Here is a 115,343-nt window from a genome sequence, read left to right as displayed (position 1 = left end):
CGCAAATGTGGTATTCCAGGAAAAGGCCACATACAATATCCGCTACCGCACGGTAGGGCTGAATTTGAAAGAAACCTATGATGGAGCAGACAAGCTAAAGACCTTCCCCACACCCCAACGGATTACCTTAGTGCAGGCCAACACTATTGCTGAATATGAGCAGGAACGTATTGCTGGGCTGGTCGGCAGGAGTGACGGCAGGACCTATACACTAAAAGGCAGTCTGGTGGTGGAGGTTTACGATTATTCCACCGGAAAGGTCATCGGGACCTATGATGCAAATCTGGATTTTAATGCCCTGACCACAGGCTTTAACTGGACACCCAAAAGCCTCATTGCCTTTGAAACCATGCGGAACGCGGCAATCACCTATCAAGCCCCTGTAAAAATTAACGTTCAGACCACATGGTGCAGTGAAGACAAGCAAGAGGTGTACGGAAAGGCCATGGCGCAGGACAGGGGTGTGCCGGAATACCTCTATCCCTACCAAACCACCAGCGTCACCTTCTCAAAGGATGATATCCCCCTATCGCGCAACTATATCTATAAAGGTCTGGAATGGGATTACACACCGGAAATTGCCAGATACACAGATGGGGGAAGTCAGACCCAAACGGCAATTACTCAGAAAATCAACACCAAAATTCCTGCGGCAGACTTTTACTTCAAGTTCAAAAAGCAGGATGGCAACGACCTTTCCGTGAGCATCCGCGCCCCTGAAACCGTCTACCGGGGGGACAGCTATTCCTTCGAGGTGGTTTTTACCAATCATGGCGCAGCGCCTGCCTATGATGTGCCCTTGATCGGCACCGTAGACCGGGAGCAGATGAAAGAAATCCCTGCCAAGCAAGATTTTTCGCCCAACGAAAGCAAAACCTTCACCCTCACACGGAATACTGACAAAGCAGGGGCGGTCATAACGCTGTGGGCCCAGATCAAAGTGCCCGAGGGATTTATGGATAAGAATCTGGAGAACAATTCCGCCACAGTGGTCATCCGGGTGGTGGAAAAACCGGAGCCGACCCCAAGCCAGGGGAAGAATCCCGATCCGGACAAAGAAAATCCGCCACTGGCGGAAAACCCCGACCCGGAAAAGCCATGCGATGTATCGGCAAGCATTGCAGCGCCGCCCACCGTTTACGAAGGGGAGCCTTACCGCTTTACGGTGAGCTTTACCAACCATTCCGACAGGATGCTGAAGGATGCAGCGGTACGGGGCAAGAACAATGATGCCGTTTTAGACTCAATTCCAAAAGCGCTTGCCTTCAATCCCCTGGAAACCAAAACCTATACCCTCACCGGACAGGCAGGGCATGTGGGAGAGGTATATAACCTGTGGGCGAATATCGGAGTGCCCGAGGGTTTCCGGGATGAGAATCCGGTTGATAACACCGCGGCTTCCAAAATTACTGTTGTGGCAAAACCCTCCGGTGATCCGACTGTCCCTGGCAATCCGCCGGGAAAATCGGATAATCCACCCGACAATCCTGACAATCCGCCAACAGACCCTGACAACCCTCCTGATCCCGGACATCCGCCCGTCGACCCGGTGGTTCCGCCGGAGAAGCAGTGCGATGTATGGGTAAACCTGTCCTACCCGCCCACGGTCTATGAGCAGGAGGAATACAGCTTTACCGTATACTTTACCAATGATACCGATCAGGCATTATCAGGGGTGAGTTTAAGTGCTTCCATTGACGGTAAGGCAGTTTCAGCCGTACCGACTGCGGCAGATTTCAAAGCCCATGAAACAAAAGCCTTCCTTGTCAAAGGCAAGGCAGGAGAAAAAGGCACAACCATCCGACTGTCGGCCCAGGTATCGCCGCCTGCGGAGTACAGGGATACCAACACGAGCAACAACCGGGCTGCGGCAGAGCTTGCCGTAGTGGAGCGTCCCTATGACTTGGATGTGCAGCGGATCACGCCCGACCGGTACAAGGAGAATCAGACGGTCATCAGCACCATCAAGGTGTCAAACCGGGGAAGCCTGGACTTTACGCCCGGACAGAAGGTCAGCGTTCTGTTTGAAATCTCGGAGCTATCACTGTCCAAGCGCATCGATGCTGTAGTCATGGAAAAAGACACCTACAACATCGTGTCGGTCAAATGGGATACCCCCAATGTGCAGGCCGATAAAAACATCACTCTGATTGCGGTCATCAATCCCGACCAAGTCCTGGACAATGAAGAATCCAACGCCAACAACACCTATACCCAAAAGGCCATCATCAAGGATGTGGCGTATGATCAGCCGGAAGAGAGTACAACCATTCCCGCACCACCGCAAAGAAGTGAGCAGCCCAGGGTGACCTGGAAGGAGCAGCGGTTTGAAAACGACCGGCTTGTTTGGAAAGACTTCTACGCCGAGCTAAAAGTAGATGCCGTCCTTGACTATGACACAAAGGCAATAGGCTATATCAAATCGGGATACGGCTTCTCCATCAATGTTATAACCTCGATAAATACCAACTACGACAGACCGGAGCTGATTACCGCGCCGCAGACTGCCGAGGTTTATCTGCCCCAGTACCGCTATGAAACAGCCATACCACTCATGAAGGAGGGCGACCATTTTACATTCAAAGAAAATCTCACCTCACCCTTTCGATACAAGAAGCAGTATGTCCCGGTATGGTTCCCCGATGACAGGGACTATATCGTGCAGCTCCTTGTCACCGATGTGCACACTCCCGGAGGTACCCTGTCTAAATGGATTACCGGAGGGAACCTGAAAATGAAGGTGGTTGACAACATGTACTCCGATGATGTCACCACAGGGAGTCCATGATGCTGCTGTTTTGTGCCATCCCCATGCTTTGTGCTGCCGTCACGGACTGGAAAAAACGGATTATTCCCGATTGGACATGGATTGCCATTCTTATGGTGGGATTTGCTTCTGCGGTCATCAATGGTAAAGGAATCTTATATATTCCCCTGCTTGAAAGATTTACGGGACTTTTGTTCCCCACAGTCAGCCTTCTTATTATTGCTTTCAAATGGGGCGGTGTTGGTGGGGGAGATATTAAGCTGACGGCAGCCTTGGGCTTTTGCTTCGGGCTTTACGGGCTTGCAGCCATCCTCTTTTTTGCTGTCATCCCTGCCTGCATTTATGCCAGAGCGACAAAGCAAAGGAGCGTGCCTTTAGCCGTATTTTTGTGCATAAGCTTCTTTGTATATGCCGGTCTGTTACTTTCATAGAGGGGATATTTTTTGAAAGTATTATTGGCGCTGTAGATTTGCAGCCATTTATACGAGGAGGAATATTGTGTGATACATTTTCACGATGAAGTCCACCGGCAGAAGGTCGTACACTGCTTGCAAAAGGAAAACAGGATTTATCCCGATGGCAGGGCTGACAGCTATTACCTGCCTGCCCTGTATCTGCTTCTCTCTACAAAAAACGATCTGTATAAAAAAACCAGCAGGTATATCGACAGAGATGGCATCGACTTTGAAAAAATGCTGTCCAATCAGGACTTTCCTAGCGGTGAAAGAAAGCTCATCAAGCTGGCGGCTAACCTTTTCAACGGCTCCATGGAGGTTTCCCCATCGGAGTTGATCGACACGCTGGATGAGGAAAACTTTACTCTGGCTTTGCAGGCCATTTTTCTCAAACGTACCAGCTGCCATGTCCAGGAACTGCTCCCTGCTGCAAAAGAAGTTCCTGAACCGGAGTCGCAGGCAAGGATGATGCAGATAAACTAAATTCTGATGGATGGGAGGATTAAATTGAGTGAAATAAAAATAACGATTTTAAGAGATGATCTCTACGATAACTCCGCCTATATCGGTGCACACCTCTGTCTGCCTGCAACGAATGCCGAAATACAGGATGCCCTTGAAAAAGCAAGGATCGTTGATGAGCATCCAGATTTTACGGTAGTGGATTATGCGTGTGGGCAGGATTACTTAAACGAGCTTCTGCCGAAAAAAGCTTCGCTTTATGAGCTTGACTACCTCGCAAGACGATTGGCCGGCATGGATGATTTTGAAAAAGTAGCTTTTGAGGGAGTAGTAAAAATGGAGGGAGCGCCTGACCTTGTTAAGCTCATCAACCTCACCTACAACCTCGCCGATTGTAATGTAGCCTTTGCAGTGTACAATGACGAGCAGCTCGGTAAATTTTATGTGGACAATGAGTTCATAACGGAGCTGGAGAAAGTGCCTGAAAAAGTCCTGCAATACATCGACTATGAAAAGGTGGGACGTATCCACAGAGAGGCAGAAAAGGGTGTATTCACGAAAACCGGTTATGTAGTGCAATCAGAGCCGGATATAAAGGTTGTCTATGACGGCACTAACAGTCCCAAGCCCGATGACGACAGCGGATATGTTTTCAAGCTGTATCTTATAGAAGGATGTTTTGAACCGGAAAAAGCAAAAGGGGTTTGGCTGAAGCTCGCCGCATCGGAGGCTGAAATTGCATCTGCTCTGTCGGAGATCGGGGTGGTTTCTTTATTTGATTGCGTTTTTACTCACTGCGAAAGCAGAATGCCCTGCTTCGAGGATGTGTTCTCTGAAAGTGAGGACATAGAAATGCTGAATATCTTAAGCAATGCTATTTCAAAAATCATAGATAGCAATATGGGCACTAAGTACAAAGCTGCCCTTCAATATGAATACTGCACCGATCTGGACTTGGCCATTGACATTGCACAAAACCTGGACTGCTACAGCTTTTATTCCTCACTTTGCTCACCGGAGGACTATGGACGGCAGGCACTGCTTGAAGCCTCCGGACTTCCTTCCAATGATATGGCCTTTAAGCTCCTTGATTTTCAGAGATATGGGGAAGCCAAAATGAAAGAAGATGGTGTGAAATCCACGGATTACGGATTGATTTGCCGCAACGGAAAAGAGTTTGTGTTTGAGTTTTGCACCAAATCACAGGGACAACAGATGATTTAAAACGGAATGCCCTTGACTATGTAATATCAGATATTATTCAATCTCCAGACGTTACCCTGATGGCAGCGTCATTTTTTGTGCCCCAAAAGGAGTTGAAGAAGATGAACATAAACGCAAATCTGTCGGAGAAAAGAACAAACGGCATCCCTGTAACTCAAAGACAAATCTACAGCGTAGCCGAGCCGCAGGACACAGAAAAGTGCAGAGGCTGTCCCTATTCCGGAGTGGGTTTTATCTGCTGGGATCAGGACGGAAGCTGCATGAAAACTGATGTGGAGAAAATCTACGGCAAGTTAAGGTCAAGGAGGTGATGACTTATTGAACAGTATCATCAGTTGGATAGGCGGAAAGAAGGCGCTTCGGGAACAGATTTATGAACGTCTGCCCAAAGAATACGGACGATACATTGAGGTGTTTGGCGGGGGTGGTTGGGTTCTTTTCGGGAAAAGTCCGGACAGCAGGTGCATGGAAGTGTACAATGATTTCAATTCCAACCTTGCCAACCTGTTCTTTTGTGTCAAGGAGCGTACTGCAGCTTTTCTGGTGGAACTTGGATTTCTACCGTTGAATTCCAGAGATGAATTCTTAGTCCTTCGAAAATTTCTAAGCAAAGAGGAATTCACACAAGATTACTTAAAAGAAGACCTTGATCTTGCACAGCACTATCTGAAAGAGCTGGAGTTTGAAGAAGTAAAGGCCATGCTGATGGAGAATGCGGAAGTGACCGATGTAAAACGGGCGGCGGCTTTTTTCAAGCTCATCCGGTACAGCTACGGCAGCGGCTGCACCTCCTACAGCTGCCAACCCTTTGATGTGCGGAGGGCCTTTCACCTGATATGGGAGGCATCCTGCAGGCTTGCCAATACGGTAGTTGAAAATAAAGACTTTGAGGCGTTGATCCGTCAGTACGACAGGGATAACGCCTTTTTTTATTGCGATCCGCCCTACTACCAAACCGAGGGGCACTATGAGGTGGAGTTCCGCAAGGAGGACCATGTGAGACTACGGGATACCTTGGCCCAGATCGAAGGGGATTTTCTTGTATCCTACAACGATTGCGAATACATCCGGGAGCTATATGAGGGTTATCAAATAGAATCCGTCACCCGTCTGAACAATCTGGCCCAGCGGTATGACGGAGGCTGCGAATATCCGGAGGTACTCATCTCTAACTATGACACCTCGGAACGCAGGCGGGACATACCGGTGCAGATGGGTCTCTTTGATAGGCCAAACGGCTTTTACAACACAGAGTGACGATGAAAAAACATTAGAAAATTAAAGGCTCCAATGTGGGGCTAAGGAGGAAATTGACAATGAAAATGATTGAAATCGAAAGCACGGTGGACCTACAAGGGAAGCTCACAATCCCCGCTTGTCTCATGGAAGACCTGGGGCTTGTGCCCGGTGATACAGTGAGACTTGTCTGTGTCAGCAAGTCTCTCGACGATCCCATCAATACCTTTGGTGAAATTTTAATTGCGTCGAACGGCATGGCTGGCCTTGAAGAAATGGAAGCGGAAGAATGGGAAATCTCGCTACCCAATGAACTGCTGGAAGCAGCAAATATCCCCCTGAGCAGTGACATTGAAATTATCTGCACAGAGGGTGCCATCATCATTACGGCGGCAGACCTGCTGGATATGATTCCCGATGAACTGTGCCAGCTGTTTGCCGAGCTTGGAATCAGCCCGGAAGCTGTTCGCAGCGTCATAAAGAGCGGAGGTTTCTTGGATGGACAGTAACGCCATTTACAAGGTGATGGATGACAAAGGGCGGGTGCTGATCCCCAAGGAGCTTCGCCGTGCCGCTGAGATAAACCACGGTGACATTGTGAAATTGGGCATGGACAAAGGCCGGGTGACTGCCCAAAAGGTTAACCTCATTGAGGTTGGCGATCAGTCCCCATTGGCGGTAGAGGCGTATGTTTTCTCCGCGGTCAAGACCATGGAAAAGCAAACCCTGCTTTCCCTTGCAGCAAAGCTGATTGCACTGATAGATGAAAATACTGAAGTGAAAAAGTAAGGAGGAACAAGGATGGAAAACATAAAGCCTTTCACCCATGAGGACTGCATTGAAACAGGTTATGCCATGTCTATCGAGGGTAAAGTAATTGTTATATCCTTATCGGCGCTGCCGGAACAGTATCACAACAGAGAAAATCAACTCTATTACTGCGATGGCGGCAATGGCAGCAGACCAAACCCGATGGGTCGTTCTATTTTTGCAACCTCTCTCTACGATGGAGTAAAGATGCGTTGGAACCGGAGTGATGTGGTGGGGGTACTAAAACCGGAGCTGCTGCCCGATTGGGCAAAGGATACGTTGGAGCAGATACAGTCCGGCAGTTCCCCGCAGATGAATCGGTAAAGGGGATGGAACGATGGATAAAAAGCTGTTTACCATGGAGGACTGCATCAAGGACAGCGATTACAAAGAGGATTATGAGGGGAAAATCATCGTCATGCGTCCCGAAACCTTAAAGGATCAGTACCGCGATGAACGTTTCCAACTGTGGCTTGGCGGATCCGGTTTCGGCTGCGATCCGTCTCTCAGAGGCCGGGCGGTATTTGCCACCTGTCTTTATGACAACGAACACGCAGAGTGGCGGCGTGAAAACTTTCTTGGCACCATCAAGCCGGAGGTTTTGCCTGATTGGGCAAGGCTGAAGCTATCGCAAATGAAGCCCCACTCCTCTGCTCATGAACGTGAGCAAACACCAAAATACAGCGGGTACAGCTTCCTTGAAAACGGCAGATACAAGGCAGGTGTAGGGCTCTACAGTGAAAAAGAGGCTATGGAATATGTGGAGCTTCAAAAACCTTATCAGCACAGAATCATGATCTGTGACCGGGATGACTTTAATGTCTTAGAGTTCATCAAAGGCGAGATGATTCATCCTTCCAAGGAAGACCTGGAAGCATTTCTGTCAGAGCAGGAGCAATCCGGTAATTCTATGCGGATGAATCTGTAAAGGAGATGCCGATATGCCTGGAATCTTTATCAAAAAAGACCGCATCATCTTCTATGGCAATACCGCGGGTTACATAGACAGTGGCAAGGCTGTAGTTGATCCCATGTTTCACTGCGGGGAGCTGAATGATTTTCTCACGGCAAAGCAAGGGCTGGCCGTGGAATGGGTAAATGGTGTGTACGACTGGCTGGCAAACGGGCAGCAAGACTTCGGTGAACAGCCAATCCTCAAATCCTGCCGCATCTACCAGCTCAAGCCGGAGGTTGATCCAATGATCAAATTCATTGGGTATGATGAACTCCTCCAGGGAGGCTTCGGAAAACCGGACCCCGAAAATTATCAGGTGGTGTATGGCGGCCAGCTTGAAACCAACGATCTGGATGCCATCTTCGAAAAATTCAATCTGCGCCATCCCCCCGATTTTCAAGGGCACTCCCTGTCTATGTCCGATGTAATTGAGCTATACGACAAGGACGGCAGCGAATTCCATTATGTCGACCGCTTTGGCTTCCAGCAGATAGACTTTAATGAGTCTCAACAGGAGCAGCAAGGAGGTCAATCCATGAACCTATAACCCACCCGACAGCAGAGGCTGTCTTTTTTGTATTCAAAATCAAGAGCAGGAGGAAAAGACCATGAAGAAAAATGAAAACGCACAGGCCGCAGCCAAGGAAAACACAGCAACTCAGACCTTCTCCATGAAAGTGGATGTGAAGATCGGCTCTATCCGCCCGACCGGAAGTATCCGAGCCACCGTATCGGTCAACTTGAACGACTGCTTTGCCATCCGCAATGTGAAAATTATCGACAGCAGCAAGGGACTGTTTGTAGCCATGCCCAGCTACAAGGCTGGCAATGGAGAGTACAAGGACATTTGCTTCCCGGTAACCGCAGCTTTCAGGCAGCAGCTCAATGATGCTGTGCTCAACGCCTATCATCAGGCTCTGAACATAAACCAGAGCCAGGCACCTACCCAGGACGATCTCCCCTCTGATTCACCGGAGCGGACCAACGGCATGCAGATGGGATAAGTAAAGCAAGTCCGCAACTCAAAATATAGATTAATGGAGGGAGTGATATTAATGGTCGAAGAAAAAATCTCTCAGGAAGTATTAATGATGGTGGATATGTTTGACTGTCTGGACGGACAGCGGCAGCTTGAGCTGCTGGGGATTCTTATTGAAAAACTTGAGAATGGCGAAATCGAGCTAAACGGGAAGCAAATTACGCCCGAGGAACTCGGAATTGATGACGCTTGTGTCTGCTATACCACCATTCTGGATATGATCAGTGTGGAAGGCAAGCTGACTGATCATCAGACACAAGGATGAGCAAGTTTAAGAAGAAAAGGCAGCAGAGCATTGTCGGTCAAGCTGCTTACCCACAGTCTTCCACTACAGAACTGCCGGAAAACTATACGATGCATGACGGGTTTTTATTCAAAGGAGATACGCCTGTATCCCTTGCAACTTCAGGTATTGTTGAGAGCGCAGCCCAGGGCTTTCTTCATGTAGAAAAAACAGAGAAATACAAAACTGAATAAACTTCACAGGAGTATCCAAACACCAGAATAAGAAGCTGGTGTTTTTTGCTGCCTGTGCCGGAGGTGGTAGTAACGGAAAAACTGGAGCTTGATCTGATAAGGGTTGCCTCCTATCCGGATTCCATTTTTAAATATCAGTTGATTTACAAGGCAGGGAATGCCACAGGCATGGCGTGGGTATACAGCTTTGATGAAGAATGGTACTACCTATATAAGCAGGACACGGAAAAGTATAGGGTAAAGAGGCGCAAAGACCTTGAAGGCATTAAGCCCTCTTTTACCTATAAGCAGCAGCGGAAAAGGCCCATAAATCATCAGCGCAAAGCAAAGCCCCGTAAAAAAAACTCGGTAGTGCAGCCATTGCCCATGAAAGTGGATGTGAAGATCGATTCCATCCGTCCCACAGGAGGCACTCGAGCCATGGCCTCGGTCAACCTGAACGAATGCTTGGCCATCCGCAATGTAAAGATCATAGACGGCAGCCAGGGCTTGCTAGTAGCCATGCCCAGCTGCAAGACAGACGACGGAGAGTATGAGGATGTCTGTTTTCCGGTGACCGCAGTTTTCAGGCAGCAGTTTAATGATGCTGTCATCAACGCCTATCAGCAGGCATTGGACATGAACCAGAACCAAGCAACCACACAGGGAGATTCACCTTTTGAAGAACCGGAGCAGGCTGACCGCATGCAGATGGGCAGTATTTAGCGTCCAATTTTGTGAAGAACACCAACACATACAAATTGGCACGATTGAGAATCCCTGCATTTCACTGAAAAACAGAGATTCTCAATAAAGAAAAGATTTATGGAGGCAAAAACATGATGAGAAAGATTGTGACTAAGGTAAAGAATCAGATTACTCGAAAGGGACTGATGGCCAAAGCCATCCTAAGATCACAAGGCGGTGAAAATTTTGTGGACAGTGCCATCAAAATTCTAATTACGGTCGTCTTGGGAGCTTTGCTCCTTGCGGGACTCTATGCGCTGTTTGGAGATACTGTTCTGCCAACACTAAAACAGAGGATACAGGATATGTTCAACTATGCAGGCTAACCTGCCGCTCCTGTTGCAGGGCGGTCTTTTTATTGCCCTGCTGCTGGCAGCGACCATCTTTGACATCCGAAAAAGAATCATCCCGGATACCATTTGTCTCCTCATTGCTATGACAGGCTTTATACTCATTGAGCCTATAAAACTGCTGGGCATTCTGGCAGCCTTGCCCTTTCTCCTCGCCGCATTGTTTTTCGGCGGTATGGGTGGGGGAGATATCAAGCTGATGGCTGCATCAGGAATCGTCCTCGGCATCACAGGAGGCATTGCGGCATCCGTCCTTGGACTTACTGCAATGCTTCTTTTTTATGCCGTTTATTCTACAGTACAAAGGCTGCGAAATCGGGAATACCAAAAATCATTCCCTCTTGCACCCTTTCTATCCATCGGCTGTATAGCCATATATTTCATGAATATAGGAGGAATCGCTTTATGAGCTTTTTAAAAAACAGGACCGTTCTCGGTATAATCTGCATTGTATTGTCCCTGATCATCTGTTTTGCAGTAACACCGCTGTTTAATTCCGGCCTATCCCAAAAGGTCGGCATCATCCGTGTAACCAAGGACATCAAAGCAGGGGATCAGATTACCAAGGACAAGGTGCAGACCATTGAAGTGGGCAGCTTTAATCTGCCCAAGGATGTTGTGAAAAGCATGGACACCGCCGTAGGCAAATATGCAACCACCGATCTGCTCGCAGGTGACTACATTTTACAAGCCAAGCTCGCTGACGTGCCTGCCGAAGGAAATGCCTATTTGTATAACCTGAACGGGGAGAAACAAGCCATCTCCGTCACCATTAAAAACTTTTCCGATGGTCTTTCCGGCAAACTAATTTCCGGCGACATCGTATCGGTCATCGCCCCCGATTACAAAAAGCAGGGGACAACGGTCATCCCTCCGGAACTTCAGTATGTGGAGGTGATTGCAGTCACTGCCAATACCGGCTATGACACGGATGCTAAGAAACAAGCTGAGGACACGGAGGATAAGGAAAAGGCGCTGCCTTCTACCGTAACCCTGCTCGCATCCCCGGAGCAGTCTAAAATCCTTGCCGAGCTTGATGCGGATAGCAAACTTCACCTATCCCTGGTTTACAGAGGAACCCAGGAAAATGCGGCAAAATTTATTGAGGTCCAGGATAAGGTGATGGCTAAGCTTTATCCAAAGGCAGGAGAGAAAGATAAAACAGCAGAGAAGGAGGGCGTTGCCGGGACAGATCATACCGTACCCGGAAAGGCAGCTGAAAGCCATGATTAATTTCAAAATGGGAAGTATTTTCTCTCGCAAAATTGGTCCTGGTCAGCAGGCTACAGAACAGGAACCTGACAACCAGGTGCTGGCCGTATGGGGCAGTCCTTCCTCCGGCAAGACCCTTGTCAGCGTCAAGTTGGCCAAGCATCTCGCAAGCAAGCGAAAGAATGTGGCACTCCTGCTGTGTGATATGACCGCACCGCCGCTGCCTTGCATCTGCCCGCCCTCCGATATCGAATGTGAAAAATCCCTGGGCAGCATCCTTGCAGCAACCCATGTAACGGATAATCTCATCAAGCAAAACTGTGTGCTGCACAAAAAGCAAAGCTATGTCACTATGATCGGCATGCTAAAAGGTGAGAACGTCTTTACTTATCCGCCCTATACAGCAGAGCAGGCAGTGGAGCTGATCGAACACCTAAGAAACATTGCACCTTATGTCATCATCGACTGTGGCAGCACCATTGCAACCGATATCCTGTCGGCGGTTTCCCTAATGGAATCCGATGCGGTGCTGCGCCTTGTCAACTGTGATTTGAAGTCCATTTCCTATCTGTCCTCGCAGCTTCCTCTGTTGATGGACCAGAAATGGGATGCCGACAAGCAGTATAAAATCGCTTCCAATGTGAAGCAGTATGAGGCCAAGGAGAACATGGAGCAGATATTAAACGGTGTCACCTTTACCATCCCCCACTCGGAGGAAGTGGAGCAGCAGTACCTGTCGGGGGATCTGTTCAAGGACTTGGGCCTGAAAGACAGCAAGGGCTTTCGCAAGGAACTTGAAAAAATCAGCAAGGAGGTGTTCGGGATATGAGCATCACTGCAGCGGCAAACCACAGCCTTTTTTTTAGCCCGGACAACACCTCCAAGGATTTCGGAGCCGTACTTCGCGATGTGCAGGAATATATATCAAGCAAATACTCCACCCTCATTCTGGATGGCGGCAAGGACGAGGTCAAGGAGCAGGTCAAACGGTACATCAGCAAATACCTGATGGATTACCGCATCGCTGTAAAGGACATGACCATGGAGAAACTGGTAGATACGCTCTACACCGAGATGGCTGAATTCAGTTTTTTAACCAAATATATCTTCGGCATCGGCATTGAAGAAATCGATGTGAATGCCTGGAACGACATTGAGGTTCAATATTCCAATGGGCAGACCGTCAAGCTGGACGAACACTTTGACTCCCCTGAACACGCCATCAATGTGGTCCGAAGGATGCTCCATGTATCCGGCATGGTGCTGGACAATGCCAGCCCTGCCATCCTCGGACACCTGTCGAAAAACATCCGTATTGCCGTGTTGAAAACGCCCCTTGTGGATGAGGACGTGGGTGTGGCAGCCTCCATTCGAATTGTCAATCCGCAGCACTTGGCAAAGGCCGACTTTGTCAGAGGCGGCACCGCCACAGAAGAGATGCTGGACTTCCTCTCGGAATGCCTGCGCTATGGCATATCGGTGTGTGTGGCAGGAGCCACCTCATCGGGCAAGACGACCCTGGCTGGGTGGCTGCTGACCACCATCCCCGACTCGAAAAGGATTTTTACCATAGAGAACGGCAGCCGTGAGCTTGCCCTAGTGCGTAAAAAGGACGACAAGATTGTTAACAGTGTCATCCATACCCTCACACGCTTCAGCGAAAATGAGAAGCAGAACATTGATCAGGATAGCCTGCTGGATATGGCGCTGCGGTTTAATCCTGAAATCGTGTGTGTTGGGGAGATGCGTTCCTCGGAAGCCTATACCGCACAGGAGGCAGCGAGAACCGGGCACACCGTGCTGACCACCATCCACAGCAACTCCTGTGAAGCGACATGGCGCAGGATGGTCACCCTCTGCAAGAGGAAATACGATATCGCGGATGATACCCTGATGTGCCTTGTCACTGAGGCGTTTCCGATTGTAGTCTTCACCAAGCAGCTTGAAGACAAGCAGCGCAAGATGATGGAAGTGATGGAGTGTGAGATCTTCTCGGATGGACAGAAAAACTTCCGCAGCCTGTACCGCTTCAACATCACCGAGAACCGGATGGACGGCGACAGGTTCATTATCAACGGCAGCCATCAACAAGAGAATACAGTTTCCAAGAGCCTGCAAAAGCGTTTTTTAGAAAACGGCATGCCCCAGGAGGTTCTCAATAAAATACTGAAAGGAGGCTCTAACCGATGACCTTGCTTCAACTCATCGCTTGTATCGGCATCATTGTCGGCAGCTTTATACTCTTAAAGCTGTCGCCTATCGAATTTACCGATAAACTGTTCAGTTTCCTGATCGCAAGACCCAAAAGCATCAAGGCCGAGATCAACGAGGCGACGCAGCGGAAAAAGCCTTCCTTTTTTCGAAGAGAAATCATGGAGGTACAGGACATCCTCAAGCTGACTGACCGAAGCAGCCGCTTTTCTCTGATTTGCGTCTGCTCCCTTGGACTGTTCGCCTTGGGTGCCTCCATTGCCATCGTGATGGGAAATATGTTCCTTGTGCCGGTGCTAGCAGAGGGCTTTATGTTCCTGCCCATCTGGTATGTAAAGCTGACGGCAAACCATTACAAGAAAGATATCGCTGCAGAGCTTGAAACCGCTCTGTCCATTATTACAACGGCATACCTCCGTAATGAGGACATCCTGACCGCCGTGGAGGAAAACCTTGACTACTTAAATCCGCCCGTCCGTGATATATTCGCGGAGTTTCTCACGCAGATAAAGATGATCAACCCTGACGTGCATGCAGCACTGAGAGCAATGAAACCTAAGATTGACAATGAAGTGTTTCAGGAATGGTGTGATGCCATCAGCGCCTGCCAGTATGATCGGGGAATGAAAACCACCCTCACGCCGATTATAAGTAAGCTCTCGGATATGCGAATCGTCAACGCGGAGCTTGAATACCTTATGTTCGAGCCGAGAAAGGAATTCATCCTCATGGTGATCCTCGTCATCGGCAACATTCCCCCCCTGTGTGCCTTGAATCATTTCTGGTACAATACGCTGATGCATACGGTGATAGGACAAATCGTTCTTGCAGTGACGGCGGTTTTGATTTTTGTCTCAACAGCTTTTGTGATCAAACTGACCAAGCCAATTGAGTTTAGGAGGTGAAGATAAATTGATATCTCTATTATTTTTATTTGCGGTCCTCCTTGCCTTTGGCTTCTTTTTTGTCTTTGCAGATATCTTAAAGCTGCCAACTGTGAAAGCATCCAAAGCGATGATCAATACAGGGCGGCAAGACAAAAAGTTGTCCAGGACGATGGAAGCGCTGCTCTTGGATGCGGCGGTTAAACTCTCCAGGCTGATCCGCATGGATGAATACAAGAAAAGCCGTCTGAAAAGCATCCTTAAAGCAGCAGGCATCCAAATGACTCCCGAAACCTACACAGCCTACGTATATGTCAAGGCAGGGACAATATTCCTCGGAATAATCCCCTGTCTTTTGCTTTTACCCCTGCTGTCCCCGGTACTTGTATTACTTGCGGTGGCAGTCTATTTCAAAGAGAGCCAAAGAGCCGATGAATGCCTGAGTGCCAAGAGGGATCAAATTGAAATCGAGCTGCCGAGATTTGTAGCCACTATAGAGCAAGGATTGAAAAACAGCCGTGATGTGCTGTCCATTCTGGAGAATTTCAAGAAGAATGCAGGTAGCACTTTCGCCGGTGAATTGGACATTGTCTGTGCGGATATGCGTTCCTCCAGCTACGAAGCAGCACTGACAAGGTTTGAGGCAAGGCTCAATTCCCCGCAACTCTCCGATGTGGTTCGAGGGCTTATCGGTGTGCTTCGTGGCGACGATGGAGCGGTCTATTTTCAGATGATCGCCCATGACTTCAAATTGCTTGAGCTGCAGCGCCTCAAAACTCAGGCACAGAAGATACCGCCCAAAATCCGCATCTTTTCTTTTCTTATGCTGATGTGTTTTCTGCTGACCTATCTTATTATCATCGCCTTGGAGATCATCAAATCCCTCGGCGGGATGTTTTAAAGGAGGACTGCAAAATGTCTGGAAAGATGCAGACGCTGTGTTTTGACACTTCCTCCTTGTTGTGCCGAAGTCAATATAGGGCAGGCACAATCCATGTAAATCTATCTAAGTGAAGGAGGATATCATGGACAAAAGTGACAATACGAAGAAACTGTTTCAGGAAAAGATCGATGCCAACTACGTGGCATATATAAACGACCTTCAAGGTATGACCAGTTCCGAGCTGATAGATAAAGCCGAGAAAATCGCCGCCACCAAGCAGGTCTATCAGGAATTGAAAGACGGTGGCTGCAATACCGACCATCTGGAATACCTGCTGCGCTTTAAAAACCCGCTGGAGGTTGTGCGGGATCAGTGGCTGAATGAACAAGGAAAAGTCTTTGATGAGGATATGGAGTATGTCCTCTCGAGTCTTGCCGACAAAAGAAGTGCCGAGCAGGACTACGAGCTGGACGAAGCCTTCTGCGAACCCGAACAGTACAAGGGGATGCGATTATGCTGAAAAATCTGCACAATAAGCGCGGTGAGGGATATATCGATGTGGCTGTGCTAGTGCTTTGTGCCATGCTGGTACTCGCCCTGGCCGTTAAAGTTTTTCCGGTCTTCATTGCCAAAAATCAACTGGATACCTTCGCCAATGAGCTGTGCAGAGAGGTTGAAATAGCAGGGCGTGTGGGCAGCGAAACCAGCACTCGAGCACAGGTGCTCCAGGAAAAAACAGGACTTAATCCCACCATCTCATGGTCAAAGACAGGCTGGATACAGCTCAATGAAGAATTCACAGTGACAGTGTCTATGCAGACCAACATCGGACTTTTTGGCGGCTTCGACTCGTTTCCCATCACTTTGACGGCACAGGCTGCTGGAAAAAGCGAGGTGTATCACAAATGATAAAACTATATGGTATAATAAGGGAAAGTAAAGGGTCGGCATTTCCTCTTATGGTGGCCATCGCTCTTGCCCTTGTCATCATCATGTGCGGCATTTCGGAGTACATGCGGCTGATGATTATTGCTTCCGGTGTCCGGGATGCCGTCCAGTCCGCCGTGATTGCAGCCGCCAACGACAACTATGATGATGTATACAATGGAGTCAGGGAGGGATATTCAGGAGGCTATGCACTGTCTGGTTCTACATGGGAGGACAGCATTGACTATGGCGACATTTATGACCGCCTGGACCGAACTCTTGGACTGCAAAAAAACGGCGGGGTTCATATTAAGTATACGGGAGAAACGGTAGAGTTTAAGCTTTCCAACCTCTCAGTAAACATCATTAATGCACCCTTTGCACCGATAAACCCCGATGGAGTGCAGAAATTCCTTGCAGATGCAGCTATTACCCTGGAGGTTCCGGTATTTTTTGGCGGCAAGTCATTGCCTCCTATGCGGATAAACCTCAAGGTGGAGGCCGGGTACACCCCTAAATTTTAAGTATTCACATCCTTTCACTGGACTTTGCTAAACTCTTCTGGTAGGGTGTGAATTAATAGAGCTAACCTGATTAAAAGGAGGTTAAAAAACCTATGAAAAGTATGAACAGTAAAACCAAACGACTGCTTGTAACCGGATGCCTTGCCCTCGTTTGTGTAGTTCTTATAGCAGCAATATCTTCCAGATTTCAAATAGAGTCTGTCAAGGAGAATGTAATACCTTCATCTAATACGGTGTCAAACGAGATTACCCCGAACCCTGATTCAACCAAGCCCAATGAAACGGCTGGGAAAAAAGACGAGATCGTGGTAAACCCAACAGAGTCAGGCACACCGCAGGGTGGTATATCATCTCAGAATTCTAATGAAATCGTACAGTCCAATACACCGGAGCCTGTAAAACCGGAACCACCCAAAAAACCAACACCGCAGGGGGTAGTCACCAATCCGGTAAAGCCTCCCGAATACAAGCCGGAGGATACCACCGTAAGCAAGCCATCAGAACCCAAGGCTGGTGAAAAGAAAGACGGTCAGATATATGTGCCGGGATTTGGTTGGCAGAAAGAAACGGGAGGTCAGGGTACACAGGTAGGTTCAGATGGTGACATTAATAAACCGGTGGGGTCAATGGATTAGCCATCAAGCAATAAAATAAAAACATCTCAAGAAGCACAGCCGAAATGCTGTGTTTTTGCTATTCAAGGAGGTATTATGAAACGAAAAATTGGCATTCTGCTTGTGCTGGCCTTGATGTTGACCACTCTCTTTTCAACAACTGCGTATGCCGATGGGGATGGTAACATTGATCACGGTGGCGGCGATATAGGAAACGGTACGGGTGAAAGTTTTTGGAATCCCGGTGATGAAGGCGTTCGCGTTACCGTCATCAAAGCAAGTGATAAAACCTCTGTAACAGTTCCTATTGATTTTACAAATAAAGAACCAAACGACATACAAGCTCATTTTGGAAAGGTGTCAAAGGTAACATACAACAATGGCAGGTCATTAACACCAAGTCAACAGATATACGCATACAACAACCCAGACGTTGCAATCCCTAAAATAATAAGCACTGCTAATAGTAGCGCAAGCATTGAAGAAATTAAAAGATACTTTTGCTCCGAATACATGATCATGACCATTTCTGAAATTACAGGCTTTAACTATGAAATCCTGATCAATGGGGATTACAAAATTCTCTTGGAACCCATTGCATACCTTACCTTTAATGGTATAAAAATGGCAATGACCGCTACTGAAGCTGCTTTATACGATCAGCAGCTGAATGGCGGTCTTCAAAGCAAGATGGGATCGCTGACTCATAAGAACCTTCCTTTTGGGATGTTCCTCGAAACACCGGATCTTGGATATTCAGCATGGTCTGGTACTACAACAAACTCAGTGTCCAATACGGATATCATATCCTCCCTCGGTCTTGGCATCGTGCGGTTCAGTGAAGCCGATCCGCCGCCGGAGATAAGTGCCAATGACTACGAGTATAGAGTCAACACCGAGGTCATCACTGCAGTCACCGTTCGGGGAGGGCAGGCTGATCCCGATCATCCCGTATCGGTAACCTTCAACATCGACGGCAGAAACTATAGGGTAAACAATGTCTACTATCCAAATGGTGACAACCAGCTCGTGTGGGTGCGCTGGACAACACCATCCACCCCACAGACCATGACCATCACCGTCAGTGTGTCGGGGGGCGGTTCTCCAAATAAAAGTACCATAACCGCCAAGATTGTAGACCTGTCTCAAAACGATCCTCCCAACCCCACTGCCAACGACAGGAACGACTCCTACACTACGCTGAGTGTTCCAAACAACTCGCAGAAAACCTCGGTCTCATGGGGCGTATGGTCTGCATGGTGGCAGGAGCATTGGGTCTGGGTATCGGATTGGGAGTGGTATAGTGATGGAAATGGGGGAGGCTATTGGGTCGACAACGGCAGCTGGGAGGATCACGGTTGGTGGGAGTTCGACTGGAACCCTTATTCTGCAAGCCTGACCGCCTCTGTAAACACCAAGCCCGACGATAAGGTGCCCACCGCATCAAGCAATAATATGAAGTCCGGTTATGGCATCAACATCGACGTTACGGCCAATGTAAGCTCCAATCAGTCCTCCGCTGTGACAGGCGCTCAGACATCGGTGACCTACTTTCCGGAGTTTCAATACAAGGACTATTGGCGGCTTTTAGATAGAATCGGCAGCGGATACAGTGCAAGATTTGAGTTTAAGCAAAACAAATACTCGACCTATGACCGGCGTGTTCACTTTACCCCTGTGTGGTTCCCGGACGGCAGCTACACACCTTATACGTATTTAATCGACTGTTGGACACCTGCCGGGATGCTTTCTATAAACCTTACCGACGCAGTGACGATACAAGGAAGCTTATGGGATGACTGGCACATTGCGCCCGTCAAACCATAAAAATCAGAGAAAAGAAGAAGATCGCCTTGACGTCGGCGGTCTTTTTTGTTTTCTATATGAAAGGTGGAACTTACAGTGAAAAAAAGTAAGAAAATCCTGGTGGTATTCTGTCTCGCCCTTGTACTTGTAACGATGTTCTGCGTGGCAGCTTATGCTGCACCAACAGGGGATGTTGCCGGAGCAATTGAAAATACGTGGAATGACGCATCCTCGCAAATCAAAACCGTGGTTAACAAGGTCGTATTCCCCGCAATAGACCTCATTCTCGCCGTGTTCTTCTTCGCTAAATTGGGTACCGCTTATTTTGACTATAGGAAGCATGGACAGTTTGAGTGGGCGGCTCCGGCCATCCTTTTCGCCTGCCTTGTGTTTACCTTGACGGCTCCGGTCTACATCTGGACAATTCTTGGCATGTAAAGCGTGGATGGGCGATGGATTGCTTATCGTTTGGCTTTTGGATATACTATAATTGGAAAATCTATTCTATGTTGATTGTAAAAGTGCCGGAAAAGGAGGGGGCTCTATGGATTTACAAATAAGACGCGAACTGGATATGATTTCTAAAACGATAGCAGACACGGTGTCGGTCAATACAATCTATCTGTTTGGTTCTTACGCATACGGCCAACCGCATCGGGATAGCGATTTTGACCTGTATGTAATCATCCCGGATGACTCTATGCGTCCGCTGGAGGCAATGCAAACCATTGGGCACGCCCTGTACCATGTAAAGAAACGGCCTGCGGATATCCTTGTGGGCACCCAAAGCAATTTTGAACAGCGCAAAACATTACCCACGATTGAGCGCACGATATTTAGAAACGGGGTGATTTTATATGGAGATCAGCAGCCTGTGCAGGCGATGGCTTGAATTTGCCGCCGATGATCTCACTGCGGCAAAGCATCTGTTATCCTTATATCCGTTTCGGTTGGAGATTATCTGTTATCATTGCGAGCAGTCTGCTGAAAAGATGTTGAAAGCATTTTTGCTGATGCACGATGAAGAAGCACCGCGCATTCATGATTTAGGCGAGCTATGCCGCCTATGTGCTTTAAAGGATAAGGGATTCGATGGAATTGCCGAGGATTGTAGCAGGCTGACTCCCTTCGGCGTTCGTGTGCGTTATCCTGAAGAAATCGAAGTAACAGAAGCGGATATGCATAAGGCAATAAAATCAGCGGAACACATCATGGATTTTATTACTCACGCTATGACTGAGGAGCAGCACGAAGCTCAGGAACAGGGGATGACAATGGAATAGCTACAATTCAAACTCAAACCTTTGCGTCAAATGAGAAGTCATTTGGCGCTTCTTTATTGAGGATGATATTTCAGAGACGATCCAGCAGTTTGAAGAGGATTATCCGGTATTTGAAGGGATTTCGTTAATAAAAATGCCACTGCTCTTTGTGTGTTGCAACGAAGAGAGCAAGAAAATCCAGGTATATCAAATAGAAGAACACGCTAATCTAAAGTAATTAAGCGTGGTTTTTTTTGAATAATAAAAGGAACTTCCGAAAAGCACATCGTTAAACGATGCGGCGTTTATTTTTAATGAAAGGAGGCGCTCAATGTTTATATGGGATTTTGCTGCAAATCTTGTCCTTGGACAGATTATGGACTGGATATATCAGCAACTGATCGGCTTCCTCGGTGATTTCTTTTCCATGATGGGCAATATGGGAGCCGATCTGTTCGGCATGACTTGGGTGCAGGCCATCGTAACATTATTTAGTTATCTGGCCTGGGCTTTGTATGGAACCGGACTGGTGGTAGCACTGTTTGAATGTGCCATCGAAGCACAGTCGGGTCGGGCAAGCATAAAAGATACTGCCTTGAACGCCATCAAGGGTTTTATGGCTGTGAACCTGTTCACCATTGTGCCGGTGGAGCTATACAAGTTATCTGTTACGCTGCAGGGCAGCTTTACTTCGGGAATCTCAAACCTGATGGGAGCTAGCGGAGGCATCAGCACCATGGCTATTGGAGCCCTTACCAACTTAGGGGGGCTTGGACTGAATCCAATCCTCGGCATTTTTTGCGTTATCCTCATGGGCTACGCTGTGATTAAAGTGTTTTTTGCCAACCTGAAGCGTGGCGGCATCCTGCTGATCCAGATTGCAGTAGGGAGCCTGTATATGTTCTCGGTACCCCGTGGATACATCGACGGCTTTGTATCCTGGAGCAAACAGGTGGTAGGCTTGTGCCTCACCGCATTTTTGCAGGCAACCATCCTCATCGCCGGACTCTTGGTGTGGAATCAGAATATGCTCCTCGGTCTCGGCCTAATGCTGGCAGCATCTGAGATACCAAGGATCGCCGGACAGTTTGGGTTGGACACTTCCACCAAGGCCAACCTCATGAGCACCATCTATGCGGCCCAGTCTGCGGTGAACATTACCAGAACGGTAGTGCAGGCAGTGGCGAAATGATGAAACTCGTATATATTGCCTCGCCCTACGCTGGGAATATCGAGCACAATACCAGGATGGCGATAGAGTACTGCCGCTTTGCTGCAAGCGCCGGTGTGGCTCCAATTGCTCCCCACCTCTTGTTTCCTTTATTTTTACATGACAGTAATCCGGAATAAAGAAAAAAAGGAATTGAAATGGGCTTGCGCTTCCTTCTCTCCTGCGATGAGCTGTGGGTCTTCGGTGACCGGATATCTGAGGGAATGGGACGAGAGATTGCGGATGCCCAAAGGCTCAGCATCAAAATAAGGTACATCAAATTTATTGAAAACCAAGGAGTAATGAATATGAAGCAATGGGGTATTTGGGCAAAACGCAACGCTGCTTCCATCTGTGGAGCTGCGGAGGCTTGGCTGAAATCAGACGGGAAACCCATGACCTTTGACACTTGTGAGGAAGCTGCTGAGAAAGCAAATGTGCTTATGAATAACATTAGAACGGTAAATGTCTCCTACTTCCCTAAGAAAATGGAGCTAGAGCTGGATGAAGAGCCATCTTCCGGCATGGGCATGAAGCTGTAAGGAGGGCTGAACCATGTATATCTACCCCGATAATTTAAAATCCAAAGCGGTGCTGTGGCTGTGGCAGCTTCAAGATATCGGCATCATCGGTATCGGGTGTCTTATCTCTGTTTTTGCGCTGGCACAGCTCGGCCTCCTGTTGCCGATAGTGGCGACTGCTCTTTACGGCTTCCTGACTATCCGGTTTGAGGACACCTCTATCCTCGATTTTATCAAGTATGCCTGTGGCTTTTTTATCACCAAGCAGCAAATGTATGAATGGAGGTACACGGAAAAATGAGCAGAAAAGAAAAAAAGATAGCCAAGCAAAAGCTTTCTACACGGCAGCTCATTGGCACAAAAGACATTACCGATTACAGTCTGCAGACCTATGGGCACGGAGAACTTGTATATTTTATCATCAAGCCGAGCAATATCTCGGTCCAGTCGGAAGCCAGCATCTCCGCAAGAATCTATGCCCTCATGACCGTGCTGAAAGGCATGGCGGAGATCGAAATGTGCTGCCTGAATTCCCGTGAAAATTTCGAGGACAACAAGCAGTTTCTCCGGGAACGCATCGAACAGGAGGGCAGCCCCACCGTCCGCAAGCTGCTGGAGGCTGACCTGGGTTTCCTCGATAGGATACAGGTGCAGATGGCAACCGCCCGTGAGTTTCTTATTATCATACGGCTTAAGGATGAAAAGCAAAAAGAAATATTCCCGTACTTAAACCGCATCGAAAAAACCTTGCGTGAGCAGGGCTTCTCTGTGAAGCGATCCGGAAGCGAGGATATCAAACGAATCCTGGCAGTGTACTTCGAGCAGAACGTGACCACCGAAAGGTTCGAGGACTTTGACGGGCAAAGGTGGGTGATTTTAGGTGACTAACCGTCCAGTGCGCAATGGTTTTGTAATATAATCAGCCAAAAGAAGGGAGATGAAGCAAACTATAGGACCCATTGAAAAAACAACTGACTGAGAAAGGAGCATGTTATATGGAGAGAATCAATAGAGTCAAAGGATGGCTTGATTTTGCAAACAAAGATATCAGTTGCGCAAAGCATCTCTTGGGTATGCGTCCGGTTCCCTTGGAAATTGTCTGTTATCACAGCGAACAGGCCGCCGAAGAAGCGCTAAAGGGATATCTCCTATATCAAAATGTAGAACCGTCTCAGACTCAAGACTTAGAAAGGTTATGCAGCATGTGCCTGAAATTCGACAAGGCTTTTGAGGGGTTGATGGGGCCTTGGGAGAGACTTGCGCGATATGGCGAGCCGATATATCCTTTCGAGATGCAAATTTCAAACAACGATATGAAAACAGCCATTGCTGATGCTGACCGTGTAATGGCATTCGTACTTCAAAGGCTTCAGCTTGCCGAGGAAATTACACATAAGGACGATGAACAAAAAGAGCAGCAGGAAAATGCAGCAGGGCAGCAACTAACCTGACACATTCATTATGAACTCCAAGCCTAAAATCGTACCGACAAAGCTACGGCTGTCAGGTCGCCAGATGGCGTCCACATCCCAAACAAAGAAGCTGATAGACAGTTTTAATTTTTAGTGAAAATATAGTATAATATATAGGTAGGTGGTGTTCATATGAGAGATTTGGAAAAGCTCATTGATGAGGTTAACGGCTCAATGTCAATGGAAGGCATGCCGCTTACGCAGACTGATAAAGATAGAATCAGACATTGCGTAGGTAATGATAAACTGGTTGAAGAAACGATAGCTGAACTCATAAAAAAGCACACGGCTGTCAGGGGCTATAGCCATGAACAACAATTATGATTACAGCTATGAGTGGGATCACAGATATTGTTACCCCCATTCAAATGTGCTTATAAACAAGCTGGGTATTGAGGATGCAGAAAAGCTGCACATAGCTGAAAGAGAAATAACCTCTTTGAGAATTGCCAATGCAAAAGTAAGTGTTATAAAAGGCGATTTTGATCTACTCCATTTAAGAAAGATTCACAAGTATATATTTGGTGATATCTACGAATGGGCAGGCGAAATCAGATGGGTAAACATAGCAAAAGGCAATATGTTTTGCAACTGTGAGTTTATAGAACCAAATGCTGATTCGCTCTTCAAGAAGCTAAAAAAAGAGTATTATTTGAAAGATGCCTCCAAAGATGAAGTCCCGCTCCGTCTTGCATATTATCTTAGTGAAATCAATGTCCTTCACCCCTTCAGAGAAGGAAATGGCAGAACGCAAAGACTCTTTATTGACTATCTGGCCGAAAACGCAGGCTATAGTGTGGACTTTTCTCAGGTGACCGACAAGCAAATGATTGAAGCTAGTGCCGCTTCTTTCCTGTGTGATTATAATAAAATGAATGAGATTTTCACTGCAATAACCGAACCTCTGTTGGAGAATAACATGACTCAAACTTTCATGGAATAAATTCAAATCATCATCAAAACTTAGAATGAGGATGACTGCCAAAAAGAGGCAAGGGAGTATTAGTTTAGGCTAATGCTCCCTTTTCATATATCATCCGATAAAAGAAGCTGCTTGCTTTATTGTATCAATAGAGCAAGCAGCTTTTTTATATTCAAATTCAAGCAGAAAGAAGTGAAAGTCTATGGTAAAAAGAAAACTTGGTACACCAACGCCTGTGCAGGATGATGTCCGCATCCAGGAATTCCTTGATATGATCGCACCATCCGTGATCAAGTTTAACACCGACTACTTCATTTGCAGCAACACCTATAGATGCTTCTGGGCGTTACGAGAATATCCGATCTGTTTGTTATAGACGACGAAAATAGTAAGTAGATGGATAGTATGCATAATGGGCGGTTTGGTAGGTTCAGGGCTCATAATTAAAACTATATCAATCTATTTAATATCATTCTCATTGAGATTATAAAACGATTCAGTTTCAAGGAAATTATCCAATTCTAAGAAGATTTCACCAATCCTATTTAATGTCAGTTTTAAGCGGTAATGATCAACTTCACCCGAAGAATTGCTATATGCACGAATATCCGGCAATTCATTCCTCCACTCTTCAAATTCTTCGTGATCAAAATACAGATACTCACCAGTTTCATTATCATAAGGACAATTGCTCTTCTTATATTCATCTACTTCATAATCATAATAAAAGTCATCATCAATATGAATATCTGCCCAAGGAAACAATCGTCTAAATACATCTTCATAACTCTGCATACCAAAATATGCATACGGCCATTCAATTACTATCTTTTCTTTTTGATTACTGTCTATAATCTTCAATATGAACGAGCCACGCCCTGATGATTTATTAACCCACTCATCTGCCTCAAGAATGACATCGTCACCATTATTAATGGCGTCCATCCAAGGCATAGCTAATATTAAAGTAAGAAGTTTTTTCTCATAATCTGACAGGTTTTCAGAAATATTTTCGATTAATTCCTTGCATTCACATAATTTCTGATTCCTGGGAACGCTGATTAACCATCCCGATTGTGTTCTTCTAGTAGTTTGAGAATTAACATGCTCCCAAATACACTCATCAGTATCAGGGTTATATAAGATTAGTATAACTGGTAATGAGTGTTTGAGCCAATAGTCATAATGTTTGTTTTCTCCCCTAAATATTACGTGTCCCTTTTGAATTTCGGAAAAATAGCTATGGCCTGTTTTGATTTGTGCGGCTACAAGTTTTCCTGATGCGTATGCAGTTTTGGATTTATAGTTTCAATTTGCGCATCTATTCCATAGTCTCGAATTGGTTGTTCTCTAAAAATCAAACCTATTTTGGTAATTGCGTTTTCGCAATGTGATATTCCTATACGATCGATCTGATCATTATGAAAAATTCCCATATAAACTCCTTCCAACTACCGATTATAGACAAAGCATATCTTTAATAAAATATTTATCATGAAACGCTGTAAAAGTAAATTATTTTCCTCCAAGCCGTCACATATCGTGGCGGCTTTTTGATATCCAAATTTAAAACAGAAAGGAGAGAATTATGCTCAAAACTCAATCACCCCCGCAAGACGATGTTCGTATCCAAGAGTTTTTGGACATGATCGCCCCCTCGGTGATCAAGTTTAACACCGATCACTTCATCTGCGGCAACACCTACCGCTGCGTCTGGGCGTTACGAGAATACCCTACCGCCACCGATGAGCAGGCCATCCTGCGCCACCTTGGAGAAAAGGATGGCATCACCTTAAAGATTTATACCCGCCATGTAACCCCGATTGAGGAAAAGAAAATTATCAGTAATGCGGCCAACAAGAACAGGCTGAAGCAGAGCAACACCAATGACCTGCAGCAGACCGTCACTGCCGAAAGCAACCTGCAGGACGTTGCAAATATCGTTGCCGCCATGCATCGGAACCGGGAGCCGCTCCTGCACTCGGCGGTATATATTGAGTTGTCAGCCTCCGATCTTGACCACTTAAAGGAGCTTCAAACCGAAGTATTGACCGAGTTGATCCGTTCCAAGCTCAATGTGGATCGGCTCATGCTCCGTCAGCAGCAAGGGTTTATTGCGGTGATGCCAAGCGGCTACAACATATTTGGCGACCAGTTCGAGAGGGTACTCCCCGCTTCCAGCGTGGCCAATCTGTATCCTTTCAATTACTCAGGGAAAACCGATGCCAATGGATTCTACCTTGGAAGGGATAAGTTTGGAAGCAATATCATTGTAGATTTTAACAAGAGGACCGACGACAAAACCAATGCCAACATTCTCATCCTGGGGAACTCCGGTCAAGGCAAAAGTTACCTTATGAAGCTCATCCTTTGCAATATGAGGCAAAGCGGTATGAAGGTCATTGTCCTTGACCCTGAACATGAATATGAGGATTTAACCCTCAACCTGGGCGGCTGCTTTATCGACTTGATGTCCGGCGAGTACATTATCAATGTACTAGAGCCTAAGACATGGGATGAAAACGGATCGCCGGAGGACAAGGAAGCACCCCAGGCCTTCCGCTGTGCCTCCAAGCTGTCGCAGCACATCTCCTTCCTGAAGGATTTCTTTCGTAGCTACAAGGACTTTAATGACAGGCAGATTGACACCATTGAAATCATGCTTACCAAGCTCTATGACAAGTGGAACATTACCGACCATACCAACTTTGACCGGCTGACACCCAAGGATTATCCTATCCTGTCCGACTTGTATAAGCTGATAGAAGGGGAGTATCAAAGCTATGACAGCAGCCACAAACAGCTCTACACTGCAGAAACCCTGCAGGAAATCTGCCTTGGACTCCACTCGCTTTGCGTGGGTGCGGAGAGCAAATTCTTTGACGGACACACGAATATCACCGACAGCCACTTCATCACCTTTGGCGTAAAAGGATTGCTGCAGGCCAGCAAGAACATCAAAAACGCTCTGCTTTTCAACGTACTCTCTTTCATGTCCAACCAGCTGCTGACGGCAGGCAGCACGGTAGCCAGCATTGATGAGCTGTACCTCTTCCTCTCCAACCTTACAGCCATTGAGTACATCCGCAATTTTATGAAGCGAGTTCGTAAGAAAGACAGCGCCGTCATCCTTGCCTCGCAGAACCTGGAAGACTTCAACCTGGATGGAATCAGAGAATACACGAAGCCCCTGTTCAGCATCCCGACTCACGCCTTCTTGTTCAACGCCGGAAACATTGATGCAAAGTTTTATATGGATACCCTGCAGCTTGAACAGAGTGAATACAACCTCATCCGTTATCCGCAGCGGGGTGTCTGCCTCTATAAATGCGGCAACGAGAGGTACAACCTCATGGTTTCTGCACCGGAATATAAGGAAAAATTGTTCGGCACGGCGGGAGGACGGTAACCGTTGCAGCTAAAAATTAACGGAAAGGAGGCAAAAATTCATGTTTGCCAATACCCCTGTGTACTACCCCTCCATCGAGTATGCAAAGGAAAACAACGAGCTGGAACTGTGGCGTGAGTCCTACGATATCAAGCAAAGCCATGTACAGGCAGAAGCCCCGGAACAATTGGGAGGGATGAACCTTGGCTGATCCCGCAACCCTTGCCCTGATTGCCAGGGCTGCTATCCCAGCCGGGACCGACAAACGGACGTGGAAGGTGATCGGTGCCATCATCGCCGCTCTGCTGACTCCCGTTATTCTAATGGTGGTTGTGATTATGAGCCTGCTCTCTGCCACAGCAAGTCATAACAATGCTGCCATTAATCTGACCTTTCACGGAGGTGCAATCTCCTCGCAGATGCCTGCGGATTACGCCGACTACATCCGAAACATGCGGGACAGCTTCTCGGAGCTTGACACTGCCATAGGGAATATAAGTACGGAGCTTGAAAGCGGAAGTCTTGACAGCACAAGAGTCAAGGCAATTTTTTATGCTCTGTTTTTTGGCTCGGGCAGTCCCTCTAGGGACAGCGATGACTACCGTGCGTTTGTAGATTGCTTCGTGCGGTACGAAACCCGGTCCGATGAAGCAACAGGTGGCAGCTCTAAGGTGGCCATCCCGCTAACCTCCTTGCCGGAGATTTACTCAAACCTGGAAAGTACACTCGGCAGGACAATCACCAGTGAGGACAAGGCCAATGCCTCGGAGATTTACAACCGCATCCTCTATGGCGACATTCCCACAGAAGGGGATGGACTCCAGAATTGGGTCAACACCATCACTGCAAACCCTGCTGAGGTTCCCTTTATTGGCGGCGACTTTATCAGTCCCCTCGGCAGCAGTTGGCGCAGCATGGTGACCTCCGAATTTGGATACCTGCGTGATCCTTTTCATCCCACTGTTGAAAATTTTCACTCAGGAATTGACCTGGGCGCGCCGAAAGGCACCGATATCCATGCTGCCAATGGAGGCACTGTCCTGTTTATCCGCTATAGAACCACCGGCTACGGATACCACCTGGCAATCGATCATGGCGGAGGCATCGTTACTTTATATGGTCATTGCTCTAAAATCCTTGTGACCGAGGGGCAGGCGGTAAGGCAGGGTGAGGTTATTGCACAAGTAGGTTCGACAGGCAAATCGACCGGAAATCACTTGCATTTAGAAGTTATTGTTGACGGCACACCACAGAATCCAAGAAGTTATCTGCCGTAAGGCATCATTGAGAAAATACATCGGGAGTCTGGGTGGCTGTTTATTAAAACTGCGGTATAATGAAACCGGTAATCTGAGAAAGGAGAAATGCGCTTGGAGCAATATAGCCGGGTTGTCGGGCTGTGGCGGTCGCACAAAATTGCGTCCGCAGCCGCTCTGGATAAATACCTTGACAGTTTCCGAGTCTTGTTTGCGTTTCACTCCGGAAAGATTGAGAACGAGGAAATCACCTATTACGATACAAAGGAAATCTTTGAAAATGGCAGAGTTGTGAACTATACCGGAAGTCCCCGTGCTCTGTTTGAACAACAAAATCAGAAGCTATGTTACGAGGTTTTGAAAGAAAAAATCGTAAAAAAAGAGCCTCTCAGCATAGAGCTGGTCAAGGAAATTCACAAGGTTCTCACTGGCGGGACATACGATGAGCGCAGGTATATTGTAAATGAGGAACGACCTGGAGAGTTTAAAAAGCACGACTATGTAACTGGCATCGAGGTCGGCTCCGCTGTAGAAAATGTGGAAAAGGATCTGACGGAACTGATTACCGAAGCAAATGCGTGTGAGGGTAAGGATGTTTTGAAAGCCGCCGCTTATCTTCACGCGAGGTTTGAGTTTATCCATCCCTTCGCAGACGGAAACGGACGTGTCGGCAGGACGCTCATGAATTACTATCTCATGACACATAGCCACCCACCCCTTATCGTCTATGACGAGGATAAGCGGATATATTATGAGTGCCTGCAAAAGCATGATGAAGCCGAGGAATTAAATCCTCTGTGTGAGTTTCTCAAGAATGAAACGGGAAAAACTTGGGAAAAGGCGCTGGCTCTTGCCGACGGCATGAAACTGAAACGCAAAGGCTTGTCAGATTTTATCCAGAGCATGTAACCAACAGAATAATAGGGAAGCAAAGGTCATCTCGAAAGGGATGGCTTTTTTATTTTGCTTTGAAAGCTTTCTGAATCAAAGAATCAGGCTGCTGCTCCAAATTGCGAGCCAAGGCGATATAATCGTCAAGGTTGACTCCACAGACCATAACCCCGGGTCGCACCATCACTTTGGGGTGCGGATCAATAAGAAAAAAACCCACGAAACTATCTACCATAAAAGAAAGGGTGAAACTATGTTAACAACCAAAGCGGTCTTTAATAGAAAATTGGATGACTTTGAGCCTAAGAACTGCGTTATTGAAAAAGTTGTTGTACTTACGTCTCACGAATACGATAAATTTTCCAAAAATATGCTGGCTGACTATGACTTTATAAGGGATAACAAAGACCTGCAACATTTTGGCGAGAATGGCACATGCCACTGCATTTTAGTGGTGGGAGAAGAAAGAGATGACGGTATCCTTGTCCAAGGAGAGGGATATGACTATGCCCGTTATGCTGCATTCCTGCCGAATGCCTCTTTGTTATTAGCGGCAGTTATGGAGCAGGAACAATCAGCAGAGAAAAAAACAGTAGCTCGCGGCCTTAAGCTGAAAGATTTAATGTCGATGCCCTGGGAGGACATCCATCTCATTCACAGCGATGAAGATATAGATCTGGCTACCCTATGCGAGTTGAAAAATGATACCCTGACCGATGCCGGAAAGAAGGACTGGGCTGACATTTTGGAGGCTGATGTGCACCGGATATTTACTGGTGAATATGGCCTGCAAATAGAGGTCAGCGATGTAAAACCTCAAAGGCTATCGGACTTTTCATACATGCTTGCCGGATATTGCTCCGTGCAGGACTATGAAAAATGGGTAACGGAGAAGCCGGAAGCAACATTGGCTGAAACTAGTAGTGAACCACAACCAGAACATCAAAAAATAAAAGTCTTAATGGTTGAGCCGCATGAGACTCCTTATGTTGCGGAGATCGGCAATGATCTTGCCTCCATGCAGAAAGCGGTTGGAGGGAACATTCAGGCGGTAAATTTAGCGTCCTATGTTTCCCTTGTCTGCAATGAAGAAGGCAAGCTGTTAGAAATGGAGGGCAACCGCTCCCTGGGCAATGACATCCTCGTCGGCAACTTTTTTATTGCGGGTTATAACGATGAAGGTGAGTTTATCTCATTAACTGAGGAACAAATTGAAGAATATACGCAAGAATTTCTTACTCCAGAGAGCTTCACCAAAGAGCAAATCGATGAAGCTACTGGATTTACCTCTATATCATTTTAAGGAGGAATGAACCCATGGAAAAAACAAATTTACAGGTATCCTTTGATGCCGACAAGCTCAATGCACTGCGGTTTTATATGGCCAAGAAAGAACTGAACGTAGAGAATGAACTGCAGGTCCACCTCGACAGGCTCTATGAAAAGATGGTTCCCGTACAAGTACGAGAGTATGTGGAAAGCCAGTCCGGGAGCGAGGCTCCCAAACAGGAGGTCGAAGTAGAAGAGGATGTTGTCAAGCAGGAGATCAAAGCAGAGGGGAATGCTCCCGAGCAGGAAGTCAAAGTGGACGAGGAAAAATACTCGGAAAAGCAGCTAAGACAAAGCAAGCGCCAGCGTGAAAAGGAGCTGGCTGCTGCCGCACAGGCCGAATCGCAACAGGAACAGACTGCCGGGTCGGAAGAAGTCGAGGAAGAAAATCAGGGCATGAGTATGAGCTTGTAGGCAGTCCAATGAAGAAGGAAAAGCATCCGCAGAATCTTGAAGCAGAACTACAGCAGGCGTTCGATCGATGGGAGGCGCTCTATAAATTTGGAGGTCATGATCCCTTCTGGTCGGACGGCTGCAATTTAAACCTTGTGCGCAATCACATCAGCCACTACAAACAAAAGATTGAGGAATCCTATGAGCCGCAAAACTACCCGGCTATCTTCTATCGAGAGGCACCGCCTGAAGTCTCCCAGGATTACATGGCAAGGAGCGAGGAAATCTGGTCGAATGCAAAAAAAGTGATACAGCTCTATAAAAAAGATGAGAACTATCAATTCTTATTATCTCATGTAGAACGGCTTGATCCAAAGGATATCAAAACGACTAGCATTCGAAATGTGATCAATTATGTGAAAGGGCTGGAGCAAGCAATCGCTGCGGATGATTTAATATCCATGCGGCGGCATGAAAATCCGGAGGGCTATATTGAATCCTTCCTCGAATGTGCAGAGCGTGTCAAATCCTTAAAACCGAGGGACAATGAGCAACTATCACTTTTTGATGTATGGCCGGAGAATTTTACCGAGGAATCTGATGAATGCGAGGAAGAAGATCAAGGCATGAATATGCGTTTATAGGAGGGTGGCGACATGTTGCAGCATGGAATATATACCATTACGGAGAATGGGCAAAGCCGCAATTACATTGCCCAAAATGCCGGTAGCTTGCTCTCGGCAGCAAAACTTCTCCATACCTCGGAGCAAGTAAAGAGAAACCTTCCGAAAGGAAGCAGGACATCTGTGCTTCAAGCGTTGGATAAAGACTATAACTTTGTAGCACTCAAAGGCAAAAGCTATAATCTGTTTCATGCTCTGGAGGACAGAGAATTTGCAGAAGCCGTTAAAAAGATTGAGGACGGAGAAAGCCAAGATGCCCATATCGAAGCAAATTTCGACACAGGCAGTCTTGGCTTTCTCTATGACAATCATGGAGAAGCTGCTCGATTAACATTGCCGATCACGGCTATTGTTGATGCCTACTCCGGATCGCTCCGCAAAAAGAACAACAGTCAGAGCTATGTGAATATAAACCATTTTGCAAAGCAAATTGAAAAAATGTATGATGCGCAGCTAGAGCTTTCTCCCCAGGAGGAAGCAAATGATGAAGCACCACAGGTGCAAAAAATAAGTTTATAGGAGGAAAGTACATTGAAGAAAGCGACCTTGCAAATCAGCTTCGATAGCGAAAAGCTCGGAGCCTTAAAGCAATACATGGCCAAAAAGGAAGCGTCCATCGAAACGGAACTGGACGAAGTGATGCAGAAGTTCTATGAAAAATATGTTCCGGCTCCCGTCCGTGAGTACATCGAAAGCCGCGAGGCAGACGATCAACCGAAGCCAGCAAGACCATCCAGCTTGGCTGCAGCACAAAAAAATGCTGCAGAGGACGAGCAATAAGCGCAGAAAAAAGTGACTGTCCTATCCTTTTAGGGCAGTCACATAATATGCATTATAGTTTTTTTCAAAGTCCTGTGATTCCGGATGAACCTCTGTTGTCTCCTTCGGATGGCTGACGGTTACTTGATGTTTCTGCTCCAAAGCAAGTTGTTCGAGTTGCCGCACACGCCCTTTCAAACCATTGCACAACTTATCTGTACGCGGCTCATCAATATACGGCGAAGCGGAAAGAAGGATTCGAAACTCCTCGTCGATATCCCGGAGCGCGGAAAAATCAATCCAGTCAAGGCTGCCGGCCAAAACGATCTGCTCGGCATGCATCGGTTTAAACGGATGGCTTGGCACATCACCATTCGGATGAATTACCCTTGAGACCTGATCATGCCAGAGGCTTGTGCCGCTGTCAAAGACAGGCGCTGCTCCCAGCCATGTAAGGGTATCCACATTCCGGACAGCACCAAAGTTTCCAAAATGGCGGTCTGTGTTGGCCATGAGAAAGTCAAAAGCCAGCAGATAATTCAGAAATTCCTTCATGCCGGGGATGCCAAGGTGTTCACAGCAAAGCAGAAAATGCTCGTACAAGGAGTGATGATTGTGCTTCTTTTCACTCTTAAAAATGCTGTAAGCACTGACCAGTTCTGTCTCAGGCGTAATGAAATTTTCACATACGCTGTAGGGGATTTCATTTTCCCAAATGAGGCTGTATGGTACATAAGCGGCATGGCTTAAGCGCTGATGCAAAGAAGTTGCCAGCAACTCATTGAGCGGTTCCTGTTGGAATGGATTGCTTCCGGACTTGATCAGGCAACGTTTTCCGTCAATGATTTTCCACTTTTTTCGGAGCCACCCATCGCAAGTATTGCAGGGAGACATCAAGTCAAGCTCCTCATGAGGGGAAGCCTTTCCAAAGAGTGCATTGCCCACATCATCTGAAAATTGGTTCTGAAAAAAGTTAAGGCGATCCCAATCAAGGGGATGAGCTTTTGAACTGATCCAATACTGATCGGTAAGACTCAGGCCATAACATTTTGTAAGTAGCTGCTCCGTGTAAGATATATTCATGATGTCAAGAGCCTCACGGATACCGGAACGGTTGGAAGGAATGGAACGTCCCAGCCACCAATCGTTCAGACTTATTCTATCCGGAAGCCCCTTGGTAATGGTGATGCCAACCGGAAGGTGCTCCGGATGAATTACCTCAAAGACCTTCAGGATAGAGGCAGTATCATCGTCTATATCCAGTTCCACCAAAGGAGTGCGTTTGTTCATTAAGGTGCATATCATCGTTCACCCCACCTTTAAAACAACTTTGTTAATACGTTAATTTACCATTTATTGCGTTATGTTACAAGAGATGCCCTGAAAATTTGAACCTAAAGCATCACAGAGAAAGGGACTATGCAAAAGAAATATTGACCTTTCCATATCGGCTTGACGTATACTTATGGACGAGGAAGGACGGCCCTTTGTCGGAGGGTATGTCGCCCTGTGTGCGATTTTCCGGGCAAGGGTGGCACCCCAATACCAATGGGCAGTTTCAAGCCGCGTTTTGGGGCTTTGTGAGGGGGAGAGCAAAAAGACAGGCTTGAGCATGGAAATCACCTTCCATTTGCAGAGGGGAACCATGGGGTCGAAAACGGTGCGGGTTAAAGGAGCGGGGTCGCAGAGCTTCCCCGCTCCGGCTCACATCGCCCCGCAACGCGGGTCGAAGGACGTTTTTCTCCGGGGTCAGATTTTACCCCTTGGAGTCGCTTGCGGGGTTGTAAAACGAAGGTGAGTTCGAAAAACGCCGTAAATAAAGGATTTACATAGGGGCTGCGACAGGGGTTGCGGCTCCTTTTATTACGATTGGAGGCAGCAGCATGACAGAAGAAAACAAGCTAAAGAATAAATTTGCCCTGTGGATCTATCCGGAAACCCGAAAGCTGGTGAAGGACTGGTACAAAAAAGACAACTGCCAGAGCCAGAGCGAATTCATTGAAAAGGCCATCAAGTTTTACACCGGATATATCTCGGCGGAGGAGGGCATGCGCTTCCTGCCGGCGGCTATCACCTCGGCCATGACTGGCATGATGGACAGCCTCGAAAACCGTATGGCGCGCCTCATCTTCAAGCTGGCGGTGGAGATGTCCATGATAATGAATGTCATAGCGTTCAACGCGGACTACAACCCCGCCTCCCTTCACACGCTGCGCGGCAAATGCGTCGAGGACGTGAAGAAGTCCATTGGCGCGGTGACCTTTGAAGATGTCGCAAAATCTATAGACAGGAAATAGCCATGCCGAGAATTGTCTTTAAATGCAGATACATTAAAAACGCCGCGGTACATCTTGAAAACCTTGTGGAATACGTCGCGACGCGGGATGGCGCGGAGATAATCTCTCCCGCCCTCCGCGAACGCCCTGCCACAGAAAAACAGGAGCAGCTCATCGCAGACATCCTCTCACAGTTTCCGGATACAGCAGATTTGTTTGAATATGAGGACTATATCAAGCAGCCAACCGTAGAAAACGCCTCGGAGTTTATCACCGCGGCGTTGGATCAGAATATGGATCAGTTGTCACATCAGGAAACCTATGTCAGCTACATCGCTACCCGTCCCCGTGCTGAAAAGCTGGGAACACATGGGCTGTTCTCCGATACGGATGATCTGCTGGTGCTGTCAAGGGTGATGAGGGAGGTCGGTGAACACACTGGCAATGTATGGACGCCCATCATATCTCTGCGGCGGGAGGACGCTGCACGGCTGGGGTATGACAATGCCGCCGCGTGGATGGCGCTCATCCGCAAGCAGCGGAATATCTTCGCCGAGCAGATGAAGATCGCTCCGGAAAACCTGCGCTGGTACGCCGCCTTTCACAACGAAGGGCATCATCCCCACTGTCACATGCTGGTTTATTCGGTGAATCCCCGCGAGGGGTATGTCACCAAACCAGCCATCGAAAAGATGCGGAGTAGCCTGGCAAGGGAAATCCTTCAGCAGGATCTCATTCAAATATATTCAGGACAGACCGAACAGAGAAATACGCTTGCCGAGCACAGCCGCGAAGTCCTAAGAGAAATCATCAGCAGAATGAGCGGTAGTGTTTATGATAACGAAACTATTGAGTCCCTGCTCTTTCATCTGGCGGAGCGTCTGAAGCATACCTCCGGCAAAAAGCAGTGCGGCTATCTCAAGGCGCCTCTAAAAGCCGTCGTGGATCAGATTGTGGATGAACTGGCGAAGGACACTCGGGTGGCGGAAGCCTACGCGAAATGGCAAGAGCTTCGCAATGAAGTTTTGCGGACATATATGAATAAGCTCCCCGATCCCGTTCCGCTCTCACGGCAAAAGGAATTCAAACACATAAAAAATATGGTGATTGCGGAAGCCGTGAATATCGGCGGTCAGCATTTCACCTTGGAGGGCGATGAGTCGGCGGAGGATATACATGAAGCGGCGGTAGAATCCGAAGCCCTGTCGCCGGAGGATGAATACCAAACGGGCATAGATGAAGCGCCAGAGGACAATGGAAATATACCGTGCTCTGCTCCCGAGGGTTCCTCCCGTCCGGATTTCAATGAAGGTGAATCCGGCAGACCGCATATCAAATGGAGTGCCCGCTACAAGGAAGCCCGTGTTTTTCTCTATGGCAGCGATGAACTGGAGCCTGACTTTGAGAAGGCTCTCTGTTTGTTTCTGGAGGAAGCTGAAGCCGGGAACGCTCTCGCCATGCACGACCTCGGCAGGATGTACGCCGACGGGCTTGGCGTCGATATGGACGTCGATATCGCATTTGGCTGGTACGAAAAAGCGCTCTCCGCGTTCATGGACATCGAAGCGAACAGGAATAGCCGCTATGTGGAATACCGCATCGGCAAAATGCACGCGGCGGGACTTGGCACGGAGCGGGACTATGAGGAAGTGGCCGGATGGTTTGAAATGGCGGCTTCCCGCAATCACAAGTATGCCCAATATTCTCTCGCCGGTCTGTACTACCGGGGGCAAGGCGTGGAACAGGACTACGAAAAAGCGTTCCGGCTCTACGGTAAATCCGCCGCCCAGCATGTTCCCTACGCCAATTACGAGCTGGCGAAAATGTACCGGGACGGTATCGGCACAGAGAAGGACGCCAAGGAAGCGGAGCTGAATTTTGAGGAAGCCTTTTACGGCTTTAAGCGTTTGGAGGAACAAAGCCATGACGATAAGCTCCAATACCGCCTTGGGCAGATGCTCTTTACCGGAACCGGAACGGATAAGGATGTGGAAGCGGCAATCGCGTACTTTGAAAAGGCTGCCCGCCTCGGCAACGTCCATGCGCAGTATATGCTGGGCAAGGTTTATCTCGACGAGGACGGCGGACACAGAAATCCGGAAAAGGCTGTCCTGTGGTTAACCAAGGCTGCGGATAACGGCAACGGCCTGGCTCAGTTTGCCCTGGGCAAGCTCTACAGTGACGGTCTCTATGTGGAGAAAGACATCGCTAAAGCGGTGGAGCTGTTCACGAAAGCAGCGGAACAGAACAATTCATTCGCTCAGTATCAGCTCGGCAAGCTCTATCTGCTGGGAGAGGATATGCCCAAGGATGTGGAAGCCGCCGTCAGATGGCTGACCATGTCTGCAGAGCTGGGCAATCAGTATAGCCAGTACGCGCTCGGCAAGCTGTATCTCATGGGCAGGGATGTTCCCCGCGACCATGAAGCCGCCATGCGCTGGCTCACGCTGTCTGCAGCACAGGGCAACATTTATGCGCAGTTTTTCCTCGACCGTCCGGACGTCTTCCGTGATCCTCCTCTCTTCCTGGCGGCGACAAGGCTCCTGCATCACTTAAGCAGGATATTCCGCGATGAGCAGAAAAGGTTCTCCGGCGGTCCCGGCATGCAGACCGACAGCAAGCTCCGGCGCAGGATACGCGAGAAGAAGATTGCCCAGGGTCACGCTCCGGACGATCATGAGCTAAGGCATACAACCTATTAACAAGGGAGGGTTTTCATGCAAAAGCCTCAATCAAGATATTCAGAAAAAAGAACCGTTTCCCGAAAAAATCAGCCTGGCGTCACGCAGGCCATCCGCTTATCGGCGGGTGGCTTTTTTTCGCCGATGCGGTAAGCGCAAGCGCTGACAAAGGAGGAATGCACTTTGGCATACATTCATTTTACAGACGAACAGAAGCAGCAGGCCAACTCAGTCGACCTGGTAGATTTCCTTCAGCGTCAGGGAGAGCAGCTTGTGCGTTCCGGCCGGGAGTGGCGCTGGAAGCGTCATGACAGCGTGACCGTGCGCGGTAATCAATGGTTCCGTCACTCCCGCAAAGAAGGCGGTCACGCCATTGACTTCGTCCAGCAGTTCTATGATATGAGCTTTCCCGAAGCGGTAAATTATCTGCTTGGAGAGGACTGCGGCGTGGAGTGGAACCAGACGGTCAAGAGCGCGCCTGCTCCCCGTAAGAAATTCACTCTTCCGGAAGCCAATCACGATATGCGCCGGGTATTTGCCTATCTGATAAAGCGGCGGTTCATTGACCGTGAGGTGCTGTCCCGCTTCGCCCATGAAAAGCTGATCTATGAGGACAAGGAATATCACAACGCGGTGTTTATCGGGCTGGGTGAAAACAGCGTCCCCCGCCACGCTCACAAGCGCGGCACTTACACCCAGGGCGAACCTTATAAAGGAAACGTGGAGGGCAGCGATCCGAAATACAGCTTCCACTGGATCGGAGAGAGCGGTGTCCTCCATGTGTTCGAGGCGCCGGTGGATATGCTGTCCTTCATCACACTGAACCGGAAGGACTGGCGGCGGCACAGCTATGTCACGCTGGACGGCGTGTCGGAACACGCCATGCTCCGTCAGCTGGAGCTGAATCCTCATCTGAAAAGCGTCGTGCTGTGCCTGGACCATGACGAAGCAGGCATCGAAGCCAGCGGACGCCTGAAGGATATCCTGTTGGAGAAGGGATATACGGATGTTTTCGTAATGCAATCGCAGCACAAGGACTGGAATGAGGATCTGAAAGCCAATAACGGTGTCAGTCCCATCCCGGCACAGGTGCATCCGAAGCTGGAGCTTCTGCCGAAGGTTGTCGGTGAACTGCATGATTTGTGCAAAGCCCTCTCAACGCATAAGGACATTGACTCCTTCCTCGCAGAGTGCGCCGAGGCGGTGGAGCCGTTTCTTGCTTCCGGCAAAACAGTAGATCTAAACACGGACGCTGTTCGGGAATGCCTGCAGTGTATGGCTGCCGGCTCGCTGGCTGCCATGCAAAGGCAGCTTAACCAGATGGAACAGCCTGCGACAATGGAGCAGCTCATCCAAAAGCTGCAGGAAAGCTACCGTCCCCATGAGGATAGAGGCTGGCTTCGCGCTAAGGCGGAACAGCTGCGCCAGGATGTAACGGAAATATGCCGCCAGCTTCAGGCCCCGGGCATCCGGACACTGGCGGATAAGGAAAAGCTCCTGTCCTCCTATCAGCGCCTTGCGCTGGACAGCGTCAAAACTATTATGTTTGCTGAGCAAGAGCTTCCGTCGATGCTCCCGTCGCAGGAGCAGGCAGTAAATTTTTCTATGACCATGTAAAGGAGGGGTCGCATTGCAGACATCCCAAATCGTAATCCTGACCGCAGCCGGACTGACCATGTTCGGCGTGATCGGGCTGTTATCGCTCATAGCGCATTACTATACCCTGAACGGCATCAAGTCCAAAACGGTCGGCGACGGTCAGCACGGCACAGCGCGCTGGGCAACCAAGCGGGAGATCAAAAAGACATATACCGAGGTTCCCTATGAGCCTGAAAAATGGCGGAAGGGCGAAAGCCTCCCGAAAGAGCAGGGCCTTATCGTCGGCTGGAGGAAAGCGCCTTTGTTTGACGATACCGCTCCACACGGGTATGCGCTGGTAGACGATGACGATATCCACTGCCTGATGATCGGCGCGGCCGGCGTCGGCAAGACCGCAAACTTCCTCTATCCGAATCTGGAATACGCCTGTGCCTGCGGCATGAGCTGGCTCTGCACCGACACCAAGGGCGACCTCTACCGCAACTACGCCGGGATCGCCAAGGACTGCTACGGCTATGAGGTGGCGGTCATCGACCTGAGAAACCCCACCCGCTCGGACGGCAACAATCTGCTCCATCTGGTCAACAGGTATATGGACGCCTATCTGAAAAACCCTCAGAACCTGGCATACAAGGCCAGAGCGGAGAAATATGCCAAGATCACCGCCAAGACCATCATCTCCTCCGGAGGCTTCGATACGGCGATGGCCGGACAAAATGCCTTCTTCTACGACGCGGCGGAAGGTCTGCTGACCTCCGTAATACTGCTTATCGCCGAATACTGTGAGCCGAAGCAGAGGCACATCGTATCGGTGTTCAAACTCATACAGGATCTGCTGGTGCCCAGCGGCGTCAAGGGCAGGACTTTGTTCCAACTGCTCCTTGCCCACCTGCCGGACGAGCATAAGACCAAGTGGTTTGCGGGTGCGGCGCTCAACTCGGCGGAGCAGGCCATGCAGAGCGTCCTCTCAACCGCGCTCTCCCGGCTCAATGCCTTTCTGGATTCCGAGCTGGAGCAGATCCTGTGCTTTGACACGGCAATCGACGCGGAGAGGTTCTGCACCAAAAAAAGCGCCATCTTCCTTGTCATGCCGGAGGAAGATAACACAAAATATTTCATCATCAGCCTGATCGTCCAGCAGCTCTACCGCGAGATCCTGTCGGTGGCCGACGAGCATGGCGGCAAGCTCCCCAACCGGGTGATGATGTTCCTCGACGAGATCGGGACCATACCCAAAATTGAGTCTGCTGAGATGATGTTCAGCGCCAGTCGTTCGAGGCGGGTGTCAATAGTAGCGATCATACAATCCTTCGCTCAGTTGGAGAAAAACTATGGCAGAGAGGGTTCGGCCATCATCATCGACAACTGCCAGGACACGGTGTTCGGCGGCTTTGCTCCTAACAGCGAGTCGGCGCAGATTTTGTCGAAAGCCATGGGAAGCAAGACGGTCATGAGCGGCTCGGTCAGCCGGGGTAAAAACGATCCGTCCCAGAGTCTGCAGATGATCGAACGTCCGCTGATGACACCCGATGAGCTTAAGTCCATGCCCAAAGGCCGGTTTATCGTCACCAAGACCGGCGCCTATCCGATTCGCACCCGGCTGAAGCTGTTCAAGGAATGGGGTATTACCTTCGGCAAGCCGTATGAGATCGCCGAACAATCGGCCAGACAGGTAGAGTATGCCGACAGGCACAAGGTGGAGGAAGAAATCATCCTGCGCCATTCCGCCTGTGTGGAGGTGCCGGAGGAAGCTGAAACAGAAGCAGCTGCGTCGGGCGGCCCGGTGCATACGCCTGTTCAGGGTATAACCTTTGAACAGTTTGTGCAAAAGCAGGAACCTGAAAGGAGATGAAGCTGTGGGTTACTTTACATCTGTTTATACCTCGGAACTGCCGCATCGGGCGAGGGCTGTCTATATGTACCTGCATGACCGTGCCGACAAGGACGGCAAATGCTACCCTGCGATTGGTACCATCGCCAGAGAGCTGAAGCTGTCTCGCAGTACTGTCAAGCGCGCCATAGCCGACCTTGAGCAAAGTGGCCGTCTGCGCAAGGAGCAGCGGTGGCGGGAAAACGGTGGCAAGAGCAGTAATTTGTACTATATTCAGCAGCTGGATTCAAGCTGAACGACTAAAAAATGACCTTCCCCGCCAAGGGGAAGGTCTGTACTTTCTATGAACCATGGAAGGGTTCATGGTGAGCCGTCAAAGTGAACTTCTCATTTTAAGGAAATATCTAACACCAGAGAAATAATAATAATTTAGGAGCATTTCTGTAAGGGAAATATCTGAACTTTGAAAAATGAGACGCCAGGCAATAAAATAGTGATGTGTCGATCGGCCAAGAAAGGCACAAAACAAAGAGGTGCATCCTCTGTGGTTAAGATCGGAATTTTCGGAGTATCAGGTTTGTATAGGCGGAGAAGCATTATATGAATTCCAGAGATTTATTATTCTGATATTTTATTCAGTAGTATGTGCCTGTGGCGATTCCGACGTATGAACCTGAACTCCCCAATGTGCAAGTTGCTTTAGAATCGGCATTAAGTCACGGCAAATGTCGGTTAATGTATATTCTACTCGCACCGGCATCTCCATATGTTGTTCACGATGTATAAGGCCATTTTCCTCCAACTCTTTTAATGAACTCGCTAACATAGTATTTGTTATACCTCTAATCTTACGTTTCAGTTCATTGTACCTTGTCGTACCATCCTGATGAAGGGCACATAAAATTGGTATCTTCCATTTTCCACCTACCACCCTTAGAGCACTTCCCAATGGACAATAGTCCATACATGGGCAATTATCTTTACAAGGCCGATTACTTTGATCGATTACTTTGATCATATTTTCCGCACCTACTCATTATATTCTGCGTTCTTGAAAATGAAATAGCGCAGTAGTATTATTATACTAGATAGCAATAACAGAGTGAATAGCTATCATATAATTTTTATGGAGGCGAAAATATGGTTATCAATGAAGATGTAAAGAAAGTTATTGAAGGATCGGCATTTCTCTCGCTTGTTACGGTAGATGCAAACGGAACCCCTCATCCTATTATTGCAGGTAAAGGCCAAGTAGTAAGTGACACAGTGGTCTTCGGTATTTATAAGATGGAGATCACACAAAAGAATCTAGCATCAAATAAAAATGCATGGGTGGTAGGGGCAACCATGGATGGGGGGCCTAAAGGTTATCGACTCACAGGCACGGCGGAGGCAAAAGATAAGCAACTTATTTTCATCCCTACCGGAGTAGATGCGCTAATATAAAAAAATTATCAATATATGACAACATAAATATCCCTTCTTTTTGTTGGGCTCATAACAAAAAGAAGGGATATCTAAGGAGTTGTGTAGAACATGGTTGTGCATATATTATCCTGTGGTATTTTTCAGCCAGAAATTGAAAAAATTCTGCCGGAAGTCAAGCTGGATTTACTTAATCAAAATATAGTCATTAATTTTGTGCCGCCTGCATTGCATGTTGACAATAAAAAATTGAAGACAGGAATTGTTAACGGTCTGGAATCTCTCAAAAATCAAAAAACATTGCTGCTTTATGGAAGCATGTGTCATCAGGAATTATCTCAAATAGCCAGGGATTTCAGAGCCACTTATCCAGAAGCGCATAACTGTATCGAGTTGTTATTCGATCCAGAAAGAAAAAAAGAGATAGATAGCGCGTATAATGTTTTTTATATGACCAGCGGCTGGTTAAAATACTGGCATGAAATATTTCAGCAAGGACAGGGATGGGACCCGGTTGATGCCAGGATAAATTTCGGATCGTATGAGATTCTTGTGCTTGACAGCGGGGTATCCAATATTTCTGACGAAGAAATATTGGAGTTTTTTGATTATACTCAAGTGTCCATTGATATTGAACCGATTTCTTTAGATTATTTTAAGAATGTCATAATTGAAATGTGTCAAAATATCAGCAAAGATTGAATTTTCTCATTCTCGCCGGCAAAGGCGTGCTCTAATATAAGCTTTGTTTTTTGACACATCAAACAGAAATGTATAATAAGCCGATTAGCTGGAATCTGTAAATTCCGAAAGGTGCTGCAATAAGCGATGAAAACCGGCTTTCTCTGCACTATCAGTCGATATGGCTGAAATATTCAAACGGAGGTATTTATATGAATGACGGAGAAAAAAAGCTGCAAGAAAAAGGAATGAGCAGTAGATATACAGCGGCTCCGGGTAATTCTTCCAGGATAACACGTGACTATATCGACTCGTTGCTGATCGAAATGCGAGTAATAGATTCTATAGAATCTTCATCAAAGATGGGGCTTTTTGGAGAATCTTTCGCGACTCCCGTGATGGTAGCCGCTTTGTCGGGACTGGATAATATTCGTCCAAACGGGATGGTTGAGGTTGCAAAAGGAGCGGCGGCTGGCGCAGTGATGTGGTCTGGCATCGGCAATGAACAGGAACTAAAGGCAATAATTGAGACAGGGGCAAAGACCGTCAAAATCATTAAGCCATATTCAGACAAAGACTTGATATTTGAAAAAATATTTCAGGCGGAAAAATACGGTGCTTTGGCTGTTGGGATGGATATAGACTTCGTGTTTGGAAGCAAAAAAAATAAAGGTTATGCCCAATCTTATCCTGTGAGTCCAAAAACACAGGATGATATCAAAAGCTATGTAAAGGCGACTAAATTGCCCTTTGTATTAAAAGGGGTTCTCAGTGAGCAAGACGCTAAAAAAGCATTGGAAGTGGGTGCGGCAGCGATTGTTGTTTCCCATCATAGCGGCTCCGTTTTGGATTATGCGGTGCCTCCCCTTATGATTTTGCCGCGCATTGCAAAGATCATCGACCGGAGAATACCTATTTTTGTTGATTGCAGCATCAGTACCGGAACTGATGCATTTAAAGCCTTGGCGCTTGGTGCAAAGGCTGTTTCAGTCGGAAGGGCGGTTATGACCGGTCTGGCTTCCGATGGTGCCGATGGTGTAAGGAAGGTTATTGAAGGAATAACCGAGGAACTTCAGATGATTATGAATGTTACTGGTACTGCTGATTGTGATAACATCGATCCTGATATAATATGGCGCTAAAAAAACAAAAGCATTGTCAAATAAGTCGGTTTCTGATAGCTTATTTATTTTTCTATTCTCACTTGACATACTTAAAGCGCATTGTTATAATACGATATGTGTATATACACTAAAAATAAGATCATATTTTTGTAGGTGAAATTATGGTAGATGTAGATATGTATTTTGGACCTAACGAATGCCAATGCAACAAAATGAGACGTGCATCACGAGCAGTAACCCACTTCTATGACAAGATTTTAGAGCCGAGTGGGCTTAAAGCAACTCAATACGCACTATTGGTAAAAATGAAAAGCGTGGGATCAATCACTATGGTAGATTTGTCAGAAGCTTGCCGCTTAGACCACACAACTCTCGTTAGAAATATAAAGTTGCTTGAAGATAAAGAGTTCGTTGAAAGTATTAGCGGAAAGCACTCAAAAGCATATACGATTACATTGACAACAAAAGGTTTGAAATCGTTGGACGAGGCCCGCCCTCACTGGGAACAGGCGCAGCAGGCGATAAAAAACTGCTCTCAGATGAGGAAATACGTATGTTTGATACTATTCTTCAAAAGCTGGAATCTTTGGATTCGTGAAATCTACATGGATTTAGTCAAGTTTCGTTGAATTTACAAACAAGCCTAAACTATTGTTGCTGATAAATAAAAGTCAGCGTTTTATTATGTATTAAGTGTGTATATACACATTAATTAGAACGGAGATGAATTTCATATGGCACAAATCAAAATTCATGCTGGTATCTGTGGCTTTTGCACAACAGTAGATGCACTATCTGATGATGGCCGACATGCTCAACTTTTGATCGATTCAGAATGTCCCAACTTCAGTACTCTAAAAAGTGAACTTAAACAAGTTGATGCATATAAAGAATGCTTTGGGAAAATCGGCGAAGGTCTGGTTTATAGTTCATTTCGGGAGTATTGTCCCCATGGTGCTTGCCCTGTTCCCTGTGGAGTTATAAAAGCCATTGAAGTTGCCTGCGGACTTGCTCTGCCCCGGAATGTGGTTATAGAGATTACTTAATAGCAAGAGATACCATACCTTTAACAATATCAATTGTAATAAAACAAGATGGACAAGAGAGGGAGCGTTTTAATAATAGAAAGTGAAATATTATTGCAGAAAGAAAAGCTCAATTTGGCTGAGCACGTATTTGCAAAGCCGGAAAATATCGTTTTTTCCAATGTAGTAAGGAATATCTGTGAAAAAAATACATGCAGAATGTATGGCACCACATGGGCCTGTCCACCGGCCGTCGGAACTGTCGAGCAGTGTAAAGCGCGATGCAATGAGTATGAGAATGTGTTCATATTCACAACAATGTACCATCTGAAAGATATGTTTGATGTTAAAGAATGGAAGGACGACAGAATAATGCACGAGAGGGTTACCGATAAAGTCGCGAAAATCTTCCAATCAAAATATCCTGTGGCTTTGGTACTTTCAACGGAAGGGTGTACGGTATGCAATACATGCACCTATCCGGATAAGCCTTGCAGGTTTCCTGAACGTATGCATCCTGCGACAGAGAGCTACGGAATTCTGGTTACGGAGTCGGCCAAAGTTTGCGGTATTAAATATAATAATGGGCCCGAGACGTTAACTTATTTCAGCATGATATTTTATTGATAAGACAAATAAGTCCACAGGCCAATCACTTGAGAGAACAGACTTATTTGCTATGGCAACTACCTTATAACGCAAGCTATACACATTATCATTGAGTGTTCTCACTATAGATCGGAGGGATCAAGTACTATGGATTTTTGCTTGTTTTCGAAAGTGCTGTTAAAAATTAGTAAAGGTGGTATACATAATGAAAGTCATTGCAATTAACGGAAGTCCGAATAGCGCAGGGAATACTGCGATAATCCTAAACCTAATGAGTGAAGAGCTTGATAAACAAGGAATATAAACAGAAGTCATCCAAGTTGGAGACAAGTTGCTTCACGGCTGCAGTGGCTGCGGATACTTTAACAAATCTCAGGGCAATCAATGTGTTTTCAAGGACGATGCCGTCAACGAAACTGCGGCGAGAATGCGCGAAGCCGACGGGATTATTCTCGCGTCGCCAACGTATTTTGGCGGCATCGCTGGCACTACAAAAGCATTTCTGGACAGAGTATTTTTTTCAAGCAGGGCCTATTTCAGGTACAAGGTTGCGACGGCGGTTTCTGTGGTCAGGCGGGCCGGAGGAGTGGATGTTTATAGGCAGCTGCAGAATTATCTGGAGCTCTCCGAGACGATAATGCCGCCGTCTCAATATTGGATGACCGTCTTTGGGCTCTCTGAAGGAGAGGTACTGCAGGATAAGGAAGGCATACAGACGGTTCGGAAAAATGCGAGGGCAATGGCGTGGCAACTGAAAGTGATTGATGCAGGCAAACAGGCCGTTCCCGCACCCCAGGCGGAAGAAAAAATACAAACCAATTTTATCAGGTAATAAAGGAGAAATGAGAGATGGATTTTTTAAATCTTGTGACAAATCGTCGTTCCGTAAGGAAATATACAAGCGAAAAGGTTGAGGCAGAAAAACTGCAGAAAATTCTTGAGGCAGGAAGGGTGGCACCTTCGGCACACAATAGCCGCCCGATTAAGCTGATCGTTGTCCAAAGCTCGTCCGGGCTCGAAAAAGTGAAAAAGGCGGCGAATATCTACAGCGCGCCACTTGTGGTTATCGCGTGCGGCGATCACAAAGAGGCCGCTGTGAAGGAGGATGGCAAGTCGATGATTGATATCGACACGAGCATCGTGACAGATCATATGATGCTGCAGGCGACCGACTTAGGATTAGGCACCTGTTGGATATGCGCTTTTGACGCTGCTGTTTTGAGAACTGAGTTTCAGATGCCCGAGAATTTGGAGCCGATCAATATTCTGGCGGTTGGATATGCGGCCGACGAGCCAATCACTCCGGAAAATCACGATAAACGGCGAAAGACCCTTGAAAAAATCGTAGCCTATGAAAATTTGTAGGTGACATTGTGATGGCAAATCTTGAGCAGATGATCCGAGAGAAAGCGTTTGAATTGGGTTACGAGGATTGCGGCATAGTCCCACTCGAAAAGCTGAGCGAATATGGGCTGAGAATGCACGAGCGCGTGCAGAAAGTCCCCCAGTCCGAAAAATTCTACCAAAGACAGTACCGGCTGATTGATCCGCGAGAATCATTCTCTTGGGCACAATCTGTGGTCATAGTCATCGAGCAGTACGGCAAATACGTTGTTCCGGAGGAAATACAGGGCAACATCGGAAAACACTATTTGTTTGACACCCGTATTGATAAAAGCACGCGGGAGTTTCAGGCCGGCCTTGAAATGGAAAGCTTTATTCAGACACTGGGCCTCCGGTTTGCCAATGAACGCAAATTCGGGCTGATTGGCCTGCGATGGGCGGCGATGAAAGCAGGCCTCGGAATGATCCGCAGGAACAATTTTTTCTATGCGAAATCATCCGGATCATGGGTGACTTTACAGGGATGGATCATTGACCAAAGGCTGGAACTGATAGGGCAAGTTGACCTCCCGAAATGTTCGGATAACTGTAACCGCTGCATTAAAGCCTGCCCGTCAGGTTCACTTTCTGCGCCGTATGCCATGTCACCGACTGAATGCGTCTCGTATCTGACAAATATTGGGTTACTTGATCTGCCTAACGAACCTTTAAGCAAAACCTTCGGCCATAGCCTTTATGGATGTGACATATGCCAGGAAGTATGCCCTATGAATAAAGGTAAATTGGAGGGGATTGAGGATTTCCCAGGTGTATCTGAAATATCTCCACATCTTATCCCTGAGAAGATCATGAGTATGAATGAGGACTTTTACAAGCAGAACGTGCAGCCAAAATTTTTCTATTTGAAGCCTGATGATTTATGGAAATGGAAAGTAAATGCATTAAACTATATGCGCAACAATTATGATGATCGCTATAAGACTTATATTTTGGCGGCTTGTAAAAATGAAAATGAGAAAATTCGCGAAATGGCGCAACTTGTTTGTAGTGAATTATTTGCAGAGACATTGCTCCCTGCACCGGAAAGGAGCATGAAATGAACAATCAGTATATTGGTAGCGATGTTACCTTGGAAATTCTTGATGATGGAGATATTGAGCAATGTAGGGATTTGTGCGGTGAACTAATGGCCTATCAAAAGTCTAAGGCGAAGCTGATTCCTGAAGCATTTAATCATATGAACTTTGATACTAGGATGAAAAAATCCTATAATGAAGCTCTTCGAAGACAGGTGATTGTAGCAAAACACAATAGTATTCCTATTGGATATATTTTTTCTACCGTTGATGAAATGAACGCTAAGAACAACAGTATTCCCGTATGGGCTCCTGTTTCGGAAGGAGAAACAGTGCAAGGGTTCTATCCTGACTGGCTCAAGCCTCAAAAGATTGGTAGTGTGAGCAATCTATTTTTTCGGCCAGAGTACCGTGGGATTGGTCTTGGCAAAAGATTATTCACCATGGCAATGGAGTGGCTTGAAAGCTTTGATGATATATATCTGATTTTTATTTATGTTTCCAATGGGAATGACACCGCGCTTCGTTTCTATCTAAACCAAGGGTTTACTTTCAGCCACGATGTATTCGGAGGTTTTATCCAGGCAGTATATAAAGCAAGAAGTATCAGGTTTCCCCAAGAAGATTAATACTTACAGTTAAGGAGAAACAGTATATACACCAATTTGTATAGGATGAGAAGTTTATGGATAAGAAAAGCCAAATTACTGAAAGAAGGCCCTCAACGTGTGCCTGCCAAAATTTGCGTCGGGCTTCTCTGGTAATAACAAAAATTTATAATCAAAAACTATCCCCAAAAGGGTTAACTGCTGGTCAATTCTCACTACTACAAAATATTAAACTTTTGAGTCCTGTTTGCGTAAGTGATTTAGCTTTGAAAGTCGGACTTGATCGAACGACTCTTGTAAGAAATCTCGAGCCGCCTGAAAGAGAAGACTTGATTATTGATATCTCACCAAGAGGGACACGTAACCGTCACCTCCAATTGACTGATGAAGGTATAAAACGCTATCACTCAACAGAGCTACTTTGGCAGGAAGCCCAGGCATTTATTGAACAAAGGCTTGGAAAAGATAATGTAAAGAATCTCGCAGCATTATTATCTGAGATAGAGACTATTTGAATTATCTGTCTTATTGTGGAGGTGCTTTATGATAAAAAATGAACGTGAAATTGTTAAATTGAAAATGGCGAGAATTATGAATACTCAGGATCTATTTATAATAATAAAAAATGAAGCCGAATCTCTACATATCGAAAACTTTCTAAACCTCAATAAATCTACTAATCAGGTCTTTGAACCAGGTAGTATAGAATATATAAGTAATTTAATGTCCAACTATAACTTAAGTAATTACTTCGAGATCATAAGAAAAGAAAATGTAAATAATCCGGAGGACATCAATCCACATTTGATAGAAGATTTTTCGAATCGTATAGAGATTTATATGGACGAAAATGCTCCCGGACAAATAGACTTAAAACAATATATTAGAATTATCTCAACCTATTTGGCTTTCATAAGCAAAAAACCGCTTCACCCGTTGGGAATGATTATGCAAGGAACAGAGAAAATCATTAAGCAAAACGATAAATATTACTGTCCTATGCGAAGAGCTCAAATTAAGGGAAAATTATCTTTATGCATTTATTGTGTTTGCAGAGATATAACTGAACTAAAAAATGACTGATATAAACTTACATTGGCATGGTTCAAAGACCACCAGATGGCTACACTTATACCTTAGCACTGATAGAGTATTCAGTGCTAAGTAATATCATATCTTGTAAGTCCTTCGGTAATATGTCAAGACCCTAAGCGAGTCAATTTTTCAGTAAGTTAATAATCAGTGGGTAAAAAAGACAATAAGAAACCATCTCATTCCCAAAAAGATATGGGAAAAAGTTACAAAAATGGGATTTCAATTATCGTAGTTCATGCTTAGTTTGCATTCCCCCTATTGCCATGTGGCATATAGATTTGGTTGCTGCGTAGCAGAGCATCAACCATACGGACGAGTTTACGTGCAGTAAGCACTAGAGCACGGCGATGATGGTGAGTCTTACTTTCCGAGAATTTACGTTGGTAGAAGGCTTTGTACTCCGGTTCCTTTTGGCGTACTAATTAGCAGCCTGGATGATATAACTGCGCAAGTAGGTGTTGCCGGTTCGGGTTAAGGGTGTGTCATCGGCTGTAAAATCACCTGACTGGTGAGAACGCCAGGTTAACCCAATAAACTTTGCTAAGGCTCCTTCATTTGGAAAACGACGGATGTCTCCAATCTCAGCAATAATACCAGCTGAAAGCACTGGGCCAATACCGGGAACGGTAATGAGCGTATTAGAGAAATGCCTGATTTCTGCTTCGATCGCCTTATCGATTTTCTTTACCTGCTTCTCTAAAGTGTGGATGGTTTCGATGCTCGTGGCCAGGATAAGGTTAATGGGTTGCAATAGGCTTCCACGTAGTCGATGGGCCTTGCGGGCGGCTTCCTTCAACTCTCTGGCTTTGGCTTCTGGATCCTCGAAATGACTTTTTCCTTTCTCCATGAGGAAATCAATCAGTTCATCAAGCGGTCGAGCCGCAACCTCTTCTGGAGAAAAAAACTCAAGTGTCAAGGATTCAGAAGTAGCGCCGAAAGTGTTGCTAAAAACCGTACCTTGGGCAAGCGTGCTAAACTTCAAGAACAAGTTCGTGAGAAAATAGTTCTTCTCTCTGGAGATCATCTCAATCATATGACAACGAAAGCGAGTGAGGCGCTGTAATGGTAAGTAGCGGAAATCAACCTGAGAGCCTTCTGGGAGCCGGCCGAAGCGTAAACGTTCGGCAATGACCCAGGCATCAATCCAGTCGTTCTTCGGAAGGTCCACATAAGCTTTCTTGAAATTAGCAACGACCTTGGGGTTAAAGGAATAGATTTGGGGCTGTAAAGGTGCTAAACAAGGGTCTTCCGCCAAGAACATTTGTAACGGCCAACTGTACACGGAAGTGGCCTCTAAACCAATAACCAGCCGGTCCTCATTCTCTTTAGCGCAGGCTTCAGAGAGATATCGGGTAACTTGCTCACAACCAGGCTGATCATTCAAAGCCCGCAGTTTTTTTACCGGTTCATTACCCCGCTCATCTAAGATTCGCACTTTAAAATCACTGGAACTCACATCAATACCGACAAATAAACTCAAGTAAAATCACCTCACTTTCTGAGCCGAAGAATGTGTAAGATTAACGTTGGGACCAGGCACCACAACAGGTCAACAACCTCGCCGAATCAGCACTTGTCTTAAAAAGACCTTGGATCCAGCCGATCTGCTACCATCGGAGGGGATTCCCTTTAAGCTGTGCAACCTTCGAGTTAAAAGTTCAAATTGTGGGCTGGCAGTCAGACTTAATAAAGAGGTCAAAGCCTCAAGGAGGAGAAGGCCTTGCCAGAACGAACCTCACGGTACCATTTTGCCTGAAATCCCAACAAACTTAAATACTATTTTGTTAAAGAACGATCTGAGGAATCTTTTTAGTGAAAGTGTGTTCCTTTAAAGGGGAAAAGCCATTTGTTAGTCATCAAAAGAGTCTCTAACAAAAAGGGTTTCCCCCGCACCCCCTTCCCAAAATCAAGTATTCCTCATCCTGAGCCTGTGGGCAGTGCCATCCTGTGGAAAAGCACTTTGGGGTCTGTCTTAAAAGAGCTTTCCCAACAGGCTTTGGACAAGTTGAATTTGAAGTATGCTTTGGGGTTGACTTGTCCACACTGCCCACAGGCACGATGGCTACATGGAGTATGCGTTATCCTGCGCGCATCTTGTTGATGTTAACCATACTAACTGAATTTCCAGTTTTCTATGGTCATTTAAATACCCCACGTTCCATTAGTTTTTTGGACTCGTGGGGTGGAACTAAATCAATTATACGAGGAGGTAATATATTATGGATATTAACAAAGCGAATAAAATAAAGGAAATATAAGAGATCCTGACTTTAGAAGATAAAAGACGAAAAATCGCTGAATCACTTGATGCGCAAGAGATTCAGCGATTTTAAATTGTCCTATTATTTTAGGTTTATTGTTAGATCCAATTTTGTGCATGAACGGAACTTGGTCAGTGTCATGTTTGTCTTTAGAGGAGTCAGTTTGAGTATCGATGCGAGATCGAGATAAGTCTGGGAAACTTGGGTTGGGGTAACGATATTATTTGGGTATTCTCCCTGAACTAATGCAAGGGGGTCCTGTATTGCTTCCATGATTTGCGCGGCCGAAACGCTCTTGCCCATTGATTGTTCGAGTAAGTACTGTGCATAACGGAGTATGCATAACGCGATGAAACACATGGCAAAGTGCCCCTTAATATGTTCGTCATTCCATACGAAAACCGGTCGTGCTCTAAGGTCAGTCTTAAGTATTCTAAAACTCTCTTCGATCTTCCATAGTCCTCCGTATATCTTGGAAACCTCATCTGTGCTCAAGTTCAGGTTGTTGGTAATGACCGCATAATACCCATCATAGCGGGCGGCTTGCTCAATTTTTGCTTCATCCAGCTTCCAATCTTCTGTGTCAAGCTCCATCTGCAAAAACTGATTGCAACCCCGTTTTACTGCAGCCTTAAGCTGATAGGGTTTGTCAAGGCGTTTCTTGAGCTTCTCTAGTACGCGTTCCCTGTCGGATCTGTCTTTGTTAGCCCGTTTGGCCGACCAGGTTAAGTGTATCTTTACGGGAATTTTTTCAATAGTGTACTTCCTGGGCCTTCCTCTTTTTTTCTTTTCAGCACTTTCCTCATCCTGATCTATGGGAACCTTGACCTCCAGTATTTGCTCTACGATCTTGGAACGAGAGGTTATCTCCCCTGTGGCAAGGTCCACACTATCTTGCCATCCTTCGTCGTTCCATACAAGTTCCTTAAAGGAGTCAGGAGAACGCTTTAAAGTATAGCTGATGACGAAGTCGTGCCCACCCTTGCAGAGGTACTCAAGATTGCTGCCGCTGTTGAGTCCTCTGTCGGCAACCACCGTGATCTTTTCCAGCCTGTACAGACTCTTAAGCTTCTCTACCGATCGGGTCAGAGTACACTGATCCATCGTGTTGCCTGGAAAAAGTTCATACGTTATGGGTATGCCGTTGTTGTCCAAAAGCAGCCCCATGACCACCTGAACTTCGTTATTTTTGTGATCCTTCGAGAAGCCAAACATTCGTAATTCGCCCCAGCGGGTGCTCTCAAAAGCGTACGTTGTGACGTCATAGTATGCTTCAGGACCACTGCGGCTGGTTTTCTTTTCAAAGAAGTCAGCAAGGTGGCTTATGATGGCCTCTTTCTGCTGGGAGAGTACATCAAGAACATCGTAAAGGACATCGATCCCAAGAGAAAGGATACCCGCATAGGAATTCTGTTCCAATGCACTCGCATGGATACTGCAAGGATCTGCGCAGCGATGGGCGACAAGGTAGAATAGAGCTTGTCCAACAGCTGTAGCATTGCGCTTTCCGCAATTAGCAAGAAAAAAGGCGTCTAACCCCATAGTGCTCCAAAGCTGTTTGATTAGCGCATGACCGAACCTGAAGGAAGGAACAACATCCTGAGGTGATGTGATGTCCATAACGGTAACGCTTAAAGCGAGAGGAGCGTCGTTTCCTTCTTTGCCCTTGTCAGTTCAGCTGCTTCAGCCTTAAGCTTGGCAATAATGTCCGGATCCTCAGCGAGCATTCGTTCATAGTTACCAATCGTCTTCACGACATGCGTCTTTTTCTTCGTTGTTCCCGGAATACGGGTATCTTCTCTAAACTGTATGACCCGGGCCTTGCCCGAGCCTGTTATGGCAACGTACATACAGAAGGCTCCTCTGGATAAAAATATCTAAAACTATTATACCATAATCGCAACTAATATAAAAGGACATAATAGGACAAAATATAATATATTTTCTACATAAAAATCAGCCCTGAACTCCGCTATCTAAACGGTTTTCAGGGCTGAGTGCTAGCAGTTTTTCGTCTTATAAGTCCTAAAGTCAGGAGGAGGTAATATATTATGGATATTAACAAAGCGAATAAAATAAAGGAAATATAAGAGATTATGTTTTCAGTTTGGGTATTGATGACGTACGAATTGGTAACGCCGCTGACTATAATAGCCCACTTAGTCCGAAACTGGATTCTATATTCCCTGATTGTAAGTTTTCTGATTGTTATGGCATTTAGAGAAGGATCCAGCTGTGAAAGTGAAGATCTTGTTGTGGCGGCTGGCGGTAGAATAGATTTCGTGGAATTTATACATAGCTCCAGTCACAAAGTTGCCCGGTTTGTCGAGAGGAAATTTAACTGCAAATCAATGGAGACCGCCCCGAGCTTCCCAGGAGATCAGTCAAAACCTCTTCCTATTGGTGAAGTTTCCCAGCGTCATGCGGCAAAAGCCGCTGGTTATACCAAAAGCTTTTCTCGAAACAATTCTGTTATCTAGAAAATACAAATAATACGGAGTTAATTGAGGCAAATTGAGTAAAATTTAAAATTGTGACTGTAAAAAAAGACGAAATTACTGAATATGCTCTGCGCCTCATAAAGCACAAGCGGAAAGAGCGGAATAAAGAGGATTTCTGATTCGTCTTTTTCGGAAATTCCTTCCCGTATTGCCGGATATATCGAAGATTTTTCTTCCAAGGATTACTTTGATGGAAAAGAGATAAATAGATATGATTTATTCATCCAATATGCTTATGCGGCAGCAAAACAAGCAATTGAAATGGCAAATGTACAGGATATAAATTTTAACAAAAACAGAGTCGGTATCTATGTAGGCTCAGGTATTGGCGGTATTAAGACAATAATAAAAAATCACGAAAAATTTATGACCAGAGGAAACAGGCATGTTTCCCCTTTTATGGTTCCTATGATGATCGGCAATATGGCAGCGGGTATTATAGCCATTAAAACAGGCTTTACGGGGCCAAGTTTTTCTCCGGTATCGGCTTGTGCAACATCCAATCAGGCTATTGGAGAAGCGTTTTTAAGTATCAAGCACGGCTATACAGATGCGGTGATAGCTGGCGGATCTGAAGCAGCAATCAATACATTTGCATTTTCCGGATTTACCAATATGCATGCGATGTCCACAAATAATGAGAACCCAGAACAGGCAAGCCGTCCCTTTGATAAATTGAGGGATGGATTTGTAATGTCGGAAGGTGCGGGAATTTTATTCCTGGAGGAATTGGAGCATGCCCAAAATCGCGGAGCTAAGATACTTGGTGAAATTGTTGGATACGGCGCGACTACTGACGCCTACCATATTACAAGCCCCGATTATCAAGGGGCAGAAGGAGCAATGAAATCAGCGATTGATATGGCAGGAATATCACCTAAACAGGTCGATTATATTAACGCACACGCAACAGGTACTCCAGAGGGAGATAAATCTGAAACAAAGGCGATTAAAGCATTGTTTAAAGAAGATGCCTACCGTATAAAAGTCAATGCTACAAAGTCCATGACAGGTCATTTATTTGGTGCAGCTGGAGGAATAGAAGCTATCATAACTTTGAAAGTTGTAGAGGAGGGCATGATACCTCCTACGATCAATTTAACTGTGCCAGATGAGGATTGCGATTTGGATTATGTGCCTAATAAGGCAATCAAACATGAAGTAAATTATGCCTTATCAAATGGTTTTGGATTTGGTGGCCATAACGCTTCATTGCTCTTAAAAAAGTATATCAAATAGAGTTTCTGGACGATGATGACGTCCAATGTTTGATGACCGATGCTGTGGATATCGGCAATACCGTAAACTTTTTATATCAGAATCTAGAATATGTTTGAATCTGCAGTATGAACTTTGCCACGATATACACCAAGGGTGGCATCAACTGCAATTATGCGGTATTTTAAAAGATTTAAAAAACAAATAATGTTAAGGGCAAACCTGCCTAAAGGCAGGGACGCAATGCCGTAGGGTCTAAGGTGCTCTAAACATTATGACAGCCTGGTTACCGTGAGATTACATGCGTCAAGACCTGCCCATTTTTGCAGCAGGTCTTGATTTTTATGTAAACGATAATAAATTTTTTAGAATATGCAAAGGAATGAATTTTTGTTTATGTTATAGATCTGCGATGTTTCACACGGCATTTATTATCTATAATTGCCTGTATTGTTGCAGTTGCGATCTAAAGTACCACAGAGGTGCTGCCGTTTAAGCGACAGAGAGACAAGGGTCAGCTTCCTCAATACCTTATTGAGGACAACCATGAACCCATTATCTCACATGAACAGGCGGAGGCGATCAGGGAAATCTTTGAATACCGCAGAAAGCAGATGGGGATGGACGATTCGGAGAAATACCAAAGCCGGTACGCCTTCAGCAGCAAAATCTTATGCGGAGAATGCGGCGGTATATTCCGAAGGCAGAAAATTTACATAGGCAAGCCTTATGAGAAAATTCAATGGTGCTGCCGCCAGCACATTTTGGACAACACCAAATGTAGCCAAAAGGCAATCCGAGAGGATGACGTTCAATGGGCTTTCGGCATGATGTGGGGCAAGCTCAAAAGCAATTATACCGAAATCCTCACTCCCCTGCTGGAAGTGCTCAAAAAGCTTCGAATGGACGAGCAGCAGGAGCAGGAAATCGGGGACTGCAGTAACAGAATCATGGAGCTTACAGAGCAGGGTCATATACTCAGTAGATTGGTATCGAAGGGGTATATCGACCCTGCAGTATTTATAGAGCGGCTAAACACCCTGAATGTAGAGCTTGCCGCTATAAAAAAGAAAAGAAGCCAGCTTCTGGATAATAACGGCTTCGACCGAGAGATCGTCGGAACAGAGCAGCTGCTGGAACTGATCAGAAACAATGGGGCTGTCTCATAATGATGTCAAAGGACATTCATGAAAAGACAGCTTCTTTTCACTTTCAAGCAAAAATAGGAGAGTAAAATCAACAGAAGTAATTGCTGATTTTACTCTCAACTTGTTTTTAGGAACACCAAAAAGAGGATTCTTTGAATCGTTCTAATAATTTCTTTATTAAGGGGCCCGCAGATCTACGCAACCTCTATTTCATGCAATAGACTGCCACATCTATAATTTTGTATTTTAAGGTGGCCATGTTTTCTCGACGTATCAGACCCCCATGCCGCTTTGCGGCACCACTGATGAATAAAAATTTTGTCCATACTACTACTATGGCTGGCGAAGGTAGGTCGAACTTTCTTGGTGTCGCGAGCCCGCGTATCAGACGGACCACAACGACCCGGTGCATCGCAGATTGTTGCTCCCTCGGGAAGCACGCAGGGCAGAATAACCCCTATTGGTTGTTGCACCTGCCTTAAACAAAACCAGTCTAAGGAGAAGCTATGGTATGGAAGTCTTACATGAACGTTGTTGCGGGTTGGATGTGCATAAAAAGAGTATCACAGCCTGCATCATCACGAAAGGAGATTCGAACATTTGCAACAATGACTCGGAATCTGATCGAACTTGTGGACTGGATCAAAAGCAGCCGCTGTTCCCATGTCGCGATGGAGAGCACAGGTGACTACTGGAAACCCATTTATAACCTATTAGAACCGGAGAACCTTCATCCAATGGTGTCAATGCGCAGCATATAAAAGCGGTGCCGGGACGTAAAACAGATGTTAAAGGTGCCGAATGGATTGCGCGGATACTACGTCATGGTCTAGTTCAAGGAAGTTATATACCGGACCGGGAGCAAAGAGAATTGAAAGAGATCGTCCGCTACCGACGAAGCATCATCGAAGAAAGAACTCGGGAAGTAAATCGCCTCCAAAAGGTATTAGAGGGAGGTAACATTAAACTTTCCTCTGTGGCTTCGAATGTCTTAGGTGTCTCTGGACGAAATATGCTGGAAGCCATGATCAATGGAGAGAGAGACACTTCTATTTTGGCAGATTCTGCTCTCAAGAAGCTGAAGGACAAAAAAGAACATTTGAAACTTGCTCTTGAAGGACGACTCGAAGCGCATCAACTGCATATGATGGAGAAACAATTAGCGCATATCGATTACCTCAATGAACTGATTAGCGAGTTGGACGAAGAAATCGAGAAACGTATGACTCCTTTTACGGAAGAACTAAAGATATTGGATTCCATACCTGGAGTTGGAAGACGAACCGCTGAACAGATAATAGCGGAAGTTGGCACAGATATGTCTCGCTTCCCTACGCCTGGACACTTATGTTCATGGGCAGGGATGACTCCAGGTCATGATGAAAGCGCAGGGAAAAAAAAGTCCACTAAGACGCGTAAAGGAAACAAGAAGCTAAGAAGTGCCCTAACTGAAGCAGCAAAAGCGGCTTCTCGTCAGAAAAACACCTACTTATCAGCTCAATACCATCGTGTCGCCGCTCGACGAGGAAAGAATAAGGCGGCGATAGCTGTAGGACATACAATACTATCCCTAGTACATATCTTGTTAACGCGAAACAAGAATATGTGGATTTAGGATTTAACTATTTTGACGAACGCAAGAAGGACATCTTGGTTAGGAATTCGATCAAAAGACTAGAGTCCTTTGGTTTATTAGTGAGTGTTCAAGAACAAACGGCATAAAAGTCATCAATAAAAACTATAGGAACATTGAAAAATAGCCCTGGTAACTTTGTTTCTTGAGTTGGAAAGTTCTAATATTTATCCTTTTGAAACGGTAACCTTGGGTGTAGTTTAGTGTTGTCTAATTCCTAAAGCGAACATTTAGCCCAACTTTTGTAATTTTCAGGGCAGAAAGTATAAGTTTTGGGGTACCCCTTTACTTGCAAATTTGGTATGAAGGAGTTATGGAAAATAACATTTTGAGACAGATTTTTTTTGATAAAGAGAGACACTGGGATAGATTTGCCGAGAAGTACGAAGATCGTATAAGAGCAATTGTTGTTAAAGAGGTCGAGAAGTTTCGTAATTGCGGCAATCCTAAAAATGTAACTCGTAGTTCCTTTTCAAGTTCGCGTTCTGCTATTAGCAGTGGAGGAAAAAATGTAGGAGCCTTTGCGGATATTAGGTAGTAAATTACCGCCTCCATTTTCTTATTTATACGCCAAAATCGTAGTTAACATCTTCTCAATCTCTTTAAGCTCTTTATTGTTGCGCTTTGCGTAATCATCCACTTGAGCCTTATCAATTCTGTGAATATCAAAATATTTTGCCACTTCAGAGGCGAAGTACAGCCCGCACACACTAGCAACAGGATCCATCATATAATGTCCTGTTAAAGTGATACCAGTCTTACTTTCCCCCTCTAAAAGCTGAAAGAGCTTTGTTTTTTCAGCATGATCCCTAAGACAAGGATATCCAAAGGCTGGTCTTATTCCCTTAAATGACCCTTTTAATAGCGATTTAAGCTCGAGATTTTCATCTGGAGAGTATCCCCAATAATCCGTTCTGACCTGAAGATGTAATAACCCTGCAAAGGCTTCTGCTAACCGATCAGCAAGAAGTTTTACCATGATTGCTCCGTAGTCATTACCTTGTTCTTTAAGTTTTTCGGCATACTCCTTCGCACCAACGCCTGCCGTTACAATAAAGCCACCTAAATAATCAGTTATCCCACTATCCTTAGGGGCTATATAATCTGCAAGGCATCTATAGACATTATCCTGGGAAACCTCTTGCTGCCTTAACATATTGAAGGTTGTAACACTTCCATTATGGTACATTTCAAGGTCATCTCCTAGAGAGTTAGCAGGAAAAATACCCAAAACAGCATTGGCTGTAAGTATGTCTTCCCTCTCTAGCAAATCTAACATTTCATTGGCATCAGCAAAAAGTTTTTTAGCTTCTCCACCATATTTAGGATCTTCCATAATTTTAGGATACACCATTCCCATATCCCAAGCCACAAAGAAGAAAGACCAATCGATATATTTTCTAAGCTCGCTGATGGGAAAATTTTTTAAATGTTTGGTGCCAATTAGATTTGGAATGTTGATACTTTCCTTATTCCAATCGATATTAAATTTCTTTTTCCTAGCTTCTTCTAAGGGCACAAGCTTTCTTTCAATTTTTCCGTAGTTTTCTCTTATAGTTTGGTATTCTTCCCCTATTTGGGTTAGATACCTTTCTCTTTCATCTTTATTAAGCAGCTTTTTAGCGGCTTCTACGGCTTTTGAAGCATCAATACTATTCACTACACCCTTTGAATATTTAGGGGCAATCTTTAAGGCTGTATGAGTCTTAGAGGTTGTTGCACCACCAATCATCAGGGGAATGGTAAATCCTTGCCGTTCCATTTCCTCCGCCACATTAGACATCTCATCTAACGAGGGAGTAATAAGTCCGCTCAGGGCGATGATATCTGCCTTTTCCTTTTTTGCAGTTTGAAGAATTACCTCGCAAGAGGCCATTACGCCAAGATCGATAACTTCAAAATTATTACAAGACAGAATGACAGAAATGATGTTCTTGCCAATATCATGCACATCACCCTTAACCGTTGCCACGACTACTTTCCCTGCACTTCTACTTTCATTACTCTTCTTCTCTGCCTCAATGTAGGGTAATAAAAAGCCTACAGCCTTTTTCATAACTCTGGCGCTTTTAACAACCTGCGGGAGAAACATTTTGCCTTCGCCAAATAATTCTCCAACCACTTTCATACCATCCATTAGCGGTCCTTCAATAACCTTTTCTGCTCTGTCATATTGTCTTCTGACGTCTTCAACGTCTTCTTCAATATATTCTGCTATCCCTTTTACTAAAGCATGGATTAATCGTTCCTCGGATTCCTTCTCTCTCCAGGCAAGTTTATTCTCAACTTGGTCCCCGCCTGATGCTTTGTAAAGTTCTGCAAACTCTAAGAGTTTTTCAGCAGAATCTGGTGTTTTATTTAGTACAACATCTTCAACCTTTTCCAGGAGCTCTTTATCTATTTCATCGTAAATTTGAATCATACTGGGGTTTACAATAGCCATATCCATGCCTGCAGCAATAGCGTGATACAGAAACACGGAGTGCATAGCTTCCCTGATGGCATTGTTTCCTCTAAAGGAGAAGGATAAATTACTTATCCCACCACTTACCTTGGCGAATGGAAGGTTTTCCTTGATCCATTTTACGGTGTTAATAAAATCGACCGCGTAATTATTATGCTCTTCAATCCCCGTGGCAATGGCTAAAATATTAGGGTCAAAAATTATATCCGTTGGTGGAAACTTCACCTTATTCACTAATATATCATAGGCTCTTTTACAAACTGCAATTCGCTTTTCAAAAGTATCCGCCTGACCTTGTTCATCAAAAGCCATTACTACCATCCCTGCGCCATATCTTTTGATTAACGTTGTTTGCCGAATAAACTCCGCTTCCCCTTCTTTGAGGCTTATTGAATTCACAACTGCCTTACCTTGAATTGCCTTTAAGCCTATTTCTAAAACCTCAAATTTTGATGAATCGATCATCACTGGAACCCTGCAAATCTCTGGCTCGCTTGCCAGAAGCTTAAGAAATATATCCATTTCACTTAAGGCATCAAGTAGCCCATCGTCAAAGTTTATGTCGATAATTTGGGCTCCATTTTCCACCTGTTCCTTGGCCACAAATAATGCTTCTTCATATTGTTTCTCTCTAATTAATCTTGCAAACTTAGCTGATCCTGAAACATTCGTTCTTTCCCCAATATTCACAAAATTGTTTTCTTTCTTTATGACGATAGCTTCAAGGCCACAGTAAACAGTCTCCTTTTCTATCAGAGGAATCTTTCTCGGTTTGATCCCTCGAACCGCTTCACTGATCGCTTTAATATGCGCTGGTGTTGAACCGCAGCATGCTCCGACAATATTTAAATGCCCTTCCTCGGCCAATTCCTTTACCAAGGCTGCCGTTTCTTCCGGACGTTCCTCATACTCCCCTAGGGAGTTTGGCAGACCTGCATTAGGATGAAATGTTACATACCGATCTTGTGTTTTTGAAAGATATCTGATGATAGGAATTAAATCCTTGGCGCCAAAGGAACAGTTTAACCCTATACCAAGTATTTCATCACCCTTCATCGTATGTGCAAAAGCTTCAAGCGTTTGACCGGATAAAATACGGCCACTTTTATCTGCAATAGTACCTGAGATAAATATTGGCAGTGTTAACCCTTTTTCCTCAAAGACACTTTCAGCTGCAAATACTGCTGCTCTGGCATTTAAGGCATCAAAGATTGTTTCAACAAATAGAATATCTACTCCACCATCTACAAGCCCCTGTATCTGCTCTCCATAAGCAAGTACGAGTTCATCAAAGCTAATATTTCTGATGCCTGGGTTTTCAACATCTGGTGAAAGTGATGCTGTTCTATTGGTCGGCCCAACTGAACCGGCTACAAAACGCGGTTTCCTTGGATCTACTTGAGTAAAAAGATCTGCCGCTTCTCTTGCTAGCCTTGCGCCTTGGAAGTTAAGATCATAGACCTTATCCTCCATACCATAATCTTTTTGAGATATTCTAGTGGCATTAAAGGTATTTGTTTCAATGATATCCGCCCCAGCAACTAGAAAATTTTTATGAATAGCTTTAATAATCTCTGGATGAGTAATATTCAAAAGGTCATTATTCCCCTTTTGGCCTCTATGACAATTACAACTTCCTGCATATTCTTGCTCATTCAAGTTATATCCTTGGATACAAGTCCCCATCGCACCATCCAGGACAAGAATGCTTTCCTTTAAATAATCCTCGATATTATATCTCATTTGTTAGCCCCCCCTTAATTTTGAGTGAATATTTTAGATGTATCTGTCATCGTAAACAATAATCAAATTACTGTCGCACTCATACATTCACTATAGCATGATAAAAAAGATATAGGGTAACTTTAAAAGACTATGGCTTGTTATAACATAAAACTATAACAAGCCATAGTCTTGGGTTTTTTTAAATAAACTTCCATGAACCTGTCGGCTCACAGGGAGAATGAAAATTAATATGAACTTTTTTAAACGTTAATAAATGGTAATAATCTTAACAAGGTGGGGTTCTGTAAGCCGTCTTTTTTGTGGTGGATTTTACCCCGACAAATAAACTGGTTCCAACAATCTATGAGCACAGGTAAATGTGCCTTGAGCACGTGTAAGAAATTTCACTAAAATTACTCCGATTGTTGGGTTCACCCGCCTTATTAGGAGGTTTCGTTAAATGGAAGCAGTTTTGGAATGCTGTGTTGGTTTGGATGTACATCAAGAAACAGTGGTCGCCTGTGTTGTTTTGGTCCTTTGGAACATAAGCCGAAAAAGGAGATCAGAACGTTTGGGACGACGACGCCCGAACTGTTAACTCTTGCTGACTGGCTAGAGGAACGAAAGTGTTCCCATGTGGCGATGGAAAGTACAGGAATCTATTGCGCGCACAGCTAGTGCATGTAACAATCTATCCACAAGCAGGATAGAGCATTGATATGTCAAGAAAAAGAGCAGTAAGAAGCAACGCCCTCTCGGACTGCCAACATGGTCAGACAAATTACTCCGAGAAGTCATTCGTCTGATTCTGAATATCTACTTTGGTCCGCAATTCAGCAACGCCTCTCACGGTTTCCGTTCCAATCGGGGATGCCACACAGCACTGGATTCTATTCGGGCTAAAGATGGTTGGGAAAGTGTAAAATGGTTCGTTGCAGGCGATATCCGCGACTGTTTTGGTAGTATCGATCACAGCATTCTACTCGGAATTCTGGCTAAAAAGTGAAAGACAATCGCTTCGTGAGACCGATGAAACGCTTTCTGGAATGTGGGTACATGGAAGACTGGAAATATTTCACTACCCTAAGCGGGTGTCCGCAGGGTGGATTATGCTAAGCTTTGCATAATCCACATTATGCGAAGAAAGTTATTATGCAAAGTAAACTGCTGAAGTGCCGATAAATCCTCATGTCTTCTTTGATTTTCTTTGCATAATCCCCCAAGCTAATTTGAAAAGGAAGTACGAATCTTCCAAGATACTATATTGGTGGAATCATTAAAGTGGAGAAGAAAACGTATCCTGGTATCAGTTTATAGTGGTATGTCTGGCTGGGTCAAAGACTAATCGTAACTTTACCTGGGTTTTAGATTTGAAGTAGCCTTGGATATTATGCAAAGTAAATCAAACAGAAAAGCTGTAAATACAAGGTTTTCGTCGCTTACTTTGCATAAGGTGGAATTTTAAGTCCTTTGCTTTCTAACGTCTATATGGACAAGTTCGACCAGTTTATGGAGAAACATATCCTACCCGTCTAAAACTGCGGGGGCAGAAGGGCAATTCACTCAGTGTGATTGCCTTGACATCGGGAAAGCGCAATGCTACAATCAAATAGTGCATATACACTATTTGATTATTTTAATTCGGAGATTAAATCATGAGAGAAAAAAAAGTACGTGCCAAGAGCCAATGTAACTGCATTAACCTAAGAAGGGCGTCTAATGCGATCACGGAATATTACGACCACATGTTGAGATCCGGCGGACTGACAATAACTCAATACTCTCTGCTTAAAAACTTAAAACGGTTAGGAGTGTGCAGTACGAGCGAACTGGCTAAATATGTCGGCTTGGAACGAACGACATTGGTCCGTAACATTAAACCTCTTTTTCAAAAAAGGTTTATTGAAGATATCTCTCCTGAAGGAACCAGAAATCGTCAAATTCAAGTCACATCGACCGGAACGAAGGTGTTGGAACTCTGTAGACCTTTATGGGAAGAAGCACAAAAGGGGATTGAGCTAAAAATCGGATCTGAAAATGTCCAATTGCTCACGCAATTAGTTGCTAAAATTGAGGACATATAAAAATTTTAAAAATATTAGTGTAATTACACGAATAAAGGAGGGATTTGAATTGAGAAAAAGGTCACCCGATTATGTACAATTATATACAAGGTTTTAAGTTGCCTGGGCACTAGGACGCATAGGGGAGGATAAAGCGAAATATATCTTACGATGCAGGCTGGATAGAGAAAGATCGAATAGGGTAAAAGAAGAAATTGTCGGATGCTGAATTCGTTAAGCTTATCAGTAAACATTACAAATACATAATGGATGCCGCAAACGAAGTACAGGACTTCCTAAATAAGTTATTATGAGCATAAGTACGTGTGCTATTACACGTTTGGAGAGGTGATCTATGATATCAAAAGATATAAAAGAATATGGTTTAAGTATTGGATACACTAAAGTCGGCATCACTTCTGCCGACAACTTCACAGAGTATGTGGCTGAAGTTGTTTCAAGAGGTGATAAGTATGATATTTTGAACTTCACTACAACAAATCCAGTTCATGGAGCGACACCTAAAAACATTATGCAAGAAGCGAAATCAGTTATTGTCTTAATATGGGATTATTTTCAGAACGATTTTCCTGAAGAACTTAAAAAAATGATAGGAAAAATCTATCTGGCCAGGTGTTATAATCCGCTCCCCGGTACGATAGCCTATTCAAGACTGCAATTGATGAAAAGCTATTTATCTAATAATGGATGCATGGTAAACTCAGACATTGGTATTCCGGCAAGATGGGCAGCTGCCCAAGCAGGTGTTACAACTTTTGGTAAAAATAACTTTGCTTATGTAGATGATGCAGGTTCTTATATTGTCATCAGCGCTATTGTTGTTGATATGGAAATGGATTATGATCAACCTACTATGGAAAGTAAATGTCCCCCCAATTGTAAAGCATGCATAAATGCATGTCCAACAAAGGCAATCTATGAGCCATTTAAACTGGATCCTAAAAAGTGTATTTCATTTAACAACTGGATGACACAAGACGGAAGAGGTTCTATCTCTGCGTTCATTCCTTATGAATTACGAGAAACTATAGGGTGTAAAATACATGAATGTGATATATGTCAGGATATTTGTCCACTCAATCAAAAGAAATTGAAGACACCTAAAGCAGTCGACAGATATATAGAGCAAATCGGGCAGGATATTACGTTGCCAGCAATTCTTAACATGACGGATGAATTTTTTACGAACAGAATTAAACCAATCATGTATAACTATATTAAAGACAAACGATATTTTATGCGAAACGCTGCAGTTGCTATGGGCAATTCAAAGGATCAAAAATATGTCAAAGATTTAGAAATTGCGTTAGTAAACCCTGATGAGATGATTCGAGAGTATTCTGCCTGGGCATTAGGGAAAATGGGTGGTCAAGATTCCAGGAGTGTACTTGAAAGTAGACTTGCGAATGAATCATCTGACAATGTTAAAAAAGCTATTAAGCAGGCGTTAGCTTAGGGCTAAAAGTCAATCCTTGGGGCTAAAAACATTCTTATTTCGAGTTAATTTCATAAATATATGGTGTCGCCTCCTCCAAAGGCAGAACAAAGAGAAATTGTCCGCTCTTTGGATACACTCCTTGGAAATGAGCAAAAGGCAAAAAAATTATGTGATGTAATAGGGAATATTGACATTATGAAACATTCAATCCTTGCCCGCGCCTTCCGTGGCGAGCTTAGCACCAATAATTCCGATGAAGAAAGTGCATTGGAGTTGTTAAAAGAGGTTTTGTGAGAGAGGGTAGTGGATTAATTTCGTAATATTTGAGATTTTGTAAGTATGAGATCCCTTTTTAACTCATTAAGTTATCAAATTCGAAATCAAAGAAACAATCGGAGTTCTTTCAGAATCAGCAAAAGGCTGGTCGAAAGAACTAAACCTTGTTAGTTGGAACGATGCAGCCCCAAAGTATGACATTCGGGAATGTCACCCAACTCAATATATGAGTTCGAGCAATAACTTGCTTATACGCTTATTCTTCCGTTATCCGTTTGTCCAGACCCCTGATGAGGCAGTCAAATTCGTCGCCAAGCAGATTGCCGGAGGAGCGGAGGGAATGCCGTAGAAGCTGTGCTTTATTTGATATTTATCGCATCGAATATCATGCAATTGTTTTTGTTTAGACGACTGAAAAACACTTTACAACTCAACGAGAAATAGTAAGACTCTTATTAAAAGGGCTATATCTGATGAAGTATAAAGCCGAATTGGTTTTTAGCAGCTCGTAGAAATTAACCAATTTAATTATGATCTATAATTTCGGGGAAGGGGAAGGTGTAGCCATTTTTAATGAAAATTAGATAAATAGGAGGGTTATTCATACAATAATTAAAGTTGACAATAAAAGGCTGTGAAATTCCAGTCAGAGGCTAAATTGCTGGAAACCAGCTGGACTCACGAGCCATATTCCTCCAGAGATCAGAGAGAAAATGGGGACACGTGTTCATGGGTGTGATATCTGTCAAGAGGTATGTCCTCGCAATCAGACAAAACTTAAGTCAAAACTTCCGGATGATGAGTTTTTGGTGAAAGTGGCACAAGATTTCAGTCTCTCAAAAATGCTTAACATGACGGATGAGTTTTATACCACAAGAATACAGCCGCTAATGTACAACTATATAAAAGATCGAAAATATTTTCAGCGAAATGCTGCCATAGCTCTTGGAAATCTGGGCGAATCATCTGCGATCCCTGACCTTGGGATTGCCATGGATGATCCTGAAGAGTTAGTTAGAAGCTATGCAGCATGGGCATTAGGAAAGATTGGTGGTAATGCTGCAAAACGAATTCTTGAGAAAAATCATCAAAAGCAAACATCAGAGGCTGTTCAAAAAGAGATAGATTCAGCATTAGAGAAAATGAAATAATGGTTTGGTAAAGACAACGTTCAATTTAAGTTTATGTTATTTAAAAATTCAAATCATTGAGAAGGAGAATTATTAATATGAGTGATTTAACAAAATGGCGTTCTGAAGTTATCGGGCAAAAAGTAGTTGATGCTCTAAACAGAAATCATTTCAATGCAAAGTACGTTACCACACGACAAGAGGCAATCGATTATGTTTTACAACTCATCCCCACTGGTTCCACGATTGGGGTGGGTGGCTCAAGGACAGTGCTTGATCTAGGTCTCTTGGATCTGTTGGGAAAACGTGGCCACAAGTTATTTGATCACAATCAAGAAGGCTTAACACCAGAGGAAAGAATTGAAAGACGTTATAAGCAACTTACAAGCGACATATTTTTATCGGGAAGTAATGCTATTACCCAGACCGGTGAACTTGTGAATCGCGATGCATTCGGAAATCGAGTGGGAGCGATGATGTTTGGGCCGAAAAAAGTTATTATTATAGTGGGTACCAATAAGATCGTCAAAGACGTTGAAGAAGCTAATAAACGAATCAAAACATACGCTGCTCCGATGAATAATAAAAAATATGATTTACCGAACCCGTGTGTTAAGCTCGGTGAGTGTGTTGATTGCCAAAGTCCTCAACGAATCTGTAATATTACGACAGTAATAAGCAGACGTCCACCACTGACCGACATCCATGTCATCATACTGGGCGAGACTTTAGGATTTTAGAATTTTACTTTTTGAAGAGTAAAATTCACTTGCTAGGTGCATCGAGGATAATTAATTTTCAGGAAGATGAGTTCTTTCATTGGTCCAGTTGACTCTTTCCATTCTCTTTCCCCCATCAGAGATGTATTTTTGGTTTACCGGAAAAACTTTGTAATAGAAAGTCATGTTATTTACAGTAGTTATGCAGTTCTAGGATAATATTCCCAACTCCATAACCTGAGTTCCAAAGACTGAGGCCAAAATTTATCAATAAGCCTTGAAAAACGCTCGGTTGCTGTGTCAAAATAGACTTGGATCAACTGCTCGTAACAGTGGATCCGACAGCCGGCGTTGAAAAAGTACCTGACCACTTCGCAGAGGGATGGGGCTTGTTCGGCGCCTTCTTTATTGCACTCCCAGGCAGCGTAACAAAGAAGGGTTTTCGCGGTGAACAAGAGCTCCACATGGGCGAAATGGGCGGCTTCAAATTGAGCATAGCACGATGTTAATCCAAGATTCTGCTTAGCTATACGGTAAAATACTTCGATTCTCCATCTCCTTGCATAGGCAGTAGCAGCTTCTTCCGGTGCATCGACTCTGTTGTTTATCAGGAGATACGCATCCTTGAAGGTTGCTGGGCATTCTTCTTCCTGAAGAATCACGCTGCTCTTGGCTGCATGCTTCTCATAAGTGGCTGCAATGGCGGCTATGGGTAAAAAACGTTGCCTAGTAATGGGTTTTCCCTTTCGGGTCAAGGTCTCATAGGGAATTTTGATATAAATGTCCGGAATACTGAGGACGGAGCCTTTGCCAAGAACCCGAATCCGGGGATAAACTTCACGAAGTAATTGTTTCGGATTAAGTTTGATGTAATGATCCTTTCCAAGCACGGGATCGTAGATTTTCCTGAATAGCACCGTATTGCGTTTGGCATTGGTAACCCAGTCAAACTTCTCATCCATAAGCCATTTCAGGAACTTCTTGCAAAGAAACCATCGATCCATAGCAACCCACAGCCTTGCATTGTTCACCTGGCGCACCTCTAAGAGCATTTGTTTCGCAAGATCAAGCTTGGTTTGTTTTTCATTCTCCTGACTGGCTTTGACCCAAAAGCGCCACAGCATGGGATATTCAAGGCCATTCTTTAAGACAGCTAGGGTTGACACAAGATTAATGCACCATACATGGCGCTTATCCGAGCTGTCAAAGAGCCAACAAAGAAAGGGGATCTTTTTACCGTGAGGATGCTCAACTTTGGTATCATCTAAGGCGATGATATCTCCATCAGTCAGTCTACTATCCGCATTTTCCTGTAATCGAGCAAGCCTGCCCAAAGAGAACCGGAGCCACAGAAAAGGCTTAGAAAGAAACCGGCTTTAGGCGCTTTGGGAGATGATTTCTCTAGAAAGTAGTTCTCGTAAGAAGGGTGCTTCGGTTGAAAACTTAGCATTTTGATTGGCTGAATCGACATGAAGGATCAGACCGCAGATGTACGCAAATGCTAGAAGCTACGTTGGAGTTCCAGAATGCTTACGTATTCCGGATTGGGAAAAGAGCAGAGAGAGATCAAACAAATCCCAGATTGTTTTGAGTACCGGAATTCCAGCACCTTGACCATGATCCTTTTTTCGAAAGACGGTTTACAAAGGTTTTTCATGAAATCACCCGAATCGCTAGAGTAATGACAAACTGCCATCCTTCGCGATTATGGGGGGCTTCTGAAAAAGTCAAGTCTTTCTTGTAGATTTTTTAAAATATTTTTAAGATTTCTTGGAGTTATGTATTATCTATATATTTCCATCAACTGCATAACTCCTGTTATTTAAATTCACTTATCGAAAGTGAAGGTCAAAATCTAAAAAGGTTCCGTCAATATAAGGAGCGAGATAAATTGGAACTTCAACCCATTAAGACTCGGAAAATCTACGAATAAATTGCCGAGCAACTTCGAAAACTTGTCGTTGAGGGCAAAATGAAACCGGGAGATCGATTACTATCTGAGCGGGAGTTGGCTGAACGATTGCGGGTAAGCCGTGCTTCCGTCCTGGAAGCCATATGTGCTCTTGAAATGCTTGGATTATTAGAAATACGTTCTGGTGAAGGAACTTACATTAGTGATATCAATTTTGATTCAGTCCTTACCCCTTTGTCGTGGAAGCTTTCTCTAGAAACTGATACAATAAAACAGCTATTAGAAGTAACTCAAGAGTTCTAAGTACCTTCCTAAATATCCCATGAGAAATTAGCCCAATAACCCTTATAACTATGTCAAGCATGTATCTTTTCAGGCACATCAAACTCCAGTCGTTGATAGTCTTGGATTTTCGATAAAGTTGCATAATGACTGAGATTGCGAAAATTCCAAGACAGCTCTTGCTGGATCACCGAGCGAACGGTTTCTACGGATGGAAGTGCTGATGATCTAGTCCGAAGCCAACCCGAAAACCTTAGCCAAACTAAGGTTGGAAAGGTAAGAGAAATTATCGTCAAGATTCCCATGGCCATGCAACTTAAGAAGGTGAACACTTCGATAGCTCTTGTCGTCGCAAGAATCCTTTCCTTCTCGGCTAATTTTTTTACAGTGGAAAGATCCGTTTTAGTTTTAAGTCTGGATAGCTTAGGTAAAGCCTTTGTCCAGAAATGATAACCAAAACTACCGGTGACATGTTTCAACATTTTAAAAGACACTTCAATTTTAAAACGATAACTGTAAGCCACAATAATTTGCTCTGGGTGCAGAGTCAGATCGGAACACATTAAAATCATTATTTTTTCACCGGTTTTCACCAACACAAAACGCACTTTGCGACCGACAGGAAGAAGCACAAAAGGGGGTGGAGTTAAAAATCGGGTCGGAAAATGTCCAATTTCTTATTCAATTACTTGCTCAAATCGCGGACATATAAAAATTTTAAGGATATTCGTGTATTTACACGAGTGTAAAGAGGGAACCGCTGGCCAGCTACCAAGGTCGGGGCGATAATCTTCAGAGAAAATGATCTCGCTCATCTTCAAGGAATTGGGTCATTTGCGCTATGGAAATTTTGAACAAGGTTGAGCACCGGGCTAAAAAAATAAGTTGGAGGGATAAACATGCGGATAATAAAAATACATCCGGACGATTCCGTAGCTATCGCGCTGGAAGATCTGAAAAAAGGCGAATAAATGGATTTTGAAAGAGAAAAAATAACCTTGAGAGATGATATCCCTTTTGCGCACAAGATCGCGCTGAGAGACATGAAGGAACAGGAGCCGATTCTGAAATATGGAGAAATTATCGGCGTATGTAAGAGCGATATCAAGAAGGGGCAGTGGGTGCATGTCCAAAATGTGGGCTGCACGGCTAAGGACATCTATACTTATCGCTATAATGAGAATTCCGTGAAAAGAGGTTTTTCCGATAAAACTTTTATGGGGTATGAACGAAACAGCGGTGAAGCGGGGATTCGCAACTACATAGCGAGCGATTATCCCCACGGTTTTTTGTGCAAATGGTCCGGCTGAAAAACTCGCAAAAATGATGAACATCAAATACCCCTGTCGCGATAATTTTGACGGCTTTATGCCCCTGCTCCATGCCTCGGGATGCAACCAATCGGGCGAAGATCTGAATATGACCAGCAAGGTGCTCCGAATCTTTCCAAGAACGCAAATTTCGGAGGCGTGTTGTTCATGTCGCTGGGCTGTGAAGTCAACGATTTCAAGCAGATGATGCCTTTTATCGGCGAATACGACAAGGAACGGGTTCGCTTTATGACACTTCAAGATGAGGGAGACGAGTATGAGACAGGCATGAAGTTCTGCGAGAACTTGTACACCTTGGCTTCTGCGGATCAAAGGAAGGCCCTCAACATTGAGAAGCTGAGCATCGGCTGCAACTGCGGCGGCTCCGATGGATTCTCCGGCATTACCGCAAACAGAATTGTAGGCGAGATGACCGATATGCTTAACCGATACGGCGCTACAATTAACCTGACCGAGGTTCCTGAGATGTTTGGCGCGGAGCATATCCTGATGAACCGGGCCAGGAATGAAGGGGTGTTCCAAAAGATTGTCAAGATGGTCGAAGACTATAAGGCTTATTTCAGAAAGTATGGGGAAAATCCTGAGCTCAATGTCACTCAGGGCAATATTGAGGGAGGACTGTCCACCCTCGCCGACAAATCCCTCGGTTGCATTCAGAAGGGAGGAAAAAGCGTCATCGAGGATGTGGTTCCACATGGCGACAGGATTAGGGAGAAGGGCTTCAACATCGTGATTGGACCAGGCAACGATCTCTTCGGCATCACCGCTCAGGTGGCCGCAGGAGCGGTAATGATCATCTTCACCACCGGCAGAGGAACCCCAGCAGGCTACATCGGCCCCACCTTTCGCTTGTCTACCAACAATACTCTATACAATAAAAAGCCCGGTTGGAACGACTTCAATGCCGGCAGGCTCCTCAACGGGGAATCCTGTACTGATCTGGCGAACGAACTCTTTGAGAAGGTTCTTGAAACGGCAAACGGAACTTACCGGACCAAGAACGAAGTGAACGGGTTCTATCAAATGGGCATTTTTAAGGATGGCGTGATTGATTGACAGCACTCCTATTATGAATGTATAAAAATCTTTTAAAAAAATTGTGTATACACACGGAAAAATGGGGGATCTAGATGTCTCTTACCAAGGATATAAAAAGTTTTGCTTTAGATCTAGGATATTGCACAGTTGGATGCACTTCGGCAGATAATTTCGCTGGTTATGCCGAAATATTAAAATCACGGAATGAGCATTATGATTTCTTGATACGACAACCGCAAGTGCCCATGAAAAGCGCTGACCCAAAAGTGTTTATGCCTTCCGCCAAATCCGTAATTGTCCTGGCATGGGATTATGTTCAAAAGGATTTCCCTAAAAGTTTGACTGACAAAATTGGGAGAATATATTTGTCCAGATCGTATCACCCTCCTGAAAACCGCATTAACGGAGCTAGAATTAAGCTTATGGAAGCATTTTTAATTTCAAAGGGATGCAAAGTCAATACAAAGATCAACGTTCCGGCCCGCTGGGCAGCCGCTAAATCCGGAGTAACAACCTTTGGCAAAAATAATTTCGCTTACGTGCGAGGGATTGGGTCATTATTGCAATTTATACAATAGTGATTGACCGGGAACTGGATTACGATCAGCCCACGATGGACTGCCGGTGCCCTCCGAATTGCAGGGCTTGTATGGATGCCTGCCCCACGGGCGCTATATATGAGCCATTTAAACTTAATCCTTATAAATGCCTGGGGTTCAATGCCTGGATGAGGCAGGAAAAAAATAATATACCCGCTGTAATTCCCAAGGAAATACGAGAGAAAATGGGAATTCATGTGCACGGCTGCGATTTATGTCAGGAAGCCTGTCGGAGAAATCAAAAAATACTAAAGTCCGAATTCCCGAAAGACGAATTCCTTGAAGAGATATCACAAAATTTCACTCTTAATGAAATTCTCCATATGCCAGAGGACTTTTACAAAGAAAAAGTTCACCCGATTATGTACAATTATATACAAGATTTTAAGTTGCCTGGGCACTAGGACGCATAGGGGAGGATAAAGCAAAATATATCTTACGATGCAGGCTGGATAGAGAAAGATCGAATAGGGTAAAAGAAGAAATTGTCGGATGCTGAATTCGTTAAGCTTATCAGTAAACATTACAAATACATAATGGATGCCGCAAACGAAGTACAGGACTTCCTAAATAAGTTATTATGAGCATAAGCACGTGTGCTATTACACGTTTGGAGAGGAGGTGACCTATGATATCAAAAGATATAAAAGAATATGGTTTAAGTATTGGATACACTAAAGTCGGCATCACTTCTGCCGACAACTTCACAGAGTATGTGGCTGAAGTTGTTTCAAGAGGTGATAAGTATGATATTTTGAACTTCACTACAACAAATCCAGTTCATGGAGCGACACCTAAAAACATTATGCAAGAAGCGAAATCAGTTATTGTCTTAATATGGGATTATTTTCAGAACGATTTTCCTGAAGAACTTAAAAAAATGATAGGAAAAATCTATCTGGCCAGGTGTTATAATCCGCTCCCCGGTACGATAGCCTATTCAAGACTGCAATTGATGAAAAGCTATTTATCTAATAATGGATGCATGGTAAACTCAGACATTGGTATTCCGGCAAGATGGGCAGCTGCCCAAGCAGGTGTTACAACTTTTGGTAAAAATAACTTTGCTTATGTAGATGATGCAGGTTCTTATATTGTCATCAGCGCTATTGTTGTTGATATGGAAATGGATTATGATCAACCTACTATGGAAAGTAAATGTCCCCCCAATTGTAAAGCATGCATAAATGCATGTCCAACAAAGGCAATCTATGAGCCATTTAAACTGGATCCTAAAAAGTGTATTTCATTTAACAACTGGATGACACAAGACGGAAGAGGTTCTATCTCTGCGTTCATTCCTTATGAATTACGAGAAACTATAGGGTGTAAAATACATGAATGTGATATATGTCAGGATATTTGTCCACTCAATCAAAAGAAATTGAAGACACCTAAAGCAGTCGACAGATATATAGAGCAAATCGGGCAGGATATTACGTTGCCAGCAATTCTTAACATGACGGATGAATTTTTTACGAACAGAATTAAACCAATCATGTATAACTATATTAAAGACAAACGATATTTTATGCGAAACGCTGCAGTTGCTATGGGCAATTCAAAGGATCAAAAATATGTCAAAGATTTAGAAATTGCGTTAGTAAACCCTGATGAGATGATTCGAGAGTATTCTGCCTGGGCATTAGGGAAAATGGGTGGTCAAGATTCCAGGAGTGTACTTGAAAGTAGACTTGCGAATGAATCATCTGACAATGTTAAAAAAGCTATTAAGCAGGCGTTAGCTTAGGGCTAAAAGTCAATCCTTGGGGCTAAAAACATTCTTATTTCGAGTTAATTTCATAAATATATGGTGTCGCCTCCTCCAAAGGCAGAACAAAGAGAAATTGTCCGCTCTTTGGATACACTCCTTGGAAATGAGCAAAAGGCAAAAAAATTATGTGATGTAATAGGGAATATTGACATTATGAAACATTCAATCCTTGCCCGCGCCTTCCGTGGCGAGCTTAGCACCAATAATTCCGATGAAGAAAGTGCATTGGAGTTGTTAAAAGAGGTTTTGTGAGAGAGGGTAGTGGATTAATTTCGTAATATTTGAGATTTTGTAAGTATGAGATCCCTTTTTAACTCATTAAGTTATCAAATTCGAAATCAAAGAAACAATCGGAGTTCTTTCAGAATCAGCAAAAGGCTGGTCGAAAGAACTAAACCTTGTTAGTTGGAACGATGCAGCCCCAAAGTATGACATTCGGGAATGTCACCCAACTCAATATATGAGTTCGAGCAATAACTTGCTTATACGATTATTCTTCCGTTATCCGTTTGTCCAGACCCCTGATGAGGCAGTCAAATTCGTCGCCAAGCAGATTGCCGGAGGAGCGGACTACATCAAAATATTTATTGAGGACGGAACATGTGTGGTTTCCCCGGACTTCCTGTACTAGATAATGAGATCCTGAATGCGGCCGTGAATGAAGCGCATCGCCATGATAAGCTTGCTATCGTCCACGTCACGACTGCCGAAGCGACAAAGCAAGCTATTGACGCCGGAGTGGATGGGCTGGGACACTTGTTCTTTGACTGCTCGCCAACCCCAGAGCTTATAGCTGATATTGCATCATTGGGTGCGTTTATTATACCTACTTTGGTGACACTCTCAACTGCTTTTGGTAATAGCGCAGCCACGATGGCTGCCAACGAACGAGTACGTGCAAGACTTAGCAAGAAGTGGCTCGACTCCCTCTCTCGCAGTATGAACGTCTATCCACAAGGAAAGCTCGAAGATGCTTATGCAACTATCAGAGCTCTCCACGGAGTAGGTGTGGACATTTTAGCAGGCTCTGATGTGTCGGAACCTATACCAATCCTTGGCGGACTTGCTCACGGTGCCAGCCTGCCCCATGAACTGCAACTGCTGGTCGCTGCGGGACTGAAGCCTATCGAGGCGCTGCGTTCAGCCACCTCCACCCCCGCACGCCGGTTCGAGCTCACCGACCGGGGGCGGATCTTCCCCGGAGCACTCGCTGATTTGCTGCTGGTTGAGGGTGACCCGTTGACCAACATCGCCGACACGCTCTCCATACGGGCCGTGTGGCATCGTGGTGTTCAGCTCACAACCCAAGGGTAGACATTGGATAATCAAAAATGCCCCAAAGTACAACATTTCCTATCCAGTCGCCCCGCCCATTCCCAGATAGGGAAGGGCATCACGGCTTGGGAAAGAGAAGCTATGGAAGTTGATTGATTTGCTGGGTGGGTTGAAGTTGTAATATCGCGGGGGCGAGGATAACGATTAATTAAAGGAGTTAATGACGCTGATGAAATCTACTCGTTCACCTTGGATACTAATGTTAAGTTCGGCAGCAATTCTGGCTATCACGATGGGAGCTAGGCAATCCGCAGGGCTTTTCGTTTTGCCGATCAATTCATCTACGGGGTTAAGTATCGTTAACATAAGCTTTGCTCTTGCTATTGGGCAGTTTATTTGGGGATTAGCCCAGCCAATATTCGGAGCAATCGCTGACAAAAAAGGTTCGTATGGAGTTCTAGTTATGGGAGCTTTCATCCTTGCAGGGGGGTTAGCTTTGACCACCATGGTAAATTCGGAGTGGTCGCTAATCTTAACTATGGGTGTTTTAACTGCGGCAGGTGCCGGAGCGGGAAGTTTTTCAACCTTAATCGGAGCCACATCTCGACAACTACCTATGGAGCGCCGCGCTTTTGCTGGCGGTTTCATCAATGCGGGCGGTTCGTTCGGACAGTTTATCTTCGCCCCGTTATTACAAGCCATTATTAGTGGATTCGGCTGGGTTGCTGCAATGCTCACCATGGCGGCTACAACGCTTCTAACTATTCCCATCGCATCGTCGTTGCGCAGTGACCTATCATCAGATAAGCTAGTTAGTTCTGAGAAACATGAGGGAGGGCTAGTGCAACAAGTTCGTCAAGCGATGCATAATCCTAGCTATTTATGCCTGCATGCAGGATTTTTCACATGTGGTTTTCATGTCGCATTTTTGGTAACCCACTTGCCAGGGGAAGTTGCTTTATCGGGTCATTCGGCAAGTGTATCAGCTACCTCGTTAGGGATCATCGGCTTGTTCAATATTGCAGGTAGTCTATTTGCCGGGTTCCTTGGTACACGTTATCGTATGAAATATATACTTTCCGTTATGTATGCCAGTCGTGCTGTAATGATCGGATTGTTTCTGATTTCCCCAAAAACGCCGCTTACCTTCTATATATTTGCTGCTTCTCTGGGGTTCACATGGTTGGCGACAGTACCACCAACCGCAGGTATTGTTGGGAAACTTTTTGGTACGAGATATTTGGCGACACTTTTTGGATTAACGCTGCTGACTCACCAAATTGGAGGTTTTTTGGGTGCCTGGCTCGGGGGAATTGCAATGGATCATGATGGAAATTATCTGTGGATGTGGTACGCTGACATCGTATTAGCTTCTGCTGCAGCGCTGGTTAATCTTCCGATTCGTGAGGATAAACCAGGCAGGTGAGTTTTAACTTGAAAATTTATTACTGAGGGTCGCCCACCCATTCCTAGATCTTGGAAAGGTGTACCGGCTTGGTAAAGAGGTGCTGTGTCGGGTAGTGATTTGCTGGGTGGGTTGAGTTGCAGTTAGCTATGATCGAACAGATGGAAACGGGAAGGGGCTAAAAAGGCAGTACCTTAAGGTAGATATTTACCTATAAATAAGCACATAACGAAAGCCCTCCCCATATGTTTGGAGAAGGATTTAGGTATTTTATGATTTTTTAGATTGGTAATCAACTTTTGAACAATAGTTCCATATAAGGGGTACTTAGACATGTGTTTTCTAATTGAAAGATAGGTTATAGCTAGGCACATAGAAACGGTAGTAAGTATGAACAGATTATGAGAAGAAAGTAGTTATGCAAAGTAAAATGTAATAAACCGCATCAAATCAGAGGTTGTAACCATAAATACTCAGCATAATATCTCTCCATCAAGGAAATAGATTTAGAGGTTCAAGATGTTTGAGCCTCTAAATTTTATGTTGGAGGGATTATTAATGGAATCAACCAAGAATCTACCTGAATTGATCAATGCAGTAACATCTGAGTTATTGCGGCTTAGGTATAGTCCTGTGACTATATCGAAATGTAACGCAGTATGGCAAAAACTCCTATCGTACACACAAGCAAAGGATTTACTTCATTTTTCCGAAAAGCTAAGTGAAAGCTTTCTCCTGGAATACTACAAATACCCAGCAGATTATTCCGGTGAATTTCCGTACGGAACAAGAATTGCTCTTCGCGCAGTCAGAATGCTTGGAGATTATCAATTATATGGCATTATTTTGAGAAAAAGAAAAAAGCAGCAACCATCGTGCCCGGATGGATTTACAGATGCAATACGCGGGTTTGTTTTGTATTCCTATCAAAGCAGAAATACAGTTAAAACGGTAGAAAGAAAGGTATTTATTGTAAAGTGTTTTATTGAGTACTTAACAATGCAAAACGTTTCTACATGTTCTGGTATCAATAAACAGCATGCTTCGGGGTTTATTACATCCATACTAGGGCTTAAGAAAATAACTATTAATCAGTATCTTTACAAATTAGGGTGTTTCTTTCGCTTCCTACATTCAGAGGGATCTAGTAGCGTTAACCTCCGAATGGCAATTCCCCAAATTAACGATGCTAAAGAACGCAGAATTCCGACAGTGTGGTCACCGAAAGAAAAAAGCGTTGCTTGCCCTAGTCATCTAATTCTTCGAATTGCTTACCATATCTTGCTTACCAAGGAGCCATACAAGGAATTAGGCACGGAATATTTAGCAGAACGCGAACGCGAGAGGGAACAACGAGTTATTCGGCAGCTTCAATTAAAAGGATATCAAATTTTAAAAGTCAGTTAAGTTAGGTTCTGAATAAGGAATATTCGAGAGATCCCAAAGTGGTTCTCGGGCATCCCTATGTCTTTAAAGCTTAAGTTTTAAGGCACGGATACGGAGTCAGGACGCCGGAGAGGGGCATTTTCGTAAGAAACAAGGCATATAATTTAAGCTTAGACGTGTAAATGGGTTTCTAAAGTTTTAGATTTATAATTACTTTATCCAGTTCTTGCACATAAGCTGTCGCAAGCCTGCTAAGCACTACACTTTTATGTGAAATCCATCCGACAGTAATGGTTTCATTAATATTTAATGGTACAGCGATGATGTTATTTCCGTTAAGGTCAGCATTTAAAACGCCTGTTGAAATGGTATATCCATTTAATCCGATCAGAAGATTAAACAGAGTTGCCCTATCGCTAACACGGATACTCTTTTTATGAGATAAGGTACTCAATATCTCCTCTGAAAAATGAAAAGAATTGTACTCTCCTTGTTCAAAGGACAGGCAGGGATACGAATCCAAATCCTCCAACGTAACTCCCTCTTGCTTTGCCAGCGGATTATTAGCACTGATGAAAACATGAGGTGCAGCTTTAAATAATACTGTAAACTTTAAATTGTTTTCTTTCATAAGCTTATTGATGACCTTTGAATTAAATTCATTGAGATACAAAATACCGATTTCACTGCGGAGTTTTTTTACATCCTCCAGAATTTCATAGGTTTTTGTTTCTCTTAGGGTAAACTCATATTCCTCCAAGGCGTATTTTTTCATGAGATTTACAAAGGCATTGACAGAAAAAGCATAGTGCTGGGTTGAAACAGAAAAATGCTGGGGAGATGGCTTCGCATCTAAGTAACGGTTTTCCAACAGTTCTGTTTGCTCCAATACTTGCCGTGCATAGCCAAGAAATTCTGCCCCCGCTACAGAAATACTAATTCCCTTATTGGTGCGTTCAAAAATCGTTATCTTAAGTTCTGCTTCCAATTCTTTTATTGCGTTGGAAAGGCTGGGCTGAGATATGAATAAACGCTTTGCAGCCTCATTAAAGGAGCCCCAGTTTGCGATTTCAATTGCATATTTAAGCTGTTGAAGTGTCATTTTTTCCACCTGCCTATTATTCCTAATTAAAAAAGTTCCTTGACGATGAGTGCCAAGAAACTATGTATATCCCTGAATACAACACTTACTTATGGAAACCCCCTATCGCTCGTAGAGTTAATCGTTCATTAACAAAGGCAGGTCTTCTGACTTTGGTTGGGTAAATATATCTTGAAGTAGTGCTACATCTTTGTTTTGTTTATAATGCCAATATCAGGTCTTTCTTTCGGCTTTCTGTGTCCACAATAGTATACTAACACCAAACCATAGACTATATCAATGTCAATAACCTTAAATTATATTAAAGGTTATATATTTATAATTTCATTGACGATGAAATATAATTATTGTACTATTATATTAGTGCAGATACACGAAAATTAAAGGATGATTATATGAATAGGACAATTTATAAAAAGCAACCAACAGCATGTAATTGTATTAATTTACGAAGAGCTTCACAAGCAATTACTGAATTTTATGATGAAATTCTTGCATCAAGCGGGCTGAAGATAAGTCAATATTTATTACTTAGAAATATAAAGCGTCTAGGTCCTGTAAGCGTGAGTAGTTTGGCTTTGGAGATTAGACTAGATAGAACTACCATTGTAAGGAATCTTAACCATTAGAAAAGAGAGACCTTATTATAGATATTGCAACAAAGGGTGCTCGGGATCGTCGCCTAAAGCTTACTGATAAAGGACATGAAATTTTAGAAATAGCGGCACCGCTTTGGTTAGAAGCACAAAATTTTATTGAAAAATACTTAGGGAAGGAAGATATGAATACTTTTACGCTATTACTTTCTAAAATCGAGGCATTAGTGCCTTAATATTAATCATAAACGTGTATGTACACCTTTATGATTAATATATATGAATACTTAACCTAGTTGGGGTACGGCAACGATTCGTGTAAAAAACAGCCATAATTAGTAGCTACTAAAGGCAATAAAAATCGGTAACGCCTTAATAACCGTAAAATCAAAAATGTGATTAATTAATGGAGGTTAAGTATATGGAAATCAGGTTGATGGAAGAAAAGGATTTGGAGGAGGTTTCATTAGTTACTGCAAAGGCTTTCCAAAATGGCACTTTACATAAATATATAGCCCCTGATGACACAGTAAGGGCCGAATTTCTCAGGAAAATATTTCAGATCAGATTAATAAACAGCCTCGGCAGGGATGAAATATATCTAGCTAAAGAAGATGGCAAAATCATTGGAGCAGCCACATGGATACTATCACAGCTGGCAGCTGATACGAACAATTCTGGAAGCAGAACTGGCGAGGGCTCCCTTAATGAACTGCCATCTGATGTAAAGGATAGGTGGATTGGTTTTATCAAAGTACTGATCGCCGCTCAGAGAAGAAGCATACAGCCGCCTTTTTGGAGTTTGTCACCCATAGTTGTGCTGCCAGAAAAACAAGGCGTGGGAATTGCTTCAAAGCTTATAAGAAAGCAGCTGACAAAAATTGATTCTGAGGGGTTGCCCTGTTTTCTGGCTACTCAGGATATTGATAATCTGGATATTTACTACAGGTATGGCTTTAAGACAACCAGTGAAGACAAGATATCTGATTCAGGCGTTATAAGCTATACAATGGTAAGGCCGGGAAAATAAGTTTAACTAAAAGATTGAACTGTCCGACTGTACAGGCTGGTGAATATACTGTTATATGCTTAAAAAGAAAATGGGCAAGAATAGTATGAAATTAACGGAGGTATTATAAATGAAAGATTTAATAATAAAGGCAAAGCACCATTAACCAAGCGAGGTAGGCCTCAACTGAGGGCTTTACTATTTAGATGCGTCTTACCATTGGTTGCCAAAAACCCTGAATTCCAGAGAATACACCGTTATTTAACCACAAGGCAAATCAATCCCCTGAAGAAAAAACAATCACTGATTGCTTTATGTGGAAGACTCATAACATTAAGAGCAACTTGCTGCATAAGTAACGTACCCATTTGATTTGTTAATACTTAATTTAAACTTATTCTTACACTTGAGGATAATTGAAGTACGGAAGGGCCAGGGCAATTCACACCATACGGGCATTTGACCCAGCAAGAGATCCATCCCCTGAAAGGTAGAACGAAGGAATGTAAGGGCCGGTAATACGGACCCCGTGAGACATGGGAGGGTAAACCACAGGGGTTATTGTGAAGATCTGTTGTGCGATCATATTTTTTAAGAAATGGCACAAGCCTCTACTGAGTACGGCTAATGAATGGAAGCTCTGGTACTGTATATCTGCGTTAGGGAGTTAGGTAGATATGCTATTCGAGAAGCACTTTTGTCATTAATTGAGTGTATATACACTTTAAGGGTGACTCGATAATACAATTTGATTAAATGAGGAGAAATGACTATGTCGCTAACAACACACATTAAAGAGTTTCCTTAGATCTTGGGCACAGCCAGGTCGGCATTATTCCTGCCGACAGCTTTCCTGAATACATCGTCGATTTAACCAATATACACGTGATGTATTCTTTTTATGTCAAAGGACCGGCTTATCCGTTGGTTGGAGCGTAACCTCGTTCGCTGATGCCTACAGCAAAATCCATTATTACAACAGCTTATGACTATTCGCAATAGAACTTTCCGAAGGAATTGACCGACAAGATAGGCCGAGTTTACCAAGCGAGGTGTTATAATGCACCGCCGGAACGTATCAATGGAGCTAGACCACAATTGATGCAGGAATTTCTGCGCAAACTAGGGTGCAAAGTGGGTGATAAGATCAGTTTGCCAGAACGATTGGTTGCGACCAAAGCAGGCATAGTAAATTACGGCAGAAACAATTTCGCTTATGCCGAAGGCATTGGCTATTTCATCTACGCTCGTCCTTTGTAGTCAATAAAGAGCTTGACTATGATAGCCCTACCGTCGAGGTGGGTTGTCCGAAAGGATGTTCCGCCTGCATGAAGGTAGCGAAAATTAATGGTGTTAATCTTAGCTTCAGATTTCTGGCCATCAGGTGGAAGTGATGAAGGACCAAATTCAAGACTATATTTAGGTTAGGAGTTGACGTAATGAAAGTATGTTTCGTGGCATGCGGGATCTATCAACTGGAATTAGAACAAGTCTTGGTGCAGATTTAGAAAGGAAAAGTTATTATATTTCTCTATAGAAGACGTTCTCCAAAGAAACGCGCCTAGTGAACAAGAGCGGCAACAACCTTTCGATAGATCTAAGTATATTTCCCGTTTAGTCGCCAATTATAATCAGAAGACGTTTCTGGAGATCACGAGCAGGGAATGTATCGATGTCATAGAACAGGTCGACGTTGATATATTCAATGAATTTACCCGCCGCATCGACAAATACTTGGACAAACATGCCTCAGGTCAAGATGACTTAAAGAGATATATACAGATCGTTTCTGCATATTTGACTTTTATAGCTTGGAAACCCTTTCACCCTCCTGGCATGATTTTCGCGGGTGGACACAAAATCGTTGGCAAAGATAACAAGTAGTATTGTCCTGTGAAAAATAAGCAATTGCATGGAGAGTTGTCTGTATGCAAGTACTATGTAAGCAAGGATATCAGTGAAATGAATGATGCGAGTGAGAAGGAGAAAATGTTATGACTCTAAAGATAATTGCTTGCGAGGTTATGAAAGAAGAACTGCTTACCGTGGCCTCAGGCCGTAACATTGAATTCGAGTTTCTCCCACAGGTACGTCATAATCATCCGGAAAAATTGGGGATGGAATTGCAGAGCATTCTGGATAGTTCAATTGGCTATTCGCGAGTTGTGTTGGGCTACGGGCTATGCGGGGGCGCTGCAAAAAAATTGCGGGCGGGTGACTTTACTTTGACAATACCACGAGTACATGAATGCACTCCGCTGCTGCTCGGCTCTCAAGCAAGTTATGAGAAACACCGTTTGGATGAAATAGGTACATTGTATATGTCATGTGGCTGGACGAATAGTGAAGGGTCTATTGTTGGGGAGTATAATCGCACCTATGAAAAGTATGGCGAAAAAATGACTGCCATACTTATCGCCACGATGTATAGCAGCTATAAGCGCGTATTGTTTATCCGTACAGGTATTCCGAATGAAGAAAAATATCTGCGGCGGTCCAAGGAAATAGGACAATTACTGAAATTGGATCATCAAATAGCGCAAGGAAATCTGAGATATATTGATAAGATGGTTAATGGACCATGGCTTGAAGATGAGTTTATCAATATTCCCCCTCACGGATTAATCGATGAATCATATTTTATAGATCAACATCAGAATATGTAATCTTGCCGGTTTCAAGAGCGTGAACAATGACTCATATTGCTAAATGCAATCCTAAATCTCTTAGCTCTTGTCATTGTTTGAATGTAAGGCGAGCTTCACGGGCGGTAACCAATTTTATGATAAGGTTTTGGAACCAATCGGACTTAAAGTTACGCAGTATTCGTTATTGTGGAATCTGTGCAAAGCCGCATCGGTCAACGCTTGGGCGAAATGGGATGAAGCTCAAGCATCACAGGAGAAATATTTGGAAGTGGTGGAATTGGCTGATTTTAAGAAGTTGTTTTTAAAACTGGAAGCCTTGGTACTGTAAATCTCAACCCGCCTATTTTATTGAAGTAAAACTGTTAACCTCTGCTTATTAGTCAAATTATAATGAGAAAGTACAATAAAGCACTCCTGCAAAATTAAAACTCCCTTTGTAAAAAGGAGAACCTACATGTACTCACTAGGTTTCAGATGACAACTGAACCATCAATGAAGTTTCTAAAAGTTAACCGCAAAGCGATTAGGTAGATAAAAAACTAATATACCTATCGGAAGAGGGATTTTTATTTGAAAATATGGTTGCTGACTTAACTAAAGACAATGATATCAATACAAAGTCAAAATGGCTTACGCTAGCTGTTACTTGTCTTGGAGTGCTACTGCTTAATATTGATTTGTTTATTGTAAATGTTGCATTGCCTGCTATCAGTAAAAGCCTGCATGCCCCTTTGAATATGGTTTCTTGGACTATTTCTGCATATCATTTTTTTAGAGAGCCGAACCCAAGATCCATTGATTGAACTATCGATTTTTAAAAATGTAAACTTTATCATGCCATGTTTAAGTTTGTTTCTATTTTCTGCAGCTTTATTTGGATCTCAGCCTTACTGGAGCCTGTTTTTACAAAGCTTTTGGAGATTTACACCGCTGCAAGGTGGACTTGCACCCGAATGTGTCGAGGAGTTTCTGAGGACATCGTTTTAAGGGATGCACCTAAAATACCCAACGCAACTTTTCAGAAAACAGAGTAGAAGATGCTAACCGGTGTCCAGTGGGCGGAAATCTAATTGTAGTGGAGCATAAGGATTTTCAAAGCCCGTCTATTATGAGAGAAAAGAGGTTAAGAATAAGCGAATAGACCCCCATGCTGCTAGCGCGGCACCATCGAAAGGATGAAAATTGGTTAATGTCGAATTACCTATTTGGCTGGCGAAGGTAGGTCGGGTTTCTATGGTGCTTCGAGCTCGTCGAATAGACTGACCACAGCGACCAGGTGCACCACAGATTGTTGCCTCTTTTAGAGAGCACGTAGGATAGAATGATGTCATGTATACCCACTGATGCGGCTTGTACGTTCATAAAAAGAACGTTGTCGCATGTGCGCTCACTCCCGAAGGGAAAGAAATCCGTACCTTTTTAACGATGACCTATGACTTAATTACGTTAGGTGATTGGCTTAAATCCAAAGGCATTACTCATGTGGCGATGGAAAGTACAGCTTCTTACTGGAAACCGATTTACAATCTTCTGGAGCTGGAAGAATTCAAGGTAATGGTGGTCAATGCTAAGCACATCAAGAATGTGCCAGGACGCAAAACAGATGTAAAAGATGCCGAGTGGATTGCGGGGCTGTTACAACATGGTCTGCTACAAGGAAGTTATATCCCTAATATCGATTATTCTAATTACAGGATTTAGCTTTGCACCAGAGCGCTTTGCTCGAGTTTCAAGCCAAACGATTCTCTTTTATGCCCTACCAGGAGAGAGATTAGGAGAAACCGTGGGAGGATTCCTAATGGGCACGACGTTTATCTTTCGGCTTTTTAGTATGATGATCGTCTCTTCGGTATTGACTTTGACCACGTCAATGGATGATTTCACTCAATTTTTTCATAAGCTGAAGGTACCGCTAGAGGTATCTATGATGTTGACAACAGCGATTGAATAGGCTACACTAAACTGGACAGTTTTCTTAAGGTCTTGTAAATTAAAAGTAATAATCAAAGGAGCAAAAGACAATGACCAAAAGAGAACGAAGATCTTTTACCGATGAATTCAAGAATCAAATGGTTCAGTTATATCTGAACGGCAAACCGAGAGCCGAAATTCTGAAGGAATATGATATAGGTGGTTCAACCTTTGACAGATGGACGAAACACCATGAGAAAACAGGTTCATTTCGTGAAAAAGATAATCTTAGTGATGAACAGAAAGAACTCATAAAACTTCGCAAAGAAAACCAGCGCTTGTTGATGGAAAATGATATTTTAAAGCAAGCCGCGCTGATCATGGGACGAAAGTAGACGTGATAAGGCAAAATGCCCACAAATACTCGGTATCAGCAATGTGTAAAGTCCTACAAGTGAATCGCAGTAGTTATTACTACAAATCAACCTATCAGGAAGTTGAAGACGATGTTGAGCAGCACGTTATCGAGATTTTTGAATCAAATCAACGGGTCTATGGTACCAGAAAGATTAAGATTGAGCTTCAAAAGAAGAATTTAACAGTCTCTCGTCGCCGAATCGGTCGATTGATGAAGAAAAATGGCTTAGTTTCAACATACACAGTAGCTCAATATAAGCCATTCAAAACCAAATGCAACGAAGCTGAAATCAAGAATGAATTGAATCGGGAATTTGAAAAAGCGGTGCCATTGGAGACCGTTGTTAGCGACCTGACATATGTTCGAGTAGGAACCAAATGGCATTATATCTGCCTTCTCGTTGATTTATTTAATCGGGAGATAATTGGACAGAGCTGTGGCAAAGCGAAAGACGCTGCCCTGGTATATCGGGCTTTTGCTAGCGTGAAGTCCAATCTACATAATATTAGGATGTTTCATACAGACCGTGGCAGCGAGTTTAAAAACCAGCTAATTGATGAAGTAATTTCAACCTTTAATATTCAGCGTTCTTTGAGTATGAAGGGCTGTCCTTATGATAACGCCGTATCCGAGGCTACCTTCAAACTAGTTAAGACAGAGTTTGTGAAAAACCGACGCTTTGTATCACTGGAACACCTAGAGAATGAATTGAAGTCTTATATTAAGTGGTTCAATGAAAAGCGAATTCATTCAACACTAGGCTACCTTAGTCCTCTGGAGTATAAAACCATTTACCTTAACAAATCTGTCTAGTTTACTGTTGACAATCCAGATACGATTTATTCCGACGCTAGATAGAAAACGACGATTTATCTTAGAAGCTCAAAAAGCGCGCGGGACAAGATTTAATGATAAAGGGATTGTCGGTCCTATTCGCTCATACTTTCCAATAATGATTCCCATGTTTATTAATTCGATTTTGATGGCTAATTCATTATCAATGGCTATGCTTAATCGAGGGTACGGTTTGACGAGGACATGTACAGTGCTGCGAGAGATTTCATTTGCTCCTAGAGATTACTGGGTGTTTTCTCTTATTGTTCTGTTATTGACGTTGGCTGTTTTTATTCGTTTCAGTCTGCACTTAGGGGTTCTATAGACTGTGACTAAACTCCGCTTCGCTAGTTCGAGTTGAACTGTAGTTCCATTTGGATGATAATTATAATAATCTGATTATGGGAGAGAAACTATGGCACGAGATAAAGATCGACATACTTGGCGGGAAGGATATACTACAGGAAGTTGTGCTGCTGGCGCCGCTAAAGCAGCCTGTCTGCTCCTTAAAGGAGACAGCTTAGCTGATCAAATAGAAATTCCACTTCCGAGTTCGGCACGCTTTACAATGCCTATCCATGGTGGCATCGCTGGATATCCAGAGGCTAGAGCATGTATTTTGAAAGACGGCGGAGATGATGCGGATATTACGCATGGTCTTGAGATCCATGCCAGCGCGCGCTATATTTCACCATCTGGAGAGGTTCACATCCGAGGTGGTCAAGGAGTTGGTACTGTTACAAAAAAAGGATTGGCACTCTCAGTCGGAGACAGTGCCATTAACCCAGTGCCCAAAAAAATGATCTATGAAGCAGTTCGGGAGGTCTTTCCCCATGAAGAACTAGAAATTATTATCGAAGTTCCCGCTGGAGAGGCGGCTGCCTTACGCACCCTTAATCCAAGACTAGGGATCATCGGAGGAATTTCTATACTCGGAACCAGTGGGATAGTCCGACCGATGTCCGAGGAAGCGTTTAAAACCTCTATCCTACCTGAGTTGGAGCAGGCAGTCGCTTATGGACATAAAACTATTGTACTTACCCCAGGGCACTATGGGTATAGGGTCGCGACGGAACGTTTTATGGTCTCTGCTGAAGCCGTGGTTGAGATGAGTAATTTTGTTGGCTTTTTATTGGAAGAAGCGGCTTACCGGGGAATTGAACAGGTGATTTTATTAGGACACATCGGAAAACTCATTAAAGTTTCGGCTGGAATCTTCCATACTCATAACCGTGTAGCAGATGCTCGAATGGAAATATTACTGGCTCATGCCGCATTAGCCGGAGTTAATCTCGATACTTTAAAACGTTTGGCAGAGTTTCCAACGATCGAACGAGCCACGTTAGAGCTCTTACAACTTGGAGAGCAAAAATTGCTTCATCATCTGGCACATCTAGCAAGTGAAAGAGCCCAGGCGTTCACCTTCGGACGTTTGAGCGTTGGAACCGTTATGACGTCGTTGAACGGTCAACTAGTTGGTTGGGATTTGAAGGCACGCAATATTGTAGAAGAACAAGGCTGGGTGTGGTCAGTTGAACCGTGACATTTACTAGTTAGACAAAGAACTTACGAGGCACTCTTCACGAGCCTGTTCAGTCTTAAATGCACAGGCCCCTGTTTTCCACATTCGAGAAAACAGGGGCCAGCTTGTCATTCAATTGTAACGGTTCTGTTCGTAGACTGTGTTTCTTTGTGTCATTGCCACTTCTCCTTGGACTAAGGTGCAGGTTAAAATTAGCCACCCAGAGAAACGCATTATTGAAAAGCTTGCTGTGAAACCTGATTTTAGCATAGAAATATGGAAAAATGGGTTCTGTTCAGTAATCCCAAAGATAATTAGAAAGCTTGCTGAATAGTCTAGTTTATCAGTAATCAAGTTAAATGAAATAATTGGAATAGTCCAATCAGGTGTAGATCATGCTGTTAATGAAATGAGAAACAGTCAGAGTGCATTTACAGTGCGTGGTAGTGCTAAATGTGCGACACGTTTCTAAATGAAAAGTTTAGACATTTGTAGAAATACAAAGAGAACTAACATCTTGATGAGTCGAATGATAGGGTAACGCCTAAAAAGGCTCCTTTAATACTCCGATGGGCGTGTATATGTATAAGCGTCGAAGCGTCTAGAGCTCGGTGAAGTCGCGTGACCCTGCCCTTTTGGAATTAAAAACCTTTTGGAAACCTGTTCAGAGGTGAACAGTGCGGGTTTAGCGCGGAAGTCTAAAAAATATCCATGGTAAGAATGTAGGCAAAACCTACTGACAAAGTTCCGAATGTACGGGTGAATCACTAGGCTAATAGAAATGTTAGTACAAGCAAAAGCTTGGTAGACGAGGAAAAGTAAAAATATATAGTATGAAAATCCTTATGATGTTAAAGGCATCATCAAGTCTACAAACCCAAAGGAACAACCTAAAGGTATATGCATAGATAAAGATGTTGGAACGTGGTAAGCATTGGACGTTAAGAACTTATATTCTATGAAACGGTGATAAGGCAACTTATCTCTATCAATGTGAAAGTAGGGCCACAGTACCAATGAAACCATGATAATAAGTGGCGGAGGGATAGGCCCAAGTCAATCTATAATAAACGAAAACTTACGATCACAAAATCACTCCATAGGTTCTGGTGAGACTAAAAGAGGCTAACCTCGAAAGGAGGTGTTGCCGACTATGGCTACCACTACAGCGAATACCAAGTTGCGCCACAATGAATATTATGGGCAACAAAGTATACTTGATGAATTGTATGAAAGAAGTCTCAAGGGTGCAAAGTTTAATAAACTATACGAAAAAATTGTAGAAGAAAACAACATCCTATTAGCCTATCGAAACATTAAGGCTAACACAGGGAGTAAAACAGAAGGCACTGACGGTTTAACCATCAAAGACATAGCAGGTATGACCAACCAAGAAGTCATTACAATGGTCAAAAGAAGGTTGAAGAACTTTACACCACAATCGGTCAGACGGGTAGAAATCTTAAAAGATAATGGCCAAAATCGCCCTCTTGGAATACCCACTATGTCCGATCGTCTGATTCAAGCGTGTATTTATCAAATCCTTGAGCCAATCTGTGAAGCAAGGTTTCACAATCATAGCTATGGATTTAGGCCCACTAGAAGGACAGAGCATGCACTAGCCACGATGCACAGGATGATTAACATTCAGCACCTGCATTTTGTTGTAGATGTGGATATAAAGGGATTTTTCGATAATGTCGATCATGGAAAGCTTCTTAAACAGATGTGGACTATGGGGATTCAGGACAAGAACCTTCTTTGTATTATATCGGCTATGTTAAAGGCAGAAATTGAAGGAATAGGAATCCCCAATAAGGGTGTTCCGCAGGGTGGTCTGTGTTCTCCATTATTTTCTAACGTGGTCCTTAATGAATTAGATTGGTGGATCAGCGATCAATGGGAAAGCTATGAAACTTCATACCCCTATAAAAGAAACGAAGGCAAAATTAGAGCAATACGCAGAGGGTCAAAACTGAAGGAATGCTATATCATCAGGTACTGTGATGATTTCAAAATCATGTGTCCAACCAGAGATGTAGCAGAACGGATGTTTGTCGCAGTTAAACTCTGGCTCAAAGAGAGACTAAATCTAGAAATAAGTTCAGAAAAATCAAAGATTACAAACCTGCGCAAGAAATCATCGGAGTTCCTCGGCTTCAAAATCAAAGCTGTTGTTAAGGGAAGGAAACGAGTCGCTAACTCAAATATCAAACCCAGTGCTGTTGTGAAAATAATAGCTAAAGGGAAGGATCTTATCAAGAAAATCCAAAAGAATTCAGCAGACAAGAATGTAAGTCTCTACAATTCTTATGTTCTTGGAACTCAAAATTACTATCGTATAGCAACACATTGTACTAAAGACTTCTCAAAAATCGGATATGAGCTTGATAGGAACATTAAAATCAGGTGGAAGTCAATCTCTACCAATAAGGGTTCTCCCAGCAAGCTATACTTGGAAAGGTATAAGGGATATGCTAAGAAGAAGACATATATACATGGTCACATCATATTCCCCATGTCAGCATGTAAAACTAAAAATGCAATGAATCACTCCAAAATGGTAAACAAATTCACACCTGAAGGGAGAAAATTCATTCATCAACTAATCGAAAGTGTATCAGGTTTCGAATTCATATACCTAAGCAAAAATCCAGTAATAGACCGAAGTATTGAGTATAATGACAACCGAATATCCTTATTTTCTGCCCAAGGCGGAATGTGTGAGGTACTCGGTAAAAGATTAGAAGTAAATGATTTCCATTGCCATCGTATCATTCCAATTATTGCTGGCGGAGGAGATAAATACAGTAATCTTGTCATAATTGCTCCTGATATTCACAGATTGATACATGCAACCAAATCCGAAACAATTCAACAAATACTGGCGAAGCTTGAACTATCTAAAAAGCAGATAGCCAAAGTGAATAAATTCAGAGTACAAGTAGGAAATATTGTGATATAAGGAAGTAGTGTTAGGTTGATGGAACGCCGTGTGAATACGAAAGTTTCGTGCACGGTGTGGAGCAGGGGCTGCGACAAGAAGCGACTTCTTCCGCAAAATATCAGTGTAGCATAAGCTACTATTCCAGTTGTGTGGGATATTCTCGTCCGAAACTGCAAAGAGAGTAATTCCTTTGTGGGTTGCATGAGGAAAAGCCTAATCCAACGCTTAGTATCCAAAGCCTTGGAGGGCAAGAGAAAGAGTGGTATCGGTTAATGATAAGTGAATCTCTATAAGCGTCGTCACCGCAGTCGATAGTTAGGATATGATTGCTATCGTTTAGTAGTATAAGGAGTGCATCTTCCCCTAAAATGCACTTAGCACAACCTATAGGACTACCGGCGTATTGGAGGAACCTAACCCACTCGTAACTGATAGAAGTCGAACTTGGTAAGTCCTATGAAGTCCATCATAGGATGGTAGGCTGACCGTAAGGAAAGCGGAATCCTTCAGAGGATATAGGAGGTCAGAGAAAGCGAACGCCACAAGCTGAAAGGCAACAGAAATGGAAATAACTGTGTGGATAGTGCCCTATGGCATAAACTCAAAGGATGCAGACTTCTGACTGGTGTACAACATGGTAATAAAGCGGAAAGTGAATTCTTAAAAGAGAGGTAACAGCCGATGAACACTTTGGAAACAAAGTCCGCAAGACCTCTCATTACTAATTGGGACCAGATAAACTGGCAGGAAATCAATGAGTATGTAGAGAAATTGCAACAACGAATATACCATGCCGAAAGTGTAGGCGACAAACGTAAAGTACGAGACCTTCAAAGAATGCTGATGAACAGCGAGGCGGCATTGTTAGTATCGATCCGCAGGGTAACACAGCTTAACAGAGGTAAGAGAACTGCCGGAGTAGATGGATATAAGGCGTTAACGCCCAAAGACAGACTTGAATTGTACATGAAAATGAAGAATATGAGTCTGTCCCTTCATCAACCCAAGCCAGCATACCGGACATACATTGAAAAGAAAAATGGCAAACTCCGTCCATTGGGAATACCTACCGTTTTAGACAGAGTTTATCAGAATGTGGCTCGTTTGGCATTAGAACCGCAATGGGAAGCAAGGTTTAACCCCACATCGTATGGATTTAGGCCAAAAAGAAACTGTCATGATGCAGCAGAAAGAATCTTCAATACCATGAAAGGTAAAAACAAAAAAGTATGGATATTTGAGGGTGATTTCAAAGGGTGCTTCGACGCTCTGAACCATGACTACATCATGCAACAACTCAAAGAATTTCCCGAAACGGAACTAATCGGCAGATGGCTCAAAGCTGGATTTGTAGATAATAAGGTATTTAATGAAACCGAGGAAGGAACGCCGCAGGGCGGCTTATGCAAAGCTTAGCATAAACCCCCTTATGCAAAGTAAATGATTATGCAAAGTAAATCCCTAAAGCTACCGTGTTTCGGGTGTTTCATCAAGATTTACTTTGCATAATATCTGGACTACTTGAGATTCGAAAGCCAGACAAGTAATGCAGCATCTTTATTCCAATCAGGAAGATTACTATCTACCAAATCTGGATAGGCATTCTCAATAGCCTTGCGTTTCAACTCAGAATCACACTTTGCATAAATTTCGGTGGTTTTGATATCCTCATGCCCAAGAAAGTCTCGGATATAGATAAGGTTGACACCGGCCTGCAGCAGGTGCATGCTTTTCGAATGTCGAAACATATGGGGCATCACTTTCTCCGGCACAATCGTGGATATCTTTCTTGCTAAACTAACGTACTGAGAAATAATGTAAGCTATGCCTTCCTTTGTGAGCTTGTTGTGCTGCTTATTAATAAAGAGAGGATAATCACTTTTCCAGGGCTTATCAAGGGAATTCTCCTGAATATAATGCTCCAACAAAGTCATAGTGTTTTTCATCAGTGGAACCCTTCGTACCTTATTACCTTTTCCTGTAAGGATAAGTACTGCTGGATTATTGAGTACAACATCACGCACCTTGAGGTCGGCTAATTCCTGCACCCTGCATCCGGAGTCGTAAAGGACGCTTAACAGTGTTAGATCTCGTCTGCCTTTTGATGTCATCTTGCCAGGCTGTGATAATAAAAGTTTCATTGCCTCAGGCGTCAGATGTGGTACCGATGGTTTGGATGTCTTCTTAATTGGTATGGCTATTACCTTTTGGAAATGAAGTATTCCTGACGGTTCTTCGTACTGTGCATACCGGTAAAAGGAATGTATGGCTGCAAGCCTCTGATTCCGAGTTGCAATGCTGCACTTGCGACTTTTTTCAATCCATTCCAAGAAATCAGTAATCAGCCCATTTGTCAGCATACTCATCTTCAGCTTTTCGACAGGGATGTCCCTCTGTTCCTGACAATACCGGATTAATAATTTAAAGGTATCACGGTAGGACGCTATTGTATTTCTGCTTGCATTTTTCTGCCCGGGCAGATATATGGAAAGGAATTCTGTAAGGTAGGTAGCAAAATCAGTCGGTTTCATCGGCACTACCTTCCAGTCTTGGAATGATGTCTGGATAACATCCTTCCAATTTGATAGATATGTCCGGAAAAACATCAGCAGTCAGCCTAAGGTAATACGCTGTTTCCTCAAAAGAATCATGCCCCATATATGTTTTCAGTACTGGAAGATATGCTGCAAGGTCTTTTCCTTGTATAACCCATTTTTTTAGGCAGTGACACGCGTATGCATGTCGAAAATCTTGGACTCTCGGTCCTTTTCCCCTCCCGCCGTGAGAAATGCCAACTCTCCATAAAAAACGCCTGAAATTGTGGTAAACGTTCCCTAAAGTCATTGGTTTTCCATTTAATCCTGGGAAGAACCAATCAGTTTCTTTTAAGAACATATGCACATTCGCAGAAAAATTCCGGCATCGTTCTGTAAGTTCGTCTGACATCGGAACCAATCGGCTGTTATCTTTCTTTGAATGATGAATGGACAGTATGCCTGTTTCAAGATTCACATCTGATACTTTCAGGAGTCTTGCTTCTGAGGAACGAAGGCCACAGGAATAAACCATACGAAAGAATACTGGCATGATGAGGTGGCGATATGGACATTCACTGACATAGTGGCATTGATCTGTCTCATGGAAGAAACGCTGCAGTTCATTTTCCGTATAGATATGAGGCACATATTGTTCTTCCGTGGGGTAATAGCCTTTCGGTAGGACGTATGCGCCAATCTCCACACTGTCCATATATATGGCAAGTTGCCGTAGGATCGAAGCCCTCGTACACTGATTGGCCTGTGCCTCATAACTTTTTTTTGAGCACCAATCTAACACTATTTCCTTTGTAAGCATTGTTGCTTCAGGATATTTTTGTTCAGTAAAGGAAGAAAACCGCAATAGATGCCTTGCTTCTGCCTCATATTTGTAGCCGATTGCTTTCTTCAGGGAGACATGGTTTTCAATATGCTCTGCAAATGGTCCTTTAAACAGGTAATTACTCATACACATCCACCTCCGGAGTACCTAAACAGCATTCCTTCAGTTTATTGACATCCACTTTCAAATAAACAGCCGTGGAGTCCGTGTTGGTATGACCCAGTATATCTGATATAACAGCAAGAGGGGTGTCATGCTCAAGCATTCTTGAAGCCGCCGTATGGCGAAGCGAATGCATACCCCGGTGCTTTTTCAAGGTCGGCAGATGGGCAATCCGCATATAATCTCGAATTAACTGATGCAGATGATCACTTTCTGAAAAAGGCAGAAATGGTGCCAAATGTCTCACAAATACAATCGGTGAATCAATTTTGGGCCTGCCATATTTCAGATAATCGATGACAGCCCATCCCACTTCAGAAGGAATTGGTAGGTTGACTGTTTCCCTTGTTTTTGACTGGGCGAATATCAGTTTATTTTCTTCCCAGCGGAAACAACCAAAAGTAAGGTTTTTGATATCATTAACCCTAAGACCTAACACGCAAGCTAGAAGAATAATGGCATAGTCCCGTTTCCCCTTTGGATTTCCACGGTCAATGGCACCTATCAGTAAGTCCAATTCTTCTTTCGTCCAGACAGATGGGATGCGTGTCTGTTTACGAGCCTGAACCATTGGTGTCTTGGATGCCAAGTCTGTTTTCAGGATGTCCTGCTCCTGTAAATATCTTAAAAATGAACGTATGGAACATATGATTTGTTCCACAGTTTTATAGGTATACCCAGCTAGTGTTCGGATATAGCTGTTGATAACAGGGAGCCTAATATCATAGCAGTGACTGATTCCTTGAGAAATAAGATAATCCATGAAACGCTGCGATTGTTTCACGTAATGTTCAACCGTCACCTTGGAATAATCTTTGCGTTCGCAGTATTTTTTGAAATCGTTGCTGATATCTATGTAATACGAATCGGTAAGCAATTCTCGATGTTTATAATACCGTCTTAAAACAGTGCGGTGGAGCTGGAAGTCGCCTACTATCCGGATGACACGCAGCTCCTGAGTATCGCGCTGAGAAAGAGTTTTTTCAAAATCCTTTTTCCAAATGTCGAAGTATTTTTCAATGAAGTCAATTCCAAGCTGCTCGCTGAAGTATACTTCAGCACGTGACTTGGCAAATTCCATAAGCATCTGCCAACGCCGGCGATAAAACTTTAATGTAGCTTCTGTATAGCCGAGGCGCTTCATTTCCTGCTCAAGTTCTTCTAGAAGTACTGGTAACGGTTTGTTATGCATAAGAATCCCTCCAAAAAGATATTTTGAGTTAATTACTCATTATCATTTTGGACATTATGCAAAGTAAATTTAACATAACTTCAGATTCCATCAGTGTTTCACGACTTTACTTTGCATAACTACTTTCTTTGCATAAGGTGGAATAATATCTCCTCTTTTAGCAAACATTGCCCTTCACGGCATGGAGCAAGAGTTGGGGATTAACTATACTCTGGTTCACCACGGGAAAAAAACCAGCTATGAAAACCACACCCCCTACACAATGTGTATATATGCTGATGATTTTGTAATCCTGTGTGAAACGAAACAGGAAGCCGAAAATCCTTACACGACACTAGGTAGTTACCTGCGTGACAGAGGTTTAACGCTATCGGAAGAAAAAACAAAAATAACCCATATCTCCGATGGCTTTGACTTTCTTGGCTTCAATATTAGGAGATACACGACACACACAGGTGCAAAGTTGCTGATTAAACCGTCAAAAAGCAGTATCCGCAGTTTCAAGACAAAGGTTGCGGATATTGTAGAAAGCTCATACGGTAACAATGTGCAGACTCTAATCAATAGGCTGAACCCTGTAATCATCGGCACTGCTAACTACTGGTGCAGAACGGTCGCAAAAGAGATCTTCTCTGCTATGGACAACTATATTTGGAAGAAGATATATCGGTTTCTAATCCACTCCCACCCCAAAAAGGGCTGGAAGTGGATTAAAGCCCAATACTTCAAACCGGACAAAACAGGACAGAGCAGAAACAAGTGGATTCTGACAGACCCGAATACTGGCAATCAACTTAAGAAAATGGCATGGACGCCTATTGTCAGGCATCAGCAGATCAAGTACAACTACTCCCCATATGATGTCACTCTCAAAGAATATTTTGCAAAGAGAGACCAACGGGAATTTGACTTGAACAATGTAGCCTATCGGCAGAAACTAGCTAAAAAGCAGAACTACGTTTGCCCCATGTGTAGAATGAGCATAGTGAATTTTAAGGAGGACCTGGAACCACATCATAAACATCCTGTAATACAGGGTGGAACAGGTGCATACAAGAACCTTCAACTAGTTCACAGTTCATGCCACATAGACTATCACAAGGCATTCCCAACAAAGGGAGAAATCCCAATGCCAGCACAAATTGCCCAGTATTACAAAGTTATCAAGGGCAAGAGATTGGCGGGAGTGCTTTAAATCACTTTTGGAGAAAGGTATGCTTGAGCCGTATGTTGGGAAATCAACACGTACGGTTCTTAGGCGAGAAAGAGGGAGCAATCCCTCCGACTTAGCCGGCAAAAAGTGGAGATCATATCAAAGCTTTACCTATTGCTATTCGAGGGTGACTGAAAGCCTTGGTATGAGCGGGTTTGAGCAGGCATATAGTCTTTTTGGAGTAAGAGGCGTACGCAGAACTATATTTGATTTGTATTGCGGGTCGTCTTTTGGACATTCTGGCTTTGTTTTCCGGAGAAATAGCAGCTGTTTTAAGCTATTTTGGGAGGAATTAGAGGAAGCATGTAGAATGAAAGAGGAGAGTAGGTTCTGTTACGTAGGGAAAATGCGGAAATAATAAGCTGTTTTCTAGGGGGTGATCCTATTTGGTCAGTAAGCATGAGCTTTATCATTCGCATTGTGACGAAACATATAGTACATCAATAAAGTTCATTTCCGAAAATCAGGGTTTTGAGCAAAGGCTGCATTTAAATCTGCTGATTTATGAAGAGATAGGTGATTTGATTCCATTTACCAACGTGAACCTGGATTCGGGCCATTACTTTCCATATTCGGAATCACAGTGTGAATTAAGAAGTTCACTTGAATTAGCCCTTCAGGGCTTCTACTCATATGCCTTTTTTGCTTTGAGATCATTTATGGAATTAGGGATGTTGGGGATTTCCTTCGCTGCTATTGATTGTGAGCATATTGAAGTCCAACCTTGGCTTCATTCGGAGGGACGTACACCGGGGCAAAGAGACATATTCAAAAGCCTTGATAGAATTGAGTTGTTTCGAAACTTCGACACCAAATTCAAGCTCAGAGAACGGGTGTCGAAAACCTTGAACGAACTAGGAGGATTTGTTCATACTAGGGGGTATGGATACAGTTCACAAGCATTAAATTTGGCCAATTATAGCACGTTCTCGCAAAAATCACTTCAAATGTATGAGTCTTTTATGACAAGGGCAGTGACTGATGTTGTTATTACTATGCTGTTGAAATATCCGATTGGTTCACAGTCCTTACCAATATTTGAGAAGTTTGGGTTAGAAATTCCGTTAGGTGGATTTCTAGAAGAACACCAAGTCGCTTTGATATTTTCAATAATTCCTGAAGATGAACGGGAATTTCTTAATACTATAAGTGAGCAAAGCAAAGATGTTCAAGCAATTCTAAACCATATCAATAACCTTCCGGACATAACAGAGGATGAACTGGATCAACAATTAGAAAGACATGAAAAGTTCATGTCTCCCTATCGAGCGAAGAAATAACAAACAATGAAAGCTATGATCTCTTTGAGTCCTAGAATGTCGCACCTTGTGTGGTAAGACCCGCCGGGGTGGCTGTCTTGGTGAACGTGTTCGTTTTATATGATTGACTAAAAGGAGCACACGTTGTGGATTTAGCAAAAGAATTTTATGATTGCATGGAAAGTGTTAGCTCTACCGTTTTAAATCGAATCAAATTATTACAAAAATTTGCAAATGCGGGTCAAGGGTTATTGTGCGTGTGGGCAAGCGGTTGCTTATCCCGTACGCTTGGAATCCTGAGTATTTCTTTGGAGTTTGATAAATTAATAGAAACAATTACTAATGTAGATGGTTATGATTCTTTATTTGCAATGTCAAAGGCTTCATATTGTTATTTGAATATCATGAGTCTATCCCATGATATGCTAGATAACATTGGTTATATTTACGGCATCAATGTTTGCAATAAACAAAAAGACGAAAAAGCATTGTCCTTTAACAGTCTTTTCAGTAAAGTCGGTAAGTTACAGACATTATCTAAAAACGAACAATTGAACCAAGCTGTTCAGTTGTTGTTTGATTCAAAAGAGTATAATGACTTAGATAACAAATTCAAACATAGATATTCACCTGGGCTAATATTTTTAATGCAGCCAGAATCCTTTGTTAGAGCGCTACCGGATTCGCTCAGTGGTAACCTTGTTGATTTTTTAGATCATGGCGCGGTTCCAGTGGATAAGGCTTTATGTGATGTAAGGAAGCTTAGAGATAACGTGTTACCTGTTGCTTTAGAAATAATTATTATTCTATTAGAGTACGATAGAATAATTTGAAAACTTGGGAACCCCTCCTCCCTAGACAATTCTCTTCTAACGGGACCAGAAAGTTACGAGGACCAAACGCGATATCTTCTTCTACTGTCCGACCAATGATTTGAGATTCAGGGTCCTGTAGGACAAGCCCGAGGACCCTTGATAACGACTGCACCGAGGTCTTTCTCACATTATGACCGGCGACGCTAATCTGTCCCGAGGAAGATTATTGTGCATTTAGAAATTTCTAGAGCAGCTTTTGTACTTTATCTGCTTTAAATAATACCAGTTTCTCTTCTATACAGGCTTGGCCCTCAAGCCTGAAGCCTTTGGGTCCACCTTCCATTGTCGCTATCACAACCTGCATCTTTCCGTTATCCTTGATGTTCTGTTGGGTAACTTCCATTTTATAAATACCAAACCCCAGGATGTCCCCATCTCTGACTTCCGCTACCTTTCCCACTATGATCATGTGCGGGTCTCCATTAGTGGAAACAGTGGTAATGGGAATAAACGGAGCATTTGATATAACTTCTTTAATTTCTTCAGTTAGAACCATGTAAATTCACTCCTTAAATATTTTTCGAGTATTTACTCAATTAAACCGCTGTAAGGGGAGGCTTTTGGGCTAATGCTTCTTTTAAAGTTTCAAGCACGTGCTTCTTAAAAACGTCTAGTTCGACTCTCTCAATTTCGATTGGTACCTGAGTATATTCATAAAACTCCAGGATATCCACATGATTAAACTCCGAAACACCAGTGTCTAGAAGTAAAATTTTATCATAGAAACCAAAATTCTGTCTGGCGTCTATTTCGTCCCAGCCCTGTCCATGCCTGAATATATTTTGCCAATTCCGCAACCAGCCTGAAGTAAGATAAAAAACCCGAGCGGATGCCTCTAACTCCTTCTGTCTTTCCTGACCTAAAACCAATTCAATACAATTCTTGGGTTGCTGCCTAATAACGTGAAATTTTTCCGTAAATTCGCTAAGCTCAGGATGGCATATAGAACCGAAAAAGAGGACTATCTTTTCTTCGGTCACCTTATCCAGTGCTTCAGTGATGCCATCTTTTAGTTTAGTATAGTCTACGTGCAAAGCCGGGGTTGTATAAGTAACTTTGAACTCGTCAGAAGATGCCCATTCCGCTTTTATTTCCTCTAGTGCTCGCTCAAGCTCAAGTTGAAAGATACCACAGGCGACTATGCGCACCTCCATATTAATATCACCTCTTCTCTGAGCTATTTCATACCTCAAGTTATTGGATCAAACAACTTAACTTGACTCATTTTAACATAGGGTTTAAAAGCAATATGTTAGATACTTTACAAAAATCAAAAAAGGCCTCAGTATTGTTCAATAAAATGTATATAACTTTGTATAGTGGACCTCCTTCATCGAAAATTTAACTTGGAACACTGGCTGCAACTGATTTTCGACAACTTTAAAGAGTAGTTCATTTTTGATTTCGCCAGCGATCTTGGAGATAAGATTTGGACGAAAACTTGACAGAGAACTAGTGATATGGTATTTTAATATTGTACCAACCGGTAGGTACAGGAAGGTGATGAACTTGATAGATAAACGTCAAGAGATTGTAGAAGCAGCGGCTGCTCTGATGCACTCGAAAGGACATGAAAACACCAAACTCAGCGATATTCTAAAGGAGGGTCAACTTATGGAAAAAGAAAAATGTAACAATGATGAGCCGGCAACAATGGACAAGGAAAAAAGTAACAACGATAAGCCGGCAACAAAAATTAATCGCAGACAATTCCTTAAATTTGGAGCTGGAGCTTCTTCGGGTATTGCAATTGCCACTGCAGCTACTGCATTGGGAGGGAAATCACTTATCGATCCCAAACAGGTATATGCTGGAACGGTCAAGGAACTGGATGAACTTCCCTTTAATATCCCGGCAGACTACAAACCGTTTACCCATCAAAGGAATATATGGGGCCAGGCTTTATTGGGAGTACCCGAACCTCTAGCACTCAGAGAGCGTTTTGCTGAAGTAAGATGGAATGGTTGGCAGACAGATGGTTCGCCCGGTCTTACTGTACTTGATGGTGCGGCTGCTCATGCAAGCTGGGCCGTTGATTATTATCTTAACGGGGAAAATAGCGCCTGCAGGGCCAATAAAGGTTTTTTTGAATGGCATCCCAAAGTGCCCGAGCTGAACTTTAGGTGGGGCGATCCGGAGAGAAATATTCATTCCCCCGGTGTAAAAAGTGCCGAAGAAGGAACGATGGCAGTAAAAAAAATAGCTAGATTTTTCGGCGCTGCTAAAGCTGGGATAGCGCCTTTTGACAAACGTTGGGTTTTTACTGAAACGGCTGCCTTTGTTAAAACGCCTGAGGGTGAAAGTCTGAAATTTATCCCTCCGGATTTTGGGTTTGAGCCCAAGCATGTAATCTCGATGATTATCCCACAGTCGCTAGAAGGAACAAAGTGTGCCCCGTCCTTTTTAGGATCAGCTGAATATGGATTAAGTTATACCCAGATTGGATATGCTGCATTCGGTTTATCCATGTTTATTAAAGATCTGGGATATCATGCGGTTCCAATCGGAGCTGACAGTGCATTAGCTATACCTATAGCTATTCAGGCGGGTCTGGGGGAATACAGCAGGTCGGGGCTAATGATTACGCCTGAATTTGGTCCAAATGTTAGACTCTGTGAAGTATTTACTGACATGCCTTTAAATCATGATAAACCTATTTCATTCGGAGTAACTGAATTTTGCAAAACCTGCAAAAAATGCGCTGAAGCATGCGCCCCTCAAGCTATTAGCTATGAAGATCCTACCATTGATGGACCTCGTGGGCAAATGCAAAATTCGGGAATAAAGAGATGGTATGTTGACCCGGTGAAGTGCTTTGAATTCTGGTCGCGTGATAACGTCAGAAACTGCTGCGGAGCTTGTATAGCTGCTTGCCCATTTACTAAGCCGGAAGCCTGGCACCATACCTTAATTAGGAGTCTAGTAGGAGCACCTGTTATTACTCCATTCATGAAAGATATGGATGATATTTTTGGATACGGAAAGCCGAATGATGAAAAAGCGATAGCAGATTGGTGGAAATAATAAAAGGAGGTAAAGAACATGGCCCTGATGACTTTTGTCCTGGGATTGTTGGTTGCTAGTTTTGGTTGGGGCGTTAACATCTGGAGGAAGAATACGAAATTTTCAATTACTTGGCTTGGCTGGACAGGAATTGCCTTAAGCTTTATGGTTTTATTGTTTACTATTGCTTGGTCATGGAGCTGCCTTTTAGAGGGTACTCCTCAAGCTGCAGGAGTAGGTTTTCTTATCTTTGGAAGTATTACGGTTGTTATCGGGGCATTAAGCAGGACAATAATTATAAGAGGAATTCCTGCATCTAAAAAAGATCATACTGGTGGCATAAGTCAGAGTACGTAAAGCCCTAAGCAATGTAAATAAGTAAATTGATAATATAGTTATCATAATTGGTTTTAAGATTAAAAGTTTTATTAGAACGAAGGGGGAGGGGGAAGCGCTTCCCCTTCCCATGTGTTTATGATCTCCAACAAATATTATCGTAAATTCAGGCATAAGAACATCCATTTGGTACAAAAGATGGGGTAAGGTCACAATGATTAACAAAAAAGTAGAGAATAAAACAAAAAATGTGATTAAGATCATTGCTGTATTGACATTAGTAATTTCATTATTTGTTAGTTGGGTGTTACCCGAAAAAGATTTACTGCCATTTGCCAAAGAAGTCCTTCCTCAAGCCCAATCCTTCCAAAAGGTTGCGTCTTCTCCTTTAACATATGAGGGAATAGTTCAAGGTGAGAATGGAAAGACGCAAAGAGTTGGCTATGTAGTTATTGATCAGGCGGTGGGTTATGGCGGCCCGATTAAGATGGCTACAGGAATTGATTTGGAAGGGAAAATCCAAAAAGCAATTATTGTAAACCATAAAGATACACCTTCTTTTGTTCAGATGGTTTTGAACCATGGCTATCTTAAGCAGTTCATTGGCAAGGACATTACTGAGTCATTGAACATTGAAAAAGATATTGATAGTATCTCCGGGGCAACGTATACCTCCCGCGGAATAGCTAAGGCAATCTCCCAGGGAAGTCACGCTGTAGCAAGAACCCAGTTTAAATTGGATGTTTCGGATGAGGAAGTTGCTTTTAAGTTTGGTGCAAAAGAGATATCTGTACTGTTGCTCGTTATTTTGATGCTAATTGGGGTTGTATTAAAAAACAAAAAATTAAGATGGGTAACCTTAATTGGCAGCCTAATCTTTATAGGTTTTAAATTTAATACTCCTTTTTCTCTGGCTAACGTGGCGGCGCTATTAATGGGTAATTTCCCTTCCATTCGGGAGAACCTGGTCTGGTATATTCTGCTGATCGGCATGCCAATTATTACCTTTGTGGTTGGTAGAAACCTCTATTGCTTCTGGCTTTGTCCGTTTGGTGCTTTGCAGGAAATTTTAAGTAAGATTGGCGGAGGCAGTTTTAAATGCTGTAACAAAAAAATAGAAACGAAAGCCTCTAAGATCAAATATTTCTTGGTATATTTTGCATTATTGGCTTCCATCCTACTTAGATCCCCCGGCTTTGCCGGTTATGAGCCTTATTCTACTTTATTTGGGTTACAAGGTTTTGGCATTGAATGGTTTATCCTACCCCTAGTGCTCTTTCCATCACTTCTAATCAGGAGATTCTGGTGTCGATTTTTTTGTCCGGGTATGGTCTTTAATGAATTTATTTTAAATTTAAGAAGCTTTAAAAAATTCATTAATGGGAGAATTGATAAATTGAGTCATAAAAAGATGACAGTTCTTGAAACAGTACACACTAAGGAATGCGGTACGTTGATGAAATTCGAGATAAATCTTAAAGACGTTGTGTTCTTGGTGTTAATTAGTAGCATTATTCTAATGATTGTAGTTAATATGTTTCAAATATATCTCAATCGATGACCTTATTAAGGAAGGCTGTCAGATCTGCAAGCGAAGCAGAGAAAGATGAGAGTGGAAAGATAAATGAAACATAATGAAGTCGATAAGCCCATAGATGAGATAAGTAGGCGTAAATTTTTGGTCGGTAGTGTGGCCGCAGGCGCTCTTGCTATGGGCGGTGTTCTGGCTGGTAATAAACATATTTTTGCGCAATCGTTCGAACGATTGAGAAGCGACCGTTGGGAAGTTTCAATCGATGGAAAAGTTGTGAAGGAAGGTTTGATCCCTCTTGAAATCAAGCAGGAATTGTTGATCCCTGTCCAAAACGGAACCGCACGGATCGTATTCGATCAGGGACGAATATATTTACCTGAAGACAATAACATCTGTGAAAAAAAGATCTGTTCCTTGATGGGCTCGATCACGAAGTCCGGCGAGACGATCACCTGCCTTCCCAACAAACTGGTAATACGCATTCTGTAGATAGTATTTCTTTGGAAAATTCAGCATAAGGACTTGTGATATGAAAGTAGGACGATTTCTGAAAATATCTCTCATTTTGTTTTTCACCTGCCTGTGTGGGTGGATTGGATTCATACTATATAACCAAAATGTGCATTATCAGGAAACCCGATTTTTGTTTGATACTGAAGTCTCCCTAGAGGTGAATGGCTGGGGAGCTAAGAGCATTGGTTTACAAGCGTTGAACCGTATGAATGAAATCGATTCGAAACTCGATAAGTTCTCAAAGGGAAGCGAACTGGATAGGATTAACCAAGCTGCTGGAGTTAAGCCAGTTGAGGTTTCGGATTTGACTTTTGAGGCCATCCAACAATCTATAGAGGTTGCAGAGATGACCCAAGGCGCTTTTGATCCAACAATCGGACCGATTATGACCCTGTGGGGCTTTGGGTTGGAGGGGCAACACAGGGTGCCATCAGCTCAGGAGGTAGAGGCAACCTTGAAGCTGGTAGATTACAGGAAGGTAGTTTTGGACCAAGAGAAAAAGACAGTCTTTCTAGCTCAGAAGGGGATGGTTCTCGATCTAGGTGGTATTGCCAAAGGGTACGCTGTAGATCAGGCAGTAAGCATCCTTCGTAAGAATAGTATTACTTCAGCTCTAGTATCTGCGGGAGGAAACATTTTCACCATTGGCCAAAAAAGTGACAATAGCCCTTGGCAAATCGGAATCCGTAATCCTGTTGCTAAGGGAAAGGTAGTTGGCTATGTTCAAATGCAAAATCAAGACATAGATACATCAGGTGACTATGAACAGTTCTTCTGGGCTGAAGGGAAAAAATATAGTCATATTATGGATCCACGTACTGGTTATCCTGTTCAAGGAGTGAGTGGATCCACGGTAATCGTGTCTCAGGCTTCACAAGCGGATGCATTGGCTACGGCTGTTTTTGTGCTTGGTGCAGAGAAGGGTCTGAAATTGATAGACGAAGTGAATGGTTCGGGACTGGTCATCAATTCAGAAGGTGAGTTGTTTTTTTCTTCCAAGATGAAAGAGATATTTAAGAAATAGGTACTTATTTATGGCAGTAACCTGCTATTTATATCTAATAACTAGGGGAACATTTTATTACCTAGGGCGGTCTTTACCTTGTAGATGTTCCTCAGTACTACGTGGAAAACAGCCACTAGGCCACTATCGTTTGTGTCATCGATAAAACCTCTCACTTTGTGTCTTAGGAAGATTATCTCATGCACAAAAAAATGAAACTATGTAGGAATTATTTGACGCTTACGTTATCTGCGACTTATTCATTCGCACGGGTGGGTATCTACTCACTTAGTTAGCTTGGTCAATTATGTAATCAAAGGATGGATTTACAAATGGCTAAAGCTCTGATAATAAAAATATATAAACACATAGATTGGAACAGTTCTTGCAATGAAATTATTGAATATTCCATTAATATTTTATATTAATGATGTTAATTGGTTAATGACATTCTTTGAATGTCAGGAGGGCAAGTCTGAAATTGACAGTAACTCTAACCACCGAAGTAAATAGGTACAACAAATAAGCCATCGAATAATGGTTAAATGGGTAAATATGGTTTTTGGTTGGTTATGTTGCTACCGACATAATACGGTAACCTTGGGCTTTTGCCAATAAAATCGCTTGCTCTATCGTAATTTCACGTTCTACTGGAAGAACGTCCGATTTTTTGTACAATTCAGGGTTATAGGGCTCTTTGTTCTTCAAGATGTTATATATTGCAGTTAGCAGCATTCGTGCAATAGCAATAATTGCACGTTTGTGACCTCGACGCTTCTTTTTTAAGTAGCGGTTTCGGATTTCAGGGTGCTTATCACTTTTGACAACGGCGGTTGCACACTGTACTAATAGTGGCTTAATGTAACAGCCCGCTTTTGAAATCCTTACTGACTTTTTCTTGCCGGCACTCTCGTTATTAGTGGGAGTAAGTCCTGCCCAGGAACATAAATGCTTAGCTGTCGGGAATACGTCCATTTTTACACCAATTTCCGAAACCATGGCAATAGCGGAAAACAGGTTTTTAAACGACGGAACAGTTAAGATGAGGTTGGTTTCTTCTGAGTAGGACTTGGCAAGGGAAAGAATAATTGTTTCAAGGCCCGCTTTACACGAATTTAGGTCTTCGTAATGTCGCTGAATGACTTTTAATTTTCCTGCTTGTTCGGGTGTCATCAATCCGTCGATCGCGAGTTCGAGTTCAGGAACCTTCTTCTTCATGGAACCATGGATCAAAGGCTCGATGTCAAAAGAGGTATCAAGCGGATTTTCCAAGATCTTGTCAATGATGTTCATGGAGCTTTTACCGAAGGTATCTGAAACCACATTGCCAAGCTGAATATTAGAAACCGTTAAGCTGTTTTGAAGCCGATTTTTCTCGCTGGACATAAAATTAGTCAACTTAAACCGATAGCGCATCAGGTCGCGAAGGATCATGGAGAATTGACTCCAGAGGGATTGAAAATAAACATTATCTTAAGCTACCAAGAGTTGGCCAATCTGGTTAATGCTTCAAGAGTCATGGTTACTAATGTTCTTAACGAACTTAAACATGAAGGTGTCATTATGATTAATCAACGAATGTTCTATTTAGTGGACAATATGTAGTAAAAGGAATTTATAAAAACTGGATATAAATTAAGTTATATTTCAGAAGGAGTGTCTTACCAAAGACAGCTCTTTTTTTTGTAAAATACTTTACAGAAATATATTTCTTTAAAATATACACTTAAACCAGTCCACTAATAAAAAGGAGGTTTTAAAGAAATTACTATGCTGCTTAATGTTTCTTCCGACTTCTAGATTGAAAATTATTTTTGTTTCCTACTGAAATCTTGGAACTTTATCCTAAAGGTAGAGGATCGATCCTCGGTTTTGTAGAGAATAATGCAAGTATACGATACGAAAAGAAGGTGAAATAAATGTTTGATTCTGATCCACTGTTGCGAGCAGTTGATCCAAGTCTATTTCGACACGGCAACCGAGCATTTTTCAAGGCTTATTGATAAATTTTGGCCACGATCTTTGTAACTAAGGTTATGGAGTTGGGAGTATTATCCTAGAACTGCATAACTACTACTAATAATATAACTAGAATTGCTAAGGGGGAATGGTAGTGGCGCAAAGCAACGATAAAGCAAAGGCGATTAATAGAATAAGTACCATTATTGACAGGACATACCACTTAGCTGAGATTATTACACGAGAAACAATGCAAGAAATTAATAATATGTTTTTTAATGTCTTAGCGATTAATATTGTCTTCATTGATAACAGAGCAGTTCCCATATCTCCCCCATTAGGGTCTTTCCCTAATTGGTGCCAGTCCTATTTTGCTAATAAAAAGCATTTCTTTCAATGTTTATACTGTTTTGAAACGGGTTTGAAAAATAGTTATAACAATGAAAGTTCCAAGGTCTATAAAGGACATTGCGGTCTCACTCTAATTTCTGCTCCTCTATATTCCCGAGATGATGTTCTTTTAGGATGTTTAATTACCGGGCCAGTTCAGCTCATGGAAGCGGAATCTTTGCCCGGAGGGACAGATGGACCACACGAGAATTATTTAAAACATTTGAGTACTATCCCTAAGATTTCTGGTGATCGGTTTACAGCCGTTGCAAGATTAATTTCTACCTTGGCTAATTATCTTACAGTTTCCGAAAGTCTTTCCCGTTATCAACAAGAATTGATGTCCTATCAAGAGCGTCTGCTTCGAGAAATCCAAAAAACAGGCAATCTGGAAAAAGAAATTACTGAGTACCAGTTGATGCTGAAACATGCAGAACTAAGGGAACTGCAGGCCAAAATGAACCCGCATTTCCTTTTTAACGCCTTAAATGTAATCGCCCGATTGGCGTTTGCCGAAGGAGCAGTTGAGACTGAGAGAGCTGTTTTTGCTTTAGCGGATGTGGCCCGTTACGGTATCGAGGGAAATATCGAAATGGTCTTTTTGAAAACGGAATTAGATCATATAAGTTCTTACTTGAGCATCCAACAGTTAAGGTTTGGAAACCGGATTAACGTAAGAATCATAGTAAAAAAAGAACATCTAAACGTGAAAATTCTTCCTTATACTTTACAACCACTGGTAGACAATGCATTCAAACATGGGTTCGAATCGGTCCCCGGCAAACACCGCCTATTAATAAAGGTTGATGAGGATATCCAGGGAAATCGTTTGTTAGTCAATGTCATTGATGACGGAATAGGTATTGAAACTCGACGTTTTACCGAAAGTGATCACTGGTGCCATTGCCCTGGTTCCAGTCTGGAAAATATCCATCAAAGATTGAGACGGTCGTTTGGCGAGGCATATGGATTGCAGGGATATCAAAGGTACTAAGGTAACATTAATTATGCCGCTAGTTATAGGTAATTAGTGATACAGTTCACTATTGTCACTCATACTCCACCAGCTTTCTTAGCCATATCTTTGTATTCTTGGGATGCAAATCATCTTTTTCCATTTTCCTTTAAGATTATATTTTATCTATATTAAGTATTTAAGGATATCGATTAAACGAAAATTCAAAATTTTTCTCCAGATCAACAAAAATTAATCCAGAGGGACTAATCAAATAAAATAGAATCTATTATCTCAATAACCTTTTCCTAGACAAAACACTCCTTGGGACGGGTGAAATTTTTTTGAAGGTGGCCACTTCAAAAGGACTCAATTAAAGTAGAAAAAGAAAGGAATTAGATGTAATGAGCAAAAAAATTTTAGAACAGCTAACTGAAGCAGTTTCGAACGGTAATGATGATCTAACCAAAGAATTGGTGAGTCAAGGGATTGAAGCAGGATTAACTCCAACAGAAATAATCAATGGAATGTCACCGGGAGCCAGAGAAGCAGGTCGGAAATTTGCGACAGGTGAATATTTTCTCCCTGAGCTAATGATGGCTGGTGAGGCAATGAATGCCGGCGTACAGATACTCATTCCTTATATGACGGGTGATGCTTCTCCTAAATCTATCGGAAAAGTAGTAATTGGTAGCGTTGAAGGAGATGTCCACGACATCGGTAAGAATATCATTGCCGCGCTATTAAGGGCAGATGGTTTTGAAGTAATAGACTTGGGAGTAGATGTTCCAGCTGATACGTTTATTGAAGCGGTAAAAAAGGAACAACCGGAGATTTTAGGCCTTGGTTCTTACATGTCCACCACCCTAAAAGGGATTGAAGACACAATGGACCTGCTGGTCAAAGAATCTCTGCGGGACAAAGTGAAAGTGCTTATGGGAGGAGTAGCTGTATTCCCACAATATGTTCAACGGATCGGTGGCGACGGATATGCTGAGGACGCTGATGGAGCCATACGCGAAGCAAAAAGATTGATAGGTGGTGAATAATTAATATGGCCAGTAAAGAGCAAATAGAAATGGTAAAAAACATCATTGGCAAAAGGGACAAGGGCCAGAAACTGCAGCACATTGAGAGGATCATTCTGACGGTGTTCCAAGAACATGCCGATAGGATACCGACAGGATTTTTGTTCACGGAATGGATTGTCAACCGGTATGGTTACTCCTGCAGTGAAGCGGCCGCAGATCCCGAAAAGCATTCGGATGCGATAGTGAAATTTTTTGAAGAATTCGACTATGACGTAGTATTTCCAGGGATTGAAACGACCGTTGTCGAGGCTGAAATCCTAGGGTGTACTTTAAAGAGACCCAAAGATTCAAACCCTCAAATTGTTAAAGAAGCAATAACCTGTGAACGTGATGTTGAAGAACTGGAAGAAAAAGTGGCAGCTTTGGACGGACGTACCGAAGGGCGTATGCCGGTCAGACTGGAACTGTTTAAGCAGCTCGTGAAAAAGACAAAAGGTGAGTATGCAGTAATTGCCACGCCGATGCAGCCTCTCCCGGTGGCCGTACAAATCTTGGGATACCCTCTGGCCGTTAAATGGATGAAAACAAAGCCTCTTTTAATGCACAGAGTGGTTGAGGCATGTACCCAGGCAGCCATAAAGTTTGCTCAGGCTTTTAAAGAAACCGGGATTCATGGGATTACATCTATTGCAGCTTGGAACAGCGTGCCCAACTTTAGGCCGGAGCAGCTTTGGGAATTCGACACACCGTATCTGGCCAGAATGATTCAAAGTGCCAGTCCTTTGCCATTTATGCACTATTATTGGGGCTTGCACCTTCTTGGTGATGATTGGACAAGGTTTTTGGCCCGCCAGGCTTCAACAGGAACATATATCATGACAAATCTTGACCCTGATCCTCAGCAAGGACCCAGCAGGGATCTGAAGACTTTCCGCGAGCTTGCTAATACTTTTCATAAGGCTTATGCCGTGGGAGTCCATACAGAGTTGTTTAAAGAAGGGACACCGGAAATAATTGAAAATCGAGTCAAGGAATATATCAAAGGGCTGTATCCAGAAGCTTTTGGGCAATTTCCTGTTCTACTGAAATACGCGGTAAAATAGCAATTCCAAGACCACTCATTACAAGCTGTTTTATAGCATAAATATTATTTATTCCTATTATAGAGTGGGGATGAATATTTCTTTCACTTAATAATTCCTGAATCATTGCCCGATAAGTACAGTTTTCTTGTGTAATGATTAAATCTTGATTTTCAAAATCAAGAATACTAACTGAAGATTTCAAAGTTAGAGGGTGGTTGGGAGGAACAACCGCAACAATATCTTCTTCAATCAATGTCTCAACAACAAGGTCTGAGTAACTTACTTCGCGTGTCAGGAAAAAAGCAATATCAGCTTCGTTGTTATGCAATGCTTCATAAATTTCTTTTACTGATCCAAATTTTAAATTTACTTCAGCATTGGGGTATTTTTGAATGAAATTTTTTAATATAATAGGTAGACGTACAACGCTAAAGGATTCGTTTGCCCCGATTGTGATTTTACCAATTTTTGTATTTTTTTCGGAAAAAGAAGATAAAGCTTCAGACGAAAACTTTATTATATTTTCGGCATAATAGAGTAATTGCTTTCCTTCTTCAGTAAGTTTGATTTTATGCCCAAGTCTTTCAAATAGTTTTAATTTAAGCTCATCTTCTAATAGCTTAATATGAGTAGTAACAGTTGGCTGTGCATATCCAAGAAGTTCAGAAGCATTGCTGAAGCTTCCTGTTTTTGCTACTGCGGAAAATGTTTTTAATTGTTTTATTTCCATAGTTCATCACTCCTTTATAATTCGTATTATAAATTATAATAGAATATATTGAAACTATCAAATTTAATAATATTAGTTTGCGTGATATACTAAAAACAGAAAATGAGTAAATCAAAAGGAGTGATTGGTTATAATTAAGGCAATTCTATTTGATGCATATGGTACTTTATACGATGTGCATTCGGTTATGAAAAAGTGCGAAGAAATATATCCGACTAAAGGTAAGCAGATTAGTCAAATTTGGAGACAAAAGCAACTGGATTATGTATGGATAAAATCTTTGATGGATAAATATACAGATTTCTGGTCAATAACAAAAGATGCACTTATTTATACATTAGAAGAACTTGAGTTACGATATGATGAAGAATTGTTAGAAAAAATTTTAAATGAATATTTATACTTAAGCCCCTATCCTGAAGTGATAGAAGCGTTGGATATTTTTCGACCTCGAAAGCTGGCTATTTTATCAAACGGAAATATATGGATGCTTAATGAATTAGCAAAGAATACAACTTTAAACAAGTATTTGGATGACATTATAAGTGTTGATGCTTTTAAAGTTTATAAACCTGAACCTGATGCATATCGTTTGGCTGCTCAAAGATTAGGTTTCAATAAAGAAGAAATTTTTTTCGTTTCATCAAATGACTGGGACGTAGCCGGTTCTAAATCATATGGATTTATAGCAGGGTGGATTAACAGGCTTAATAAACCATTTGATCGATTTGGGATAAAACCTGATTATACTGATTCTGATCTGAAAGAATTAGCGCAAAAAATTAAAAATAAATAACTTGTTTTATTTAGGAACTGTTTACTGAAGTAATATTGAATAATCGCCTGGAGGAAAATGATATGAGCATTGCAGTTGCGGTAATTTCAGATATTCATGGGAATGTATGGGCTTTAGAGTCGGTGCTGCAAGATATAAGAAGACGAGGTATAGATTGTATCGTAAATTTAGGGGATTCCTTATATGGACCTATAGAGCCTTACAGTACAGCAAAAATACTCATGTGTGAAAAAATAATAAGTATATCAGGTAATCAGGATAGAATTATATTGGAATCCATAGGCGAAACTAATATACATCAGACTATGAGATATGTGTTGG

At 43.5% G+C, this 115,343-nt stretch carries 119 protein-coding genes, 8 pseudogenes and 1 riboswitch (2 of these 128 cut by a window edge); of the genes and pseudogenes, 108 read left to right on the top strand and 19 right to left on the bottom strand.

Annotated features, from left to right (window positions below; all coding sequences use genetic code 11):
* The 37 genes from DHBDCA_RS06300 to DHBDCA_RS06120 all read left to right on the top strand — a co-directional run.
* On the top strand, positions 1 to 2,788 hold the 3' portion of the coding sequence (locus tag DHBDCA_RS06300; RefSeq protein ID WP_015043358.1) for a hypothetical protein. The gene continues 344 nt to the left of window position 1, outside the view; the window shows 2,788 of its 3,132 coding nt (coding positions 345-3,132); its start codon lies off the left edge, out of view; its stop codon occupies positions 2,786 to 2,788.
* On the top strand, positions 2,785 to 3,198 hold the full coding sequence (locus tag DHBDCA_RS06295) for a prepilin peptidase (protein WP_242824985.1): 414 nt from the start codon (positions 2,785 to 2,787) through the stop codon (positions 3,196 to 3,198). The genes DHBDCA_RS06300 and DHBDCA_RS06295 overlap by 4 nt, the downstream gene beginning before the upstream one ends.
* 69 nt (positions 3,199 to 3,267) lie before the next feature.
* Entirely contained in the window at positions 3,268 to 3,705 is a 438-nt protein-coding gene (locus DHBDCA_RS06290; RefSeq protein ID WP_015043356.1) for a DUF6075 family protein, read from the top strand.
* A gap of 24 nt (positions 3,706 to 3,729) precedes the next feature.
* Positions 3,730 to 4,908: an antirestriction protein ArdA gene (locus DHBDCA_RS06285; RefSeq protein WP_015043355.1), complete on the top strand. Its 1,179-nt coding sequence runs from the start codon at positions 3,730 to 3,732 to the stop codon at positions 4,906 to 4,908.
* A 101-nt stretch (positions 4,909 to 5,009) separates the two neighbouring features.
* Positions 5,010 to 5,219, top strand: a complete 210-nt coding sequence (locus tag DHBDCA_RS06280; RefSeq protein ID WP_015043354.1) for a hypothetical protein — start codon at positions 5,010 to 5,012, stop codon at positions 5,217 to 5,219.
* Positions 5,220 to 5,226: 7 nt separating this feature from the next.
* Positions 5,227 to 6,165, top strand: coding sequence for a DNA adenine methylase (locus tag DHBDCA_RS06275; protein ID WP_015043353.1), 939 nt, complete (start codon positions 5,227 to 5,229; stop codon positions 6,163 to 6,165).
* 59 nt (positions 6,166 to 6,224) lie between these two features.
* The gene (locus tag DHBDCA_RS06270; RefSeq protein WP_015043352.1) at positions 6,225 to 6,653 is read left to right on the top strand and encodes an AbrB/MazE/SpoVT family DNA-binding domain-containing protein; all 429 of its coding nucleotides are present in this window, start codon (positions 6,225 to 6,227) and stop codon (positions 6,651 to 6,653) included.
* Positions 6,643 to 6,933 carry an AbrB/MazE/SpoVT family DNA-binding domain-containing protein gene (locus tag DHBDCA_RS06265; RefSeq protein ID WP_015043351.1) on the top strand — a complete coding sequence of 97 codons (291 nt, stop codon included), beginning with the start codon at positions 6,643 to 6,645 and terminating at the stop codon, positions 6,931 to 6,933. The genes DHBDCA_RS06270 and DHBDCA_RS06265 overlap by 11 nt, the downstream gene beginning before the upstream one ends.
* Positions 6,934 to 6,945: 12 nt before the next feature.
* Positions 6,946 to 7,278, top strand: a complete 333-nt coding sequence (locus tag DHBDCA_RS06260; RefSeq protein WP_015043350.1) for a hypothetical protein — start codon at positions 6,946 to 6,948, stop codon at positions 7,276 to 7,278.
* Between the two features lie 13 nt (positions 7,279 to 7,291).
* Positions 7,292 to 7,882 (top strand): hypothetical protein, encoded by a 591-nt coding sequence (locus tag DHBDCA_RS06255; RefSeq protein WP_015043349.1) that lies wholly within the window; start codon positions 7,292 to 7,294, stop codon positions 7,880 to 7,882.
* Between the two features lie 13 nt (positions 7,883 to 7,895).
* On the top strand, positions 7,896 to 8,456 hold the full coding sequence (locus DHBDCA_RS06250) for a YodL domain-containing protein (RefSeq protein WP_015043348.1): 561 nt from the start codon (positions 7,896 to 7,898) through the stop codon (positions 8,454 to 8,456).
* A 61-nt stretch (positions 8,457 to 8,517) separates the two neighbouring features.
* Positions 8,518 to 8,913 carry a SpoVG family protein gene (locus tag DHBDCA_RS06245; RefSeq protein WP_015043347.1) on the top strand — a complete coding sequence of 132 codons (396 nt, stop codon included), beginning with the start codon at positions 8,518 to 8,520 and terminating at the stop codon, positions 8,911 to 8,913.
* 51 nt (positions 8,914 to 8,964) lie between these two features.
* A complete protein-coding gene (locus tag DHBDCA_RS06240; protein ID WP_015043346.1) occupies positions 8,965 to 9,213 on the top strand; it encodes a hypothetical protein in 249 nt (82 codons plus the stop codon).
* A complete protein-coding gene (locus DHBDCA_RS06235; protein WP_015043345.1) occupies positions 9,210 to 9,425 on the top strand; it encodes a hypothetical protein in 216 nt (71 codons plus the stop codon). Before DHBDCA_RS06240 ends, DHBDCA_RS06235 begins: the two co-directional genes overlap by 4 nt.
* A 366-nt stretch (positions 9,426 to 9,791) precedes the next feature.
* The gene (locus DHBDCA_RS15745) at positions 9,792 to 10,130 is read left to right on the top strand and encodes a SpoVG family protein (protein WP_051014048.1); all 339 of its coding nucleotides are present in this window, start codon (positions 9,792 to 9,794) and stop codon (positions 10,128 to 10,130) included.
* Positions 10,131 to 10,246: 116 nt separating this feature from the next.
* On the top strand, positions 10,247 to 10,477 hold the full coding sequence (locus DHBDCA_RS06225; protein WP_034378983.1) for a DUF6133 family protein: 231 nt from the start codon (positions 10,247 to 10,249) through the stop codon (positions 10,475 to 10,477).
* Positions 10,467 to 10,910: a prepilin peptidase gene (locus DHBDCA_RS06220; protein ID WP_015043342.1), complete on the top strand. Its 444-nt coding sequence runs from the start codon at positions 10,467 to 10,469 to the stop codon at positions 10,908 to 10,910. The genes DHBDCA_RS06225 and DHBDCA_RS06220 overlap by 11 nt, the downstream gene beginning before the upstream one ends.
* Entirely contained in the window at positions 10,907 to 11,734 is an 828-nt protein-coding gene (cpaB, locus tag DHBDCA_RS06215; protein ID WP_015043341.1) for a Flp pilus assembly protein CpaB, read from the top strand. Before DHBDCA_RS06220 ends, cpaB begins: the two co-directional genes overlap by 4 nt.
* On the top strand, positions 11,727 to 12,542 hold the full coding sequence (locus DHBDCA_RS06210; RefSeq protein WP_015043340.1) for an ATPase AAA: 816 nt from the start codon (positions 11,727 to 11,729) through the stop codon (positions 12,540 to 12,542). Before cpaB ends, DHBDCA_RS06210 begins: the two co-directional genes overlap by 8 nt.
* Positions 12,539 to 13,903, top strand: a complete 1,365-nt coding sequence (locus DHBDCA_RS06205; RefSeq protein ID WP_015043339.1) for a type II/IV secretion system ATPase subunit — start codon at positions 12,539 to 12,541, stop codon at positions 13,901 to 13,903. Before DHBDCA_RS06210 ends, DHBDCA_RS06205 begins: the two co-directional genes overlap by 4 nt.
* The gene (locus DHBDCA_RS06200) at positions 13,900 to 14,829 is read left to right on the top strand and encodes a type II secretion system F family protein (protein WP_015043338.1); all 930 of its coding nucleotides are present in this window, start codon (positions 13,900 to 13,902) and stop codon (positions 14,827 to 14,829) included. Before DHBDCA_RS06205 ends, DHBDCA_RS06200 begins: the two co-directional genes overlap by 4 nt.
* A 7-nt stretch (positions 14,830 to 14,836) precedes the next feature.
* Positions 14,837 to 15,709 carry a hypothetical protein gene (locus DHBDCA_RS06195; RefSeq protein ID WP_015043337.1) on the top strand — a complete coding sequence of 291 codons (873 nt, stop codon included), beginning with the start codon at positions 14,837 to 14,839 and terminating at the stop codon, positions 15,707 to 15,709.
* Positions 15,710 to 15,833: 124 nt separating this feature from the next.
* A complete protein-coding gene (locus DHBDCA_RS06190) occupies positions 15,834 to 16,211 on the top strand; it encodes a DUF3848 domain-containing protein (protein WP_015043336.1) in 378 nt (125 codons plus the stop codon).
* A complete protein-coding gene (locus DHBDCA_RS06185) occupies positions 16,205 to 16,600 on the top strand; it encodes a DUF4320 family protein (protein WP_015043335.1) in 396 nt (131 codons plus the stop codon). The genes DHBDCA_RS06190 and DHBDCA_RS06185 overlap by 7 nt, the downstream gene beginning before the upstream one ends.
* The gene (locus DHBDCA_RS06180) at positions 16,597 to 17,142 is read left to right on the top strand and encodes a hypothetical protein (RefSeq protein WP_015043334.1); all 546 of its coding nucleotides are present in this window, start codon (positions 16,597 to 16,599) and stop codon (positions 17,140 to 17,142) included. Before DHBDCA_RS06185 ends, DHBDCA_RS06180 begins: the two co-directional genes overlap by 4 nt.
* A gap of 92 nt (positions 17,143 to 17,234) precedes the next feature.
* Positions 17,235 to 17,777 carry a DUF6550 family protein gene (locus DHBDCA_RS06175; RefSeq protein WP_015043333.1) on the top strand — a complete coding sequence of 181 codons (543 nt, stop codon included), beginning with the start codon at positions 17,235 to 17,237 and terminating at the stop codon, positions 17,775 to 17,777.
* Positions 17,778 to 17,852: 75 nt separating this feature from the next.
* Positions 17,853 to 19,583: a hypothetical protein gene (locus DHBDCA_RS06170; RefSeq protein WP_015043332.1), complete on the top strand. Its 1,731-nt coding sequence runs from the start codon at positions 17,853 to 17,855 to the stop codon at positions 19,581 to 19,583.
* 75 nt (positions 19,584 to 19,658) lie between these two features.
* Positions 19,659 to 20,000: a DUF3852 domain-containing protein gene (locus DHBDCA_RS06165; RefSeq protein WP_015043331.1), complete on the top strand. Its 342-nt coding sequence runs from the start codon at positions 19,659 to 19,661 to the stop codon at positions 19,998 to 20,000.
* 106 nt (positions 20,001 to 20,106) lie between these two features.
* Positions 20,107 to 20,454: a nucleotidyltransferase domain-containing protein gene (locus tag DHBDCA_RS06160; RefSeq protein ID WP_015043330.1), complete on the top strand. Its 348-nt coding sequence runs from the start codon at positions 20,107 to 20,109 to the stop codon at positions 20,452 to 20,454.
* Positions 20,420 to 20,845: a HEPN domain-containing protein gene (locus tag DHBDCA_RS06155; protein WP_015043329.1), complete on the top strand. Its 426-nt coding sequence runs from the start codon at positions 20,420 to 20,422 to the stop codon at positions 20,843 to 20,845. Before DHBDCA_RS06160 ends, DHBDCA_RS06155 begins: the two co-directional genes overlap by 35 nt.
* Before the next feature lie 310 nt (positions 20,846 to 21,155).
* The gene (locus tag DHBDCA_RS06150) at positions 21,156 to 22,016 is read left to right on the top strand and encodes a conjugal transfer protein TrbL family protein (protein WP_015043328.1); all 861 of its coding nucleotides are present in this window, start codon (positions 21,156 to 21,158) and stop codon (positions 22,014 to 22,016) included.
* Between the two features lie 176 nt (positions 22,017 to 22,192).
* Complete coding sequence (locus tag DHBDCA_RS15740) at positions 22,193 to 22,576, top strand: DUF7768 domain-containing protein (RefSeq protein ID WP_015045271.1); 384 nt, start codon at positions 22,193 to 22,195, stop codon at positions 22,574 to 22,576.
* A gap of 13 nt (positions 22,577 to 22,589) precedes the next feature.
* On the top strand, positions 22,590 to 22,856 hold the full coding sequence (locus tag DHBDCA_RS06140) for a hypothetical protein (RefSeq protein ID WP_015043325.1): 267 nt from the start codon (positions 22,590 to 22,592) through the stop codon (positions 22,854 to 22,856).
* A complete protein-coding gene (locus tag DHBDCA_RS06135; RefSeq protein WP_015043324.1) occupies positions 22,853 to 23,443 on the top strand; it encodes a hypothetical protein in 591 nt (196 codons plus the stop codon). Before DHBDCA_RS06140 ends, DHBDCA_RS06135 begins: the two co-directional genes overlap by 4 nt.
* Positions 23,444 to 23,550: 107 nt before the next feature.
* The gene (locus DHBDCA_RS06130) at positions 23,551 to 24,006 is read left to right on the top strand and encodes a HEPN domain-containing protein (RefSeq protein ID WP_015043323.1); all 456 of its coding nucleotides are present in this window, start codon (positions 23,551 to 23,553) and stop codon (positions 24,004 to 24,006) included.
* Between the two features lie 153 nt (positions 24,007 to 24,159).
* Positions 24,160 to 24,351 (top strand): hypothetical protein, encoded by a 192-nt coding sequence (locus DHBDCA_RS06125; protein WP_015043322.1) that lies wholly within the window; start codon positions 24,160 to 24,162, stop codon positions 24,349 to 24,351.
* Positions 24,335 to 24,970, top strand: a complete 636-nt coding sequence (locus DHBDCA_RS06120; RefSeq protein WP_015045270.1) for a Fic/DOC family protein — start codon at positions 24,335 to 24,337, stop codon at positions 24,968 to 24,970. Before DHBDCA_RS06125 ends, DHBDCA_RS06120 begins: the two co-directional genes overlap by 17 nt.
* A gap of 438 nt (positions 24,971 to 25,408) precedes the next feature.
* On the opposite strand, the gene DHBDCA_RS06115 is transcribed toward DHBDCA_RS06120, so the two are convergent.
* Positions 25,409 to 25,894, bottom strand: a complete 486-nt coding sequence (locus tag DHBDCA_RS06115) for a hypothetical protein (RefSeq protein ID WP_242824984.1) — start codon at positions 25,892 to 25,894, stop codon at positions 25,409 to 25,411.
* A 643-nt stretch (positions 25,895 to 26,537) separates the two neighbouring features.
* On the opposite strand from DHBDCA_RS06115, the gene DHBDCA_RS06110 reads away from it, so the two are divergent.
* From DHBDCA_RS06110 to DHBDCA_RS06100, 4 genes are all read left to right on the top strand, one after another.
* Complete coding sequence (locus DHBDCA_RS06110) at positions 26,538 to 28,358, top strand: VirB4 family type IV secretion system protein (RefSeq protein ID WP_015045269.1); 1,821 nt, start codon at positions 26,538 to 26,540, stop codon at positions 28,356 to 28,358.
* A 40-nt stretch (positions 28,359 to 28,398) separates the two neighbouring features.
* On the top strand, positions 28,399 to 28,548 hold the full coding sequence (locus DHBDCA_RS15430) for a hypothetical protein (RefSeq protein ID WP_015043317.1): 150 nt from the start codon (positions 28,399 to 28,401) through the stop codon (positions 28,546 to 28,548).
* The gene (locus DHBDCA_RS06105) at positions 28,541 to 29,614 is read left to right on the top strand and encodes a M23 family metallopeptidase (protein ID WP_015043316.1); all 1,074 of its coding nucleotides are present in this window, start codon (positions 28,541 to 28,543) and stop codon (positions 29,612 to 29,614) included. Before DHBDCA_RS15430 ends, DHBDCA_RS06105 begins: the two co-directional genes overlap by 8 nt.
* 93 nt (positions 29,615 to 29,707) lie before the next feature.
* Positions 29,708 to 30,502 carry a Fic family protein gene (locus DHBDCA_RS06100; protein WP_015043315.1) on the top strand — a complete coding sequence of 265 codons (795 nt, stop codon included), beginning with the start codon at positions 29,708 to 29,710 and terminating at the stop codon, positions 30,500 to 30,502.
* Between the two features lie 49 nt (positions 30,503 to 30,551).
* Here DHBDCA_RS06100 and DHBDCA_RS15585 read toward each other — a convergent pair whose 3' ends face one another.
* Positions 30,552 to 30,704 (bottom strand): hypothetical protein, encoded by a 153-nt coding sequence (locus tag DHBDCA_RS15585; protein ID WP_015043314.1) that lies wholly within the window; start codon positions 30,702 to 30,704, stop codon positions 30,552 to 30,554.
* 33 nt (positions 30,705 to 30,737) lie between these two features.
* Here DHBDCA_RS15585 and DHBDCA_RS06095 point away from each other — a divergent pair, with 33 nt between their 5' ends.
* Genes DHBDCA_RS06095 through DHBDCA_RS06075 form a run of 5 tightly spaced genes read left to right on the top strand, consistent with a single transcriptional unit; the run spans position 30,738 to position 33,669 of the window.
* Positions 30,738 to 31,787, top strand: a complete 1,050-nt coding sequence (locus DHBDCA_RS06095) for a DUF3846 domain-containing protein (RefSeq protein WP_015043313.1) — start codon at positions 30,738 to 30,740, stop codon at positions 31,785 to 31,787.
* Between the two features lie 14 nt (positions 31,788 to 31,801).
* Positions 31,802 to 32,227 (top strand): DUF6103 family protein, encoded by a 426-nt coding sequence (locus DHBDCA_RS06090; RefSeq protein WP_015043312.1) that lies wholly within the window; start codon positions 31,802 to 31,804, stop codon positions 32,225 to 32,227.
* Between the two features lie 8 nt (positions 32,228 to 32,235).
* A complete protein-coding gene (locus DHBDCA_RS06085; RefSeq protein WP_015043311.1) occupies positions 32,236 to 32,850 on the top strand; it encodes a hypothetical protein in 615 nt (204 codons plus the stop codon).
* Positions 32,851 to 32,862: 12 nt separating this feature from the next.
* The gene (locus DHBDCA_RS06080; RefSeq protein ID WP_015043310.1) at positions 32,863 to 33,408 is read left to right on the top strand and encodes a hypothetical protein; all 546 of its coding nucleotides are present in this window, start codon (positions 32,863 to 32,865) and stop codon (positions 33,406 to 33,408) included.
* Positions 33,409 to 33,420: 12 nt separating this feature from the next.
* The gene (locus tag DHBDCA_RS06075) at positions 33,421 to 33,669 is read left to right on the top strand and encodes a DUF6103 family protein (protein WP_015043309.1); all 249 of its coding nucleotides are present in this window, start codon (positions 33,421 to 33,423) and stop codon (positions 33,667 to 33,669) included.
* 21 nt (positions 33,670 to 33,690) lie between these two features.
* Here the strand turns inward: DHBDCA_RS06075 and DHBDCA_RS06070 are convergent, their stop codons facing one another.
* Positions 33,691 to 34,953 carry a hypothetical protein gene (locus tag DHBDCA_RS06070; RefSeq protein WP_015043308.1) on the bottom strand — a complete coding sequence of 421 codons (1,263 nt, stop codon included), beginning with the start codon at positions 34,951 to 34,953 and terminating at the stop codon, positions 33,691 to 33,693.
* Positions 34,954 to 35,531: 578 nt separating this feature from the next.
* On the opposite strand from DHBDCA_RS06070, the gene DHBDCA_RS06060 reads away from it, so the two are divergent.
* From DHBDCA_RS06060 to DHBDCA_RS06040, 5 genes are all read left to right on the top strand, one after another.
* Positions 35,532 to 35,945, top strand: coding sequence for a hypothetical protein (locus DHBDCA_RS06060; RefSeq protein WP_015043307.1), 414 nt, complete (start codon positions 35,532 to 35,534; stop codon positions 35,943 to 35,945).
* 2 nt (positions 35,946 to 35,947) lie between these two features.
* Positions 35,948 to 38,626: a MobP3 family relaxase gene (gene mobP3 / locus DHBDCA_RS06055; RefSeq protein ID WP_015043306.1), complete on the top strand. Its 2,679-nt coding sequence runs from the start codon at positions 35,948 to 35,950 to the stop codon at positions 38,624 to 38,626.
* 162 nt (positions 38,627 to 38,788) lie between these two features.
* Positions 38,789 to 40,222 (top strand): DUF3991 domain-containing protein, encoded by a 1,434-nt coding sequence (locus DHBDCA_RS06050; protein WP_015043305.1) that lies wholly within the window; start codon positions 38,789 to 38,791, stop codon positions 40,220 to 40,222.
* Between the two features lie 13 nt (positions 40,223 to 40,235).
* Positions 40,236 to 42,056: a type IV secretory system conjugative DNA transfer family protein gene (locus tag DHBDCA_RS06045; RefSeq protein WP_015043304.1), complete on the top strand. Its 1,821-nt coding sequence runs from the start codon at positions 40,236 to 40,238 to the stop codon at positions 42,054 to 42,056.
* Positions 42,057 to 42,060: 4 nt separating this feature from the next.
* Positions 42,061 to 42,330, top strand: a complete 270-nt coding sequence (locus DHBDCA_RS06040) for a helix-turn-helix domain-containing protein (RefSeq protein WP_015043303.1) — start codon at positions 42,061 to 42,063, stop codon at positions 42,328 to 42,330.
* A 336-nt stretch (positions 42,331 to 42,666) separates the two neighbouring features.
* On the opposite strand, the gene DHBDCA_RS06035 is transcribed toward DHBDCA_RS06040, so the two are convergent.
* Positions 42,667 to 43,053 (bottom strand): winged helix-turn-helix transcriptional regulator, encoded by a 387-nt coding sequence (locus DHBDCA_RS06035; RefSeq protein WP_051014027.1) that lies wholly within the window; start codon positions 43,051 to 43,053, stop codon positions 42,667 to 42,669.
* 122 nt (positions 43,054 to 43,175) lie between these two features.
* Here DHBDCA_RS06035 and DHBDCA_RS06030 point away from each other — a divergent pair, with 122 nt between their 5' ends.
* From DHBDCA_RS06030 to DHBDCA_RS14700, 12 genes are all read left to right on the top strand, one after another.
* Positions 43,176 to 43,481: a pyridoxamine 5'-phosphate oxidase family protein gene (locus DHBDCA_RS06030; RefSeq protein WP_015043302.1), complete on the top strand. Its 306-nt coding sequence runs from the start codon at positions 43,176 to 43,178 to the stop codon at positions 43,479 to 43,481.
* A 90-nt stretch (positions 43,482 to 43,571) separates the two neighbouring features.
* Entirely contained in the window at positions 43,572 to 44,162 is a 591-nt protein-coding gene (locus tag DHBDCA_RS06025) for a DUF1638 domain-containing protein (protein ID WP_015043301.1), read from the top strand.
* Between the two features lie 191 nt (positions 44,163 to 44,353).
* Positions 44,354 to 45,283: an alpha-hydroxy acid oxidase gene (locus DHBDCA_RS06020; protein WP_015043300.1), complete on the top strand. Its 930-nt coding sequence runs from the start codon at positions 44,354 to 44,356 to the stop codon at positions 45,281 to 45,283.
* A gap of 143 nt (positions 45,284 to 45,426) precedes the next feature.
* Positions 45,427 to 45,894, top strand: a complete 468-nt coding sequence (locus tag DHBDCA_RS06015) for a MarR family winged helix-turn-helix transcriptional regulator (RefSeq protein WP_051014025.1) — start codon at positions 45,427 to 45,429, stop codon at positions 45,892 to 45,894.
* 105 nt (positions 45,895 to 45,999) lie between these two features.
* A complete protein-coding gene (locus DHBDCA_RS06010; protein ID WP_021315339.1) occupies positions 46,000 to 46,311 on the top strand; it encodes a DUF6951 family protein in 312 nt (103 codons plus the stop codon).
* A gap of 93 nt (positions 46,312 to 46,404) precedes the next feature.
* A complete protein-coding gene (locus DHBDCA_RS06005; RefSeq protein ID WP_021315341.1) occupies positions 46,405 to 46,917 on the top strand; it encodes a DUF2284 domain-containing protein in 513 nt (170 codons plus the stop codon).
* Between the two features lie 295 nt (positions 46,918 to 47,212).
* Positions 47,213 to 47,731, top strand: a complete 519-nt coding sequence (locus tag DHBDCA_RS06000; RefSeq protein ID WP_081580515.1) for a flavodoxin family protein — start codon at positions 47,213 to 47,215, stop codon at positions 47,729 to 47,731.
* A gap of 17 nt (positions 47,732 to 47,748) precedes the next feature.
* Positions 47,749 to 48,264 (top strand): nitroreductase family protein, encoded by a 516-nt coding sequence (locus tag DHBDCA_RS05995; protein WP_015043297.1) that lies wholly within the window; start codon positions 47,749 to 47,751, stop codon positions 48,262 to 48,264.
* A gap of 11 nt (positions 48,265 to 48,275) precedes the next feature.
* Positions 48,276 to 49,343: an epoxyqueuosine reductase gene (locus tag DHBDCA_RS05990; protein WP_015043296.1), complete on the top strand. Its 1,068-nt coding sequence runs from the start codon at positions 48,276 to 48,278 to the stop codon at positions 49,341 to 49,343.
* Positions 49,340 to 49,948 carry a GNAT family N-acetyltransferase gene (locus tag DHBDCA_RS05985; protein ID WP_015043295.1) on the top strand — a complete coding sequence of 203 codons (609 nt, stop codon included), beginning with the start codon at positions 49,340 to 49,342 and terminating at the stop codon, positions 49,946 to 49,948. The genes DHBDCA_RS05990 and DHBDCA_RS05985 overlap by 4 nt, the downstream gene beginning before the upstream one ends.
* A gap of 56 nt (positions 49,949 to 50,004) precedes the next feature.
* A complete protein-coding gene (locus DHBDCA_RS05980) occupies positions 50,005 to 50,442 on the top strand; it encodes a MarR family winged helix-turn-helix transcriptional regulator (RefSeq protein WP_034378187.1) in 438 nt (145 codons plus the stop codon).
* 28 nt (positions 50,443 to 50,470) lie between these two features.
* On the top strand, positions 50,471 to 51,010 hold the full coding sequence (locus DHBDCA_RS14700) for a DUF2115 domain-containing protein (protein WP_015045267.1): 540 nt from the start codon (positions 50,471 to 50,473) through the stop codon (positions 51,008 to 51,010).
* Positions 51,011 to 51,261: 251 nt separating this feature from the next.
* On the opposite strand, the pseudogene DHBDCA_RS05970 reads toward DHBDCA_RS14700, so the two are convergent.
* From DHBDCA_RS05970 to DHBDCA_RS15735, 3 genes and pseudogenes are all read right to left on the bottom strand, one after another.
* Positions 51,262 to 52,502, bottom strand: a pseudogene (locus DHBDCA_RS05970) (IS110 family transposase).
* Between the two features lie 862 nt (positions 52,503 to 53,364).
* Positions 53,365 to 54,903 (bottom strand): IS1634 family transposase, encoded by a 1,539-nt coding sequence (locus DHBDCA_RS05965; protein ID WP_242824983.1) that lies wholly within the window; start codon positions 54,901 to 54,903, stop codon positions 53,365 to 53,367.
* An 11-nt stretch (positions 54,904 to 54,914) separates the two neighbouring features.
* Positions 54,915 to 55,133 carry a hypothetical protein gene (locus tag DHBDCA_RS15735; protein WP_015043291.1) on the bottom strand — a complete coding sequence of 73 codons (219 nt, stop codon included), beginning with the start codon at positions 55,131 to 55,133 and terminating at the stop codon, positions 54,915 to 54,917.
* A 246-nt stretch (positions 55,134 to 55,379) separates the two neighbouring features.
* Here DHBDCA_RS15735 and DHBDCA_RS05960 point away from each other — a divergent pair, with 246 nt between their 5' ends.
* From DHBDCA_RS05960 to DHBDCA_RS05930, 5 genes and pseudogenes are all read left to right on the top strand, one after another.
* Entirely contained in the window at positions 55,380 to 55,763 is a 384-nt protein-coding gene (locus DHBDCA_RS05960) for a hypothetical protein (RefSeq protein ID WP_034378725.1), read from the top strand.
* A gap of 120 nt (positions 55,764 to 55,883) precedes the next feature.
* Positions 55,884 to 57,023, top strand: a pseudogene (gene fabF, locus DHBDCA_RS05955) (beta-ketoacyl-ACP synthase II); the annotation flags it as partial.
* Positions 57,024 to 57,207: 184 nt separating this feature from the next.
* Positions 57,208 to 57,296, top strand: a riboswitch (cyclic di-GMP riboswitch).
* A 179-nt stretch (positions 57,297 to 57,475) separates the two neighbouring features.
* A pseudogene (locus DHBDCA_RS05950) lies at positions 57,476 to 58,156 on the top strand (zinc ribbon domain-containing protein); the annotation flags it as partial.
* A 505-nt stretch (positions 58,157 to 58,661) separates the two neighbouring features.
* Positions 58,662 to 59,872 (top strand): annotated as a pseudogene (locus DHBDCA_RS05935) (IS110 family transposase).
* A 224-nt stretch (positions 59,873 to 60,096) separates the two neighbouring features.
* Complete coding sequence (locus DHBDCA_RS05930) at positions 60,097 to 60,321, top strand: hypothetical protein (RefSeq protein WP_034378708.1); 225 nt, start codon at positions 60,097 to 60,099, stop codon at positions 60,319 to 60,321.
* A gap of 21 nt (positions 60,322 to 60,342) precedes the next feature.
* Here DHBDCA_RS05930 and metH read toward each other — a convergent pair whose 3' ends face one another.
* Together metH and DHBDCA_RS15730 are read right to left on the bottom strand one after the other, a co-directional pair.
* A complete protein-coding gene (gene metH / locus DHBDCA_RS05925; protein WP_015043286.1) occupies positions 60,343 to 63,990 on the bottom strand; it encodes a methionine synthase in 3,648 nt (1,215 codons plus the stop codon).
* 763 nt (positions 63,991 to 64,753) lie between these two features.
* Positions 64,754 to 64,945, bottom strand: coding sequence for a hypothetical protein (locus DHBDCA_RS15730; protein ID WP_015043285.1), 192 nt, complete (start codon positions 64,943 to 64,945; stop codon positions 64,754 to 64,756).
* A 682-nt stretch (positions 64,946 to 65,627) separates the two neighbouring features.
* Here DHBDCA_RS15730 and DHBDCA_RS05920 point away from each other — a divergent pair.
* The 4 genes from DHBDCA_RS05920 (at position 65,628) to DHBDCA_RS05900 (ending at position 69,640) form a co-directional block, all read left to right on the top strand.
* Entirely contained in the window at positions 65,628 to 66,056 is a 429-nt protein-coding gene (locus DHBDCA_RS05920; RefSeq protein WP_034377870.1) for a MarR family winged helix-turn-helix transcriptional regulator, read from the top strand.
* A gap of 334 nt (positions 66,057 to 66,390) precedes the next feature.
* Entirely contained in the window at positions 66,391 to 67,512 is a 1,122-nt protein-coding gene (locus DHBDCA_RS05915) for an epoxyqueuosine reductase (RefSeq protein ID WP_015043273.1), read from the top strand.
* A gap of 1,067 nt (positions 67,513 to 68,579) precedes the next feature.
* Positions 68,580 to 68,921 carry a HEAT repeat domain-containing protein gene (locus tag DHBDCA_RS05905; protein WP_242825007.1) on the top strand — a complete coding sequence of 114 codons (342 nt, stop codon included), beginning with the start codon at positions 68,580 to 68,582 and terminating at the stop codon, positions 68,919 to 68,921.
* Between the two features lie 77 nt (positions 68,922 to 68,998).
* A complete protein-coding gene (locus DHBDCA_RS05900) occupies positions 68,999 to 69,640 on the top strand; it encodes a lactate utilization protein (protein ID WP_015043281.1) in 642 nt (213 codons plus the stop codon).
* Between the two features lie 179 nt (positions 69,641 to 69,819).
* On the opposite strand, the gene DHBDCA_RS05895 is transcribed toward DHBDCA_RS05900, so the two are convergent.
* Entirely contained in the window at positions 69,820 to 70,953 is a 1,134-nt protein-coding gene (locus DHBDCA_RS05895; protein ID WP_015043279.1) for a transposase, read from the bottom strand.
* 599 nt (positions 70,954 to 71,552) lie between these two features.
* Here DHBDCA_RS05895 and DHBDCA_RS05890 point away from each other — a divergent pair.
* Positions 71,553 to 71,825: pseudogene (locus DHBDCA_RS05890) on the top strand (GntR family transcriptional regulator); the annotation flags it as partial.
* A gap of 62 nt (positions 71,826 to 71,887) precedes the next feature.
* On the opposite strand, the gene DHBDCA_RS05885 reads toward DHBDCA_RS05890, so the two are convergent.
* Positions 71,888 to 72,409, bottom strand: coding sequence for a hypothetical protein (locus DHBDCA_RS05885; protein ID WP_144020277.1), 522 nt, complete (start codon positions 72,407 to 72,409; stop codon positions 71,888 to 71,890).
* 375 nt (positions 72,410 to 72,784) lie between these two features.
* Between DHBDCA_RS05885 and DHBDCA_RS05880 the strand changes: the two genes are divergently transcribed.
* The 9 genes from DHBDCA_RS05880 (at position 72,785) to DHBDCA_RS05845 (ending at position 80,642) form a co-directional block, all read left to right on the top strand.
* Complete coding sequence (locus DHBDCA_RS05880; protein ID WP_015043277.1) at positions 72,785 to 73,123, top strand: UxaA family hydrolase; 339 nt, start codon at positions 72,785 to 72,787, stop codon at positions 73,121 to 73,123.
* Positions 73,124 to 73,204: 81 nt separating this feature from the next.
* A complete protein-coding gene (locus tag DHBDCA_RS05875) occupies positions 73,205 to 74,200 on the top strand; it encodes a UxaA family hydrolase (protein WP_256364954.1) in 996 nt (331 codons plus the stop codon).
* Between the two features lie 74 nt (positions 74,201 to 74,274).
* Positions 74,275 to 74,760 (top strand): hypothetical protein, encoded by a 486-nt coding sequence (locus DHBDCA_RS15725; RefSeq protein ID WP_051014023.1) that lies wholly within the window; start codon positions 74,275 to 74,277, stop codon positions 74,758 to 74,760.
* 35 nt (positions 74,761 to 74,795) lie between these two features.
* Positions 74,796 to 75,185 (top strand): 4Fe-4S double cluster binding domain-containing protein, encoded by a 390-nt coding sequence (locus DHBDCA_RS15720; protein ID WP_343205474.1) that lies wholly within the window; start codon positions 74,796 to 74,798, stop codon positions 75,183 to 75,185.
* 224 nt (positions 75,186 to 75,409) lie between these two features.
* Positions 75,410 to 76,531, top strand: coding sequence for an epoxyqueuosine reductase (locus DHBDCA_RS05865; protein WP_015043273.1), 1,122 nt, complete (start codon positions 75,410 to 75,412; stop codon positions 76,529 to 76,531).
* 502 nt (positions 76,532 to 77,033) lie between these two features.
* On the top strand, positions 77,034 to 77,186 hold the full coding sequence (locus tag DHBDCA_RS15580) for a hypothetical protein (RefSeq protein ID WP_015043271.1): 153 nt from the start codon (positions 77,034 to 77,036) through the stop codon (positions 77,184 to 77,186).
* The gene (locus DHBDCA_RS05855; protein ID WP_015043270.1) at positions 77,156 to 77,869 is read left to right on the top strand and encodes an amidohydrolase family protein; all 714 of its coding nucleotides are present in this window, start codon (positions 77,156 to 77,158) and stop codon (positions 77,867 to 77,869) included. Before DHBDCA_RS15580 ends, DHBDCA_RS05855 begins: the two co-directional genes overlap by 31 nt.
* A 181-nt stretch (positions 77,870 to 78,050) precedes the next feature.
* Positions 78,051 to 79,256, top strand: coding sequence for an MFS transporter (locus tag DHBDCA_RS05850; protein WP_034378738.1), 1,206 nt, complete (start codon positions 78,051 to 78,053; stop codon positions 79,254 to 79,256).
* Between the two features lie 537 nt (positions 79,257 to 79,793).
* On the top strand, positions 79,794 to 80,642 hold the full coding sequence (locus DHBDCA_RS05845; protein WP_015043267.1) for a hypothetical protein: 849 nt from the start codon (positions 79,794 to 79,796) through the stop codon (positions 80,640 to 80,642).
* A gap of 169 nt (positions 80,643 to 80,811) precedes the next feature.
* Here the strand turns inward: DHBDCA_RS05845 and DHBDCA_RS05840 are convergent, their stop codons facing one another.
* Positions 80,812 to 81,723, bottom strand: coding sequence for a LysR family transcriptional regulator (locus DHBDCA_RS05840; RefSeq protein ID WP_015043266.1), 912 nt, complete (start codon positions 81,721 to 81,723; stop codon positions 80,812 to 80,814).
* A gap of 1,017 nt (positions 81,724 to 82,740) precedes the next feature.
* Between DHBDCA_RS05840 and DHBDCA_RS05835 the strand changes: the two genes are divergently transcribed.
* From DHBDCA_RS05835 to DHBDCA_RS05785, 12 genes and pseudogenes are all read left to right on the top strand, one after another.
* Entirely contained in the window at positions 82,741 to 83,349 is a 609-nt protein-coding gene (locus tag DHBDCA_RS05835) for a GNAT family N-acetyltransferase (protein ID WP_015043265.1), read from the top strand.
* Positions 83,350 to 83,475: 126 nt separating this feature from the next.
* Positions 83,476 to 83,658: pseudogene (locus DHBDCA_RS15715) on the top strand (IS110 family transposase); the annotation flags it as partial.
* Between the two features lie 768 nt (positions 83,659 to 84,426).
* Complete coding sequence (locus DHBDCA_RS15425) at positions 84,427 to 84,588, top strand: hypothetical protein (protein WP_015043264.1); 162 nt, start codon at positions 84,427 to 84,429, stop codon at positions 84,586 to 84,588.
* A 734-nt stretch (positions 84,589 to 85,322) separates the two neighbouring features.
* Positions 85,323 to 85,994 (top strand): DUF1638 domain-containing protein, encoded by a 672-nt coding sequence (locus DHBDCA_RS05830; RefSeq protein ID WP_015043263.1) that lies wholly within the window; start codon positions 85,323 to 85,325, stop codon positions 85,992 to 85,994.
* A gap of 127 nt (positions 85,995 to 86,121) precedes the next feature.
* A complete protein-coding gene (locus DHBDCA_RS15560) occupies positions 86,122 to 86,304 on the top strand; it encodes a hypothetical protein (RefSeq protein ID WP_034377760.1) in 183 nt (60 codons plus the stop codon).
* Positions 86,305 to 87,326: 1,022 nt separating this feature from the next.
* A pseudogene (locus DHBDCA_RS05815) lies at positions 87,327 to 87,650 on the top strand (transposase); the annotation flags it as partial.
* On the top strand, positions 87,589 to 87,927 hold the full coding sequence (locus DHBDCA_RS14885) for an energy-coupling factor transporter transmembrane component T (RefSeq protein ID WP_343205468.1): 339 nt from the start codon (positions 87,589 to 87,591) through the stop codon (positions 87,925 to 87,927). The pseudogene DHBDCA_RS05815 and the gene DHBDCA_RS14885, both read left to right, overlap by 62 nt.
* Before the next feature lie 70 nt (positions 87,928 to 87,997).
* A protein-coding gene (locus DHBDCA_RS05800) for an IS3 family transposase (RefSeq protein ID WP_144020276.1) occupies positions 87,998 to 89,118 on the top strand; the annotation gives its coding sequence in 2 pieces (ribosomal slippage) (positions 87,998 to 88,247 and positions 88,247 to 89,118; 1,122 coding nt in all).
* Between the two features lie 7 nt (positions 89,119 to 89,125).
* The gene (locus tag DHBDCA_RS14880; RefSeq protein WP_242824981.1) at positions 89,126 to 89,464 is read left to right on the top strand and encodes an energy-coupling factor transporter transmembrane component T family protein; all 339 of its coding nucleotides are present in this window, start codon (positions 89,126 to 89,128) and stop codon (positions 89,462 to 89,464) included.
* Between the two features lie 90 nt (positions 89,465 to 89,554).
* Positions 89,555 to 90,682 (top strand): cobalt-precorrin-5B (C(1))-methyltransferase CbiD, encoded by a 1,128-nt coding sequence (cbiD, locus tag DHBDCA_RS05795; protein WP_015043259.1) that lies wholly within the window; start codon positions 89,555 to 89,557, stop codon positions 90,680 to 90,682.
* Between the two features lie 1,132 nt (positions 90,683 to 91,814).
* The gene (gene ltrA, locus DHBDCA_RS05790) at positions 91,815 to 93,626 is read left to right on the top strand and encodes a group II intron reverse transcriptase/maturase (RefSeq protein ID WP_015043257.1); all 1,812 of its coding nucleotides are present in this window, start codon (positions 91,815 to 91,817) and stop codon (positions 93,624 to 93,626) included.
* A 663-nt stretch (positions 93,627 to 94,289) separates the two neighbouring features.
* Positions 94,290 to 95,024, top strand: coding sequence for a reverse transcriptase N-terminal domain-containing protein (locus DHBDCA_RS05785; protein ID WP_015043256.1), 735 nt, complete (start codon positions 94,290 to 94,292; stop codon positions 95,022 to 95,024).
* 101 nt (positions 95,025 to 95,125) lie between these two features.
* Here DHBDCA_RS05785 and DHBDCA_RS05780 read toward each other — a convergent pair whose 3' ends face one another.
* Genes DHBDCA_RS05780 through DHBDCA_RS05770 form a run of 3 tightly spaced genes read right to left on the bottom strand, consistent with a single transcriptional unit; the run spans position 95,126 to position 98,340 of the window.
* Positions 95,126 to 96,139: a site-specific integrase gene (locus tag DHBDCA_RS05780; protein ID WP_015043255.1), complete on the bottom strand. Its 1,014-nt coding sequence runs from the start codon at positions 96,137 to 96,139 to the stop codon at positions 95,126 to 95,128.
* A complete protein-coding gene (locus tag DHBDCA_RS05775) occupies positions 96,126 to 97,112 on the bottom strand; it encodes a tyrosine-type recombinase/integrase (protein ID WP_015043254.1) in 987 nt (328 codons plus the stop codon). Before DHBDCA_RS05775 ends, DHBDCA_RS05780 begins: the two co-directional genes overlap by 14 nt.
* A complete protein-coding gene (locus DHBDCA_RS05770) occupies positions 97,105 to 98,340 on the bottom strand; it encodes a site-specific integrase (protein ID WP_015043253.1) in 1,236 nt (411 codons plus the stop codon). The genes DHBDCA_RS05775 and DHBDCA_RS05770 overlap by 8 nt, the downstream gene beginning before the upstream one ends.
* A gap of 142 nt (positions 98,341 to 98,482) precedes the next feature.
* Here DHBDCA_RS05770 and DHBDCA_RS05765 point away from each other — a divergent pair, with 142 nt between their 5' ends.
* From DHBDCA_RS05765 to DHBDCA_RS05755, 3 genes are all read left to right on the top strand, one after another.
* Positions 98,483 to 99,535 carry a group II intron reverse transcriptase gene (locus DHBDCA_RS05765; protein WP_343205473.1) on the top strand — a complete coding sequence of 351 codons (1,053 nt, stop codon included), beginning with the start codon at positions 98,483 to 98,485 and terminating at the stop codon, positions 99,533 to 99,535.
* A 404-nt stretch (positions 99,536 to 99,939) separates the two neighbouring features.
* Positions 99,940 to 100,833 carry a hypothetical protein gene (locus DHBDCA_RS05760; protein WP_015043251.1) on the top strand — a complete coding sequence of 298 codons (894 nt, stop codon included), beginning with the start codon at positions 99,940 to 99,942 and terminating at the stop codon, positions 100,831 to 100,833.
* Positions 100,834 to 100,958: 125 nt separating this feature from the next.
* Positions 100,959 to 101,645 (top strand): hypothetical protein, encoded by a 687-nt coding sequence (locus DHBDCA_RS05755; RefSeq protein ID WP_015043250.1) that lies wholly within the window; start codon positions 100,959 to 100,961, stop codon positions 101,643 to 101,645.
* Positions 101,646 to 101,871: 226 nt separating this feature from the next.
* Here DHBDCA_RS05755 and DHBDCA_RS05750 read toward each other — a convergent pair whose 3' ends face one another.
* Both DHBDCA_RS05750 and DHBDCA_RS05745 read right to left on the bottom strand, forming a co-directional pair.
* Complete coding sequence (locus DHBDCA_RS05750) at positions 101,872 to 102,183, bottom strand: pyridoxamine 5'-phosphate oxidase family protein (protein ID WP_015043249.1); 312 nt, start codon at positions 102,181 to 102,183, stop codon at positions 101,872 to 101,874.
* A 40-nt stretch (positions 102,184 to 102,223) separates the two neighbouring features.
* A complete protein-coding gene (locus tag DHBDCA_RS05745; RefSeq protein WP_015043248.1) occupies positions 102,224 to 102,841 on the bottom strand; it encodes a DUF1638 domain-containing protein in 618 nt (205 codons plus the stop codon).
* A 355-nt stretch (positions 102,842 to 103,196) separates the two neighbouring features.
* Here DHBDCA_RS05745 and DHBDCA_RS05740 point away from each other — a divergent pair, with 355 nt between their 5' ends.
* From DHBDCA_RS05740 to DHBDCA_RS05720, 5 genes are all read left to right on the top strand, one after another.
* The gene (locus DHBDCA_RS05740) at positions 103,197 to 104,711 is read left to right on the top strand and encodes a reductive dehalogenase (RefSeq protein ID WP_242824980.1); all 1,515 of its coding nucleotides are present in this window, start codon (positions 103,197 to 103,199) and stop codon (positions 104,709 to 104,711) included.
* Positions 104,712 to 104,729: 18 nt separating this feature from the next.
* Positions 104,730 to 105,047, top strand: a complete 318-nt coding sequence (locus DHBDCA_RS05735) for a hypothetical protein (RefSeq protein WP_015043246.1) — start codon at positions 104,730 to 104,732, stop codon at positions 105,045 to 105,047.
* Between the two features lie 193 nt (positions 105,048 to 105,240).
* A complete protein-coding gene (locus tag DHBDCA_RS05730; protein WP_015043245.1) occupies positions 105,241 to 106,587 on the top strand; it encodes an FMN-binding protein in 1,347 nt (448 codons plus the stop codon).
* A 63-nt stretch (positions 106,588 to 106,650) separates the two neighbouring features.
* Complete coding sequence (locus tag DHBDCA_RS05725; protein WP_193352139.1) at positions 106,651 to 107,049, top strand: NusG domain II-containing protein; 399 nt, start codon at positions 106,651 to 106,653, stop codon at positions 107,047 to 107,049.
* Between the two features lie 154 nt (positions 107,050 to 107,203).
* Positions 107,204 to 108,097 carry an FAD:protein FMN transferase gene (locus tag DHBDCA_RS05720; RefSeq protein WP_144020274.1) on the top strand — a complete coding sequence of 298 codons (894 nt, stop codon included), beginning with the start codon at positions 107,204 to 107,206 and terminating at the stop codon, positions 108,095 to 108,097.
* A gap of 549 nt (positions 108,098 to 108,646) precedes the next feature.
* On the opposite strand, the pseudogene DHBDCA_RS05715 reads toward DHBDCA_RS05720, so the two are convergent.
* Positions 108,647 to 109,504, bottom strand: a pseudogene (locus tag DHBDCA_RS05715) (transposase); the annotation flags it as partial.
* Between DHBDCA_RS05715 and DHBDCA_RS15940 the strand changes: the two are divergent.
* From DHBDCA_RS15940 to DHBDCA_RS05700, 4 genes are all read left to right on the top strand, one after another.
* Entirely contained in the window at positions 109,436 to 109,681 is a 246-nt protein-coding gene (locus DHBDCA_RS15940; protein ID WP_081580508.1) for a helix-turn-helix domain-containing protein, read from the top strand. The pseudogene DHBDCA_RS05715 and the gene DHBDCA_RS15940 overlap by 69 nt on opposite strands.
* Before the next feature lie 508 nt (positions 109,682 to 110,189).
* Entirely contained in the window at positions 110,190 to 111,419 is a 1,230-nt protein-coding gene (locus DHBDCA_RS05710) for a sensor histidine kinase (protein WP_015043240.1), read from the top strand.
* 365 nt (positions 111,420 to 111,784) lie between these two features.
* Positions 111,785 to 112,429 (top strand): cobalamin B12-binding domain-containing protein, encoded by a 645-nt coding sequence (locus DHBDCA_RS05705; protein ID WP_015043238.1) that lies wholly within the window; start codon positions 111,785 to 111,787, stop codon positions 112,427 to 112,429.
* 5 nt (positions 112,430 to 112,434) lie between these two features.
* Positions 112,435 to 113,514: a uroporphyrinogen decarboxylase family protein gene (locus DHBDCA_RS05700; RefSeq protein WP_015043237.1), complete on the top strand. Its 1,080-nt coding sequence runs from the start codon at positions 112,435 to 112,437 to the stop codon at positions 113,512 to 113,514.
* Here the strand turns inward: DHBDCA_RS05700 and DHBDCA_RS05695 are convergent.
* Positions 113,450 to 114,226: a LysR family transcriptional regulator gene (locus tag DHBDCA_RS05695; RefSeq protein WP_051014022.1), complete on the bottom strand. Its 777-nt coding sequence runs from the start codon at positions 114,224 to 114,226 to the stop codon at positions 113,450 to 113,452. The genes DHBDCA_RS05700 and DHBDCA_RS05695 overlap by 65 nt on opposite strands.
* A 124-nt stretch (positions 114,227 to 114,350) precedes the next feature.
* On the opposite strand from DHBDCA_RS05695, the gene DHBDCA_RS05690 reads away from it, so the two are divergent.
* Positions 114,351 to 115,022, top strand: a complete 672-nt coding sequence (locus tag DHBDCA_RS05690) for a haloacid dehalogenase type II (RefSeq protein WP_015043235.1) — start codon at positions 114,351 to 114,353, stop codon at positions 115,020 to 115,022.
* 62 nt (positions 115,023 to 115,084) lie between these two features.
* A protein-coding gene (locus tag DHBDCA_RS05685; protein ID WP_051014019.1) for a metallophosphoesterase family protein crosses the window boundary here: on the top strand, positions 115,085 to 115,343 show its 5' portion. Its footprint extends 53 nt past the window's final position; the window shows 259 of its 312 coding nt (coding positions 1-259); its start codon is at positions 115,085 to 115,087; the stop codon falls past the right edge of the window.

Source organism: Dehalobacter sp. DCA (genome assembly GCF_000305775.1).
GTDB lineage: Bacteria > Bacillota > Desulfitobacteriia > Desulfitobacteriales > Syntrophobotulaceae > Dehalobacter > Dehalobacter alkaniphilus.
This window is presented reverse-complemented; position numbering and strand designations above follow the sequence as displayed.

Coding starts and splice junctions, on each gene's coding strand:
- DHBDCA_RS05730 (WP_015043245.1), top strand. CDS start 105,241: ATGATTAACAAAAAAGTAGAGAATAAAACAAAAAATGTGATTAAGATC.
- DHBDCA_RS05855 (WP_015043270.1), top strand. CDS start 77,156: ATGTGTGGTTTCCCCGGACTTCCTGTACTAGATAATGAGATCCTGAAT.
- DHBDCA_RS05775 (WP_015043254.1), bottom strand. CDS start 97,112: ATGAGTAATTACCTGTTTAAAGGACCATTTGCAGAGCATATTGAAAAC.
- DHBDCA_RS06280 (WP_015043354.1), top strand. CDS start 5,010: ATGAACATAAACGCAAATCTGTCGGAGAAAAGAACAAACGGCATCCCT.
- DHBDCA_RS06210 (WP_015043340.1), top strand. CDS start 11,727: ATGATTAATTTCAAAATGGGAAGTATTTTCTCTCGCAAAATTGGTCCT.
- DHBDCA_RS06060 (WP_015043307.1), top strand. CDS start 35,532: ATGACAGAAGAAAACAAGCTAAAGAATAAATTTGCCCTGTGGATCTAT.
- metH (WP_015043286.1), bottom strand. CDS start 63,990: ATGAGATATAATATCGAGGATTATTTAAAGGAAAGCATTCTTGTCCTG.
- cbiD (WP_015043259.1), top strand. CDS start 89,555: ATGGCACGAGATAAAGATCGACATACTTGGCGGGAAGGATATACTACA.
- DHBDCA_RS05900 (WP_015043281.1), top strand. CDS start 68,999: ATGAGTGATTTAACAAAATGGCGTTCTGAAGTTATCGGGCAAAAAGTA.
- DHBDCA_RS05845 (WP_015043267.1), top strand. CDS start 79,794: ATGGAATCAACCAAGAATCTACCTGAATTGATCAATGCAGTAACATCT.
- DHBDCA_RS06235 (WP_015043345.1), top strand. CDS start 9,210: ATGAGCAAGTTTAAGAAGAAAAGGCAGCAGAGCATTGTCGGTCAAGCT.
- DHBDCA_RS06250 (WP_015043348.1), top strand. CDS start 7,896: ATGCCTGGAATCTTTATCAAAAAAGACCGCATCATCTTCTATGGCAAT.
- mobP3 (WP_015043306.1), top strand. CDS start 35,948: ATGCCGAGAATTGTCTTTAAATGCAGATACATTAAAAACGCCGCGGTA.
- DHBDCA_RS05850 (WP_034378738.1), top strand. CDS start 78,051: ATGACGCTGATGAAATCTACTCGTTCACCTTGGATACTAATGTTAAGT.
- DHBDCA_RS14885 (WP_343205468.1), top strand. CDS start 87,589: ATGCCGAGTGGATTGCGGGGCTGTTACAACATGGTCTGCTACAAGGAA.
- DHBDCA_RS06140 (WP_015043325.1), top strand. CDS start 22,590: ATGTATATCTACCCCGATAATTTAAAATCCAAAGCGGTGCTGTGGCTG.
- DHBDCA_RS06160 (WP_015043330.1), top strand. CDS start 20,107: ATGGATTTACAAATAAGACGCGAACTGGATATGATTTCTAAAACGATA.
- DHBDCA_RS06080 (WP_015043310.1), top strand. CDS start 32,863: ATGTTGCAGCATGGAATATATACCATTACGGAGAATGGGCAAAGCCGC.
- DHBDCA_RS15740 (WP_015045271.1), top strand. CDS start 22,193: ATGGGCTTGCGCTTCCTTCTCTCCTGCGATGAGCTGTGGGTCTTCGGT.
- DHBDCA_RS06035 (WP_051014027.1), bottom strand. CDS start 43,053: ATGATCAAAGTAATCGATCAAAGTAATCGGCCTTGTAAAGATAATTGC.
- DHBDCA_RS06240 (WP_015043346.1), top strand. CDS start 8,965: ATGGTCGAAGAAAAAATCTCTCAGGAAGTATTAATGATGGTGGATATG.
- DHBDCA_RS05700 (WP_015043237.1), top strand. CDS start 112,435: ATGGCCAGTAAAGAGCAAATAGAAATGGTAAAAAACATCATTGGCAAA.
- DHBDCA_RS05705 (WP_015043238.1), top strand. CDS start 111,785: ATGAGCAAAAAAATTTTAGAACAGCTAACTGAAGCAGTTTCGAACGGT.
- DHBDCA_RS06265 (WP_015043351.1), top strand. CDS start 6,643: ATGGACAGTAACGCCATTTACAAGGTGATGGATGACAAAGGGCGGGTG.
- DHBDCA_RS05745 (WP_015043248.1), bottom strand. CDS start 102,841: ATGGAGGTGCGCATAGTCGCCTGTGGTATCTTTCAACTTGAGCTTGAG.
- DHBDCA_RS06295 (WP_242824985.1), top strand. CDS start 2,785: ATGATGCTGCTGTTTTGTGCCATCCCCATGCTTTGTGCTGCCGTCACG.
- DHBDCA_RS06090 (WP_015043312.1), top strand. CDS start 31,802: ATGGAAAAAACAAATTTACAGGTATCCTTTGATGCCGACAAGCTCAAT.
- DHBDCA_RS05835 (WP_015043265.1), top strand. CDS start 82,741: ATGGAAATCAGGTTGATGGAAGAAAAGGATTTGGAGGAGGTTTCATTA.
- DHBDCA_RS15735 (WP_015043291.1), bottom strand. CDS start 55,133: ATGTACGTTGCCATAACAGGCTCGGGCAAGGCCCGGGTCATACAGTTT.
- DHBDCA_RS06020 (WP_015043300.1), top strand. CDS start 44,354: ATGAATGACGGAGAAAAAAAGCTGCAAGAAAAAGGAATGAGCAGTAGA.
- DHBDCA_RS06200 (WP_015043338.1), top strand. CDS start 13,900: ATGACCTTGCTTCAACTCATCGCTTGTATCGGCATCATTGTCGGCAGC.
- DHBDCA_RS05735 (WP_015043246.1), top strand. CDS start 104,730: ATGGCCCTGATGACTTTTGTCCTGGGATTGTTGGTTGCTAGTTTTGGT.
- DHBDCA_RS06175 (WP_015043333.1), top strand. CDS start 17,235: ATGAAAAGTATGAACAGTAAAACCAAACGACTGCTTGTAACCGGATGC.
- DHBDCA_RS06220 (WP_015043342.1), top strand. CDS start 10,467: ATGCAGGCTAACCTGCCGCTCCTGTTGCAGGGCGGTCTTTTTATTGCC.
- DHBDCA_RS05920 (WP_034377870.1), top strand. CDS start 65,628: ATGAGAGAAAAAAAAGTACGTGCCAAGAGCCAATGTAACTGCATTAAC.
- DHBDCA_RS06225 (WP_034378983.1), top strand. CDS start 10,247: ATGAGAAAGATTGTGACTAAGGTAAAGAATCAGATTACTCGAAAGGGA.
- DHBDCA_RS05880 (WP_015043277.1), top strand. CDS start 72,785: ATGGATTTTGAAAGAGAAAAAATAACCTTGAGAGATGATATCCCTTTT.
- DHBDCA_RS06120 (WP_015045270.1), top strand. CDS start 24,335: ATGAACAACAATTATGATTACAGCTATGAGTGGGATCACAGATATTGT.
- DHBDCA_RS06095 (WP_015043313.1), top strand. CDS start 30,738: ATGTTAACAACCAAAGCGGTCTTTAATAGAAAATTGGATGACTTTGAG.
- DHBDCA_RS05930 (WP_034378708.1), top strand. CDS start 60,097: ATGGAAAATAACATTTTGAGACAGATTTTTTTTGATAAAGAGAGACAC.
- DHBDCA_RS05980 (WP_034378187.1), top strand. CDS start 50,005: ATGGATAAGAAAAGCCAAATTACTGAAAGAAGGCCCTCAACGTGTGCC.
- DHBDCA_RS05830 (WP_015043263.1), top strand. CDS start 85,323: ATGACTCTAAAGATAATTGCTTGCGAGGTTATGAAAGAAGAACTGCTT.
- DHBDCA_RS05695 (WP_051014022.1), bottom strand. CDS start 114,226: ATGGAAATAAAACAATTAAAAACATTTTCCGCAGTAGCAAAAACAGGA.
- DHBDCA_RS06190 (WP_015043336.1), top strand. CDS start 15,834: ATGGACAAAAGTGACAATACGAAGAAACTGTTTCAGGAAAAGATCGAT.
- DHBDCA_RS05965 (WP_242824983.1), bottom strand. CDS start 54,903: ATGGACATCACATCACCTCAGGATGTTGTTCCTTCCTTCAGGTTCGGT.
- DHBDCA_RS05995 (WP_015043297.1), top strand. CDS start 47,749: ATGGATTTTTTAAATCTTGTGACAAATCGTCGTTCCGTAAGGAAATAT.
- DHBDCA_RS05750 (WP_015043249.1), bottom strand. CDS start 102,183: ATGGTTCTAACTGAAGAAATTAAAGAAGTTATATCAAATGCTCCGTTT.
- DHBDCA_RS15430 (WP_015043317.1), top strand. CDS start 28,399: ATGTTTGCCAATACCCCTGTGTACTACCCCTCCATCGAGTATGCAAAG.
- DHBDCA_RS06110 (WP_015045269.1), top strand. CDS start 26,538: ATGCTCAAAACTCAATCACCCCCGCAAGACGATGTTCGTATCCAAGAG.
- DHBDCA_RS05875 (WP_256364954.1), top strand. CDS start 73,205: ATGCAACCAATCGGGCGAAGATCTGAATATGACCAGCAAGGTGCTCCG.
- DHBDCA_RS05840 (WP_015043266.1), bottom strand. CDS start 81,723: ATGACACTTCAACAGCTTAAATATGCAATTGAAATCGCAAACTGGGGC.
- DHBDCA_RS15725 (WP_051014023.1), top strand. CDS start 74,275: ATGTCTCTTACCAAGGATATAAAAAGTTTTGCTTTAGATCTAGGATAT.
- DHBDCA_RS14700 (WP_015045267.1), top strand. CDS start 50,471: ATGATAAAAAATGAACGTGAAATTGTTAAATTGAAAATGGCGAGAATT.
- DHBDCA_RS06155 (WP_015043329.1), top strand. CDS start 20,420: ATGGAGATCAGCAGCCTGTGCAGGCGATGGCTTGAATTTGCCGCCGAT.
- DHBDCA_RS05770 (WP_015043253.1), bottom strand. CDS start 98,340: ATGCATAACAAACCGTTACCAGTACTTCTAGAAGAACTTGAGCAGGAA.
- cpaB (WP_015043341.1), top strand. CDS start 10,907: ATGAGCTTTTTAAAAAACAGGACCGTTCTCGGTATAATCTGCATTGTA.
- DHBDCA_RS05985 (WP_015043295.1), top strand. CDS start 49,340: ATGAACAATCAGTATATTGGTAGCGATGTTACCTTGGAAATTCTTGAT.
- DHBDCA_RS06030 (WP_015043302.1), top strand. CDS start 43,176: ATGGTTATCAATGAAGATGTAAAGAAAGTTATTGAAGGATCGGCATTT.
- DHBDCA_RS06255 (WP_015043349.1), top strand. CDS start 7,292: ATGGATAAAAAGCTGTTTACCATGGAGGACTGCATCAAGGACAGCGAT.
- DHBDCA_RS06260 (WP_015043350.1), top strand. CDS start 6,946: ATGGAAAACATAAAGCCTTTCACCCATGAGGACTGCATTGAAACAGGT.
- DHBDCA_RS06170 (WP_015043332.1), top strand. CDS start 17,853: ATGAAACGAAAAATTGGCATTCTGCTTGTGCTGGCCTTGATGTTGACC.
- DHBDCA_RS06180 (WP_015043334.1), top strand. CDS start 16,597: ATGATAAAACTATATGGTATAATAAGGGAAAGTAAAGGGTCGGCATTT.
- DHBDCA_RS06015 (WP_051014025.1), top strand. CDS start 45,427: ATGGTAGATGTAGATATGTATTTTGGACCTAACGAATGCCAATGCAAC.
- DHBDCA_RS06010 (WP_021315339.1), top strand. CDS start 46,000: ATGGCACAAATCAAAATTCATGCTGGTATCTGTGGCTTTTGCACAACA.
- DHBDCA_RS06135 (WP_015043324.1), top strand. CDS start 22,853: ATGAGCAGAAAAGAAAAAAAGATAGCCAAGCAAAAGCTTTCTACACGG.
- ltrA (WP_015043257.1), top strand. CDS start 91,815: ATGGCTACCACTACAGCGAATACCAAGTTGCGCCACAATGAATATTAT.
- DHBDCA_RS05725 (WP_193352139.1), top strand. CDS start 106,651: ATGAAACATAATGAAGTCGATAAGCCCATAGATGAGATAAGTAGGCGT.
- DHBDCA_RS15720 (WP_343205474.1), top strand. CDS start 74,796: ATGGACTGCCGGTGCCCTCCGAATTGCAGGGCTTGTATGGATGCCTGC.
- DHBDCA_RS06085 (WP_015043311.1), top strand. CDS start 32,236: ATGAAGAAGGAAAAGCATCCGCAGAATCTTGAAGCAGAACTACAGCAG.
- DHBDCA_RS06070 (WP_015043308.1), bottom strand. CDS start 34,953: ATGATATGCACCTTAATGAACAAACGCACTCCTTTGGTGGAACTGGAT.
- DHBDCA_RS05960 (WP_034378725.1), top strand. CDS start 55,380: ATGTTTTCAGTTTGGGTATTGATGACGTACGAATTGGTAACGCCGCTG.
- DHBDCA_RS06025 (WP_015043301.1), top strand. CDS start 43,572: ATGGTTGTGCATATATTATCCTGTGGTATTTTTCAGCCAGAAATTGAA.
- DHBDCA_RS06185 (WP_015043335.1), top strand. CDS start 16,205: ATGCTGAAAAATCTGCACAATAAGCGCGGTGAGGGATATATCGATGTG.
- DHBDCA_RS05865 (WP_015043273.1), top strand. CDS start 75,410: ATGATATCAAAAGATATAAAAGAATATGGTTTAAGTATTGGATACACT.
- DHBDCA_RS06115 (WP_242824984.1), bottom strand. CDS start 25,894: ATGGACGCCATTAATAATGGTGACGATGTCATTCTTGAGGCAGATGAG.
- DHBDCA_RS05780 (WP_015043255.1), bottom strand. CDS start 96,139: ATGAAACCGACTGATTTTGCTACCTACCTTACAGAATTCCTTTCCATA.
- DHBDCA_RS06270 (WP_015043352.1), top strand. CDS start 6,225: ATGAAAATGATTGAAATCGAAAGCACGGTGGACCTACAAGGGAAGCTC.
- DHBDCA_RS06150 (WP_015043328.1), top strand. CDS start 21,156: ATGTTTATATGGGATTTTGCTGCAAATCTTGTCCTTGGACAGATTATG.
- DHBDCA_RS06130 (WP_015043323.1), top strand. CDS start 23,551: ATGGAGAGAATCAATAGAGTCAAAGGATGGCTTGATTTTGCAAACAAA.
- DHBDCA_RS06205 (WP_015043339.1), top strand. CDS start 12,539: ATGAGCATCACTGCAGCGGCAAACCACAGCCTTTTTTTTAGCCCGGAC.
- DHBDCA_RS15745 (WP_051014048.1), top strand. CDS start 9,792: ATGAAAGTGGATGTGAAGATCGATTCCATCCGTCCCACAGGAGGCACT.
- DHBDCA_RS05785 (WP_015043256.1), top strand. CDS start 94,290: ATGAACACTTTGGAAACAAAGTCCGCAAGACCTCTCATTACTAATTGG.
- DHBDCA_RS05990 (WP_015043296.1), top strand. CDS start 48,276: ATGGCAAATCTTGAGCAGATGATCCGAGAGAAAGCGTTTGAATTGGGT.
- DHBDCA_RS06245 (WP_015043347.1), top strand. CDS start 8,518: ATGAAGAAAAATGAAAACGCACAGGCCGCAGCCAAGGAAAACACAGCA.
- DHBDCA_RS05915 (WP_015043273.1), top strand. CDS start 66,391: ATGATATCAAAAGATATAAAAGAATATGGTTTAAGTATTGGATACACT.
- DHBDCA_RS06125 (WP_015043322.1), top strand. CDS start 24,160: ATGAGAGATTTGGAAAAGCTCATTGATGAGGTTAACGGCTCAATGTCA.